Origin of the sequence: Devosia lacusdianchii, assembly GCF_022429625.1 — a bacterium.
Lineage (GTDB): Bacteria > Pseudomonadota > Alphaproteobacteria > Rhizobiales > Devosiaceae > Devosia > Devosia lacusdianchii.
In genome coordinates this window covers 4,265,805-4,355,240 of the sequence record NZ_CP092483.1, presented here as the reverse complement: position 1 = coordinate 4,355,240, position 89,436 = coordinate 4,265,805, and the positions used below count along the sequence as shown (strand labels likewise).

At 63.6% G+C, this 89,436-nt stretch carries 90 protein-coding genes, 1 tRNA gene and 1 pseudogene (1 of these 92 cut by a window edge); 42 read left to right on the top strand and 50 right to left on the bottom strand.

Features of this window, described 5'->3' with window-relative positions; genetic code table 11:
* The first annotated feature begins 281 nt into the window (after positions 1-281).
* Positions 282-1,958, top strand: coding sequence for a glycoside hydrolase family 3 protein (locus MF606_RS21580; protein WP_240231383.1), 1,677 nt, complete (start codon positions 282-284; stop codon positions 1,956-1,958).
* A gap of 2 nt (positions 1,959-1,960) precedes the next feature.
* On the opposite strand, the gene MF606_RS21575 is transcribed toward MF606_RS21580, so the two are convergent.
* The 9 genes from MF606_RS21575 to sppA form a co-directional block, all read right to left on the bottom strand.
* Positions 1,961-3,253, bottom strand: a complete 1,293-nt coding sequence (locus MF606_RS21575; RefSeq protein WP_240231382.1) for a bifunctional folylpolyglutamate synthase/dihydrofolate synthase — start codon at positions 3,251-3,253, stop codon at positions 1,961-1,963.
* Between the two features lie 68 nt (positions 3,254-3,321).
* Positions 3,322-5,820, bottom strand: coding sequence for a methyl-accepting chemotaxis protein (locus MF606_RS21570; RefSeq protein ID WP_240231381.1), 2,499 nt, complete (start codon positions 5,818-5,820; stop codon positions 3,322-3,324).
* Positions 5,821-5,923: 103 nt separating this feature from the next.
* Entirely contained in the window at positions 5,924-6,898 is a 975-nt protein-coding gene (gene accD, locus MF606_RS21565) for an acetyl-CoA carboxylase, carboxyltransferase subunit beta (protein WP_240231380.1), read from the bottom strand.
* A 196-nt stretch (positions 6,899-7,094) separates the two neighbouring features.
* Entirely contained in the window at positions 7,095-7,916 is an 822-nt protein-coding gene (gene trpA, locus MF606_RS21560; RefSeq protein ID WP_240231379.1) for a tryptophan synthase subunit alpha, read from the bottom strand.
* 2 nt (positions 7,917-7,918) lie between these two features.
* Positions 7,919-9,136 carry a tryptophan synthase subunit beta gene (gene trpB / locus MF606_RS21555; RefSeq protein ID WP_240231378.1) on the bottom strand — a complete coding sequence of 406 codons (1,218 nt, stop codon included), beginning with the start codon at positions 9,134-9,136 and terminating at the stop codon, positions 7,919-7,921.
* A gap of 51 nt (positions 9,137-9,187) precedes the next feature.
* Positions 9,188-9,835 (bottom strand): phosphoribosylanthranilate isomerase, encoded by a 648-nt coding sequence (locus MF606_RS21550; protein WP_240231377.1) that lies wholly within the window; start codon positions 9,833-9,835, stop codon positions 9,188-9,190.
* Between the two features lie 8 nt (positions 9,836-9,843).
* Positions 9,844-10,203 carry a lipopolysaccharide assembly protein LapA domain-containing protein gene (locus MF606_RS21545; protein WP_240231376.1) on the bottom strand — a complete coding sequence of 120 codons (360 nt, stop codon included), beginning with the start codon at positions 10,201-10,203 and terminating at the stop codon, positions 9,844-9,846.
* 32 nt (positions 10,204-10,235) lie between these two features.
* A complete protein-coding gene (locus MF606_RS21540; RefSeq protein WP_240231375.1) occupies positions 10,236-10,517 on the bottom strand; it encodes an integration host factor subunit beta in 282 nt (93 codons plus the stop codon).
* Positions 10,518-10,555: 38 nt separating this feature from the next.
* Positions 10,556-11,533: a signal peptide peptidase SppA gene (sppA, locus tag MF606_RS21535; RefSeq protein ID WP_240231374.1), complete on the bottom strand. Its 978-nt coding sequence runs from the start codon at positions 11,531-11,533 to the stop codon at positions 10,556-10,558.
* Positions 11,534-11,581: 48 nt separating this feature from the next.
* Here sppA and MF606_RS21530 point away from each other — a divergent pair, with 48 nt between their 5' ends.
* Positions 11,582-12,346 (top strand): hypothetical protein, encoded by a 765-nt coding sequence (locus tag MF606_RS21530; protein ID WP_240231373.1) that lies wholly within the window; start codon positions 11,582-11,584, stop codon positions 12,344-12,346.
* Positions 12,343-13,113, top strand: a complete 771-nt coding sequence (locus MF606_RS21525) for a class I SAM-dependent methyltransferase (RefSeq protein WP_240231372.1) — start codon at positions 12,343-12,345, stop codon at positions 13,111-13,113. The genes MF606_RS21530 and MF606_RS21525 overlap by 4 nt, the downstream gene beginning before the upstream one ends.
* On the opposite strand, the gene MF606_RS21520 is transcribed toward MF606_RS21525, so the two are convergent.
* The 4 genes from MF606_RS21520 to aroA form a co-directional block, all read right to left on the bottom strand.
* Positions 13,097-13,600 (bottom strand): GNAT family N-acetyltransferase, encoded by a 504-nt coding sequence (locus tag MF606_RS21520; protein WP_240231371.1) that lies wholly within the window; start codon positions 13,598-13,600, stop codon positions 13,097-13,099. The two genes, MF606_RS21525 and MF606_RS21520, sit on opposite strands and share 17 nt — an antisense overlap.
* A 66-nt stretch (positions 13,601-13,666) precedes the next feature.
* The gene (gene rpsA / locus MF606_RS21515; protein ID WP_420842228.1) at positions 13,667-15,421 is read right to left on the bottom strand and encodes a 30S ribosomal protein S1; all 1,755 of its coding nucleotides are present in this window, start codon (positions 15,419-15,421) and stop codon (positions 13,667-13,669) included.
* Between the two features lie 118 nt (positions 15,422-15,539).
* Entirely contained in the window at positions 15,540-16,181 is a 642-nt protein-coding gene (locus MF606_RS21510) for a (d)CMP kinase (RefSeq protein ID WP_240231369.1), read from the bottom strand.
* An 83-nt stretch (positions 16,182-16,264) separates the two neighbouring features.
* On the bottom strand, positions 16,265-17,608 hold the full coding sequence (aroA, locus tag MF606_RS21505) for a 3-phosphoshikimate 1-carboxyvinyltransferase (RefSeq protein WP_240231368.1): 1,344 nt from the start codon (positions 17,606-17,608) through the stop codon (positions 16,265-16,267).
* Between the two features lie 162 nt (positions 17,609-17,770).
* On the opposite strand from aroA, the gene MF606_RS21500 reads away from it, so the two are divergent.
* The 3 genes from MF606_RS21500 (at position 17,771) to MF606_RS21490 (ending at position 19,432) form a co-directional block, all read left to right on the top strand.
* A complete protein-coding gene (locus MF606_RS21500; protein WP_240231367.1) occupies positions 17,771-18,172 on the top strand; it encodes a TIGR02300 family protein in 402 nt (133 codons plus the stop codon).
* A gap of 140 nt (positions 18,173-18,312) precedes the next feature.
* A tRNA-Ala gene (locus MF606_RS21495) sits at positions 18,313-18,388 on the top strand.
* A 123-nt stretch (positions 18,389-18,511) separates the two neighbouring features.
* On the top strand, positions 18,512-19,432 hold the full coding sequence (locus tag MF606_RS21490; RefSeq protein ID WP_240231366.1) for an MYG1 family protein: 921 nt from the start codon (positions 18,512-18,514) through the stop codon (positions 19,430-19,432).
* A gap of 4 nt (positions 19,433-19,436) precedes the next feature.
* On the opposite strand, the gene MF606_RS21485 is transcribed toward MF606_RS21490, so the two are convergent.
* Positions 19,437-19,913, bottom strand: a complete 477-nt coding sequence (locus MF606_RS21485; protein ID WP_240231365.1) for an SRPBCC family protein — start codon at positions 19,911-19,913, stop codon at positions 19,437-19,439.
* 198 nt (positions 19,914-20,111) lie between these two features.
* On the opposite strand from MF606_RS21485, the gene MF606_RS21480 reads away from it, so the two are divergent.
* The 3 genes from MF606_RS21480 to MF606_RS21470 all read left to right on the top strand — a co-directional run bounded on the left by MF606_RS21480 (position 20,112) and on the right by MF606_RS21470 (position 23,152).
* Positions 20,112-21,251, top strand: a complete 1,140-nt coding sequence (locus tag MF606_RS21480) for a winged helix-turn-helix domain-containing protein (RefSeq protein ID WP_240231364.1) — start codon at positions 20,112-20,114, stop codon at positions 21,249-21,251.
* A 214-nt stretch (positions 21,252-21,465) separates the two neighbouring features.
* Positions 21,466-22,776, top strand: coding sequence for a nicotinate phosphoribosyltransferase (gene pncB / locus MF606_RS21475; RefSeq protein WP_240231363.1), 1,311 nt, complete (start codon positions 21,466-21,468; stop codon positions 22,774-22,776).
* A 121-nt stretch (positions 22,777-22,897) separates the two neighbouring features.
* Positions 22,898-23,152, top strand: a complete 255-nt coding sequence (locus MF606_RS21470; RefSeq protein ID WP_240231362.1) for a hypothetical protein — start codon at positions 22,898-22,900, stop codon at positions 23,150-23,152.
* Here MF606_RS21470 and MF606_RS21465 read toward each other — a convergent pair.
* The 5 genes from MF606_RS21465 to tsaB all read right to left on the bottom strand — a co-directional run bounded on the left by MF606_RS21465 (position 23,149) and on the right by tsaB (position 25,874).
* Positions 23,149-23,403 (bottom strand): hypothetical protein, encoded by a 255-nt coding sequence (locus MF606_RS21465; protein ID WP_240231361.1) that lies wholly within the window; start codon positions 23,401-23,403, stop codon positions 23,149-23,151. The two genes, MF606_RS21470 and MF606_RS21465, sit on opposite strands and share 4 nt — an antisense overlap.
* 95 nt (positions 23,404-23,498) lie before the next feature.
* On the bottom strand, positions 23,499-24,308 hold the full coding sequence (locus MF606_RS21460) for a lysophospholipid acyltransferase family protein (RefSeq protein ID WP_240231360.1): 810 nt from the start codon (positions 24,306-24,308) through the stop codon (positions 23,499-23,501).
* Complete coding sequence (locus MF606_RS21455) at positions 24,305-24,694, bottom strand: Fur family transcriptional regulator (protein WP_240233909.1); 390 nt, start codon at positions 24,692-24,694, stop codon at positions 24,305-24,307. The genes MF606_RS21460 and MF606_RS21455 overlap by 4 nt, the downstream gene beginning before the upstream one ends.
* Positions 24,695-24,783: 89 nt before the next feature.
* Complete coding sequence (gene rimI, locus MF606_RS21450) at positions 24,784-25,263, bottom strand: ribosomal protein S18-alanine N-acetyltransferase (RefSeq protein WP_240231359.1); 480 nt, start codon at positions 25,261-25,263, stop codon at positions 24,784-24,786.
* A complete protein-coding gene (tsaB, locus tag MF606_RS21445; RefSeq protein ID WP_240231358.1) occupies positions 25,260-25,874 on the bottom strand; it encodes a tRNA (adenosine(37)-N6)-threonylcarbamoyltransferase complex dimerization subunit type 1 TsaB in 615 nt (204 codons plus the stop codon). Before tsaB ends, rimI begins: the two co-directional genes overlap by 4 nt.
* A gap of 252 nt (positions 25,875-26,126) precedes the next feature.
* On the opposite strand from tsaB, the gene lnt reads away from it, so the two are divergent.
* The 4 genes from lnt (at position 26,127) to MF606_RS21425 (ending at position 30,460) form a co-directional block, all read left to right on the top strand.
* The gene (gene lnt, locus MF606_RS21440) at positions 26,127-27,740 is read left to right on the top strand and encodes an apolipoprotein N-acyltransferase (RefSeq protein ID WP_240231357.1); all 1,614 of its coding nucleotides are present in this window, start codon (positions 26,127-26,129) and stop codon (positions 27,738-27,740) included.
* A 163-nt stretch (positions 27,741-27,903) separates the two neighbouring features.
* Complete coding sequence (gene metK, locus MF606_RS21435; protein WP_240231356.1) at positions 27,904-29,160, top strand: methionine adenosyltransferase; 1,257 nt, start codon at positions 27,904-27,906, stop codon at positions 29,158-29,160.
* Positions 29,161-29,265: 105 nt separating this feature from the next.
* Entirely contained in the window at positions 29,266-29,970 is a 705-nt protein-coding gene (gene trmB, locus MF606_RS21430; protein WP_240231355.1) for a tRNA (guanosine(46)-N7)-methyltransferase TrmB, read from the top strand.
* Positions 29,971-30,076: 106 nt separating this feature from the next.
* Complete coding sequence (locus MF606_RS21425; protein WP_240231354.1) at positions 30,077-30,460, top strand: winged helix-turn-helix transcriptional regulator; 384 nt, start codon at positions 30,077-30,079, stop codon at positions 30,458-30,460.
* A gap of 45 nt (positions 30,461-30,505) precedes the next feature.
* On the opposite strand, the gene MF606_RS21420 is transcribed toward MF606_RS21425, so the two are convergent.
* On the bottom strand, positions 30,506-30,790 hold the full coding sequence (locus tag MF606_RS21420; RefSeq protein WP_240231353.1) for a hypothetical protein: 285 nt from the start codon (positions 30,788-30,790) through the stop codon (positions 30,506-30,508).
* A 260-nt stretch (positions 30,791-31,050) separates the two neighbouring features.
* Between MF606_RS21420 and MF606_RS21415 the strand changes: the two genes are divergently transcribed.
* From MF606_RS21415 to MF606_RS21385, 7 genes are all read left to right on the top strand, one after another.
* Positions 31,051-31,716, top strand: coding sequence for an FAD-binding oxidoreductase (locus MF606_RS21415; RefSeq protein ID WP_240231352.1), 666 nt, complete (start codon positions 31,051-31,053; stop codon positions 31,714-31,716).
* Complete coding sequence (locus tag MF606_RS21410; RefSeq protein ID WP_240231351.1) at positions 31,717-31,959, top strand: hypothetical protein; 243 nt, start codon at positions 31,717-31,719, stop codon at positions 31,957-31,959. It begins immediately after the preceding gene.
* Between the two features lie 107 nt (positions 31,960-32,066).
* A complete protein-coding gene (rimP, locus tag MF606_RS21405) occupies positions 32,067-32,681 on the top strand; it encodes a ribosome maturation factor RimP (protein WP_240231350.1) in 615 nt (204 codons plus the stop codon).
* Entirely contained in the window at positions 32,682-34,283 is a 1,602-nt protein-coding gene (gene nusA / locus MF606_RS21400; RefSeq protein WP_240231349.1) for a transcription termination factor NusA, read from the top strand. It begins immediately after the preceding gene.
* Positions 34,284-34,306: 23 nt separating this feature from the next.
* The gene (locus MF606_RS21395) at positions 34,307-35,008 is read left to right on the top strand and encodes an RNA-binding protein (RefSeq protein ID WP_275693106.1); all 702 of its coding nucleotides are present in this window, start codon (positions 34,307-34,309) and stop codon (positions 35,006-35,008) included.
* On the top strand, positions 35,001-37,853 hold the full coding sequence (infB, locus tag MF606_RS21390; protein ID WP_240231347.1) for a translation initiation factor IF-2: 2,853 nt from the start codon (positions 35,001-35,003) through the stop codon (positions 37,851-37,853). The genes MF606_RS21395 and infB overlap by 8 nt, the downstream gene beginning before the upstream one ends.
* A 259-nt stretch (positions 37,854-38,112) precedes the next feature.
* Positions 38,113-38,424, top strand: a complete 312-nt coding sequence (locus MF606_RS21385; protein WP_240231346.1) for a hypothetical protein — start codon at positions 38,113-38,115, stop codon at positions 38,422-38,424.
* A 157-nt stretch (positions 38,425-38,581) separates the two neighbouring features.
* On the opposite strand, the gene MF606_RS21380 is transcribed toward MF606_RS21385, so the two are convergent.
* The 5 genes from MF606_RS21380 to MF606_RS21360 all read right to left on the bottom strand — a co-directional run bounded on the left by MF606_RS21380 (position 38,582) and on the right by MF606_RS21360 (position 44,415).
* Positions 38,582-39,208, bottom strand: coding sequence for a L,D-transpeptidase (locus tag MF606_RS21380; protein WP_240231345.1), 627 nt, complete (start codon positions 39,206-39,208; stop codon positions 38,582-38,584).
* A gap of 244 nt (positions 39,209-39,452) precedes the next feature.
* Positions 39,453-41,597 carry a polyribonucleotide nucleotidyltransferase gene (gene pnp, locus MF606_RS21375; RefSeq protein ID WP_240231344.1) on the bottom strand — a complete coding sequence of 715 codons (2,145 nt, stop codon included), beginning with the start codon at positions 41,595-41,597 and terminating at the stop codon, positions 39,453-39,455.
* Positions 41,598-41,957: 360 nt separating this feature from the next.
* Positions 41,958-42,227: a 30S ribosomal protein S15 gene (gene rpsO / locus MF606_RS21370; RefSeq protein ID WP_240231343.1), complete on the bottom strand. Its 270-nt coding sequence runs from the start codon at positions 42,225-42,227 to the stop codon at positions 41,958-41,960.
* Positions 42,228-42,360: 133 nt separating this feature from the next.
* Complete coding sequence (locus MF606_RS21365; RefSeq protein WP_240231342.1) at positions 42,361-44,070, bottom strand: sensor histidine kinase; 1,710 nt, start codon at positions 44,068-44,070, stop codon at positions 42,361-42,363.
* A gap of 138 nt (positions 44,071-44,208) precedes the next feature.
* Positions 44,209-44,415: a hypothetical protein gene (locus MF606_RS21360; protein ID WP_240231341.1), complete on the bottom strand. Its 207-nt coding sequence runs from the start codon at positions 44,413-44,415 to the stop codon at positions 44,209-44,211.
* A gap of 108 nt (positions 44,416-44,523) precedes the next feature.
* Here MF606_RS21360 and miaB point away from each other — a divergent pair, with 108 nt between their 5' ends.
* Both miaB and MF606_RS21350 read left to right on the top strand, forming a co-directional pair.
* Positions 44,524-45,921: a tRNA (N6-isopentenyl adenosine(37)-C2)-methylthiotransferase MiaB gene (gene miaB, locus MF606_RS21355; protein ID WP_240231340.1), complete on the top strand. Its 1,398-nt coding sequence runs from the start codon at positions 44,524-44,526 to the stop codon at positions 45,919-45,921.
* Positions 45,922-46,006: 85 nt separating this feature from the next.
* The gene (locus MF606_RS21350) at positions 46,007-46,369 is read left to right on the top strand and encodes a hypothetical protein (RefSeq protein ID WP_240231339.1); all 363 of its coding nucleotides are present in this window, start codon (positions 46,007-46,009) and stop codon (positions 46,367-46,369) included.
* 50 nt (positions 46,370-46,419) lie between these two features.
* Here MF606_RS21350 and MF606_RS21345 read toward each other — a convergent pair whose 3' ends face one another.
* Positions 46,420-46,845, bottom strand: coding sequence for a VOC family protein (locus MF606_RS21345; protein WP_240231338.1), 426 nt, complete (start codon positions 46,843-46,845; stop codon positions 46,420-46,422).
* A 74-nt stretch (positions 46,846-46,919) separates the two neighbouring features.
* On the opposite strand from MF606_RS21345, the gene MF606_RS21340 reads away from it, so the two are divergent.
* The 7 genes from MF606_RS21340 (at position 46,920) to MF606_RS21310 (ending at position 52,378) form a co-directional block, all read left to right on the top strand.
* Complete coding sequence (locus MF606_RS21340; protein WP_240231337.1) at positions 46,920-47,624, top strand: helix-turn-helix transcriptional regulator; 705 nt, start codon at positions 46,920-46,922, stop codon at positions 47,622-47,624.
* 86 nt (positions 47,625-47,710) lie between these two features.
* Positions 47,711-48,151 carry a DUF1761 domain-containing protein gene (locus MF606_RS21335; RefSeq protein WP_240231336.1) on the top strand — a complete coding sequence of 147 codons (441 nt, stop codon included), beginning with the start codon at positions 47,711-47,713 and terminating at the stop codon, positions 48,149-48,151.
* Complete coding sequence (locus MF606_RS21330) at positions 48,148-48,450, top strand: DUF1905 domain-containing protein (RefSeq protein ID WP_240231335.1); 303 nt, start codon at positions 48,148-48,150, stop codon at positions 48,448-48,450. Before MF606_RS21335 ends, MF606_RS21330 begins: the two co-directional genes overlap by 4 nt.
* 219 nt (positions 48,451-48,669) lie before the next feature.
* A complete protein-coding gene (locus tag MF606_RS21325; protein ID WP_240231334.1) occupies positions 48,670-49,731 on the top strand; it encodes a PhoH family protein in 1,062 nt (353 codons plus the stop codon).
* A 130-nt stretch (positions 49,732-49,861) separates the two neighbouring features.
* Positions 49,862-50,341: an rRNA maturation RNase YbeY gene (gene ybeY / locus MF606_RS21320; RefSeq protein WP_240231333.1), complete on the top strand. Its 480-nt coding sequence runs from the start codon at positions 49,862-49,864 to the stop codon at positions 50,339-50,341.
* A gap of 75 nt (positions 50,342-50,416) precedes the next feature.
* Positions 50,417-51,445 carry a hemolysin family protein gene (locus MF606_RS21315; protein ID WP_240231332.1) on the top strand — a complete coding sequence of 343 codons (1,029 nt, stop codon included), beginning with the start codon at positions 50,417-50,419 and terminating at the stop codon, positions 51,443-51,445.
* A 12-nt stretch (positions 51,446-51,457) separates the two neighbouring features.
* Entirely contained in the window at positions 51,458-52,378 is a 921-nt protein-coding gene (locus tag MF606_RS21310; protein WP_240231331.1) for an acetamidase/formamidase family protein, read from the top strand.
* A gap of 85 nt (positions 52,379-52,463) precedes the next feature.
* Here MF606_RS21310 and MF606_RS21305 read toward each other — a convergent pair whose 3' ends face one another.
* On the bottom strand, positions 52,464-53,030 hold the full coding sequence (locus tag MF606_RS21305; protein WP_240231330.1) for a NifU family protein: 567 nt from the start codon (positions 53,028-53,030) through the stop codon (positions 52,464-52,466).
* Positions 53,031-53,155: 125 nt separating this feature from the next.
* Between MF606_RS21305 and MF606_RS21300 the strand changes: the two genes are divergently transcribed.
* Positions 53,156-53,443: a DUF3817 domain-containing protein gene (locus tag MF606_RS21300; RefSeq protein WP_240231329.1), complete on the top strand. Its 288-nt coding sequence runs from the start codon at positions 53,156-53,158 to the stop codon at positions 53,441-53,443.
* A gap of 222 nt (positions 53,444-53,665) precedes the next feature.
* On the opposite strand, the gene MF606_RS21295 is transcribed toward MF606_RS21300, so the two are convergent.
* The 9 genes from MF606_RS21295 to MF606_RS21255 all read right to left on the bottom strand — a co-directional run bounded on the left by MF606_RS21295 (position 53,666) and on the right by MF606_RS21255 (position 67,543).
* Entirely contained in the window at positions 53,666-54,136 is a 471-nt protein-coding gene (locus tag MF606_RS21295) for a universal stress protein (RefSeq protein ID WP_240231328.1), read from the bottom strand.
* Between the two features lie 69 nt (positions 54,137-54,205).
* Positions 54,206-55,237: a tryptophan--tRNA ligase gene (gene trpS, locus MF606_RS21290; protein WP_240231327.1), complete on the bottom strand. Its 1,032-nt coding sequence runs from the start codon at positions 55,235-55,237 to the stop codon at positions 54,206-54,208.
* A 51-nt stretch (positions 55,238-55,288) separates the two neighbouring features.
* Positions 55,289-56,893 carry a murein biosynthesis integral membrane protein MurJ gene (murJ, locus tag MF606_RS21285; protein WP_240231326.1) on the bottom strand — a complete coding sequence of 535 codons (1,605 nt, stop codon included), beginning with the start codon at positions 56,891-56,893 and terminating at the stop codon, positions 55,289-55,291.
* A gap of 162 nt (positions 56,894-57,055) precedes the next feature.
* Positions 57,056-59,851 (bottom strand): [protein-PII] uridylyltransferase, encoded by a 2,796-nt coding sequence (locus tag MF606_RS21280; protein ID WP_240231325.1) that lies wholly within the window; start codon positions 59,849-59,851, stop codon positions 57,056-57,058.
* Positions 59,832-62,525: a DNA mismatch repair protein MutS gene (mutS, locus tag MF606_RS21275; RefSeq protein WP_240231324.1), complete on the bottom strand. Its 2,694-nt coding sequence runs from the start codon at positions 62,523-62,525 to the stop codon at positions 59,832-59,834. The genes MF606_RS21280 and mutS overlap by 20 nt, the downstream gene beginning before the upstream one ends.
* A gap of 144 nt (positions 62,526-62,669) precedes the next feature.
* Positions 62,670-63,485 (bottom strand): DUF2189 domain-containing protein, encoded by an 816-nt coding sequence (locus tag MF606_RS21270; protein ID WP_240231323.1) that lies wholly within the window; start codon positions 63,483-63,485, stop codon positions 62,670-62,672.
* 154 nt (positions 63,486-63,639) lie between these two features.
* On the bottom strand, positions 63,640-64,947 hold the full coding sequence (gene xylA / locus MF606_RS21265) for a xylose isomerase (protein WP_240231322.1): 1,308 nt from the start codon (positions 64,945-64,947) through the stop codon (positions 63,640-63,642).
* Complete coding sequence (gene xylB, locus MF606_RS21260) at positions 64,944-66,407, bottom strand: xylulokinase (protein WP_240231321.1); 1,464 nt, start codon at positions 66,405-66,407, stop codon at positions 64,944-64,946. Before xylB ends, xylA begins: the two co-directional genes overlap by 4 nt.
* Before the next feature lie 92 nt (positions 66,408-66,499).
* Positions 66,500-67,543: a LacI family DNA-binding transcriptional regulator gene (locus MF606_RS21255; protein WP_240231320.1), complete on the bottom strand. Its 1,044-nt coding sequence runs from the start codon at positions 67,541-67,543 to the stop codon at positions 66,500-66,502.
* A 189-nt stretch (positions 67,544-67,732) separates the two neighbouring features.
* Here MF606_RS21255 and MF606_RS21250 point away from each other — a divergent pair, with 189 nt between their 5' ends.
* The 3 genes from MF606_RS21250 to MF606_RS21240 all read left to right on the top strand — a co-directional run bounded on the left by MF606_RS21250 (position 67,733) and on the right by MF606_RS21240 (position 71,033).
* Complete coding sequence (locus MF606_RS21250) at positions 67,733-68,743, top strand: aldose epimerase family protein (RefSeq protein WP_240231319.1); 1,011 nt, start codon at positions 67,733-67,735, stop codon at positions 68,741-68,743.
* 232 nt (positions 68,744-68,975) lie between these two features.
* Positions 68,976-70,091: an epoxide hydrolase family protein gene (locus MF606_RS21245; RefSeq protein ID WP_240231318.1), complete on the top strand. Its 1,116-nt coding sequence runs from the start codon at positions 68,976-68,978 to the stop codon at positions 70,089-70,091.
* A gap of 225 nt (positions 70,092-70,316) precedes the next feature.
* The gene (locus MF606_RS21240; RefSeq protein ID WP_240231317.1) at positions 70,317-71,033 is read left to right on the top strand and encodes a helix-turn-helix transcriptional regulator; all 717 of its coding nucleotides are present in this window, start codon (positions 70,317-70,319) and stop codon (positions 71,031-71,033) included.
* Here MF606_RS21240 and MF606_RS21235 read toward each other — a convergent pair.
* From MF606_RS21235 to MF606_RS21225, 3 genes are all read right to left on the bottom strand, one after another.
* On the bottom strand, positions 71,030-71,296 hold the full coding sequence (locus tag MF606_RS21235) for an ArsR/SmtB family transcription factor (protein WP_240231316.1): 267 nt from the start codon (positions 71,294-71,296) through the stop codon (positions 71,030-71,032). The genes MF606_RS21240 and MF606_RS21235 overlap by 4 nt on opposite strands.
* Positions 71,296-71,655 (bottom strand): VOC family protein, encoded by a 360-nt coding sequence (locus tag MF606_RS21230; protein ID WP_240231315.1) that lies wholly within the window; start codon positions 71,653-71,655, stop codon positions 71,296-71,298. Before MF606_RS21230 ends, MF606_RS21235 begins: the two co-directional genes overlap by 1 nt.
* 67 nt (positions 71,656-71,722) lie before the next feature.
* On the bottom strand, positions 71,723-73,132 hold the full coding sequence (locus tag MF606_RS21225; protein WP_240231314.1) for a helix-turn-helix domain-containing protein: 1,410 nt from the start codon (positions 73,130-73,132) through the stop codon (positions 71,723-71,725).
* Between the two features lie 152 nt (positions 73,133-73,284).
* On the opposite strand from MF606_RS21225, the gene MF606_RS21220 reads away from it, so the two are divergent.
* The 3 genes and pseudogenes from MF606_RS21220 (at position 73,285) to MF606_RS21210 (ending at position 75,693) form a co-directional block, all read left to right on the top strand.
* On the top strand, positions 73,285-73,512 hold the full coding sequence (locus MF606_RS21220) for a hypothetical protein (protein WP_240231313.1): 228 nt from the start codon (positions 73,285-73,287) through the stop codon (positions 73,510-73,512).
* A gap of 237 nt (positions 73,513-73,749) precedes the next feature.
* Positions 73,750-75,029, top strand: a pseudogene (gene aceA, locus MF606_RS21215) (isocitrate lyase); the annotation flags it as partial.
* Positions 75,030-75,120: 91 nt separating this feature from the next.
* The gene (locus MF606_RS21210) at positions 75,121-75,693 is read left to right on the top strand and encodes a hypothetical protein (RefSeq protein ID WP_240231311.1); all 573 of its coding nucleotides are present in this window, start codon (positions 75,121-75,123) and stop codon (positions 75,691-75,693) included.
* Here MF606_RS21210 and MF606_RS21205 read toward each other — a convergent pair.
* Positions 75,690-76,337, bottom strand: coding sequence for a DUF1294 domain-containing protein (locus MF606_RS21205; RefSeq protein WP_240231310.1), 648 nt, complete (start codon positions 76,335-76,337; stop codon positions 75,690-75,692). The genes MF606_RS21210 and MF606_RS21205 overlap by 4 nt on opposite strands.
* A 168-nt stretch (positions 76,338-76,505) precedes the next feature.
* On the opposite strand from MF606_RS21205, the gene cfa reads away from it, so the two are divergent.
* Positions 76,506-77,624, top strand: a complete 1,119-nt coding sequence (cfa, locus tag MF606_RS21200) for a cyclopropane fatty acyl phospholipid synthase (RefSeq protein WP_240231309.1) — start codon at positions 76,506-76,508, stop codon at positions 77,622-77,624.
* Between the two features lie 64 nt (positions 77,625-77,688).
* Here cfa and MF606_RS21195 read toward each other — a convergent pair whose 3' ends face one another.
* The 4 genes from MF606_RS21195 to MF606_RS21180 all read right to left on the bottom strand — a co-directional run bounded on the left by MF606_RS21195 (position 77,689) and on the right by MF606_RS21180 (position 81,119).
* Positions 77,689-78,141: an NUDIX domain-containing protein gene (locus MF606_RS21195; protein WP_240231308.1), complete on the bottom strand. Its 453-nt coding sequence runs from the start codon at positions 78,139-78,141 to the stop codon at positions 77,689-77,691.
* 2 nt (positions 78,142-78,143) lie between these two features.
* Entirely contained in the window at positions 78,144-78,590 is a 447-nt protein-coding gene (locus tag MF606_RS21190) for a hypothetical protein (RefSeq protein ID WP_240231307.1), read from the bottom strand.
* Positions 78,587-80,110 (bottom strand): YifB family Mg chelatase-like AAA ATPase, encoded by a 1,524-nt coding sequence (locus MF606_RS21185; RefSeq protein ID WP_240231306.1) that lies wholly within the window; start codon positions 80,108-80,110, stop codon positions 78,587-78,589. The genes MF606_RS21190 and MF606_RS21185 overlap by 4 nt, the downstream gene beginning before the upstream one ends.
* Positions 80,111-80,231: 121 nt before the next feature.
* Positions 80,232-81,119 (bottom strand): SMP-30/gluconolactonase/LRE family protein, encoded by an 888-nt coding sequence (locus MF606_RS21180; protein WP_240231305.1) that lies wholly within the window; start codon positions 81,117-81,119, stop codon positions 80,232-80,234.
* Positions 81,120-81,345: 226 nt separating this feature from the next.
* On the opposite strand from MF606_RS21180, the gene MF606_RS21175 reads away from it, so the two are divergent.
* Complete coding sequence (locus MF606_RS21175) at positions 81,346-82,185, top strand: glycoside hydrolase family 25 protein (protein ID WP_240231304.1); 840 nt, start codon at positions 81,346-81,348, stop codon at positions 82,183-82,185.
* Positions 82,186-82,273: 88 nt separating this feature from the next.
* The gene (locus tag MF606_RS21655; RefSeq protein WP_275693105.1) at positions 82,274-82,396 is read left to right on the top strand and encodes a hypothetical protein; all 123 of its coding nucleotides are present in this window, start codon (positions 82,274-82,276) and stop codon (positions 82,394-82,396) included.
* A 292-nt stretch (positions 82,397-82,688) separates the two neighbouring features.
* On the opposite strand, the gene MF606_RS21170 is transcribed toward MF606_RS21655, so the two are convergent.
* From MF606_RS21170 to gshB, 4 genes are read right to left on the bottom strand one after another with little or no spacing between them, the layout of a single operon-like run.
* Complete coding sequence (locus MF606_RS21170) at positions 82,689-83,330, bottom strand: MarC family protein (RefSeq protein WP_240231303.1); 642 nt, start codon at positions 83,328-83,330, stop codon at positions 82,689-82,691.
* A 38-nt stretch (positions 83,331-83,368) separates the two neighbouring features.
* Positions 83,369-83,563 (bottom strand): DUF2283 domain-containing protein, encoded by a 195-nt coding sequence (locus MF606_RS21165; RefSeq protein WP_240231302.1) that lies wholly within the window; start codon positions 83,561-83,563, stop codon positions 83,369-83,371.
* Positions 83,560-83,814, bottom strand: a complete 255-nt coding sequence (locus MF606_RS21740) for a DUF4258 domain-containing protein (RefSeq protein ID WP_420842227.1) — start codon at positions 83,812-83,814, stop codon at positions 83,560-83,562. Before MF606_RS21740 ends, MF606_RS21165 begins: the two co-directional genes overlap by 4 nt.
* 11 nt (positions 83,815-83,825) lie before the next feature.
* Positions 83,826-84,776, bottom strand: a complete 951-nt coding sequence (gene gshB / locus MF606_RS21160) for a glutathione synthase (RefSeq protein WP_240231301.1) — start codon at positions 84,774-84,776, stop codon at positions 83,826-83,828.
* 193 nt (positions 84,777-84,969) lie between these two features.
* On the opposite strand from gshB, the gene MF606_RS21155 reads away from it, so the two are divergent.
* Positions 84,970-86,085 carry an endonuclease/exonuclease/phosphatase family protein gene (locus tag MF606_RS21155; protein ID WP_240231300.1) on the top strand — a complete coding sequence of 372 codons (1,116 nt, stop codon included), beginning with the start codon at positions 84,970-84,972 and terminating at the stop codon, positions 86,083-86,085.
* A gap of 161 nt (positions 86,086-86,246) precedes the next feature.
* Here the strand turns inward: MF606_RS21155 and MF606_RS21150 are convergent, their stop codons facing one another.
* Positions 86,247-86,639 carry a YraN family protein gene (locus MF606_RS21150; protein ID WP_240231299.1) on the bottom strand — a complete coding sequence of 131 codons (393 nt, stop codon included), beginning with the start codon at positions 86,637-86,639 and terminating at the stop codon, positions 86,247-86,249.
* Positions 86,608-87,489 carry a 16S rRNA (cytidine(1402)-2'-O)-methyltransferase gene (rsmI, locus tag MF606_RS21145; protein WP_240231298.1) on the bottom strand — a complete coding sequence of 294 codons (882 nt, stop codon included), beginning with the start codon at positions 87,487-87,489 and terminating at the stop codon, positions 86,608-86,610. Before rsmI ends, MF606_RS21150 begins: the two co-directional genes overlap by 32 nt.
* Positions 87,490-87,570: 81 nt before the next feature.
* Here rsmI and MF606_RS21140 point away from each other — a divergent pair, with 81 nt between their 5' ends.
* Both MF606_RS21140 and MF606_RS21135 read left to right on the top strand, forming a co-directional pair.
* Complete coding sequence (locus MF606_RS21140) at positions 87,571-88,377, top strand: MBL fold metallo-hydrolase (RefSeq protein ID WP_240231297.1); 807 nt, start codon at positions 87,571-87,573, stop codon at positions 88,375-88,377.
* Between the two features lie 72 nt (positions 88,378-88,449).
* Positions 88,450-89,436: the 5' portion of a type 1 periplasmic-binding domain-containing protein gene (locus MF606_RS21135; RefSeq protein WP_240231296.1), read on the top strand. It continues 255 nt past the right edge of the window; only the first 987 of its 1,242 coding nucleotides appear in the window; it begins with the start codon at positions 88,450-88,452; its stop codon lies off the right edge, out of view.

Here is an 89,436-nt window from a genome sequence, read left to right as displayed (position 1 = left end):
CGTGCCGGCTTCGCTGCCGCGCAGGTTCAGATACTGGCCGGCTGGGGCGAGCGTCCCCACACCGCGATCCCCGAGTATCGTTCCAAAACCGGCGCCCCGAGGCGGTTTCCGTCTCACTAAACAAAACTCAGGGGCGGCCATCGCCTCGGGGCCCGCTCTCGCTGCCCCCTTTGGCATGCGACTTCATGACACCCGCGTCACAGGCGGCGCTTATGCACGTCCTGACATGGCTGCTTTTGCACCGGCCGGCTGCTAAGACTAGGCAAAGAAGACTTGGGAGAATGCCCGTGGCCCCGATCGACCTGTCCGCTGCCCCCTTTAATCTCGACAACGAGGCGATCGCCTGGGTTGGGGCAACGCGCGATGCCCTGACACCGCGCGACAAGCTGGCCCAACTGTTCGTGCTGCTGGCACGCGGAACGCCCGAGGAAGTGGTCGAGGAGGTTCGCAGCTTCAAGCCGGGCGGAATTACCCGAATCTATTCTGATGATCTCAGCGCCGAGATCACCCTGGCTCGCACACTGGGCAGTATCGCCAACCTGCCTCTCTTGGTCAGCGCCGATCTCGAAGGCAGCCGCATGAGCCTGCCTTTCGGCACCAGCGTGCCCAATCCGCTGGGCCTGGCGGCGGTCGACGACCTCGACGCGACCACCGCCGTTTCCACCATCATGGCGCGCGAGGCCAATGCGGTGGGGCTCAACTGGAGTTTTACCCCGGTCATCGATCTCAACATTGCCTGGCGTAGCGCCATTGTCGGCACCCGCTCCTACGGCAGCGACATCGACAAGGTCGAGCGCCACGCGCTGGCCCAGATCGCCGCCTTCCAGGCCAATGGCGTCGCCGCGACGGTCAAGCACTGGCCCGGCGAAGGCTATGACGACCGCGACCAGCATCTGGTGACCACGGTCAACCCGCTCAGCATGGCGGAATGGGAAACGACCTTCGGCCGGCTCTATCGCAAAGCGATCGATGCCGGTGTGATGAGCGTCATGTCGGCCCATATTGCACTGCCGGCCTATGCACTGGCGCTCGATCCCGATGCCGGCGCCGAGGCCTATCGCCCCGCCTCGTTGAGCCGCATCCTCAATCAGGACCTGCTGCGGCGCGAACTCGGCTTTAACGGCCTCATCGTCTCGGACGCGACGCCGATGGCTGGCATGGGCGACTGGGGTCCGCGCGACGAAGTGCTGCCCGAGGTCATCATTGCCGGTTGCGACGTGATCCTCTTCACCGACGACGCCAATGGCGACCTGATGCGGCTGGTCAAGGCGGTGGCCGATGGCCGCCTGAGCCAGGAGCGGGTCGACGAGGCGGTGACCCGCGTGCTGGCGCTGAAGGCGGCGTTGGGCCTCCACAAGGACCCTGCCGAACCCAACCTCGACAGCGCCCAGCGCGTCGTGGCGACCGAGGAAAACCGCATCGTCGTCAATGGCGTTACGGCCCGCGTGCCGACCCTGGTCAAGGATATCAAGTCGCTGCTGCCACTTTCGCCGAAACGGCATAATCGCGTGCTGGTCTTCTCGGGCGGCGTGATCCTGCCCTTCGTGCCGCATCCGGTGCCGCTCAGCGTGCCCGAGCGGCTGGAGAAGGAGGGGTTCGCGGTCACCGTCTATCAGCCCGGCATGGATGTGAACCCGAAAGATTTCGATCTGGTGCTCTATCTCTTCGCCGAGGAAACCACCCTGACCCGCAGCCGCATTTTCCTCGACTGGACCAAGCTCACCGGCTCGGTCTTCGGCGCCATGACCCGTTACTGGCACGACATCCCGAGCCTGATGATCTCATTCGGCTACCCCTACTACCTCTACGACGCGCCTCGCGTGCCGGCCTATATCAACACCTATGGCTCCAGCGAGGCGCTGCAGGCGGCGGTAGTGGAAGCGATCATGGGACGGACGGCGTTCGCGGGGACCAACCCGGTCGATCCATTCGTGGGGAGTGATCAGGCCCGGTATTGAGACTAGTCCGGATATGTCCCGTTCTTGAGCAGCACCTGGCCGGCCAGATAGAGCGAACCGGAGATCACCACGCGCGCATTGGCGGTGCCTGCCGCCAATTTCAGCGCTGCCTCGATGGTCTTGGCAGGCGCGGCGTTGAAACCGGATTTTTTCGCTTCAGCGGCGATGAAAGCCGCGTCGTGCGCATTGGACTCGCCGGGAATGGTCAGGGTGATGATGCGCTCGGCCATGCCCGCAAACGGCGCCAGCACGTCGGCCGGCGAGCGGGTGTTCATCATGCCCAGGATCAGCACCAGCGGTGCCGGCCGCGCACGGTTCATGTCGGACAGCGCCTGGCTCAAGGCGCGGGTGCCATGGGCATTGTGCCCACCATCCAGCCAAAGCTCCGCACCGGGACCGAGCAGGTCGCGCAGCTTGCCCTGCACCGGCGACAGGCGGGCGGGCCAGACCACATTGGCCAGGCCCTTGGCGATGGCGGCCTCGTCGACCGGCAGGCCGAAATGCCGGATAGCGGCAATAGCGACGCCGGCATTTTCGAACTGGTGATTGCCGATGAGTCTTGGCGGCGGCAGATCGAGCAATCCGTCCTCGTCCTGATAGACGAGACGCCCGTCCTGAGCATAAGCATCGAAATCCTGCCCGCCTACAAAGGGAGTAACACCCAACTTGGCGGCAACCCGCTGAATCGAGGCGAGACCCTCATCGGCTTGCCGGGCAATCACAGCGGGTGAGCCGCGTTTCATGATATTGGCCTTTTCCACGGCGATCTTGCCAATGGTATTACCAAGGAAGGCCATGTGGTCGAGGTCGACAGGAGTAATGATCACGCCCAGGGGATGATCGACCACATTGGTGGTGTCATAGGTGCCGCCCATGCCGACTTCGAGCAGCAGATAGTCAGCCTTGCTCTCGGCGAACAGGACGAAAGCGGCGGCCGTGGTGACCTCGAAATAGGTGATCGGCCTGCCGGCATTGACCGCTTCGACGCGCTCCAGCACGGCGTTGAGACGGCGCGTCGATACCAGCTTGCCGGCCAGACGGATGCGCTCGTTGAAACGCACCAGATGGGGTGAGGTATAGACATGCACGCTCTTGCCGGCCGCTTCCAGCATGGCGCGCAGATAGGCAATCGTGGATCCCTTGCCATTGGTGCCGGCGACATGGATGACCGGTGGCAGGCGGCGATGCGGATAGTCGAGATCGGCCAGCAGAAGGTTGAGCCGTTCGAGACTCAAGTCGATCAGCTTGGGATGCAGCCCCGAAAGGCGCTTGAGGATGGCGTCGGTGCGGGACATTGGCGGGGTCCGAAAACGGTCAGGCCCATGAGTTACCGCCGTTCGGTATGCGGCTCAATGGCCTGCCCTCAGAACTCCGACCAATCCTTGTCGACCGCAGCGTTGCCACGGCTCAGATAACTACCCGCCGCGGCCTTGAGCTTTTGCTGCATACCGCGAATGCCGCCGGCTGGCTCAGCCGCCCTAGGCTGCGGCGCACGGGCCGGCTTTGCGTCGATGGTGAAAATGTCGACGATACGATCGAGCTCATTGGCTTGCGCTTCGGTCTGCTCGATCGCCGCGTTGGTCTCCTCCACCAAGGCGGCATTGTGCTGGGTCATTTCGTCCATCTGCTGGATGGCGGCATTGACCTCGTTGATGGCGCCGGCCTGTTCGCGGCTGTCGCGGGAGATGGCTTCCAGCGCCGTGGTATTGTCGCGAATGGCCGTCAGCACGCTGGAGAGCTTGGTAGAGGCATCAGAGACCAGCTTGGAGCCGCCGCGCACCTCATTGGCCGATTGCTCGATCAACGTCTTGACGTCGGCTGACGCACTGGCCGCCGACTGCGCCAGGCGGCGCACTTCTACCGCCACGACGGCAAAGCCCTTGCCGGCGTCACCGGCACGGGCTGCTTCGACGGAGGCATTGAGCGCCAAGAGATTGGTCTGGAAGGCGATGTCGTCAATGAGACCGATGATGTTGGAGATCTTGGATGAGGACTGGGTGATCCGATCCATAGCCTCGGTGGCGGCGGCCATCACCTGCCCGCCTTCCTCGGCGGTGCGGGAGACGGCCTTGGCCTGGGTGCTGGCGGCTTCGGCCTTGCTGGCGCTGTCGAGCACGGTCGAGGTCAATTGCTCCATGGCAGCGGAGGTTTCCTCGATCGTCGCGGCCTGCCGGGTCGTGCGTTCGCTGAGGTCATTGGCGCCGGAGAGGATTTCGCCGGTCGCGGTCTTGAGCGCGCCCGAGGTGTGGCGGAGCTGGCCGACGATCTCGCCCAGCTTCTCGGCCACCGCATTGGTGTCGGCCTTGAGGCGGGCGAAGGCGCCCTCGTAGTCGCCACGCACCCGGCGTGTCAGGTTGGTCTCGGCAAGGGCCGACAGCACTTCACCGGTCTCGCCCAGGCCCCGATCGACGGTCTCGACCAGCGAATTGACCGAGCGGGCCAAGGCATTGAGTTCGGCATCGGGGAATTCGGCTTCGACGCGACGCGAGAAGTCGCCAGCGATGGCGGCATCGACCACATCGCCAAAGGCGCGCTGCAGGCTGACCATCATGCGGGCCCGATCGGCCTGGTTGGCCAGCACTTGGGCCGCTTCGGCCTCGGTCATCTGCGCGACCTTCTGGCCATTGGCGCGGAACACTTCGACGGCGCGTGCCATAGCGCCCAGCTCATCGCTGCGCTCAGCGCCACGCACTTCAGCGTCAAGGTCACCCTGCGCCAGCGCTTCCATCGTGCTGGTGAGGCGGGTGATCGGCTTGGTGATGGTGCGCGAGAACAGCAGACCCGCCGCGGTTACCACGGCCAGGAGTCCCGCACCGATCAGCAGCATCATGTTGCGCATATTGGCAACGGGCGCGAGCACTTCGCTGGTCGCCATGACAGCGACGGCCGCCCAGGGCTGGCCGCGCGTGGTGATCGGCGCCGCGGCGACCAGCATGTCGGTGGCGCGATAGGCGGTGGTTTCACCGCCCGAGGGCGTACCGGCCAAGGCTGCATCCAGCATGGGACCGGCAAAGGGCGTGACCAGCGCGTCATTGTCGGGCGTGAAGGTCGAATCCGAGCGCAGCAAGCCATCGGAGCCGGCGATGATCACTTCGCCGGTTTCGCCCAGACCGGTCCGATCGCCGACGACGGCGTCGAGACGTTCGGACGGCAGCTGGATGGCCAGCACGCCGATCTTGCGGCCCTGGGCGTTGAACACCGGCTTGGCGAAGAAGCTGGCGGGCAGGCCGGCGGCAGCCTGGTAGGGCGCGAAATCGGCAAAGACGATGTCGTCTGGATTCTCGATGGCAACGGCCTGCTGGAACACTGAGCCGAGCGTGCTCGTCGCCAACGGTCCGCCGTCGGCAAAGCTGGTGCCAAAATCTTCGGCCTTGTTGACCGAATAGACCATGAAGCCCTTGAGATCGAAGAGGTAGAGGTCGCGATAGCCGCGAATGGCGATCTGGGAGCGGAAGCCCTTGTGGGCCCGGGTATGGGGCACGTCATAGGCGCCGGTGGTGCCGAGCGTTTCGAGCGCCGACAGGTCGTCCTTGTTCGGATTGCCGTCGACATAGAGCTTGCGCACTTCGGCAGTCGGATCGACCTTGAACTGCAGCCAGGCGCCGGCAAAGTCGCGCAAAGCCTGCACGGTGGCTTCCGAGCGCGAGGTCGCAACCAGATCGTCTTCCACCGACTTGAGGTAGGTCGAAACCTGGCTGGCGCGCTCACTCGCGAGGGTTGCCAGATTGGTCTCCGCGGAGCTGCGCAGCGCCTCCGAGCCGATCAGGTAACTCGCCAGCCCCACGCCGACGCTGACGAGAAGCGCGGAACCGAGCAGCGCCAGAGGCAGCTTGCGGGCAATGGGCATGGAGAGTTTGAGCACGGACGTCCCCCTGGCGACACGACTGGCGCGCCGGCGATAGGAATCGCCAGCGGCTCGGTGTTCAGGAAAGGTAGAAGAACGTCCTTAAGTGCGGGTAAAGACCCTATTCGGCATGAGCGGCGCTGGGCGGCGCCAGATCGTCATCATCACCCTCGGCGGCTAGCGCTACGTCGCGCAGGCTGGCCCGGGCCACTGCTGGCGCCGAGTTGGTCAATTCACCCGGTGCCTCGGCCTTGGTGAGGATGGCCGCGAGCGAGCCGATGGTCGAGCGCAGGTTGTGGCGGTGCACGACCATGTCGACCATGCCGTGCTCGTAGAGATACTCGGAGCGCTGGAAGCCCTTGGGCAGCTTTTCGCGAATGGTCTGCTCGATAACGCGGGCGCCGGCGAAGCCGATGCGGGCGCCGGGCTCGGCAATGTGTACGTCACCCAGCATGGCGTAGGAGGCGGTCACGCCACCGGTGGTGGGATCGCAGAAGACGACGAAGAAGGGCAGGCCAGCCTCACGCAGGCGCAGCACGGCCACGGTGGTGCGCGGCATCTGCATCAGGCTCAAAATGCCTTCCTGCATGCGGGCGCCGCCCGAAGATACGAACAGCACGAACGGCGTCTTGCGCTGGGCAGCCGTTTCCAGCCCGGTAATGATGCCCTGTCCTGCCGCCATGCCGAGCGAGCCGCCCAGGAAGTCGAAATCCTGCACGGCAGCGGTGACTTCGCGGTCATAGAGCTTGCCGGTGGCGACGGTCACCGCATCTTCCGCGCCCGTCTTGGCGCGCTGCTCCTTGAGGCGGTCGGTATAGCGCTTCTGATCGCGGAACTTGAGCGGATCGACCGGAACGGCCGGGATCGCGACGGTCTGATAGACGCCGCCATCGAAGAAATTGGCCAGCCGGTCAGCCGGCTTGATCTTCATGTGGTAGCCCGAATTGGGCACGACCCACTGGTTCGCCTCGAGATCACGATAGAACACCATCTCGCCCGATTCCGGATCCTTGACCCAGAGATTTTCGGGCGTATCGCGCTTGTTGGAGAGGAACGAGCGGATTTTCGGGCGGACGAAGTTATCGATCCAGTTCATGGCAGGCCTCGCGAGGACATCGCTGTCAGGTAAGCGTCAATTGTGGCGAATGTTATCAGGGCGGGTGGGCGAGGGCAAAGGTGACCTCGGCCTTTCAACACCCGCAGGGCCATTCCGGGATGACCGGTCACGCCGTGATTGTGAAAAAATCTCGTGGTGGATCCCGACCTACGTCGGGATGACATCGTGGTTTTGGCTAGGCTCGCGCCCGCTTGACCCCGGCCGCCAGGCTGGCGACGAGGTCACGGACCGCACTGACTGTGGTGCCGGTGGCCTTGCCGTCGACCAGCGATTTACCCACGGCGTCGACCAGCACCGTGCCCACGACAATGCCGTCAGCATGCTTGCCGATTTCTGCAGCGTCTTCCGCCGTCTTGATGCCGAAACCGACGGCGACCGGCAGGTCGGTGTGGCTCTTGATACGTTCGACCGCATCACCCACGGCGGCGCGCGACTTGATTGCGGCGCCGGTAATGCCGGTCATCGACACGTAATAGACAAAGCCCGAGGTGTTCTTGAGCACCGCAGGCAGCCGCTTGTCATCGGTGGTGGGGGTGGTGAGACGGATGAAATTGAGGCCGGCCTTGAGCGCCGGTATGCACAGTTCCTCGTCTTCCTCCGGTGGCAGATCGACGATGATCAGGCCATCGACGCCGGCCTCCTTGGCAGCGGCGAGGAACTTATCGACGCCGAAAATGTAGATCGGGTTGTAGTAACCCATCAGCACGATGGGGGTGGTCTCGTCCTTGCGGCGGAAGTCCTCGACCATGCCGAGCACGCCGCGCAGGGTCATGCCACCGGCGAGCGAGCGCTGGCCGCCGAGCTGGATGGCGACGCCATCGGCCATAGGATCGGAGAACGGCATGCCGAATTCGATAACGTCCGAGCCGGCCTGCGGCAGCGCTTCCATGATCGCCTGGCTGGTGGCCAGATCGGGGTCGCCGGCCATGACATAGGTGACGAGGGCAGGACGGTTGGCCGCCTTGGCCTCGGCGAAACGCTTTTCGATACGCGACATGACTATAGCAGCCCCAGATGTTTGCCGACGCTCTCGACGTCCTTATCGCCACGCCCGGAGAGGCACAGCACGATCGACTGGTCCTTGCCCATTGATGGGGCGACCTTCATCACCTGCGCTAGGCCATGCGCCGATTCCAGCGCCGGGATGATGCCTTCGAGCTTGGTGCAGAGCTGGAACGCCGCCAGGGCTTCGTTATCAGTGATGGGCGCGTAGGTGACGCGCTTGCTGTCATGCAGGAAGGCGTGTTCCGGACCGACGCCGGGATAGTCGAGGCCGGCCGAGATGGAGTGGCCTTCCAGAATCTGTCCGTCACGATCTTGCAGCAGATAGGTACGGTTGCCATGCAGCACGCCGGGGCGGCCGCCGGTCATGCTGGCGGCGTGGCCATTATCGGTGTCGATGCCATGCCCGCCCGCCTCGGCGCCGTAAATCTTGACGCTGGGATCATCGAGGAAGGCGTGGAAGGTGCCGATGGCGTTGGAGCCGCCACCGACACAGGCGACCACCGCATCGGGCAGCTTGCCTTCGGCATCCTTGAACTGGGCCTTGAGTTCGGTGCCGATCACCGACTGGAAGTCCCGCACCATTTCCGGATAGGGATGCGGGCCGGCGGCGGTGCCGATCAGATAGTAGGTGGTGTCGACATTGGTGACCCAGTCGCGCAGCGCCTCGTTCATCGCGTCCTTGAGCGTGCCGGCGCCGGCGGTGACCGGGCGGACTTCGGCGCCGAGCATCTTCATGCGCAGCACATTGGGCATCTGCCGCTCAACGTCGGTGGCACCCATGAAGATGGTGCAGGGCAGGTCGAACTTGGCGCAGACCGTGGCCGTCGCGACGCCATGCTGGCCGGCGCCGGTCTCGGCGATGACGCGGGTCTTGCCCATGCGTTTGGCCAGCAGGATCTGGCCCAGGCAATTGTTGATCTTGTGGGAGCCGGTGTGGTTGAGCTCCTCGCGCTTGAACCACACCTTGGCGCCGCCCAGATGCTCGGTCAGGCGCTTGGCGAAATAAAGTGGGCTCGGGCGGCCGGCATAGTGGACCGAGAGATCATCGAGCTCGGCCTTGAATTCGGGATCGACCTTGGCGGCGCGATAATGCGCCTCGAGGTCGAGGATCAACGGCATCAGCGTCTCGGCGACGAAACGCCCGCCATAGGGTCCGAAGCGACCATGCTCGTCGGGGCCGTTGCGCAGGGAGTTGAGGCCTTCGGTATCCACCGCTCGTTCCTTCGATTGTCGGCCGGTCCGGCCAATTGACCGAAGGGCGAATTAGCTGGCGGCGCGGGCGTTCCGGATGAAAGCCTCGATCAGCCGCTTGTCCTTGACGCCGGGCGCGCGCTCCACGCCCGAAGACACGTCGATCCCGAACGGGCGCACGGTCCTGATGGCGTCGGCGACGGTCTCTGGCGTCAAGCCCCCGGAAAGCATGAAGGGGATGGACGGGTCAAGCGCCTTGAGCAGCGACCAGTCGAAGGTCGCACCCAATCCGCCGGGCCGGTCGGCGCCTTTGGGCGGCTTGGCGTCGACCAGGATGCGGTCGGCGACCTCAAGAAAATCAGCGACATGGGCCACATCGTCGGCCGAGCCGATCGGCAGGGCCTTCATGATTTCGACGCCCGCTTCGGCGCGGATGGCCTCGACGCGGTGCGGCGTTTCGGGGCCGTGGAGCTGGATCCAGTCCGGCCCAAGCGCGGCGACCTCGGCGACGCAGGAATTGTCCGGATTGACCAGCACCACGCAGGTCTCGATGCGCCCGCGCGCCTCTGAGATCAGCGTCGCGATCTCTTCGATCGAGACATGGCGCGGCGAGCGCGGAAAGTGCATGAAACCCACCATGTCGGCGCCGGCCGCTATGGTCGTTTCGAGAATGTCGGGCGTTTTGATGCCGCAGATCTTGACGATAAGGGGATCGGCCATGGCGTTGCTCAGCGCAGCTCCAAGAGGTCATCGACTTCGGCCAGCGGCCCATTGGCCTGGCCCTGGTTCTTCCGCAATCCCTCAACCTCGGTATTGAGCAGATGCGCTTCGCGCCGCCAATGCTTTTCGCGGCGGCGATGCGTGCCCTGGGCGAACCAGGTAGCGGTGCCGCCCAACAGCACTCCGATCAGCAGCACGACATAAAGCACGACAAAGAGCGGCACGCCGTAGCCGGGGGCAGCGGAGGGCTCGACTGGTGTGAAGGGATTGAAATTGACGGCGACGAAATGCCGGTTCGCCAGGGCGAATACGATCAGTCCCAGGCAAAGTGGAACAAGGACAACCCAACCGACAATTCTATTGACCATTAGCCGTTCTGTCCGATGGCACCCTGGTGCCGTTACGTGCGGTTGAGCCGCTCGCGGATTTCCTTGCCGGCCTTGAATTGCGGCACATATTTCTCGCCGACATCGACCTGTTCACCGGTGCGGGGATTGCGCCCGACGCGCGCCGGGCGATTCTTGACGGAGAAAGCCCCGAAACCGCGCAATTCGACGCGGTCGCCGCGGGCCATGGCGTCCCCGACTTCGTCGAGGATGGCATTGACGATGTTTTCGATATCACGCTGGAACAGATGCGGATTTTCCGCCGCGAGTTTCTCGACGAGTTCCGACTTGATCATCCCTGGCTCCAGTTGCGAGGCCGTCCGCACTCCCTTGATCAGGAGCGCGAGCCAACCTGCCAAAGCGAGACCAGCCCGTCAAGCATGATGGACCCTTCGGGCAGTCCCAGCGCAGCGCGCGCCTGGCTATTGAGGAAGGTGCCAAGCAGGTCAAACCCCTGTTCCGGATAGGGCCAGACGGTCCTGACATCGAGGTCGGCGGGCACATCGCGCTCGGCTTCGAGCCAGGCCAGGGCCTCAAGTTCCCCACCGATGGCGTCGATCAGGCCCGATTCGACGCCGACGCGTCCGGAAACGACTCGGCCGTCAGCCAGGGCCAGTGCGGCGGGGCGCGGCATGCCGCGCCGCTCGGCGACGACGTCGACGAACCACTGGAAGCTGTCATCGACCAGTGCAGCAATCGAGGCGCGGGGCGCTCCGTCCATCGGCTCATCGAAGTCCGGCTCCGCCTTGAGCGGCCCCGAGGCGACCTTGTCGAGGTCGATACCGACGGTTTCGAGGAGCTTGCCGGCATTGACGTGCTGCCAGAGGACGCCGATCGAACCGACGATGGAGAGCCGCCGCGCGAAAATGCGGTCGGTGGCGATGGCGGTCATATAGGCCGCCGAGGCGCCCAGCTCATTGATAACGGCGACCGTCGGCTTCTTCTCGCGCAGGTGGCCCAGCGCTTCATAGAGCTCCTCACCACCAGCCGTGGTGCCGCCGGGAGAATTGATGGCGATGATCACAGCTTTGACCGCATCGTCCTCAGCCAGGTCCTCGATCGCCGCCAGGCGCTCGGGATTGGTGGCGATGGTGCCATCAATGACCAACCGGGCGATGTAATCGCCGGCCTGACCTTGCGGCAAGGCGAAACGACCCAGCAGGGCAATGACCGCGACGGCCAGCGCGATGAAGGCCAGCACGCGCCACAGCCCACGCGACTTGCGATAGGTCTCGGCGGCTATGGTGGTGTGAGCCTGTTCTGGAAGATCGGAAACGGTCGCCTCCTCGGTAGCGGCACGGCATTGTCGCACGCGGCAATTGGATACATGATGACTGCGATCAGCGGCAATGGGGGTGCCATGACCAAGATAGCAGACTCAATCGAGCGCTATATCAAACGACAAAGTGTTTCTTTCTTGATCCTGGCCATCCTGGCCGGGTTGCTGATGATCCTGGTCGGCGTGTTGCTGCGGCCGGTCAGCCCGATGACCTACGAGATCGTGCTGCCCTTCGGAAGCTCGATCCTGGGCGTGGCGATCGGCATGGCGTTCGGGTCGCTGTTCGATGCCACGCACCTGCACCAGATCAAGACGCTGCTGCACAACACGCTGCAATCATCGATCTACAGCGCCGACGACGTACTCGATTTCTACCGTCGTCCCATGCACCACTATTTCCGCACGGTCACCGATGGCGTGGCGGTCTGGCGCTACCGGGTCTACAATTTCGATCTCATCGAAACGCCCGGCAAGCTGACCTGCGCCATCAGCGTCGATCGACCCAGCGGGCAAGGCACGGTGGTCTATCGGATAGAGGGGTTCGTTTCCGCGCAACGCCTCATCCTGGTGCAACGCGCGTCAGCCGGCGCCGAGCCGCCGATCGTGCAGGTCTTCCCCCATGGCGGCGACCAGTTCCGCACCAAGTTCGCCGGAACGTCACTGCTCAAATCCTGGGATGGCGACGACCTGATCGTCCCATCGCTGCTGAGCCAGACGCCGTTGACCAGCGTCCCCGTGCCGGTCGGCAGCGTTCCCGAGGCCGAGAATGCGCGCCTTTACGGCGAATGGCAGAAGAATTTCGGCCGCATTGTCGTGGATCTGGGGCCGGAAAGCCGGGTGCCTTGACCGACTGGCGCGACCAGATGTTCATCAACCACCCGGACCGGTTCGCGGCGATTGCCGACGCGCGAACCATTCCGCCGGGATTTGCGGCCTTTATCATCGGCGTCAGCGCTGCCACCCAACGCGATCGCTGCCTCGATCTGGCCTGCGGCACCGGCCGTTTCCTGCCCATCCTGCACCGGATTTTCAGCGCCTGTGTGGGCTTTGATTATTCAGCGCCGCTGCTGCGGCTGGCCGAGAAGCGGGTGAGCGGCCTCGACAAGATAAGCCTGGTGCAGGGCGATATGCGCAAGCTCCAGGCCCATTTCGCGGCCAACAGCTTCAGCACAATCGTGCGGCCCTATACGTCGCTGGGCTATTTCGACAACGCCACGGAGGCTAGCATTCTCCGCCAATGCGCCGCGCTGGCGCAGCCTGGAGCCAGCCTGATCTACGATACATTCAACTGGCGCTGGATCGCACAGGCGGGGTCACTGGAGCGGCAGGTGCAGTTGCCGCATTTCACTCTGCACGAAAGCTACCGAGCCAGCGCAGACCGAACCATCAAGTGCCGCTGGACCTATGCCGGGCAGGGAGAAACGACCAAGATCGACTTCGATCTGGCCGGGCACGATCCGCCAAGTGCCGAGGCGCTGATGGCGGAGAATGGCTGGGGCTCAGTGCGCTTCTTCTCGGACTACGACCTGGGCACCGAGGTCGGGGCAGACACCACCAGTGAGCGCATCGTCACCGTTGCGACGCGCCGGGGCCAGATCAGCCCAGAGGCTTGACCATGAAGCGGGCGGCATCTTCGTAGCTGGCGAGCTTTTCGGCCAATTCGGGCACGGTTTGCGCCCGGAAGCCGTGCTTGTGCCAGAAGGGCAGCGAGCCATTGACGGCGACAAGACTCATCGTGGCGAAGCCGGCGCTTCGTGCATGGCGCAGGATATCGCCGACGATCATGGCCGCCGCCCCGGTGCCACGCGCCGCCGGCAGCAGGGCCAGATCGTGCAGGTAGTAGGTGTCGGCATCGGCGGGAATGGCGCCCAGCAGCGAGTTGAGCGGCGGCAGCGTCTGGAAATGCCAGGGGTGGGAGAAGACGTAGCCGGCGGGGGCGCCATCCACCTCGAGCAGCCGCGTTCCATCGGGATAGAGCCGCTGGCGTTCGGCGAAGATCGTCGTGTCCTCGGGAAAGTGGGGATGCACAGCGGCAGCGATCGTCTCGACCGCCGGCAGGTCGAGCGTGGTCAGGGCCCGCCAGTGCATTGCTTTGTTCATGCCTCTCTTAAAAAGCAAAAGGCCCGCGCTGTGAAGCGCGGGCCCTGAAGTTGTGCATGCACCAAATTACTTGGTGTCGCGATCCTTGAGCGCAGCGCCCAGGATGTCGCCGAGCGAAGCGCCCGAATCCGACGAACCATAGGCAGCCACGGCTTCCTTTTCCTCGGCGATCTCGAGTGCCTTGATCGACAGCTGGATGCGCTGGGTCTTGCGATCGTACTGGGTGACGCGTGCGTCGACCTTTTCGCCCTTGGAGAAACGCTCCGGACGCTGGTCGTTGCGGTCGCGGCTGAGATCAGCACGACGGATGAAGGCGGTCATTTCGCTGTCGGCGATACGGACTTCAATGCCCCCATCGTTGACTTCGATGACGGTACCGGTCACGACCGAACCCTTCTTGATGCCGCCTTCAGAACCGGCCGTATCGGCAACTTCGCCGGTGGCGAGCTGCTTGATGCCGAGGCTGATGCGTTCCTTTTCGACGTCAACGTCGAGGACCTTGGCCGAAACCATGTCACCGCGGTTGTAGTCTTCCAGAGCGATTTCGCCCGACTTCTGCCAGTCGAGGTCCGAAAGGTGGACCATGCCGTCGACATCGCCGTCGAGGCCGATGAACAGACCGAATTCGGTCTTGTTCTTGACTTCGCCTTCGATGACCGAACCGACGGGGAACTTCTCGGCGAAGGATTCCCACGGGTTCTGCAGGGTCTGCTTGAGACCGAGCGAGATACGGCGCTTGTCCGGATCGACCTCAAGCACGACGACTTCGACTTCCTGGGAGGTCGAGACGATCTTGCCGGGGTGGACGTTCTTCTTGGTCCAGCTCATTTCGGAGACGTGGATCAGGCCTTCGATGCCCGGCTCCAGTTCCACGAACGCACCGTAGTCGGTGATGTTGGTGACGCGGCCGGTGAACTTGGCTTCGATCGGGTACTTGGCTTCGATGCCATCCCACGGATCGGCCTGAAGCTGCTTCATGCCGAGCGAGATACGGTGAGACTCGTGGTTGATGCGAACGATCTGGACCTTGATGGTCTCGCCGATCGTCAGCACTTCGGACGGGTGGTTCACACGACGCCATGCGATGTCGGTGACGTGCAGCAGACCGTCGATGCCGCCGAGATCAACGAACGCACCGTAGTCGGTGATGTTCTTGACCACGCCGTCGACAACCTGGCCCTCTTCGAGCTGCTGGACGATTTCCGAACGCTGTTCAGCACGCGATTCTTCGAGGATGGCACGACGCGAGACAACGATATTGCCGCGACGCTTGTCCATCTTCAGAATCTGGAACGGCTGCGGCACGTTCATGAGCGGCGCGATATCGCGGATCGGGCGGATATCGACCTGCGAACGCGGCAGGAAGGCAATGGCGCCTTCGAGGTCGACGGTGAAACCACCCTTGACCTGGTTGAAGATGGTGCCTTCAACGCGCTCATTGTTGTTGTACATTTCTTCGAGCTTGACCCAGCTCTCTTCGCGGCGAGCCTTCTCGCGCGACAGCACGGCTTCGCCAGCGGCGTTTTCGACGCGGTCAACATAGACCTCGACGATCGAGCCAACGGTGATGGTGCCGTCACGGCCGGCCTGGCCGAATTCCTTCAGCGCGATACGGCCTTCGGTCTTGAGACCGACGTCGATGATCGCCAGGTCCTTTTCGATCGCAACGACGGTGCCCTTGACGACGGCGCCCTCTAGCGGCTCGTTGTCAACGAACGAGTCCATCAGCAGCGATTCAAAATCTTCTTTCGTCACAGTTTGCTGTGCCAAATATCTTCTCCGTTGCACCGGGGGCTTGAGGTTGAGACCGAGGTCCGCCATCTCGCAAAACGAGTATGCCGGCGCGCGAACGCCCGATCGAACAGTTGATTTGAGATAGGTTCCGGCACGCTACGCTGGGTGATGGCCGGGGCCTGATCGCACAAGGTTGGATTAAGGCTTATCGCCCTGCCTTGCGCGCCATGGTCCCATCGACAATCGCGATGGCTGCGCGGAGTGCGGCCTCTATATCGAGAAGCGTGGTGTCGAGCAAGTGCGCGTCATCAGCTTTGTAGAAGCCGCCATTGGGATTGGCCATGTCGCGGGCGTCCCGCTCCTCTATCTGGTGGTAGAGCGCGTAGCGGTCAACTACCAGGCCGCGGGATTCAAGTTGGCGGGCCCGACGCTCCATGCGGGCCTTGCTATCGGCCTGGATGAAGAGTTTTACGTCAGCCTCGGGGCAGATCTTGGTGCCGATATCGCGTCCATCGAGCACGGCGCCGCCGGGCTGGGTGGCGAAATTGCGCTGGTAGTCGAACAGGGCCGTGCGCACGGCGCCGATCACCGCGACCTTGCTGGCCAACACGCCTGAGCGGGCCGAGCCCAGTTCGGCAATGTCGATCAGGTGGCTGGCGTCGAGCGCCTTTGCTGCGGCAATCGCTGCGGCCTCGAAGCCGGGTTTGTCCTCTTCGGAAGCCACGGCGCGGCCGACAGCGCGGTACAGCAGGCCGGTATCGAGATAGGGCAGGCCATAATGCCGAGCGAGGCCGGATGCCAGGGTGCCCTTGCCCGATGCGGCTGGTCCGTCGACGGCAATGATCATCCCGATCTTCCTTTGTGATGGCCGATTAGCCTTTGGCACAATCGCCGACCGGCGAAAATGCCGGCGGGCAAATTTGTTGTCCGCTAGCGGACCGGCTCGAAGCGTGCGCCGAGCGCTGTCATGGCATCGACGAAACCGGGAAAACTCGCGGCAATTGCGGTGCTATCGTCGACCGTCACCTTGTGGCGGCTGGCGAGCCCGAGCACCAGAAAGCTCATGGCGATGCGATGATCGTGCCGCGTCAATACGGTGCCGCCGCCATCCACCTTACCGATGCCGCCAATGGTGAGGCTGGCATCCCCTTCGGCGACGGTGACCTTGTTGGCAGCGAGCCCGGCTGCCGTCGCGGCCAGACGGTCGCATTCCTGGTCGCGCAGTTCGGCGAGGCCATCAATGACGGTTTCGCCCTGTGCGTAGGCGGCGGCGATGGCGAGCGCGGGAATATCGTCGAGCATGGCTGCGGCATGCATGGCGTCGACGCGCACCCCCTTCATGCGCGAAGAGCGCACGCGGAGGTCGGCGACATGTTCGCCGCCCGCCTCGCGCTGGTTGAGGAACTGGATGTCGCCGCCCATTTCGAGCAGCGTATCGATGAGTCCGGTGCGCGTGGGATTGACCAGCACGTTCTCGACCAGCAGGTCAGACCCCGGCACGATCAGTGCCGCGAGGATGGCATAGGCAGCAGAGGACGGATCGCCCGGGACCGTTACGCGGCGCGGGGCCAGTTCGGGCAATCCAGCCAGGAGGATGGTCGTCACCCCCGCATCGTCCGATGTGACCGTTATTGCGGCACCGAATTCGGCCAACAGTTTTTCGGTATGGTCGCGGGTCGGCACCAACTCGACGATACGGGTGGTGCCGCCAATGCCGAGGCCGGCCAGCAGCAGCGCCGATTTGATCTGCTCGGAAGGCGCAGCCATCACGTGATCGATCGGCAGCGGCACGAGCGGGCCGCGCAGGGTGACCGGCAAGTTGCCGTCGTCGCTGGAAACCACGCTGACGCCGGTCTGGGCCAGAGCATCCAGAAGGGGCTGCATCGGGCGCCGGGTCAGCGTGGCGCCGCCGTTGACGGTGAAAGCAAAGGCATAGGGTGCGAGCAGGCCCAGCAGCAGCCGGGCGCCGGTGCCCGAATTGCCCAGTTCGAGCGGACCGGCCGGCTCCAGGAGGCCACCGGTCCCCTGGCCCTGCACCTCCCACCCGGCGTCGCGCCGGTCGATGTGGACGCCAAGCTGGCGCAGCGCCGCAGCGGTCGCCATCACGTCCTCGGCTTCGAGCAGCCCCTCGATGCTGGAGCGCCCGACAGCCATCGCCGCCAAGATCAGCACGCGGTGCGAGATGGCCTTGTCGCCCGGGGTGGCGAAGCGGCCGGTCAGCGGGTCGGCGCCGTGGGCGGCGAGGGGTACGGCAGTGGGCAGGGGATCGGTCATGACCGGTCGGGCTTAGCACGGCGAAACCCGGATATGCCATCGCCCGCTCGACGCGGGAAGCAGCTCTCCACATTTTCGGTTTGACAGGGGCGGGGTTTGCCCATAACCGGACGGACCGAACCGGGCCCCAAAGCCCCACAAACCTTACGACGAGGAACATCGATGGCCAGTTCCGAACGCGGCACCAAACGGACCGATCCCGATACGGGCAAGAAGTTCTACGATCTCAACATGGATCCGATCGTCTCGCCTTATACCGGCAAGAGCTATCCGCGCTCCTATTTCGAGCAGGTTCTCGCCGGCAAGCCTTCTCCCACGACTGCCCGCAAGGTGGATGACGAGGACGAGACGGAAGAAGAAGAGGAAGTCGAGGACGTCGCAGCGCCCGAGATCGTTTCGCTCGAGGATGCCGACGCCGAGGAAGCCGGCGACGAGGAAATTCCCGAGACCGACGATGTCGAGGTGGATGAAGAGCTCGGCGACGACGACGAGGACGTGTTCCTCGAAGAAGAAGACGAAGACGACGAACTCGGCTTTGACGTTGGTGGCGACGAAGAGCGTTGATTTTGCATGATGTTTTGGCCGGCTGACCCGTTCAGCCGGCCCCACAAAAAAGTGTCATTTAGACACTTGCGCGGGCCGGGATCATCCAATAGGTTCCGCCTCGCTTCGGACGGGTTAGCCCTCTGAAGACCCAATGGAATGGGGCCATAGCTCAGCTGGGAGAGCGCTTGCATGGCATGCAAGAGGTCAGCGGTTCGATCCCGCTTGGCTCCACCAATTCCTCGGTAGCCGGGGTTCACCAATAGTCTGTCGACACGGCGACGATGCATCCGATAGTGGTCGGTGACCGGCCGCGGTCGAAAAATGAAGCACTACCCCGTAGACAAAGGTGCCCTCGGCATGTCCCCTGACTTTCTTGTCACCCACTCAGGTGGCTTCCACGCTGACGAATTGCTGTCCAGCGTGGTGCTGACCCGCCTTTTTCCGCAGGCGCGTATCGTGCGCAGCCGGGCGCCGGAGTGGATCACGCCGGGTGCAGATCGCATCATCTATGATGTGGGTGGGGCCTACGACGCCGACGCGGGGATATTCGATCATCACCAGCGCGGCGCGCCGCTGCGGGATGACGATCAACCGTACAGTTCGTTCGGGCTGGTGTGGAAGCATTTCGGCCGCGATTACCTGGCCGCAATTGGGCTGCCCGAAGCCCATATCGAAACGCTGCATGCCGGGTTCGACACTAATTTCGTGCTGCCCGTCGACCTCGTCGACAATGGCGCGGTGAGCCCGTCCGGCCCGCTGGCCGGCCTGACGCTGCCGGTTCTGCTGGAAACGCTGAAGCCCGTCTTCGACGAGGCTGATCCCGAGGCCGAAACCCGAGCATTTCACACCGCCCTCGCCATTGCCCGCAGCTTTGTCGAGGCCAGGATCACCCAGAGCGCCGCGAAATTGCGGGCCGAGGGCATTGTGCGGCAGGCGATCGCCGATGCCGGCCCTCGCAAGATACTCGAATTGCCGATGGGCATGCCATTCCGCCCGGCCATCGTGAAGGCTGGTGCCGATCACCTGCTCTTTGTGGTCCATCCGCGTGACAAGGACTGGTGCCTGACCACGATTCGCCGCAGCGACGATGGCTTCGAGGTGCGGGCCGATCTGCCCGCTGCCTGGGCCGGACTGACCGATGCCGATCTCGAAACCGCCAGCGGTGTTGCCGGCGCCAGCTTCTGCCATAACGGGCGCTTTATCGCCGCCGCCAAAACCCGCGAGGCGGCAATGGCATTGGCCGAACTCGCGGTGCGCGAGGCCGAGGCGATCGGCTAAGCGCCTATTCGAGCGTTGCGGCAAGCTTGTCGAGCACCTGATCGAGCCCGCTTTTCGACTGCGCGACCGTCGCGGCGCTGGCATAGCCGAATTCGCTCCAGCTCAGTTCGGTCTTGCCGTCGTCGAGCGTCCGCAAGGCCACGACATGCGGCACCACGGCCGGAATGTCGACTGGCAGACCCATCGCCTTGGGATCGACAGTGTCGCCATGCTCGTCGGCCCAGCCCTGGTCGAACACCAACCTTTGGCCGAGTTCGATCTCGGTATAGGTCCAGGTGTTGCACATCAAGGGAAAGCCCGGAGCGGTCATGCAGACCAGCGTCGCGCCGCCGGGCCTTATGTCGGTCCGGACGATCGGGGCTGCAAAACCTTCGGGACCCCACCACTGCTTGATCGCCTCCGCCTCGGTCAGAGCTTGCCAGACGGCCTCCTGGGGCGCTTCGAACACGCGGGTCACAGTCAGGTTGAACGTCTCCGCCATGGCACCCTCCATTGTCGCCACCATTAGAATTGCACCCAGAGCCGTATATCCAAACGCTCTCCGCATCTTGGCCTCCCGTCAATATCCATATGGTTATATACCTTATCAGTTATTTTAACGCAAGCTGTGCTACTGCCATGAATTGACGCGTCCCTAGCGCTCCGTTCTTCTAACCACACTGCAGAATCGGATCCTGCCTTGCCAAAAGCTGCCCATACCCTCGATACGAACCGTGCCCGCCATCTGTGGATCCGCGCCCAGCGGCTCGATACCGCGGCGCCGTTCGGCGACGGTCCGGCCGCGACGCTCGCCGCGATAGAGCAGCTGGGCTACGTGCAGATCGATACGATCAACGTCATCGAGCGCTGCCACCATCACATCCTGTGGTCGCGCATTCCCGGTTATCGGCGCGCCGACCTGGTCCACGTCCAATCCACCGACAAATCGGTGTTCGAATATTGGACCCATGCGCTGAGCTACGTGCCGGCGGCCGACCTGCCGTTCTTCATTCCCGCGATGAAGCAGTATCGCGAGACGCCCAGCCGCTGGTTCGGTTCGGTAACGGCCGATGAGGTCAGCAAGATGAACAAGCGCCTCCGCAAGGAAGGGCCGCTGTCCATCCGCGACATTGGCGATGATGAACTGGTCGACAAGGACCACCCCTGGGCCAGCCGCAAGCCGAGCAAGCGGGTGCTCGAAATGATGTTCTTCCAGGGGCTGGTCACGGTCGGCGCGCGACAAGGCATGGTCAAGACCTATGACCTGACCAAGCGCCATTTCGGCACCCTGCCCCAGGCGGCCACCGAGCGGCAGATCATTGCCTATAAGCTCGATCGGGCGCTGCGTAGCCAGGGCGTGGTCAGCCTCGACTCGATCTGCCACCTCGATGCGCCGAGCAAGAAGGCCGTCAAAGAACTCATCGACAGCCGCGTGCGGCGCAAGCTGCTGGTTCCGGTCACCATCGAAGGCGCCGAGAAAGTGCCGCATTGGGCCGAACCCGCCATACTCGACTCCACCGCCGGCGAACCGCCAACCCTGGTCCACATCCTCTCGCCCTTTGATCCGTTGATCATCCAGCGCAAGCGGCTCAAGCTGTTCTTCGGTTACGATCACCTGTTCGAGGCCTATGTGCCGGCGGCCAAGCGCAAGCTGGGCTATTTTGCCCTGCCGGTGCTGATGGGCGACCGGATCGTCGCCGCGATCGATCTCAAGACCGACCGGGCCGCAGGCAAGCTGCTGATCCAAAAGCGCACGGACTTTGCGGATGTGGGGGCCGAAGGCGAGGCCGCGATCAATGAAGCCCTGGGCCGGTTCGAGCGGTTCCAGCTGGGGGCTTGAACATCTTCACTTCTCCCTTCGGGGAGAGCTCGACCCCGAAGGGCGAGTGAGGGGCCTTTGCTTGGCATAGTGCGAGCGGAAGGCCCCTCACCCGCCAGCCGCGCCGCCGACCTCTCCCCCGAAGGGAGAGGTGAAGACCGGACGCTTCCGTGGCTGCGCGCCTTTCAATCCCACCCCTGCCGCGCTAAAAGCCTAGCGGCGAAGTGGGGTTGGAATGGCGACTTATACCGATATTGCCCGGCGGGTGTACAACCACACCTGGAAGTTGGATCCGATCGTACGGAGCCTGCTCGATACCGATTTCTACAAGCTGTTGATGCTGCAGATGATCTGGGGGCTGTACCCCAAGGTCGACGCCACCTTTTCGCTGATCAACCGCACCAAATCGGTCCGCCTTGCCGACGAGATCGATATCGAGGAGTTGCGGGCTCAGCTCGACCACGCCCGCACCCTGCGTTTCACCAAGAAGGAAATGATCTGGCTCGCGGGTAACAGTTTTTATGGCAGCAAGCAGATTTTCGAGCCGGCGTTTCTCAAATGGCTCGAGGGTTTCCGGCTGCCGGAATACCGCCTCGAAAAACGCGACGGGCAGTTCGTGCTCGAATTCCCCGGCCTATGGCTCGAAACCTCGATGTGGGAAATCCCGGCGCTGGCTATCATCAACGAGCTGCGCTCGCGCGCCGCGATGAAGCATTACGGCCCCTTCACGCTCGATGTGCTCTATGCTCGCGCCAAGGCCAAGATGTGGGACAAGGTGGAGCGGCTGCAGAAGTTGCCCGACCTCAAGATTTCCGACTTCGGCACCCGCCGCCGCCACTCGTTTCTGTGGCAGCGCTGGTGCGTCGAGGCGCTGAAGGAAGGCATTGGCGAGGCCTTTACCGGCACGTCCAACGTCAAGCTGGCCATGGACAATGACTTGGAAGCACTTGGCACTAATGCGCACGAATTGCCGATGGTGCTGGCGGCCCTGGCCAAGAGCGATGAGGCGCTGCGCGCTGCGCCCTATCAGGTGCTGCAGGATTGGGAGAGCTATTACGGTGGCAACCTCAAGATCGTGCTGCCCGACGCCTTCGGCACCGATTCGTTCCTCAAGCATGCGCCCGACTGGGTGGCGGACTGGACGGGCTTCCGGCCCGACAGTGCGCCGGCCATTCCCGGCGGCGAGCGCATCATCGCCTGGTGGAAGGAGCGCGGCCGCGACCCGCGCGAAAAACTGCTGATCTTCTCGGATGGGCTCGACGTCGACATGATCGAGGAAGCCTACCTGCATTTTGACGGCAAGGTGCGCATGGCCTTCGGCTGGGGCACCAACCTCACCAATGATTTCGAGGGCTGCGCGCCCGATGGCCCCAATCCGGGGCTCGATCCGATTTCGATCGTCGCCAAGGTCAGTGAGGCCAATGGAAGGCCGGCGGTGAAGCTCAGCGACAATCCGGCCAAGGCCACCGGAATCGAATCGGAGATCGCTCGCTATGTACGGGTCTTCGGCGATGCCGGACGGGTGGAGCACGCCGTAAAGGTATGACGAATATGTGCCGCGGCGGGCGTTTTTGGTTCTCCCCAGCGAAACCAACGCCTTGTCCAGACATTAAGACCTCGGGAACTTCCGCATCGTAGGTTGGCGTGGGGGCTCCTTTGGGGCCAGGATGACTATTGAATTGATCGACATCGCGGTGCGGGACAAGCAATCCCATCCGCGTCTGCAGGGCCGAACCACCGGTCATGTCCGCGCCGTGCTTGCCGAGCAAGGGCCCGGGCGCCAACAAACCCACGAGCTGGCGATTTCCGTCTGGGCTGACCTGCCCGAAGGCAGCAGCGACGCCGATATCGACATGGCCCTGATGCTCAAGGCCGCCGACATCATCGCCCGGCTCAAGTCCAATCTGGCCGGGACGGACTAGCGCCGGGCGCGCTGGCTGATGAGCTGGTCGAAATAGGCGCGGTCGCTGCGCAGCAGCGAACCGGTGCGTGGCTTGGGCGGGACCGGCTGCGGCGGAACATTGCGCGCGCCAAAGCGATATTTGGGCGCATGGGCATAGTAGCGCGCGGCCACGGCCAGGCGAGCCTCGGCGCGCAGCCGGCGTTCGTCGCGCACGAACCAGACCACCGTGCTGATCGTGATCACCCATATTGCGAGCAGTTGCCAAGCCATCGCCGTCTCCATTTCCGAAGACGGCTATAGCTAACGAAAGTTTAACGCCCAAGCGGAGTCTGGCGTTAGCCTTACCGCGTAAACTTGTCTCTAAGTCAGGTGGTGGTGACGGGAACGGGCAGTTTCTGGCCCCGGTTGAGCGCGACCAGCATAGCGCGCACGTCGTCCTCGGCGGCTTTGGTCACAAGCTTGCGGTTGTCGCTTTCAGTGAGCGGTCGCGGCACGCCGAAAGCCACCGTCACATCCTTGACCGGCCCGCCCAGGATTTCGCGGATGTTCTGCTTAACCGACTTGGACTTGATCCAGGCGATCAGCGAGCGTTCGTTGCGCCCCACGGGCAGTCCCTGCAGCTTCGTATACGCGATGGTCAGCGGCTGGATGAGCACATCGGTCGCGCCGGCGTCGATCATGGCGTGCTGGGCCGCGCCAACCAGCGCCGAGCGGAACGGCAGCACATGGGTGCCGATGTCGGACTGGCCTTCGGCGAACAGCAGTACGGCATTGCCGCCCGCCATATGCGCGCCCATCTCGCGGCTGGTGCGGCCGGCATCGGAGCGGCGGTTGCGGTCGACAAAAATGGTCTTTTGCAAGCGGGCCATCATGCCGACGAAAAACCATTCGCCCACCTCACGCTTGGCGACGAAGGTCACATCGGCGACCGAGCCAATGGCCACGATATCGGTCCAGGAAATATGGTTGGAGACCAGCAGCGTGGCACGCCCCGTCGCCGGGTGGCCGACCACGGTCACGCGCATGCCGAGGAAAATGCAGCCGACCCGATGGAAGAAGCGCGGCAGCACATTCCAGAACGGCAGCTTGAGCGCATTGATCAGCGCCTGCGCCGGAATGATGACGATCATGACCGGCACGAAGACGAAAACGAAAAACAGGACGCGGAAGATCATTTCTTGGCTCGGTCGGCGCCTTCGATGGGAACGGCGTATAGCTCGAGGCGATGGTCCACCAGCCGATAGCCCAGCCGCTTGGCGATGACCTCCTGGATAGCCTCGATTTCCTCGTTGCGGAACTCGATGACCGTGCCGGAGCGGATATCGATCAGGTGGTCGTGATGCTCGTCGGGGATGAGCTCGAAGCGGGCGCGACCGTCCTTGAAATCGTGCTTGGTCACCAGCCCTGCCTCTTCGAAGAGGTTGACCGTGCGGTAGACGGTCGAGAGCGAAATGCGGTCGTCGACGGCCGAGGCACGGCGGTAGAGCTCTTCGACATCGGGGTGATCGGTCGCGGCCTGGATCACCCGCGCAATGACGCGGCGTTGATCGGTCATGCGCATGCCCTTGGAAACGCAGGCCTCTTCCAGCGTCGGGTCAGTCTCACTCTTGCTCACGCGACAGCTCCGAACCGGTCCATGATGGAACCGGGTTACCCAAGATCGCGGGCCATGACAAGCGCGGTAGCTGCCGAGCCGTCGGGCTTGGGATAATAGCCGCGGCGGCTCGATATGGTCGCAAAGCCTTCGCGACCATAGAGCTTGATGGCCGGCGTATTCTCCTCGCTGACCTCAAGGAACATGCGTCGGGCCGGGCTCATCAGCAGATCGTCGAAGGCGGCGTGCAGCAGGGCCTGGCCGATGCGCTTGCCGCGCCATTTGGGGTCGACGGCGATCGTCAGCAGCTCGGCCTCGTCGGCCGCGAGGCGGATCAGCGCGAAGCCGGCAATGCGGCGCTTGGCGTCGCAGGCGACATAGACCGGCGTGCCGTCTTCGCTGAGGAAACTGGAGAACTCCGCCACCGGCCAGCCGCGATAGAAGCCCTGCGCGTGGATGCGCGCCAGATCAACCGCGTCGCGGGTCTGGCCAGGTTCGATATGCAGGCCCCCCGGGGCCATCCACAGCTTCATCATGAGCCAAGTCTTTCGATCCGCGCCGCCGTTTGCGGCTTGGCGTCGGCATCGCGCACATAGGCAGCCTCGGGTGGATGGGCAAGAGGATCGGCGGTTGCACCGTAGCGCGCCACTAGCGCGATATCGACGAAGGGCACGGTGATCAGCGTCGTGCCGGGCACGATCGCCGCCTGCGCAATGACCATGGGGAGCAGGTCGGGCGGTGTCGTCGGCAGCGCCGGACCGGCAAAGATCTGGAAATAGGCCTCACCACGACGGGCATCGAGCAGAACGGTCGAGGGACCGGGTTCGGCCAGCGACAAAGCCAGCAAGCTCGGCACGCCGATGGCGGGAATCGAGCGCGCCAGGGCAATGCCGCGCGCTGCTGAAAGTCCGATCCTTAGCCCGGTGAACGAGCCCGGGCCGGTCGTGGTGACGACGCGGTCGAGATCGGCATAGGTCACGCCGTTGCGGGCCAGCAGCGCAGCAATTCGCTCGAAGATCAGTTCGGCATGGCCGGTGGCGATGTCGTCGATCGACACGTCGGTCCTGCCGTCGGCCAGCAACAGGCCCAGTTGCAGACGGGGCGCGGCGGTGTCGATGGCGAGGGTGATGTGGCTAGTGTCCGGCACGGTGGCTCCCGCCCCCTCACCCGTCTCGCGCTACGCGCGATCCACCCTCTCCCGCAAGGGGCGAGGGTTGGTCCGGTGGTCGTCCGCTCTCGGAGCTCCCCTTCTCCCCCCGTGGGAGAAGGTGCCCGAAGGGCGGATGAGGGGGCCTTGCTTGCCTCCTAGCGCCGACACGTCGCCAAGTCCACCGCCTTGACGCCCCCTGCCCCGCCAGCGACTTTGCCGCATGCGTCCTGATTCGCCGAAAGCCGCGCAATGACCTGGTTGGCCGAGACTGCCATGCTCAGCCATGGCTGGCGGCGTTTTTTACTGCTGGTGGTGGCGGGCGCCGTCGCCGGTCTCTCCGTCCCGCCGCTCTTCGTCGTCCCGGCGCTGTTCGTCAGCTTTCCCATCTGGGTCTGGTGCCTCGATGGTGCCGAGCGGCAGCGCGGCTGGCGCCGGATATTAGGACCGGCCTTCACCATCGGCTTCGCCTTCGGTTGGGGCTATTTCACCGTCGCCTTTCACTGGCTAGGCGCCGCCTTCTTTGTCGATGGCGGGATCATGCTGTTACTAATGCCTTTCGCCATCCTGGCGCTTGCGGCGCTGATCGCCATTTTCTGGGGTGTCGGCAGCGCCCTGGCGCATCTGTTCTGGAGCCACGGGCCCTGGCGTATCGTGACGCTCGCGACCTTCGTCACCATCGCCGAATGGGCCCGCGGCCATGTGCTCACCGGTTTTCCGTTCGATCTGCTCGGCTATGCGCTGACCCCGACCGACGAGATGATGCAGATCACCTCGGTCATCGGCATCTATGGCCTGACGCTGGTGGCTGCCTTGCTCGCGATGACGCCGGCGCTGATCTGGCCTGCCGACAATCGCAGCCTCAGCCGGCGCCTGCTGCCGTTCTTCATCGCATTGCTGGTGATCGCCGGCCAGCTTGGCTACGGCTACAATCGCCTCGCCGGCACGGTCTCGACCGAGCGCCAGGATATCGCCATGCGGCTGGTCCAGCCGCTGGTCTATGAGCATTCCGACTGGGGCAATGCCGATCCGGTTGCCTTGATCGATCGCCTGCTGATGCTGTCAGACATGCGCATGGACCCGTCCGACCAGGGCATGGCCGACATCACCCATCTGGTCTGGCCTGAATCGAGCCTGCCGTTTTTCCTCTCGACCTATCCCGACGCGCTGGCGCGCATTGCCCGGCTGCTGCCCGATGGCGCCATGCTGCTGACCGGCGCACCGCGTCAGCAATACGAGCCCGGCGGCACGGTGGCGTCGGGCCTGCCGTACAACGCGGTGTTGGCGATCGATACCAATGGCGAGGTCATCGCCTCGTACGACAAGGCCCATCTGGTGCCGTTTGGCGAATTCCTGCCGTTTGGCGAATTCTTCGCCCGACTGGGCATCAAGCAATTCGTGCCTGGCGCCGAGGGTTGGGGCCATGGCGATGCAAGACGGCGGCTGATGAGCCTGCCCAACACGCCATCGCTGCTGGCCCTGATCTGCTACGAAATCCTGTTCTCGGGCGATCTGGGCGACACGGCCGATGCGCAATTCCTGTTCAACATCACCAATGATGCCTGGTTCGACAATTCCATCGGGCCGGCCCAGCATGCCCACCACGCCCGCGTCCGCGCCGTCGAAGAGGGCATGAGTCTCATCCGGGCGGCCAATTCGGGTCTCACCTTTGCAACCGATCCGCTGGGCCGCATCACCGGCCAGATCGCGCCGCTGGAAATGGCCGCGCTCGACGTGCGCCCGCATGAGCGGCTGGCCGGCACGGTGTTCAGCCGCGTCCGCTACTGGCCGCTATTGATTGCGCTGGTGGCAGGGCTTTTGATTTCCGTGGCCGCGGCGCGGGGCGGACGCAAGCGGCTGGCCTGAGGCCGATACTGCTTCTGCCTGTGCCGCCAATTCATGCTCGTAAATCGACCGGCGACATATCAAGCTTTCTTTATATCCGCCTTGACCGAACCGACAGCGAGTGTCACAACCGGGTCAATATCGCTCGTTTTGGGCGGTTTTTGCCATGTTCAGGGGATTTCGGTTGGCCCGCTCATCTTATCTTTTCACCTCGGAATCGGTCTCAGAAGGTCACCCCGACAAGGTCTGCGACCGGATTTCCGACGAAATCGTCGATCTGGTGTTCCGCGAAGCCAAGAAGACCGGCATGGATCCGTCCAAGGTCCGTATCGCCTGCGAGACGCTGGCCACGACCAACCGCGTGGTGATCGCCGGTGAAGTGCGCGTGCCCGAAAGCCTGCTCAAGAAGGGCAAGGACGGCAAGGTGCTGCTGGACGCCGCCGGCCACCCGGTGGTCAACCCCAGCAAGTTCAAATCCATCGCCCGTAAAGCGATCCGGGCCATCGGCTACGAGCAATCCGGATTCCACTGGAAGACCGCCAAGATTGACGTGTTGCTGCACGGCCAGTCGGCCGATATTGCGCAGGGTGTCGACGAGGCGGGCAATAAGGATGTGGGTGCGGGCGACCAGGGCATCATGTTCGGCTATGCCAGCCGCGAGACTCCGGAACTGCTGCCGGCGCCGATCTATTACGCCCACAAGATCCTGGAAACGCTGACCACCGCTCGCAAGGCGAATAATAGCCCGGCCGGCAAGCTCGGGCCCGATGCCAAGAGCCAGGTGACGGTGCGCTACGAAGACGGCAAGCCGGTCGGCGTGACCCAGATCGTGCTCTCGACCCAGCACCTGGATGAGAGCCTGACCTCGGCCGACGTGCGCAAGATCGTCGAGCCCTATATCCGCGAGGCCCTGCCCGAAGGCTGGATTTCCAAGGATACCGTCTGGCACGTCAACCCGACGGGCAAGTTCGTGGTCGGCGGCCCCGATGGCGATGCGGGCCTTACCGGCCGCAAGATCATTGTCGATACCTATGGCGGCGCCGCGCCGCATGGCGGCGGTGCCTTTTCGGGCAAGGACCCGACCAAGGTCGACCGGTCGGCGGCCTATGCGGCGCGCTATCTCGCCAAGAATGTGGTTGCCGCCGGTCTTGCCGATCGCGCCACCATCCAGCTCAGCTACGCCATCGGCGTGGCGCAGCCGCTCTCGATCTATGTTGACCTCCACGGCACCGGCAAGGTCGACGAGGCCGTGGTCGAAGCCGCCCTCGGTAAGGTCATGGACCTGACGCCGCGCGGCATCCGCACCCATCTCGATCTCAACAAGCCCATCTATGCCAAGACTTCGGCCTACGGCCATTTCGGCCGCAAGGCTGGCCGCGATGGCAGCTTCTCCTGGGAAAAGACCGACCTGGTGAGCGCCCTTAAGGCCGCGGTGAAGTAATCCCTGCAAGGCCACGCTGAATTGTGTTCACGGCGCCGTTCCCGCTTCTCGGGCACGGCGCCTTAGTCTATATGGCCGCGTCCCTGCGGAAACCATGCACCACATATGACCGATCATCAGCTTCCCAAGACCCGCTCCGGTGAGCCGCGCGCTTTTTTTGGCCGCCGTTCCGGCAAGAAGCTGCATGGCGGGCAGCAGGCAGTGTTCGACGCGACGCTCCCGGCGCTCGAGATCAAGCTCAATGGCCGGCTGGATCCGCGTAGCCTTTTTCCGGATGCCGACAAGATCATTGTCGAGATCGGCTATGGCGGCGGCGAGCATCTGGCGCTGGAGGCGTCGCGCCATCCGAAGACCGGCTATGTTGGCTGCGAGGTGTTTACTGGTGGCATTGGCAAGATGGTGCAGGCCATAGCGGCGCAGGACCTGCGCAACATCCGCCTCTTTACCGATGACGCGTTCAAGCTGCTGGTGGAGCTACCCGATGCGTCGCTGGACGAGGTCTATCTGCTCTACCCCGATCCCTGGCCCAAGACGCGCCACCACAAGCGGCGTTTCGTCTCGGAGACGACGCTGGCCGAGCTGGCCCGGGTGATCCGCCCCGGCGGCGTGTTTCATTTCGCCACCGATATCGAAGATTACGCCAACTGGACCCTGGCCCATATCGTGCGGGCGCCATTGTTCCGATTCGCGCCGGAAAAGCCGGGGGGCTGGCACGAGCCCTATGCCGGCTGGGAAGCGACGCGCTACGAGCAGAAGGCCCGCCGCGAGGGCCGGATGATCAGTTTTTATCTGAGTTTCAAGCGGGTTTAGCGCAAAAGAGCGATAGCAGCCATGTCAAAGTTTAATGACTGGCTGCACTGGAAGCGCCGCAATCGCGCCCCATATGGCAAACTCGACCATGTTTTCGAGGTTCGCCATGTCCGCTCTGCCCAAATCCCACCAGCATGAAGATGACGTGCTGATGGTCAGGCCCGGAAAGTGGACGCTGACTGTCGTCACGCTGCTGCGGGCGGAGAGGCTCCGCTTCAACGAGATCAAGCGGGTTGGCGGGATATCCCAGAAGACGCTGACGATCACGCTGCGCGAGCTCGAGCGCGACGGATTCGTAACGCGAACCATGTTCGCGACGATTCCACCCCGCGTCGATTATGAACTGACCGATCTCGGCCGCGAATTGCTCAAGCTGGCCGACAGTGTGCGGGTTTTTGCCGAGCGCAACCGGGAGCAGGTCCTTGCGGCCCGCGAGCGTTTCGACAGCACCGGCGGCGAGCCGGTGATCCGGATCATCCATCCGGAGTGAGTACGGGCGCCGTCGGCTGAGCCGGCGGCGCCGTGGTCGGCACCCTTAGAGGGAGACTTGGTGCAGCGAACCGGGGGTGTAGAACTGCATCACTTCCGAGCCGTCCTCGAGCGTCACGTAGGCGCGGATCAGGCCGCCCCAGTTCTCGACGGACGAAGCGTTGACGCCCTGTGCCTGCAGACGGCTGACGATACCGTCGGCAACCCAATCCTGGTCGTCATTGTCGCCCGTACCGAAGACGGGAACGACGCCGGTACCGGCATAGGCCGGCAGGGCAACGGCGGAAACGGAAGCGACGGCGAGCAGGGCGATTACAGTGTTCTTGATCATTTCAGGTGTTCCTTTCGTTTGAACACCCTGGAAATGATCCTCGTCTCCCCAACCCGCAAGACGCGATATTTGTGATTCCGGGGCTTGAAGTCGGGCGGATCGTTGCGAAGGTTTTGATAGGGATATCAAGGGGTTCTGGCGAGACCTAGTTTCCCCGGAGCTACCGGGTTACTCCGGTGCTACGTTCAGGCTGGCTGCGGACCTTGCAGGCATTGGAACCTTTGGTCGGGCAGCGGCATATGCCTTCAAAGGAGCCGATCATGCCCACCCGCGTCAAGATTCTGAAGACCGAAATGGTCACGCATAATGTTCGTCATTACCGCGTCGAAAAACCGAAGAATTTTCACTTTGGTCCCGGCCAGGCGACGGAAGTGAGCATCGACAAGCCGGAATGGACCGATCTTAAGCGACCGTTTACCTTCACGTCACTGCAAGACGAGCCGACGCTCGAATTCACCATCAAAAGCTATCGCGACCACCCCGGGGTCACCAACGCGCTCTGGGGCTGCGAGGCGGGCGATCATCTGCTGCTGCGCGATGTGTGGGGCACGATCCAGTATAAGGGTCCGGGAACGTTCATTGCCGGCGGCGCCGGTGTCACGCCGTTTATTGCCATTCTGCGCCACCTCAATGCCAAGGGCGGCCTTGGGGGTAATCGGCTGATCGTCTCCAACCAGACGGAACGCGACATCATCCTGCGCGACGAGTTCGAAGCCATGGATGGGCTGAAGACACTATGGACGGTCACGTCCGATCCGAAGTCCAAACTTTTGCAGGAGCGGATCGACTCGGACTTTCTCAAGCGGCACATCACCGACTTCAAACAGAACTTCTATGTCTGCGGACCGGATGCCATGGTCAAAGACCTGCGGACCGCGCTGGAGGAGCTCGGGGCCGACGTATCGAGCGTCACTTGGGAGAAGTGATTGGACTATTGCCACGCAGATGTTGTCTGGAAGACCGCCAGCCCGGACGGGCGGCGGGAGCTCCATCTTCTTGCGCGCCATGACGGCTTGTTCGAATTCCGCGAGAATGTCCTGACACTGCTTGATCATGCCCAAGGTTCCGAAGAGGTCTGGTTGCCTGGCTATTCATCCGGTCTCTTCCGGACGCCAGGCGAGGCCGAGCGCGAGGCGCGCAACGCCATCGGCTGGCTGCGCGTCGCCTGACACCTTGCGGCTTACGGACAACGGCGCTATATAGACGCCAACATCTCAGCAAGTTTGCAGAGTGGGAGCCGCCCGGCCCCGCTCTTTTTTATTACCTGAAGGGACCGATGAGCTTCGATCTCACCGAAAAACGCTACATCAAGGAAACCGGCCTCGAAGCCCGGATTTCCCGCATTGTCGAGCCGGTGGCCAATGGCCTCGGCTTTGCCCTGGTCCGGGTGAAGATCACCCAGGAAAACGGCATGACGCTGCAGATCATGGCCGAGGACGAGAACGGGCGCTTCACGATCGTCAACTGCGAGGCCCTGAGCAAAGACCTCTCGCCGGTGCTTGACGTAGAAGACCCGATCGACCGCGAGTATCACCTGGAAGTCTCGTCCCCCGGCATCGACCGGCCGCTGGTGCGCCGGCGCGACTTCGCCGCCTATACCGGCCACGAGGTCAAGATCGAGCTCAGCGACATGATCAACGGCCGCAAGCGTTTCCGCGGCTTCATCAAGGCGGTGGACGACGAGGCGGTGGTGATCACCCTGCCCGACGCCCCTGCCGGTACCGATCCCGACCACCGCCTGCTGCTCTCGACCATCGCCGAAGCCAAGCTGGTGATGACCGATGCGCTGATGGAAAAAGCGCGCATCGACCAGGAAGCCCACCCCATTGACGATGACGAGACCGAAACGGTCGAGTTTCAAGACACTGACGACTCCGAGGAGATTCATTAAATGGCCGTTAGCGCGAACCGCCTTGAGCTGTTGCAGATCGCAGACGCTGTTGCCCGCGAAAAGTCGATCGACCGCATGGTCGTGATCGAGGCGATGCAGGATGCCATGGAGAAGGCCGCCAAGGGCCGCTATGGCGCCGAGACCGAGATCAAGGTCGAGATCAATCCGCGCTCGGGCGAAACCCGCATGTGGCGCCTGCTCGAAATCGTCGCTGATGTCGAAGAGCCCAGCCGCCAGATCGATCTGAAGCGCGCCCAGGTCAAGTCGCCCGAGGCCAAGGTTGGCGACTTCCTGACCGAGCCGCTGCCGCCGATGGAGTTCGGCCGCATCGCCGCCCAATCGGCCAAGCAGGTCATCGTCCAGAAGGTGCGCGATGCCGAGCGCGAGCGCATGTATGACGAGTACTTCAACCGCATCGGCGAGATCGTCAACGGCACCGTCAAGCGCGTCGAATACGGCAATGTCATTGTCGACCTCGGCCGTGGCGAAGCCATCATCCGCCGCGACGAGCTGATCCCGCGCGAAATGTTCCGCTACGGCGATCGCGTCCGCGCTTACGTCTATGACGTGCGCCGCGAACAGCGCGGCCCGCAGATTTTCCTCAGCCGCACGCATCCGCAGTTCATGGCCAAGCTGTTCATGCAGGAAGTGCCTGAGATCTATGACGGCGTGATCACCATCCGTTCGATCGCCCGCGATCCGGGCAGCCGCGCCAAGATCGCCGTGACCTCTTCGGACAGCTCGATCGATCCCGTGGGCGCCTGCGTCGGTATGCGTGGTTCGCGCGTGCAGGCCGTGGTTGCCGAACTCCAGGGCGAGAAGATCGACATTATTCCGTGGACCGACACCATTGCCGATCTCGTGGTCTCGGCCCTGCAGCCGGCCGATGTTGCCAAGGTGGTGCTCGACGAGCAGGCCGAGCGCATCGAAGTCGTGGTTCCCGACGAACAGCTGTCGCTGGCCATTGGCCGCCGCGGCCAGAATGTGCGTCTCGCCAGCCAGCTGATCGGTTGGGATATCGACATCCTGACCGAGCAGGAAGAAAGCGAACGCCGCCAGAAGGAATTCACCGAACGCTCGACCCTGTTCATGCAGGCCCTTGACGTTGACGAGATGGTTGCCCAACTACTGGCTTCCGAAGGCTTCTCCTCGGTCGAGGAACTGGCCTATATCGACGCCAACGAAATCGCGTCGATCGACGGCTTCGACGAAGAAACCGCCGGCGAAATCCAGAACCGCGCCACCGAATACCTGGCGGCCATCGATCGGGCCCATGACGAAGAGCGCAAGAAGCTCGGCGTCGAGGACGAGCTCTATGAAATCGCCGGCCTCACCGCCGCCATGCTGGTGGCCCTGGGCAAGGACGACATCAAGACCGTGGAAGACTTTGCCGGCTGCGCCTCGGACGACCTGATCGGCTGGAGCGAACGCAAGGATGGCGAAACCAAGCGCTTCGAGGGAACTTTCAAGGACTTCCCTGTCAGCCGCGAAGAAGCCGAGGACATGATCATGCAGGCCCGCATCAAGGCTGGCTGGATTAATGAGGAAGACTTGCCGCCGATTGAAGGTGACGAAATCATCACCGACGAGGCGACGGCTTAGGCCGTTTCGGAGCGAGGGACCTGATGGCCCGGCGCGAAGAAACGAGCAGGATGTGCGCACTGACACGGGCTGAGAGGCCCGTGGCGGAGCTCATCCGCTTCGTGCTGGGTCCCGACGGGATGCTGGTGCCCGATACCGAGGCTAAGGCCGAGGGTCGGGGCGTCTGGATCAGCCTCAACCGCGAACTGGTGGCCGAGGCGGTCAAGAAGAAGGTGTTCGCGCGGAGCCTTAAGACCGAGGTGACGCTGCCCGACGACTTGCCGGGCCTGACCCAGCTCCGGCTGGAACAGCGCTATCTCAACGCGCTGGGCATGGCCCGCAAGGCGGGTCAATTGACCTTCGGTGCCACCAAGGTGCGCAGCCTTATCGAAACGGGCAATCTGATTGCCCTGATCACGGCGACGGATGCCGCCGAAGACGGCCGCAGCAAGATGGTTGGGCCGCTCAAGGCCCTGCATTACGCGGCCGCCGAAGGAGGAATTAACGGTTTTGACGTGCCCCATTTCGAATTGCTCTCTTCAGAGCAAATGGGTTTGGCACTCGGCCTCGAAAATGTGATACATGCTGCCCTCACGAGAGGGGCAGCAGCCCAAGCGGCGGTAGAAAAGGCCCGTAGACTGGCCCTTTATGCCGCCAAACCAACGGAAACGGACACCGGCCGCCATGCGGTTGACGGTGACCTTTTGCCCGAGGAACACGACGAAAGACGCGAGATACATGGCTGAAAACGACGACAAGCGCACCGATGACACTGGCGCGAAGAAGACGCTGACACTCAAGGGCGGCCCAGGCCTGGGCAACCGTCCTGGCATGTCGCGTGGTCCTTCGCGCTCGACGGTGGTCGTCGAGAAGCGCACGCGCCTGGTTCCCAAGCCCAATGCCCCGATGGCGCCGCAGCGCCCGCAATCGGCTGCGCCAAGCCAGGGCAATCGCCCACCGGCTGGCCGCCCGGTCCAGACCCAGCAGCGTGCACCGCTGGGGCTTTCGGCCGCCGAAGCTGAAGCGCGCCGCAATGCCCTTGCCCTTGCTGGCGCCCGCGCCGCTGAGGATCAGGAACGCTTTGCCGCCGAAGAAGCGCGCCGCATGGAAGACGATGCGCGCCGCCGCCAGGTGCGCGAGGAAGCCGAGCGCCTGGAAAAGGAACGCCAGGATGCCGAACGCGCTGAAGCCGCGCCTGCCGCTCCGGTAGAAGCGGCTCCGCCGGCCGCAAGCCCGGCTGAACCTGCTGCGCCAGCGGCTGCGGCGCCTGCCGCAGAAGAAGCGCCGGCCTTTACGCCCGCATCGCAGCGCAATGCTGGTCCGACCAGCGTACGCGTCGTTGCCGGCCGCCCGGGCCAGCCGCCGCGGCCACCGCGTGTCGAGCGTCCGAGCAATACCCGCCCGGAAAGCGAACGCGGCGCCAATGCCTATATCAAGCCGGGTGCCGCTGGTGCCCGTCCAGGCGCCCCCGGCGCCCGCCCTTCGGGCACGGCAACCCGCCCGGCTGGCGAACGCCGTCCGGCCGGTGCCGGCATGGCGCCGATCGGCAATGTGCCGCCGGCTCCGCCGAGCGAAGCCGATGGCCGCAAGGTCCGCACCGGCGCGCCACAGGTTCGCCCGACCACCGAAGCTGAACTCGAAAACGCCCGCCGCGCTTCCCGCGCCGCGCCGGAGCGGCCGACGCGCCGTGCCGGCGAGGATGCCAGCGGCCGCGGCCGCCTGACGGTATCGAGCGCCACGACCGAAAGCGATCGCGACAAGGGTCCGTCCCTCGCCGCGATGCGCCGCCGTCGCGACAAGAAGATGGGCCGCAACCAGCAGGAAGCGCCCAAACTCAGCCGTGAAGTCACCATTCCGGAAGCCATCACGGTTGCCGAACTGGCCAACCGCATGGCCGAGCGCTCTGTTACCGTCATCAAGATGCTGATGGCGCAGGGCACGATGGCCACCATCAACGACGTGCTCGATGCCGATACGGCAGAGCTGATCGCGAGCGAGCTGGGCCACACGGTCAAGCGCGTGTCGGAAGCCGACGTCGAAGAGGGCCTGTTCGATATCGCATCGGACGACAAGGCCGAGGATCTGACCGATCGTGCGCCGGTCGTGACCATTATGGGTCACGTCGACCACGGCAAGACCAGCCTGCTCGACGCGATTCGCGAGGCCAATGTTGTCAGCGGCGAAGCCGGTGGCATCACCCAGCATATCGGCGCCTATCAGGTCGAAAAGAACGGCAACAAGATCACCTTCCTCGACACTCCGGGCCACGAGGCGTTCACCGCCATGCGTGCCCGCGGCGCCCAGGCGACCGATATCGCGGTTCTGGTGGTGGCGGCCGACGACGGCGTGATGCCGCAGACGATCGAATCCATCAAGCATGCCAAGGCCGCCGGGGTTCCGATTATCGTGGCCATCAACAAGATGGACAAGCCCGAAGCCAACCCGACGCGCGTTCGCACCGAGCTGCTGCAGCACGAAGTGTTCGTCGAATCGATGGGCGGCGACGTGCTCGACGTGGAAGTGTCGGCCAAGACGCAGGCCGGTCTCGACAAGCTGCTCGAAACCATCCTGCTGCAGGCCGAAGTGCTCGAGCTCAAGGTGGCCCGCGATGGCCGTGCCGAGGGTCTGGTCATCGAAGCCAAGCTCGATCGCGGTCGCGGTGCCGTTGCCACGGTTCTGGTGCAGCGCGGTACCCTCGCGATCGGCGACATTCTCGTCGCCGGCACCGAGTTTGCCCGCGTGCGCGCCCTGATCAACGACAAGGGCGAGCAGGTCAAGGAAGCCGGCCCCTCCATTCCGGTGGAAGTGCTGGGCTTTACCGGCGTGCCGTCGGCGGGCGACCGCTTCTCGGTGGTCGAGACCGAAGCGCGTGCCCGCGAAGTCACCGAATATCGTCAGCGCGCCATCCGTGAAAAGACGGCCGGCGGCGGCGCCACCAGCCTCGAGCAGATGATGAATCAGCTCAAGGTGGCCGGCATCGCCAAGTTCCCGCTGATCATCAAGGGCGACGTGCAGGGTTCGGTCGAAGCCATCGTGGCTTCGCTCAACAAGCTCTCGACCGACGAAGTGTCGGCGCAGATCCTGATGAGCGCGGTGGGCGGTATCACCGAATCCGACGTGACTCTGGCTTCGGCATCGAATGCCATCGTCATCGGCTTCAACGTCCGCGCCAACAAGCAGGCAACCGACCTCGCGACCCGCGACGGCATCGAAATCCGTTACTACAACATCATCTACGACCTCGTGGATGACGTGAAGAACGCGATGAGCGGCCTGCTGAAGCCCGAACGCCGCGAGACCTTCATCGGCAATGCCGAAATCCTCGAAGTCTTTTCGATCACCAAGGTCGGCAAGGTCGCCGGCTGCCGGGTCACCGAAGGCATGGTGGAGCGCGGTGCCGGCGTGCGTCTTATCCGCGACAACGTCGTCATTCACGAAGGCAAGCTCAAGACGCTCAAGCGCTTCAAGGACGAAGTCAAGGAAGTGCAGACCGGCCAGGAATGCGGCATGGCCTTCGAAAATTACGAAGACATGCGGGCCGGCGACGTCATCGAATGCTTCCGCGTCGAGACGGTACAGCGCACGCTGTAAGGCACGGCTGGCCGATATGAGAATACGAAGGGCGCGGTGCAGACCGCGCCCTTCTTATGTGGCTTGTCTAAGCAGTATCGCGTAGCGAGTTCGAAATGCGAGGATCGTCAGGCCCGTGAAGCTATTCGGAAATTCAATCTCCGTGGCGGGACAGCTGAGTCTGATTATTTTCCTTGGCTTGCCGGCCCTGCTATTCGCATTCCTCGCATACAGCTCCTTCAGCCCACACCTCCGCTTCGATCCACTCTTAGGTGCTCTAATGGATGCTCCGAAGGATGAGGCGGGCATTCTAAGCAGCGTGGAGCTGAGCCTCACGCCCAACTACTTTCGAGTCGGAGAAGATAGCCAAGTCGTGCTTTCGCGCTTAGAAGAGGCAGGGTTCAGGCTCGATTTGAACTACGCTGACTACCCGGAACACTACCAGTCGGAACTAGCCGAAGGCAAAACTCTTCGCTTCATTAGAAGCGGTCGTATGGATGGCGTTTGCGGCGAGCGCCTTTACGTATTTTTGGGTTTTGAAGAAAACCGCCTGCAATTGGCGTTAGGCCAGAGCCAGCGTACCTGTCTTTGAATGCCGACCGATGTAACAGCCAAAAAAGCCCGCTCGATGAGCGGGCTTTGCAATTTCTGCTCCCGGGCCAGTGTCGCGACAGCAGCGAACTTTTCTTCGGTGACTACGGATTCCGAAGCAAGGCTCCCCGCTGCCGCGGCATTGGCCCGGTAGGCCGTCAGTTGAGGACGACCACCTTAGCGCCGGTGGGCACGCGGGCGTAAAGGTCGATAATGTCCTGGTTCATCAGGCGGATGCAGCCCGACGAGACATTGGTGCCGATGGTATAGGGCTCGGTGGTGCCGTGCAGGCGGAACAGCGTGTCGCGGCCGCCCTTGTAGAGATAGAGCGCGCGCGGGCCGAGTGGATTGGTCGGGCCGCCTTCGAGGCCGCCGGCATAGGGGCCATACCGGTCGGGTTCGCGCCGGACCATGTTCGCTGTAGGCGTCCAGCGCGGCCATTCGGCCTTGCGGCCTATCGTGGCCGTGCCGCGGAACACCAGGGCTTCGGTCTTGCCGACGCCGACGCCGTAGCGCAGCGCCCGGCCGCCTTCGAGCACCAGGTAGAGGAAGCGGTTTGGCGTATCGACCACGATCGTGCCGGGACGCTCGCTGGTCGGATAGGCGACTTCCTGGCGCCACCACTTCGGGTCAACGCGACGCAGGTCCATGGCCGCAACAACGAATTTCTCGTTGGTCAGCGTGCCGTACATTGCCTGGTAATAGGGATCGATTTGCGGCTCGACAACGCGCGGCGTGCGCGAGCTGGAGCAGGCGGCGAGGGCGACGGCGGGAAGGCCGATCATGAACAAGCGGCGAGAAAGCAAGGTAATTCCCTGAAACAGCGCGTGACGCAAATAGTGTGAGTGGCCAATGACCTAAGCGGAGACCCAATGCTTCGCTAGTGCAGGAAAGCCTCACTGCCGGAACGGTTAGCGTGGCGGCCGGTTCCTCGCAGGAATGTGATGAAAGAGACAGTGTTGCCGACATGCAACGCAAGAAAAAGGCCCGGATCGCTCCGGGCCTTCTGCAAGCATGCTAGCGGTTCGCTTATTCGGCGGCCGCTTCGGCGTCCTTGGCGACTTCCTTGCCGGTTGCCTGGTCGACAACCTTCATGGAGAGGCGGACCTTGCCGCGCTCGTCAAAGCCCAGGAGCTTGACCCAGACCTTGTCGCCTTCCTTGACCACGTCGGTGGTCTTGGCAACGCGCTGCTCGGCGAGCTGAGAGATGTGCACGAGGCCGTCCTTGGCGCCGAAGAAGTTCACGAAGGCGCCGAAATCGGCGGTCTTGACGACGGTGCCCTGGTAGATGGCGCCCACTTCGGCTTCGTCGGTGATCGAGCGGATCCACTTGATGGCCGCTTCGATCTGCGAGCCGTCAGACGATGCGATCTTGATCGTGCCGTCGTCCTCGATATTGATCTTGGCGCCGGTCTTTTCGACGATCTCGCGGATCACCTTGCCGCCGGTGCCGATCACTTCACGGATCTTGTCGGTCGGGATCTTCATGGTCTCGATGCGCGGCGCGAATTCGCCGACTTCGCCACGCGAAGCGGAGAGTGCCTTGGCCATCTCGCCCAGGATATGGATACGACCGCCCTTGGCCTGCTCGAGGGCGATCTTCATGATCTCCTCGGTGATGCCGGCAATCTTGATGTCCATCTGCAGCGAGGTAACGCCGACTTCGGTGCCAGCCACCTTGAAGTCCATGTCGCCGAGGTGATCTTCGTCACCGAGAATGTCGCTGAGAACAGCGAACTTCTCGCCTTCCAGGATCAGGCCCATGGCGATACCGGCAACAGGACGCGCCAGCGGCACGCCGGCATCCATCAGCGCCAGCGAGGTGCCGCAGACGGTTGCCATCGAGGAGGAGCCATTGGACTCGGTGATCTCGGACACGATGCGGATCGTGTAGGGGAATTCCTCGATCGAGGGACGGATCGGGTTGACGGCGCGCCAGGCCAGCTTGCCATGGCCGATTTCGCGACGACCCGGGGAACCCATGCGGCCAGCTTCACCCACCGAGTAGGGAGGGAAGTTGTAGTGCAGCAGGAAGTTCTGCTTCTGGGTGCCTTCGAGCGAGTCGATATACTGCTCGTCTTCGCCGGTGCCGAGAGTGGCAACGACCAGCGCCTGGGTTTCGCCGCGGGTGAACAGCGCCGAACCATGGGTGCGGGGCAGAACGCCGACTTCGGAAACGATCGGGCGGACGGTCTTGAGGTCACGGCCGTCGATGCGCAGGCCCGTGTCGAGCACGTTCCAGCGCACGATCTTGGCCTGGAGGTTGTGGATCACTTCGCCGAGGTCTTCGGCCGAAACTTCACCTGCTTCGACCTTGGCGGCAAAGGCTTCCTTGACCGACTTCTTGACGGCGTCGACCGCGTCGTAGCGGTCTTCCTTCTTGGTGATCTTGTAGGCGGCGCGCAGGTCGGCTTCGGCAACCTTGAGGACTTCGGCTTCGAGGGCCGAATAGTCCGGAGCGACGAAGTCGCGCGGTTCCTTGGCAGCCAGCTCGGCCAGCTTGATGATGGCCTGGATCACCTTGCGGCTTTCGGCGTGGCCGAACATCACGGCGCCAAGCATGACTTCTTCGCTCAGTTCCTTGGCTTCCGATTCCACCATCAGCACGGCGTCTTCGGTGCCGGCCATGACGAGATCGAGCTTGGACTCGGAGCGGCGGTCAACGGGGAGGTTCAGCACATACTGACCATCGACATAGCCGACGCGGGCAGCGCCGATCGGGCCCATGAAGGGAACGCCCGAAATGGTGAGCGCCGCGGAGGCGGCGACCATGGCCAGCACGTCCGGGTTGTTTTCCATGTCGTGCTGCAGAACAGTCACGACCACCTGGGTCTCGTTCTTGTAGCCTTCGGGGAAGAGCGGGCGGATCGGACGGTCGATGAGGCGCGAAACCAGGGTTTCGTTCTCGGTCGGACGGCCTTCGCGCTTGAAGTAGCCGCCCGGGATCTTGCCGGCGGCGAAGTATTTTTCCTGGTAGTTGACGGTCAGCGGGAAGAAGTCCTGGCCCGGCTTGGCCGACTTGGCGCTGACGACGGTTGCCAGCAGCACGGTCTCGCCCAGGGTGGCGAGCACAGCGCCATCGGCCTGGCGGGCCATCTTGCCGGTCTCGAGCGTCAGGGGCTGACCGCCCCAGTTGAGCTCGACCTTGTGGTAGTCAAAATTGATCGTCGACATGGTATCGTCTTTCCATTCTGCCGGAGAGCGGTAACGCAGGGGCGTAGGAAAATCCCGCGAACTCGTCCGGTGCGCCCGCACCCGCCGGCACACCCCATGTGTGACGCGGGCTCAAAATCAGGCGCGGTTTACGTCCTTGGCGAAGACGAAACATGGGCAAGACAACAAGCAGCTCCTGAAGATCTTCAGGCGCCTCACGGGATCAAAACCAAGCGTTTGATTTTGCGAGCGTGAGGCGAGAGGAGCGGCCAATAATCCTGCCATGCTCCGGCATTCGCCGGTCTACGCTTTTCGCTCATCGAAATGAACGAAGGCGGGTGCGGAGAGCAAATCCCCGCACCCGCAATTCAACTGGCGCGTCTAGCGACGCAGGCCGAGCTTTTCGATCAAGGTCTTGTAACGGGCCTCGTCGACCTTCTTGACGTAGTCAAGCAGGCGGCGGCGGGTCGAAACGAGCTTGAGCAGGCCGCGGCGGGAATGGTTGTCCTTGCCGTGATCCTTGAAGTGCTCGGTGAGGTTGGCAATACGCTCGGAGAGGATCGCGACCTGGACTTCCGGCGAGCCGGTATCGTTGGCCTTGGTTGCGTATTCCTCGATAAGAGCAGTCTTGCGCTCGGCAGTAATCGACATCGGATAGATCCTTTCAGAACGAGGATTGTGGTCGCCCCGGCCGGGATGTCGTCCAGGAGGGGCCATGAAAGCCTTGGGCCAAAGGCCGAAGACTGGCGTCCCTATAGTGCAAAGAGCGGTGCAATGCCAGAATTTATTCGGCCGGCTCCGGTTCGGCCGGCTGGGGCATCCGCGCAGGATCGATGGCCGCCAGCGGAATGGCGAAGCGCCATTCGATGCCATTGGCGTGGCTGAACCGCTCGACCTCGGCACCGAGCGAGCGGCCGACCATGGATTTGAGCACGGTGGTGCCGAACCCGACCCGGTCGCCGCCATCGTGGAGGGCACGGACCGTCTCGCGCCAGACGAAGTCGAGCCGGTCGCCCTCCACTTTCCAGCGCACGGCGAGAGTGCCGTCACCATCGGCAAAGCAGCCGTATTTGACTGCATTGGTCGAGAGCTCATGCAGGGCCATGCCGACGATCTGCGCCGCCTGCACATTGAGCCGCACCATGGGGCCGTTCGTTTCGACGCGGTTGGCGTCGGGCGGGCTGAACGGCGCGATCTGGCTATCGACCAGCTCGCCCAAAGACACGCCGGCGCGACCATTGGTCAGCAGCAGGTCGGTGGAACGGGCCAGTCCCAATATGCGGCGCTCGAAGGCCTGCACGTAACTCGCCACGTCATCGGCGCCGCGGGCGGTCTGCTTGGCCATGGCAGCAATCACGGTCATCTGGTTCTTGCTGCGATGGGCCACCTCGCGCATCAGGAAGCGCACTTCGCTCTCGGCCCCCTGGCGCTGCGTCGAGGCGGCGGCAAGGGCGGCGGACACCTCGGCGATCTCGGCGACTGGATAGGCTTTGGCGGCGACGGGCTCGCCACGGCCGAGCCGCTGCGCGTCGCGGCGCAGGCCGCGCACCGAATGGCCGATGCGTGCGGCGATGAGAAAGGCCATGAGGCCTGCCGCCGCCGCGATGATGGCGCCCCAGGCGGCCAGCCAGAGGAGGGAGTCGCCGAGCGGGCGTTCGACGGCCTCGGTCGAGGCCCAAGCAATGACGCGCCAACCCGACAGGCCCGACCGCCATTCCGAGGTCACCACCGTCTGGCCATCGAGCCGTTCACGCCGCCATTCGTCGGGGGCGGAATCGAGGGTCTGGCGCATGGGCAGCACATTGCCGGTTTGCGAGCCGGCATCGGCGGTCGCGGCGATGACCAGGTTATCGGCATCCACGAGGGCGGCGTGCCAACCCGACGGCAATTGCCGCGACTGCAACGCCGCGGCCAGATTGGAGGCATTGCGGGTCAGGACCAGCAGCACGGCCTGTGGATGCTCGGGCACCGGCAGCAGCACGTTGAACGCCCATTGCTGCGCCGTCTGGCCGAAGAACACGCCAGAGACGGTCGGAGCGCCACGGTCAAGCGCCGCAGTGGCTGAGCGTCGGTCGGATGTAGGTCCGAGCGGCGTGCCAAACGGAACGCGGGTATTGAGCAATTGGTTGAAATCGGCATCGAGGGCCAGCAGGTAGGCGCCGCTGCCGGACAGGGCGACCAGGCCACGCTCATGAAATTCGGCAAGGGTACTTTCGGCAAAGGCCTCGCTGGTCGACAACACGCGCAGGGTCGTCACCATGCCGGATATTTCGCGCTCGACCGACTGGCCGATGGCCTGCACGGTGGCATTGGTGAGCGCGCGCACCACCTCTTCCTGGGCCTGGTTATTGCGGTTGAGCAGGACCAGCGACACCACCAGCGCCGGGATGAGAATCACCAGCACCAGCGCGAAGAGATAGACCGCGACCGAACGCGACGCTCCGGCGGCAACCGGCGCGCGCTCTTCTGCTAGCTCTTCAGTCGCCCCCGCCATGCCGCACTTTCAGCGGCCGAATTCCATCACACCGGTCAGCCGCATCCGGACCATAGCGTCAGATAGCGCGGCGTCCAGAGGGCATGCCGGACCCGCCGGTCAAAACATCAACACGGCTTGCACAAATGCCACGCCGGCTCAGTATTTGGCGCTGGAATCGCTGGCCGGAAAGCTCTCGTCCACCGCATCGTCCTGCTTGTCCCATTTGCCGGGCTTATCCGCGAGCGCTTCCTTGCCGGCATTGCGGACCTGGACCGGAGAGTCCTTGGGACCGGGCTTCTTGCCATGCTTCATGGCGGCGGCATCGTGGTCCTTGCCGGTCTTGTGGCTAGTTGTGTGCGTCATGGGTCGAACTCCTTGCTCTATTGGTAGGGAAACACCCGGAGCGGATGGGAGTTGCACGGCGGCGTTGCAGGCTTTGTCCCTGCGGAACGGCCGTGCTAAAGACCCGGCATGACCGAGACGCGCCCCAATACCAAGAAGCTCTTCATCAAGACCTATGGCTGTCAGATGAATGTCTATGACAGCGACCGCATGACCGATGCGCTGGCGCCACACGGCTATGAGACAACGCTGGACATGGCGCAGGCTGACCTGGTGCTGCTCAACACCTGCCACATCCGCGAAAAGGCCTCGGAGAAGGTGTTTTCCGAACTCGGCCGGCTCAAGGAATTGCAGAATGAGCGCCGGGCCATGGGCGGCGACATGCTGATCGGGGTGGCCGGCTGCGTGGCGCAGGCCGAGGGCGAGGAAATCGCCCGCCGCGCGCCGGTAGTCGACATGGTGTTCGGCCCGCAGGCCTATCACAAGCTGCCCGACATGCTGCTACAGGCCGAAGCGCAGCGGCATATGCATCCAAGCCTCAAGCGGGCGGTGATCGACACCGACTTCCCCGAGGAAGACAAGTTCGAGCATTTGCCGGCCGCCAAGAAGGAAGTGACCATCAAGCGCGGGCTGACCGCGTTCCTGACGGTGCAGGAAGGCTGCGACAAGTTCTGCTCGTTCTGCGTGGTGCCCTATACGCGCGGCGCCGAGGTCTCGCGACCAGTGGCGCAGGTGATTGCCGAGGCGCGCGGACTGGTCGAGGCGGGGGTGAAAGAAATCACCCTGCTCGGGCAGAATGTGAATGCCTATCACGGTCTCGACGGGGCAGGGCGCAGTGTAGGACTTGGCGAACTTGCCTATCTGCTGGCCGAAATCCCCGGCCTCGAGCGCCTGCGCTACACGACCAGCCATCCGCGCGACATGGATGATGCGCTGATGGCCGCACATCGCGACCTCGATATCCTGATGCCGTATCTGCACCTGCCGGTGCAGTCCGGCTCCGACCGCATCCTCAAGGCGATGAACCGGCGCCACACGGCGGCCGAGTACATGGCCGTGATTGAACGCATCAAGACGGCCCGGCCGGATATGGCGCTATCGGGTGACTTCATCGTCGGCTTCCCCGGCGAGACGGACCAGGATTTCGAGGATACGCTGACTATCATCCGCGAAGTCGGCTATGCCTCGGCCTATTCGTTCAAATATTCGACCCGGCCGGGCACGCCCGGTGCGAACCTCGGCGACCAGATCGACGAGGCGGTCAAGACCGAGCGGCTTTATCGGCTGCAGGAGCTGGTCAATGCGCAGACCACAGCCTTCCATGCCTCGTGCGTCGGCAAGACGCTGCCGGTGCTGATCGAGCGCCCGGGTCGCATGCCGGGGCAGGTGGGCGGACGCTCGCCCTATCTGCAGGCCGTGCATCTGGAGGGGAGTACCGACCTGATCGGGGCGATCCATCAGGTGGAGATCGTGGGGACGAGCACCAATTCGCTGGTCGGGCGGTTGAGGCAGGCAGTAGCGGCTTAGCGGCGTGAGACCTCACCCTCTGTTCAAGAACCGGTCTATTCCGGCGATTCACGCTCTGGGTGAGGTCGCGCTACGAGCCCTGTCAGTGAATGATCTCGACCGGGACTTCAGCGCCATCATGGCAAGTGCGGCCGATATCAAGGCCGCCAATCCCGGCTCAAACTGGCCGGATGGGCTGACCAAAGAGAAGAACCTCATCGATCTGGCCTGGCACCAGCGCGAGTTCGAGGCGCGCCGGAGCTTCGCCTGGGTGATCGAGGGCGCTGATGGGGCCTATCTGGGTTGCCTTTATGTCTATCCCTCGATCGCCGGAGAAGCGGCGGCGGACGTCATCTGGTGGTGGCGGACCGGCGCGGTCGTCGCCCGGCAAGCGTTTCGGGCCCACTTGCTGGAATGGATGTCCGGCGGCGACTGGCCGCGCCTGACCTACAATGTTCAGGACGAGTGAGTTTGGCGGAGCAAGCGGCGGGGGCATGGAACCCGCCACTTGCCCGGCGATCACGCCCCGGTGTAGGCGGCTTCGACGTCAAGCACCCAGGTCACGCCGAACTTGTCCTTGAGCATGCCGTAGAGCGGGGCCCAGCCTGAGGGCGCCAGCGGGGCGAGCAGTGTCGCGCCGACTGCCAGCTTTTCCCAGTAACCGGCGATCTCGTCGGCGCTGTCGCCGCGCACCGAGACGAAGAACGGGATTTCGCCCGGATTCCAGTCGAGTCGCGATGGCACGTCATAGGCCATGATGTGGAAGCCGTTGGCAGCCAGCACCTGGCCCCACATGACCTGATCGGCCTCGGCGGGGTTCTGTACCGCGCCGGCATCCTGGTAGGTGATGACGGCCTGATCACCGCCGAAGACGGAATGGTAGAATGACAGCGCAGCGCGGGCATCGCCGCGGAAATTGAGGTGGGTTGCAGTTTTGACGGCCATCGGAAGCTCCTGTTGGTTTGGCTTGATGCAACCGGTATAAACGCCGCCAACTGACAATTTCCGGCAGTTGATAAATGGCCCGACCCGACCGACTGTTTCGCCTGCTGCAGGCCATGCGCGTCATGCCGGCCCCGATCACCGCCGCGCGGCTGGCGGCGGAAACCGAGGTGTCGCTGCGCTCGCTCTATCGCGACATCGACAGCCTGCGCGCCGCTGGCGCCCGTATCGAGGGCGAGCGCGGCTATGGCTATCGGCTGGTGGAGGACTATGCGCTGCCGCCGCAGACTTTTGACCGCACCGAGATCGAAGCTATCGCGCTGGGACTGGCCGAGGTTCGGCACATGGGCGACCCTGATCTGGCCGAAGCGGCGATTTCGGTGCTGGCGAAGGTGGCTGCGACCTTGCCCGATGATCGCGAGCAGTATCTGTTCCACGCCATTTCGCAGGTCTACCGCCCCGACGCGCGCTATGCGCGCGTGCCACATATGGATGCCATGAGGCGGGCCTGCTGGCAGGAAGAGGCGCTGACCATCAGCTATGCCGACAAGGGCCATGCCGTCACTGAGCGCACCATCCTGCCGCTGGCCGTGGTCTATACCGACAGAACGCTGACAGCCCTCGCCTGGTGCTGCCTGCGCGAGGCATTCCGCATGTTTCGGCTGGAGCGGATCATCGCGCTGGAGCCGACAGGCAGCAGCTTTCGGCCACGGCGCGCGGCGCTATTGCGGGACTACCTCGCCGAGTTGCGGGCGCGTGAGGCGAGCAAGAGCGCGCCGTAGTCTTGGGACGCGCGCCCCGCTTTTTCTCGTGACGCTGTCGAAAACCCCAAAACTGAAGCGACATGGTTTCAGTGATGGAGGTTAAGATGAACAAGTCGATGATTATTCGCATTGCTGTCGCCGCCGTGGCGGCGCTCATATGCAGCGCAGTCTACTATGGCGCGGTGGTGGGGTCCTATTGGCGCGAGCTTTCCGGGCTCGCCGCAGCGGGGAGCGACGCGATGGCGCCGTGGCAACCCATTGCGCAGCTGGTGCGCAACCTGGCCGTGGCATTCGCCCTCGCCTATGTGCTGCGGCGCACGAATGCGGTGGGCCTATGGCCGTCGCTGCGCGTGACATTGGTGCTGTGGTTTGGGTTTCAGGCCATGGCCATTGCAGGATCGGTGATCCACGAACAGTATCCGCCCGCCCTTTACGGCATTCACGTCTTCGACGCGCTCATGACGGTGGTGGTCATGACTATCTGCCTCGTGGTGGGCAAAGAACGGACAGCATCGGCGCTGTCGAATCGGGAGGTTTCGCCATGACGACGCCATTGCCGGTCAGTTTCACGGCCACGATCGAGAAGAGCCCGAGCAAGGGCGGCTGGACCTACCTCGTGTGGCCGGAATCGGCCAGCTTCTTCGGCACGCGGGGCCTGGTGAAAATTGAAGCCACGGTGGACGGCGTGGCCATGACGAGCGCCTTCATGCCGCTGGGAGACGGGCGGCACAAGCTGCCCATCAAGGGCGACCTGCTCAAGGCACTCGGCAAAAGTGCCGGCGACACAGTCGACATTGTGCTGCTCGAGCGCCTGCCTCCGGCGCCTCGGAAAGTGGCCAAATAGCCTCCGGCCGCCTTGTGGATGGCCGCCATTCGGGCATAGCCCTCATGGCCTCCTCGCCTAAAAACGCTCCACTGGAGCGTTTTTGCCGCCTTGCGGCCGGCGAGGAGCGTCACAATATTGCTACAGACACCGGAGGCAAATCGGCCTAGCCTCACCTTGTCACACGCGGCGCAAGCCCGCGCCGCCCGTTTCGGGAGCCACACCAGTTTGAGCAGGCATTTGTCACCGACCGCAGACAACGCACTCGCATCGCAACTCGAACTCGCTTTTGAAGACAACCGCCTCGCTGCCCAGCTTTATGGCGATTTTGACCAGAACCTGGCGCTGATCGAACAGCGGCTCAAGGTTTCGGCCACCCCTCGCGGCAATCATGTCCTGCTCAAAGGCGCGGCCTCTTCGGTCGACCAGGCACGGCGCGTGCTCGAATCGCTCTATGCCAGCCTCGAAGAGGGGCGCTCGGTCGATATCTCCGATGTGGACGGCGTCATCCGCATGATCGAGACCGAGGACAGCCAGCTCACCCTGCCGACGCTGGAGCGCAAGGGCAAGGTGCGCATGGCCCAGATCGCCACGCGCAAATCCACTATTGTCGCCCGCACCCCGGCGCAGGACGCGTATATGCGGTCCATGGAGCGGAGCGAATTGGTGTTCGGCATCGGTCCGGCCGGTACCGGCAAGACCTACCTGGCGGTAGCGCATGCGGCGAGCCTGCTCGAACGCGGCGATATCAACCGCATTATCCTTTCCCGTCCGGCGGTCGAAGCCGGCGAGCGCCTGGGCTTCCTGCCCGGCGACATGAAGGAGAAGGTCGATCCCTATCTGCGCCCGCTCTATGACGCGCTTTACGACATGATGAAGCCAGAGAATGTCGAGCGCTGCATCACTTCGGGCATCATCGAAGTGGCGCCGCTGGCCTTCATGCGCGGCCGCACGCTAGCCAATGCGGTGGTCATTCTCGACGAGGCGCAGAACACCACCTCGATGCAGATGAAGATGTTCCTGACCCGCCTGGGCGAGAACTCCAAGATGATCGTGACCGGCGATCCGACCCAGGTCGACCTGCCGCGCGGCGAGAAATCGGGGCTCGTGGAAGCGGTGCATCTGCTCGACGGCGTCGAGGGCGTGCATATTTCCCGCTTCAACGACAAGGATGTGGTGCGCCACGCCCTGGTTGGCCGCATCGTGCGCGCCTACGAGGCCGACACGGCCAAGAAGCTCGCCGAAAAGGCCGGCGATACCGAGGGCCTGGCGCGGACCTTGGGCACGCTGCCCAAGGCTTAATTCTGCGCGATGTCGTTCCGGCGGAGGCCGGAATCCATTCGGAGAATTGGCCTCACGCTTGGTGTTGCGGTAAGCCACGGACACGGATCCCCGCCTGCGCCGGGATGACATCGCGGATATTGAAAGCTCTATGCCCAAGCCGACGCCCCCCCTCGACATTGCCGTCATCATCAATGACGACGCCTGGCCCGAAAACCTTGAGGGTCGTGCTGAAGAAGCCGTTATGGCCGCGCTGGCATTCGCCAAGCCCAAGATCAAGGGCGCGGCGGAATTGTCGATCCTGCTGACCAATGACGAGGAGCAGCACGAGCTCAACCGGCAATGGCGGGGCAAGGACAGCTCCACCAATGTGCTGAGCTTCCCGCAGATCGAGCCGTTCGGCCCGGTCGTCGGCATTCTCGGCGACATCACCCTGGCGCGCGAAACGCTGGAGCGCGAGGCGGCGGACCAGGGCACCAGTTTCGACGATCATTTCACCCATCTCGTGGTGCATGGATTTTTGCATATTTTAGGGTATGATCACCTCGATAACGCGGAGGCTCTTCAAATGGAGGGTCTCGAAACCCAGATATTGGCTGACTTGGGGGTCGATGACCCCTATGCCGATTAGGGCCGGAACGACAAGCATCCGGGCGTTTTTCCCGTTTCGAGGATAGATAAGCCGCCTTCTCTGCGGCGAGAGACCATGAACGATAGTGACAGTCTGGGCCATCCGGCGCCCACCAATCCCGAGCCTCCCTCTAGTCCCGCCTCCGTGCCTGCACGGGGGCCGTCGATCTGGAACCGCATCAAGGCCATGCTGGCCTTGCGCACTGTATCGCTCCGCGACGACCTGCAGGTCGCGCTCGACGAGCAGGGCAGCGCCGAAGCTGCCGATTTTTCCGAGAGCGAACGCACGATCCTGCAGAACGTGCTCAAGCTCTCCAATGTGTCGGTCGCCGACGTCATGGTCGAGCGCAGCGACATCCAGGCCATCGAGATGGACGTCAATCTCGGCACGCTTCTGGCCAAGTTCCGTCAGGTCGGCCATTCGCGCCTGCCCGTCTATGATGACGGGCTCGACAACATTTTGGGCTTCGTCCACGTCAAGGATGCGCTGAGCAAGATCACCGAGCCGGTCAACGACCCCGAAAAGGACGTGCCGGTCAAACTGGTCTCGACCGTGCTGAAGCAGAAGCTCGCCAAGTTCGAGCTGGTGCGCACGGCCATGTTCGTGCCGACCTTCATGCCGGTGGGCGACCTGCTGCAATCGATGCGCGCCTCGCGCGTGCACATGGCCATCGTGGTCGACGAATATGGCGGCACCGATGGCCTCGTGACCATCGAGGACCCGCTCGAAGCGGTGGTCGGCGAGATCGAGGATGAACACGACGAGCTGGCCGCTTCGCTGATCCGCAAGGTGGGCGCCGATACCTATATTGCCGATGCCCGTGCCGAACTCAGCGATGTGCGCACCATGCTCGGCCCCGATTTCGACCCCGGCGACTATGCCGAGGATGTCGACACGATCGGCGGCCTGGTGTTCGATCTGGCCGGCCATGTGCCCAAGCGCGGCGAGCGGGTCGACAAGCTCGACGGCTTCGAATTCGAAGTGCTGGCTGCCGATAGCCGCCGCATCAAGCGGCTGCGCATCCGCCGCAAGCGCGACGACGGGCGCGAGCCGCTCGCCATTACCGATCAGCGCAGCGCCGAGCAGAAAGCCGCGGCCGAGTAGGAGCATCCTCGCATGGCCACGCACCGGTTGGTCCCCACCACCTGGCACAATGTGCTGGGCACTGTTCCGCCGGCGCTGACCGTTGCCGATGGCGATAGCGTCGTCACCGAAACCATCGATGCCGGCGGCGATGACAAGCATGGCGTGGCGCGCTGGCCGGGTCCCAATCCGATGAACGGGCCGATTTTCGTCACCGGGGCCGAGCCGGGCGACGCGCTGGCGGTCGAAATCATCCGCATGACGCCGATCCGGGAGAATGGCTGGACCCGCGCCGTCCTCGCCGCCAATGTGGTTGATCCGGAGCGGGTACGCGACCTGCCGCCGCGCGATCGGGCGGACTGGATTATCGACGGCGCCGCCGGCACGGTGCGGCTCAAGGAGCCGGTTGCCGGACTGGAGCATCTGGTGCTGCCGCTGGCGCCGATGATCGGCTGCTTCGGTGTGGCGCCCAGCCTGGGACAGGCCTTTTCGACCGCCACCAGCGCCGAGAATGGCGGCAATATGGACTATCGCGGCTTCGGGCCGGGCACGACGGCCTATTTCCCGGTTTCGGTGCCCGGGGCGCTGTTCTTTCTGGGCGATTGCCACGCCATCCAGGGTGACGGTGAAATTGCCGGGACGGGCGTCGAGACCGCGATGGAGGTCGAACTGCGTCTCAGCCTGCGCAAAGGGCTAAAGCTCGGCTGGCCGCGCGGGGAGACGGAAGACACGATCTTTACTGTCGGCAATGCGCGGCCGCTCGACCAGGCCCTGCAGCACGCCACGACCGAAATGTTCGATTGGCTGATGGCCGATTATGGCCTGTCCGCCGTGGCGGCCAGCCATTTGCTGGGGCAGGTGGTGCGCTACGAGGTCGGCAATGTGTTCGATCCGGCCTATACCATGGTGTGCAAGGTCGAAAAGCGCTGGCTGCCGCGACCTGTCGCACGTTAGGCTTGCCGCGTGTGATGCACCGTACAAAGGAATGGGCCCGGCGCTCAACACACCGGGCCCTTGGCTTGCTGCCAAACTTGCTGGTTTAGACCTGCTGCACCGACTCGACGCCGGGGACGAAGTGGCGAAGCAGGTTTTCGATGCCGCTCTTGAGCGTGGCGGTCGAGGATGGGCAACCGGAACAGGCGCCCTGCATGTGCAGGAAGACAGTGCCCTCCTTGAAGCCCTTGAAGGTGATGTCGCCGCCATCCATGGCGACGGCCGGGCGCACGCGGGTGGCCAGCAATTCCTTGATCACTTCGACGGTTTCGCTGTCTTCGGCTTCAAAGAACTCTTCGACCTCGTCGAAATTGGCAACGTCAGCGCCGCCCTCGACGATAACAGGCTTGCCGGACAGGAAGTGGTCCATGATGACGCCGAGAATGGCCGGCTTGATGTGGGCCCAATTGGTGTCGTCCTTGGTTACCGAGATGAAATCGGAACCCAGGAACACGCCGGTCACGCCCGAAATGGCGAACAGGCCCTGGGCCAGAGGCGAGGCGACCGAGGCTTCGACGCTGCGGAAATCGCGCGGCTCGCCAACCAGCACATCGCGCCCGGGCAGAAACTTGAGGGTCGCGGGATTGGGCGTGGCTTCGGTCTGGATGAACATCGGACGGTTCCTGGACGGAGGTAATTAGAACGTTTCTAAAATAGACTTTTGCGCGGGGAGCGCAAGCGCTTTCGCGACGCTTCGTCTCATCGGTGCGCGCGGCCGACATGCGCTAGGATCATATCATGATCCGCACATTCAGATATATCGGGCTGCTCGAGGGCATTACAACCCTGGCGCTGTTCCTCGTCGCCATGCCGGCCAAATACTGGTTCGGCTTTCCGCAGCTGGTGCCGCCGGTGGGCCTGATCCACGGCGTGGCCTTCATCCTCTACCTGCTGGCCATGGTGATCTGCCTCTGGGGGCGGGGGTTCAGCGGCTGGGAATGGGCACGGACCACGCTGGCGGCGTTCTTTCCGTTTGGGACGTTCATCAATGATGGCTTGTTGAAGAGGAAGCAGGTGGGGGCCTGAGGACGTCTAGGCGTTTCGCTGATCTCTCAGTCGACAGGAGGGATCAAGGGTGGGGTGGGGTGGGCTGGCCCTAATGTCGGAGCTCCCATCACCCCCTCCTAGCCTCCCCGTCGAGGAGAGGTACAGATCGGATATGCCGAGGGGCCGGGCCATTCGAGCATAGCTCTCGTGGCCTGCTAGCCTAAAATCACTCCGCTGGAGCGATTTTGCGCGGAGCGCCGGCTAGCAGATCGCGATAATTTCGTCGTCGCTCATGCGTCCGGGGACGATGGTCAGTGGGATCGGCAAAGCATTGGCGCGGTTGGCGAAATGCATGACCAGCGGGCCGGGGCCTTCATTGGATGTGGAGGCGGCCAGCGCCAGGATGGCGATGTCGCGGTCCTGATCGATGACGCGCTCGATCTCCTCGGCGGCCTCGCCTTCGCGAATGACCGATTCCACCTTCACATCGCCGATGTCGCGCAGACGGGCCAGCCGTGCGTCGAGATTGCGCTCGGCCTCTTCGACCGCTTCGGCGCGCAACACATCCTCGACGCCCAGGCCGATGAATTCGGGCTTGGGCACGACGCTCATCAGCACCACCGTGCCGCCGGTGCGCTTGACGCGGTAGGCGGCAAAGGTGAGCGCCCGCTCGCATTCGGGCGTTTCATCGATGACGACGAGGAATTTGCGCTTGTATTCGGTTGCGTACATGCGCGTGCTCCTAAGTTCTTGTTGGTCGCGTTGCCAGGAAGACCGCTTACGCTTTTCCTGGAAGCGCTCCTAGCGGATGAATCCAACGATCTTGCGGATATCGGCCATGATGGGCTGAGCGATGACCCGGGCCCGGTCGGCGCCGTCGCGCAGAATGGTGTCCATCTCGCCGCGATCGGCCACCAGCCGCTTCATCTCCTCGGCAATCGGGGACAGCACCGACACGGCAAGATCGCCCAGAGCGGGCTTGAAGGTGCCCCAGCCCTTGCCGCCGAATTCACCGAGCACATCATCAACCGAACGATTGGAGAGGGCGGCATAAATGCCGACCAGGTTCTCGGCCTCGGCGCGGCCGGCCAGGCCCGCGGCCTCGCTGGGAAGGGCATCGGCATCGGTGGTGGCGCGCTTGATCTTCTTGGCGATCGTATCGGCATCATCCATCATGTAGATGGTCGACATGTCCGAGGCGTCGGACTTGCTCATCTTCTTGGTGCCGTCCTTGAGCGACTTCACCCGCATGGCCGGGCCGGTGGCCAGGGTCTCGGTGATGGGGAAGAAGTCGCCCTTGTGGCCCTCGGCCTTGATCTGCTTTTTGAAGTCGTGATTGAACTTCTTGGCGATATCGCGCGTCAGCTCCAGATGCTGGCGCTGATCATCGCCGACAGGCACGCCGGTGGACTTGTAGAGCAGGATATCGGCCGCCATCAGGCTGGGATAGGCGAACAGGCCCAGCGAGACATTCTCGCTGTTCTCGCCGGCCTTGTCCTTGAACTGGGTCATCCGCTCCATCCAGCCCATGCGGGCGACGCAGTTGAAAATCCAGCTCAGCTCGGCATGTTCCATCACCTGCGACTGGTTGAAGATGATCGACTTCTTCGGATCGAGCCCTGCCGCGATATAGGCGGCGGCGATCTCATAGGTCCAGCGCTTGAGGTCCTCTGGCTCCTGCCACACGGTGATCGCGTGCATATCGACGACGCAATAGATCGTCTCATGCGTGTCCTGCAGGGGCACGAAACGGCGGATAGCGCCGAGGTAATTGCCCAGATGCAGGTCGCCCGAGGGCTTGATGCCGGAGAAAATGCGAGGCGTGAAGGTCATGGTATAAGCGCTTATTGGGTATTGATCGGCAACCTTTATAAGCGAAAAGGCTTATTTGGAACCGTCGAGTTTGGTGTCGGGGGCCTTGATAGTCGTTTTGCTCCGCCGTAGCCGCCGCAGCAGCAGGCCCAACGGCTGGGCGCGGGTGATGTGGACCAGGGTGAAATAGACCACCATGCCGAAAACCACGAGCACGCCCAGTACACTGACCTGCTCCCAAACGGGAGCCGCCGTGGTCATGTGCGCGGCGCCACGCTGCGCCAGGAGGTAGAGCGCACCGCCCATCACCCCGCTGCTGAGCAGGATCAGCACATGCTTGATCCACTCGGCGCGGGTCAGCGCGAAATGGCCGCGCAAAGCGAGGAAAACCGCCAGCAGGATAGCATTGAGCCAGGACGAGACAGAGGTGGCGATGGCAATGCCGACATGCAGATAGGTGGGAAACAGCAGCAGCGACAGGCCGATATTGGCGACCACAGAAATGCCGGCGAAGATGGTCGGCGTCACCGTGTCCTCGCGGGCGAAATAGCCCGGCTGCAGCACGCGGATCAGCACGTAGGCGGGCAGGCCAGTCGAGAAAGCGATCAGCGCTTGCGCGGTCTGCGTCGTCGCCAGCGCATCGAAGGCGCCACGTTCGAACAGCACGCGCACTATGGGCTCAGCCATTGATATCAGCGCCGTTGCCGCCGGCATGGAGAGCAGCATGGCGATCAGGAGCGACTGGTCCTGGGTGGCGCGGGCCTCGGCCGCGCGCGAGCCCTTTAGGTGCCTGGATAGTTCGGGAAGCAGCACGGTGCCAATGGCGATGCCGATAATGCCGAGGGGCAGCTGATAGAGCCGGTCGGCATAATTGAGGATGGAAATGGCATTGTCGGCGCCCGAGGCGATGATGGTGCCGACGAAGATGTTGATCTGGGTAATGCCGCCGGTGAGGATGGCCGGAATGGCCAGTACCCAGAAGCGGCGCACTTCGGGATCGAGGCGCGGCAGGCGGAATTCGGGCACGAAATCGGCGCGCTTGATGGCGGACCAGACCAGCCAGAGCTGCGCCACGCCGCCCGCCATGGTGGCGACGCCAACCCAGACGGCTGACCCGGCCGGATCCTGCACCCAGAAGGTCACCAGCGGAATCATCGCGGCGATATTGACGATGTTGAGGATGACCGGGGCGAAAGCGGCGGCGAAGAAGCGGCCGAGCGAATTGAGGATGGCGCCATAGGCCGCCATCAGCGACATGCAGGCCAGGTACGGGAACATGATCCGCGTCAGCAGCACGGTCAGGTCGAATTTTGCTTTGTCGTCGGTAAAGCCCGGGACAAAGGCGACCATGATTTGCGGCATGAAGATTTCGGCGAGGATGGTCACCACGATCAGCATGGCGACGAGCCAGCTCATGATGCGGGCGGCGAGGTCGAGCGCCGCATCGGGGCCCTGCTGTTCGAGGGCGCCCGAGAACATGGGCACGAAGGCGGTGTTGAAGGCGCCTTCGGCGAAGAGGCGGCGAAACAGGTTGGGGAAGCGGAAGGCAGCAAAGAAGGCGTCGGCTGCAGGGCCCGTACCGAGCACGGCCGCCATCAATGCGTCGCGGGCGAAGCCGGCGACGCGCGAGACAAGGGTGAGGCCGCCGACCGAGAGGAAGTTGCGGTAGAGGCTCATGGAACCTCTTCACCTCTCCCTCTGGGGGAGAGGTCGGCCCGCAGGGCCGGGTGAGGGGGCCTTTTCTGGCCATGGTGCGAGGGGAAGGCCCCCTCACCCGCCGGCTTCGCCGTCGACCTCTCCCCCAAAGGGAGAGGTGAAGTGTGGGGCGACGCCCCCTGACTAGCCATTCGCCACCTTCGCCTCGGCGCGCGGGTGGAACACACCCATCAGCGCATCATGAATCTTACGCTGACGCGGTTTGCTCATGATTTTCTGGCCGGTCAGGTCGGTGACGTAGAAGACGTCGACGGCCTTTTCGCCATAGGTGCCGATATGGGCCGAGCCGATGGTGAGGTTGAGGTCGGAAATCTGGTGGGTCAGCGAATGCAGGAGGCCCATGCGATCGAGGCCTGATACCTCGATGACGGTGAATTTTTCCGACAAGGCATTGGACACTGCCACCTCGGCGGGCAGCGCAAAGGGCTTTAGGCGCTTGTTGTGGCGGCTTTCCTTGCCCAGATCGATGAGGATGGTGCGCTTGCCCTGCAGCAGCTGCTTGACCGTATCGATGATGCGGGTGGCGCGGACCTTTTCGTCTTCGTCCGAGGTGAAGCTGCGGCGCAGGCGGAAGGTATCGAGCGCGTGGCCATCGCGGGTCGAGAAGATCTGCGCGCCGATGATGGATGCGTCTTGCATGGTGCAGGCGCCGGCGATCAGCGACAGCAGCCGAGGATGGTCCGGGGTGTAGAACGAGACCTCGGTAATGCCTTCGAAAGCCTTGACGCGGATCGAACCGGCAAAACTCTCGCCAGCCATATCGGCCTGGCGGATCATGCGGGCGTGTTCGACCTGCAGTTCGGGCTCGGCGCGCAGCCAGTAATGGTCGTAATGGCGGGCGGTATAGGTTTCGACATCGGCCGGGGGCCAGGCTTCGAGCGCCTGGGCGAGCTGGCGCTTGGCGGAATCGATGCGGTCGGACTGGGTGACCTGGCTGTGGCCACCTGAGAGCAGCGGCTCGGTGGCGTAGTAGAGGGCGCGCAGCAACGAGCCCTTCCAGCCTGTCCACACACCAGGGCCAACGGCGCGGATATCGCAGGCAGTCAGGATCATCAGCAGCGCCAGCCGTTGCGGCGATTGCACCACATCGGCAAAAGCCTTGGCCGTCTCGGGGTCCTGGATATCGCGGGCCTGGGCGATTTCGCTCATCAGCAGATGATATTGGATCAGCCAGGCGACGGTGTCGGTTTCGGCGGCGGAGAGGCCGAAGCGAGGGCAGAGCTTTCGCGCGATGCGGGCGCCGGCAATGGAGTGATCCTCCGGGCGGCCCTTGGCAATGTCGTGCAGGAACAGCGCCACGTAGAGCAGGCGGGTATCGTTGAGCTGCGGCAGCAATTCGTGGGTCAGAGGCAGCTGGTCGCGCAGGCCGCCATTGGCGATATCGGCCATGACGCCGACCGAGCGGATCAGGTGCTCGTCCACCGTATAGTGGTGGTACATGTTGAACTGCATCAGCGCGACGATCTTGCCGAAATCGGGCACGAACTTGCCGAGCACGCCGCTCTCGTTCATCTGGCGCAGGATGCGTTCCACCGATTCCGGCGCGGTGAGAATAGTCAGGAAATGCTCGTTGGCCTTGGCGTCGGCCCTGAGCTTGTTGTCGATCAGCCCCAGCGAGCGGGTGATGTGCTTGATGGCATCGGGATGGAACAAAAGCTGTTCGCGGCCGGCCACGAGGAACATGCGGATGAGATTGACGGGGTCCCGCTCGAACACATCCGGCGCCGCGATGTTGAGCCGGCCGGTATCGAGCACGAAATCGGTCTCACCCTTGATCCTGGACTTGCCCGAACGGAACGGCGCCAGCACGCGGCCAACGATATCCATGTCCTTGGCGTGGTTGAATTCGAGGCTGGCGCAGATGATGCGGGTGAGGTCGCCGACATCCTTGGCGACAAGGAAATAGCGCTTCATGAAGCGCTCGACCCCCAGCATGCCGATGCGCTGGGCATAGCCCATGCGTTCAGCCAGTTCGGGCTGCACGTCGAAGGTCAGCTTTTCCTCGGCGCGGCCGGTAACGAAATGCAGGTGGCAGCGTACGGCCCAGAGGAAGTCTTCGGCGCGCGAGAACAGGCGGTATTCCGAGGCGCTCAGCACGCCCTTGCCGACCAGCTCATGTGATGTCTTGACCTGGTAGAAGTACTTGCCGATCCAGAACAGCGTATTGAGGTCGCGCAGGCCGCCCTTGCCGTCCTTGATATTGGGCTCGACCACATAGCGGGTATTGCCCATGAGCTTATGGCGTTCGTCACGCTCGGCCATCTTGGCGGCGATGAATTCAGGCCCCGTCTTGGGCATGATTTCGGTTTCGAAGCGCTTGACCAGAGACTCGAACAGCGCCTTGTCGCCGGTGAGGAAGCGGGCTTCGAGCGTGGCGGTGCGCACGGTCATGTCGGCGCGGGCCATGCGGATGCATTCATCCACCGAGCGCACGGCATGGCCGACCTTCTGGCCGAGGTCCCACAGCATATAGAGGATATACTCGGTGACCTGCTCACCCCAGGGCGTCTGCTTGTAGGGCAGGATGAAGAGCAGATCGATGTCGGAGCCTGGTGCCAGCGTGCCGCGGCCATATCCGCCCACGGCGGACAGCGCGATGGCCTCGGCGCCGGAGGGATTGTCGACGGGATAGACGCGCCTGACAGCAAACAGATGCACCGCGGCGATGATCTCGTCCTGGGCATTGGACAGGTTCTGCGCGCAGCGGGTGCCCTTGCCTGACGCCAGCAACTCGGCCTCGGCGCTCTTGCGGGCTTCGGCCAAGGTCTTGCGCATATGGGCCAGCACCAGGGCGCGGGCAGCGCTGGATTTGGGCGCTTCTTCGCCGATCGCCGCATCCAGTTCACCCAGGAGGGTTTCGGCGGATTTGAGGACGAAGAGCGGCTTTCGCGGTTTGGCGTCAGCTTCGACGAGCGTCATCGCGGATTTTCTTCAACTCGTAGAGCGCTTCGATCGCTTGCTTGGGGGTCATCTCGTCGGGTCGGACAGCGTCGAGCGCGGCGTGAACTGGGTCTTGCTGCGTCGGCCGGGGAGGGGGCTGATGCGCAAAGAGTGGCAGATCGTCTAGCACGCTGGCCTTCTGGCTGGAAGAGGCGGTTCCCGCCGAGCGTTGCTCGAGCACCGTCAACACCTGGCGGGCGCGGGCCAGCACCGGCTCGGGCAGGCCGGCCAGCCGCGCCACCTGAATGCCGTAGGAGCGGTCGGCGGCGCCGGGGCCTACTTCGTGCAGGAACACCACCTCGCCCTCCCATTCGCGCACCTTCATGGTGACGTTTGAGACGCGGGTGAGGGTCTTGGCGAGGCTGGTCAGCTCATGGAAATGGGTGGCGAAGAGAGCGCGACAGCCGGTGGTTTCATGCAGGGCCTCGACGGCCGCCCAGGCGATGGAGAGGCCATCGAACGTGGCGGTGCCACGGCCGATCTCATCCAGCACCACCAGCGAGCGGCGGGTGGCGCGATTGAGAATGGCCGCGGTCTCGACCATCTCCACCATGAAGGTCGAGCGGCCATGGGCAATGTCGTCGCTGGCACCGACGCGGGAAAACACCCGGTCGATGACGCCGATATGGGCCGAAGTGGCGGGCACGAAGCTGCCCATCTGCGCCAGGATTGATATCAGCGCGTTCTGGCGCAGGAAGGTCGACTTACCACCCATATTCGGGCCGGTGACCAGCCACAGCCGCCCGCCACCAATGGCGTCGTCGCCGCTGAGGTCGGCGTCATTGGCGACGAAGCTCTGGCCCTCAGTCATCACCATGTCCTCAACGACCGGGTGACGCCCGCCCTTGATCTCGAAGGCCAGGGAATTGTCGATCTCGGGGCGGGTATAGGATCGGGTGGCAGCCAGATGGGCCAGCGCGGTGGTGACATCGAGTTCGGCCAGGGCGTCAGCCAGATCGCGCAGGGCATCGGTGCGGCTCAACACATCATAGCGGAGGCTCGAAAACACCTTGAGCTCGATTTCGAGCGCTGCCTCATGGGCCCGGGCAATACGGCCTTCGAGCTCGGCCAACTCCGTGGTGGTGAAGCGCATGGCATTGGCCAGCGTCTGGCGGTGGATGAAGGTCTGCCGATGCGGTTCTTCGAGCAGCTTGGTCCCATGCCCGGCCGGGACCTCGACGAAATAACCGAGCACGCCATTGTGCCGGATTTTCAGTGAACGGACGTCGGTCTCCTCGATCAGCCGGGCCTGGAGGGCGGCGACCACGGCACGGGTTTCGCTGGCCAGCGCCCGCTCATTGTCGAGGGAACCGTCATAGCCCTTGCGCACGAAGCCGCCGTCGCGGCTGAGCAGCGGCAGGTCGTCATCGAGGGCCAGAGCCAGTTCGGAGGCGAGGGGCAGGGGTGCTGCCGCGAGAATTGTGGCAAGCCGGGCAAGCACGGCGGGTGCGTCTTCGATGCGGACAAAATGCGCCGCCAGTGCGGAGGCGGCACTCACCGCCTTGCCAATCGCCGCCAAGTCGCGTGGACCGCCACGGTCCAGGGCCAGCCGGGTGAGGGCACGGGCGAGATCGGGCACGGCTTTGAGATCGGCGCGCAGGCGGCCTGACAGCATGGTGTCGTTGGCGAGGAGGCCCACCGCGTCGAGCCGCTGGTTAATCGCGGTGGCGTCGGCCAAGGGCGCCGCCAGCCGCGCCGAGAGCAGGCGGGAGCCGGGGGCGGTGACGGTGAGATCGATCACCTGGCGCAGCGAACCCCTGACCTGGCCGCGCTGGGTCTGGTGCAGCTCGAGCGAGGCGCGCGTGGCCGCGTCGATAGCGAGATGGCGTGTTGCGGTATCGGGCTGCGGCGCCCGCAGGGCGACGCCGACACCCTTCTGGCTTTCGCTGACATAGGCGACGATGGCCCCTAGGGCCGCGCGCGAGGCGCGTGACAAGGCAGTGGGATCGAAGGCGCCACCGGGGAAGGCGGCGCGCAGCGCGGCGGTGGCGGCTTCGCTATCGAAGCTCTCTGAGGGGGCGGCATGGGCAATGCCGACCAAGTTCGGCGCAAACAAATGCCGCTCGATCAGCGTAGCGCGCGTCGCCTCGGTCAGCAGCAGCTCGGCCGGATCGATGCGGGCGAGTTCGTCCTGAAGCTGTTCGGCAGCAAGATCGGCGGTGAAGGTTTCGCCAGTCGACACATCGGCCCAGGCCAAAGCGAAATCGGTTTCGCCGTGACGAACCATCGACAGGGCGGCGAGGAAGTTGGAGGCCCGCGCGTCGAGGTGGTCATCCTCGGTCAGGGTGCCCGCGGTGATCAGCCGTACCACGTCGCGCTTGACCACGGATTTGGCGCCGCGCTTCTTGGCTTCCTTGGGGTCTTCCACCTGTTCGCAGATGGCGACGCGGTGGCCCAGCTTGATCAGCTTGTTGAGGTAGTCGTTGGCGGCATGGATCGGCACGCCGCACATCTGGATGTCCTGGCCCAGATGCTTGCCGCGTTTGGTGAGGACAATGCCGAGGGCGGCGCTAGCGATCTCGGCGTCCTCGAAGAACAGCTCGTAGAAATCGCCCATGCGATAGAACAGCAGATAGCCCGGATTGACCGCCTTGATCTCGAAATACTGCGCCATCATCGGCGTGAGCGCGGGTTCGATTGGCGTTATGTGCATCAGGCAAACAGGTCTCGCAAGGGAGCGGCGACCTTAGGGGGTTTGGGGTGGAAATCCAACAGGCGCGAGGCCCGTTCGCCCCGCATCCACAGTTCGTCACCCTCGGGCTTGACCCGAGGGTTTTTGGTGCGTCCGGTGCGCCGGCTACATGCCCCTGATCGCCGAAGCCGGTTCGATCAGCTTGCGATAGAGGTGCCAGGTGGCGTGGCCGAAGATCGGGATGACGATGGCGAGGCCAACGAAGAGCGGCAAGGCCCCTACGAACAGGCCGGCGCCGACGATGACACCCCAGGCCATCAAGGGGACCGGGTTTTTCATCACCGCGCGGAACGAGGTCTCCACCGCTACAAAGGCACCTACGTCGCGATCGAGCAGCAGCGGGAAGGCGATGACCGTGGTGCAGAGGGTGACGATGGCGAATATGGCGCCGAGCAGATTGCCTGTTATCAGCAGCGTCCAGCCGCCCGGCTCGGTGAAGACCTGGGTCAGCAGGCCGCCCAATGATTGCGGCGGTGACGAGCCGAAGAGGCTCTCATAGAGCGCCTGCGCGGCCGTGAGCCAGAGCGTAAAGATCACCAGCAGCATGACGGCGAGCGCGGCGATCGAGCCGATGGCGGGCGATCGCAGCACCTCGAAGGCATGGCTCCAGGACGTATCCTCGCCAGCCTCGCGGCGGCGGCTGATTTCATAGAGGCCGATGGCGGCAAAGGGACCAATCAGGGCGAAGCCGCCCACCAGCGGATAGAGCAGCGGCCAGGTCTGGTAGCCGTTCATCCAGACGGTCAGCACAATGCCGACAATGGGATAGATCAGCACCAGCATGACGTAATGGCTGGGCTTTTCCCAGAAGTCGGCCGCGCCGCGCCTGAGCGCGTCGAACAGATCGGCAATGGTGATGGTTCGGATGATCGGCAGATCGAGCTTGTCGCCCGTGCCGGAGATGACGTGGAAGTTGGCCATAATGATGCGTCCTCCATACTGGGAGGTCGCCAGGCGGTAGAACGCTGCCCCCGTCACGTTCCCGCGAACCCGCGACCCGTAACGAGGACAGTTTAGATGAGGTGCGACCGATTGTCGCCCCTCATCTGCGGTTTGTGATGACGCGACGGCGCGCCTAGACGAAGCGGTTGATCAGGTTTTCGAGATATTCCTGCTGGCCCGAGCGAGGCTGCGGGTTGATGTTCTCGGCTTCCACCCAGGCAGCGATTTCGGCCAGGGAGCGCTGGCCATTGAGCATGGCCTGGGCGCCTTGTTCCTTCCAGCCGGCGTAACGGGCCTCGACGACCTGGTCATAGGTGCCGTCATCGATAATGGCCTGCGCCGCCTTGAGCGAGCGGGCCAGCACGTCGAGGCCGCCGATATGACCATGCAGCAGGTCCGCCGGATCGATGGACTGGCGGCGCACCTTGGCGTCGAAGTTGAAGCCGCCCTTGCCGAGGCCGCCATTCTTCAGGATCTGGTAGAAGGCCAATGTGGTTTCCGGCACCGAATTGGGGAACTGGTCGGTATCCCAGCCCGACTGCAGGTCGTTGCGGTTAGCGTCGACCGAACCGAGCATGCCCAGTGACGCGGCAACGGCCAGCTCATGCTCGAAGGAGTGGCCGGCGAGGAAGGCGTGGCCGACCTCGATATTGCACTTCACCTTGCTGTCGAGATCGTAGCGCTTGAGGAAGCCATAGACCGTGGCGACGTCGTAGTCGTATTGGTGCTTGCTCGGCTCCTGCGGCTTTGGCTCGATCAGGATCTGGCCCTTGAAGCCGATCTTTTCAGCATGCTCGATCACCAGATGGATGAAGCGGGCCATCTGGTCCTGCTCCTGGCCGATCCTGGTGTTGAGCAGGGTTTCGTAGCCCTCGCGGCCGCCCCACAGCACATAATTGTCACCGCCCAGTTCGTGGGTCAGCTCGAGCACGTTCTTCACCTGGCCGGCGGCATAGGCGAAGACATAAGGGTCGGGATTTGTGGCGGCGCCGGCCATGTAGCGGCGGTTGCTGAACAAGTTGGCGGTGCCCCAGAGCAGCTTGGTGCGGCTCTGTTCCATCTTGCGCGCGAAGATTTCGCCGATCTCGCGAACATTGCGGTTGCTCTCGGCCAGGGTCTCGCCCTCAGGGGCGATATCGGCGTCGTGGAAACAGAAGAAGGGGGCATCGAGCAGGTCGAACAGCTCGAACGCCACGTCGGCCTTGATCTTGGCGCCTTCCATGCCCTTGTCATACCAGGGGCGATCGAAGGTGCGGCCGCCAAACGGGTCGCCGCCTTCCCAGGCAAAAGTGTGCCAATAGGCGATGGCCGGGCGGATATGGTCTTCCATCCTCTTGCCGGCGACAATCTCGTCCTTGTTGTAGTGGCGATAGGCCAGCGGGTTGGTGCTGTTGGCACCTTCGAACTTCACCGGCGAAATGCCCTTGAAAAAATCAGTCACTGATGTGCCTCCTCGATGGCGGGATAGAGCGCGCGATAACGCGCATATTGATCGGTGTAGGCGGCCGACAGTTTTTCGTCGGGCGCGATGACGGTTCGAATTGGCGGCATGATCATGACATCGGCCGGGTCGGCGCCCTCGGCGGCGCAGAGCCCCAACCGGGCGGCGCCGAGCGCACCGCCGAAATCGCCGTCCTCGGGCAGGGCGATTTCCATGTCGAGATTGGTGGCGATCAGCTTGAGCCAGAGCGCCGACTTGCTGCCGCCGCCAACGGCAAGCAGCCGGTCGATACGGGTCCCGGCGTCGTCCAACACGCGCTGGCTGTCGCGAAACGCGAAGGCAACGCCCTCCATCACCGCCTGAGCCAGCCTTGCCGGATCGGTCGAGTGCGAGAGGCCGACGAATGACCCGCGTGCGCCGGCATTATTGTGCGGCGTGCGCTCGCCCGAAAGGTAGGGCAGGAAGATTTCTTCGCCCGGCCGGGTGAACTGCGCCTCGGCAGCGCCCGATAGCGCGGCCTGCTTCTGGCCGGTCATTTTGCTCAGCCAGTTGAGGCTGTCGGTGGCGGAGAGGATCACGCCCATCTGGTGCCAGGTATCGGGAATGGCGTGGCAGAAGGCATGGACCGCGCCTTCGGTATTGGGGCGGAACCTGTCATTGGAGACGAAGAGCACGCCCGACGTCCCGAGCGAAACAAAGCCTTCGCCGGGCCGGATGGCGCCGATGCCACAGGCGGAGGCGGCATTGTCGCCGGCACCGCCGGCCACGACGACATCGCCCGACATGCCCCAGCGCTGGACGAACGCGCGCTTGAGCGTCGCCGACACGGCCGAGCCTTCGACGAGGCGCGGCATGTGGCTGCGATTGAGCCCGGTCACTTCAAGCAGCTCATCGGACCAGTCGCGCTTGGCCACATCGAGCCAGAGCGTGCCTGATGCGTCGGACATGTCTTCCACATGCTCACCCGTCAGCAGCAGCCGTACATAGGCCTTGGGCAGCAGGACCTTGGCAATCTTGTCGTAAATGGCCGGCTCATGCTTGCGCACCCAGGCGATCTTGGGCGCGGTGAAGCCGGGCATGGCGATATTGCCGGCGAGCTGGCGCAAATTGGGCAGCGCCGCTTCCATCTCCTTGCATTCGACGGCCGAGCGGCCATCGTTCCAAAGGATGCAAGGGCGCAGCACTTCGTCGTCCTTGCCGAGCAGGGTCGCGCCATGCATGTGGCCGGAAAGGCCGATGCCGCGCACGGCGGCCAGCTCGGATGGATGCGACTTGGAGAGCGCGTCGACGGCGGCAAGTGTTGCGGTCCACCAGTCGGCCGGGTTCTGTTCGGACCAGCCGGGATGGGGCCGCAGCGGCTCGACCGCGGTGGCGGTGGCTTCGCCCAGCGCTTTGCCGTTGCCGTCAATCAGCAACGCCTTGACGCCCGAGGTTCCGATATCAATGCCGAGAAAGGTCATGAGGCACGTACCTCATCAACGGGAATGTCTGCCATCTGAACGCCCTCCCGGCCCAATTTTTGGGCCCCGCCAGTTTGATGAATGGTGTCTTCTTACCTGAGATTGTCGCGCAGGAAAATCCCGATTTCGATCGGATCGCTCACTAGGCTACCATGGCCGCCCAGCGCCAGGATACGCGCCGCGGCGATGGCCTCGCGGATTTCGCCATCCGGATTCTGATCCAGCACCACGTCGATCACCCCAGATTTCAGCCCGCGACGCGTCGGGTCGGTCAGCTCATGGGCGATGACGCGGATGGTGCCGGCGCGGCCTGAGGCCTCCAGCGCCGCCACGAGCCCAGCATTGCCGGCACCCAGATTGTAGAGCCCGGCCAGATCAGGGTGGCGGGTCAGGAGGTCGGCGATGATGGTCTGGGTTTCGGCGCGCTCGTCATGCCCCTCGATGGGTCCGATCAGCTCGACGCGTGGAAATTCCAGCGCGAGCGCGGTGCGGAAGCCATCGAGCCGATCGCTGTGATCGCGCAGATGCAGCGAACCGGCGATGACCGCCACCTTGCCGCCCGTGGGCAAGAAGCGACCGAGCAGCGAGGCGGCGGTGCGGCCGGCAGCGACATTGTCGATGCCGATGAAATGGCGGCGCTGGGTGCCGGGCAGGTCGGAGACCAGCGTCATCACCACGATGCCGCGGCGGCTGGCATTGTCGACGGCTGATAGCACTGAGGGCTCTTCGCTCGCCACGATGATGGCACAGTCGCAATGGCGTGGATCGAGCGCGTCGAGGCTCTGCACCAGCGCATCGGCATCGAGCGCGCGCAGGCGCTGGGTCTCGATATGCATGCGATCGGTCAGCGCCTGGCCGATCCGACGGCTGACGGCGTCGGCCAGCCCAGCCATGAATTCGTTGGAACTGTCGGGGATGATGAAGGTGAGCTTGAGGTCGCGGGCCCGGGCCAGCAGCGACGCGCCCAGATCGCGCTGGAAGCCGATCTCGGCAATGGCCGCCTCCACCTTTTCGGTGGTAGCAGCGCGCACGCCCGGCCGACCATTGAGCACGCGATCGACCGTCGCCAGCGACACGCCCGCCGCTCGCGCCACGTCATGGACCGTCGCCCGCCGCCTTACCCCGATCTCGTTCACGCTTGTTCCCCTGCTCGTTGATTGACCTTTGGCAAGCCAGCCAAAAAGGTCAAGTGTGACGTTGCAGCCAGGCGCCGAAGCGCGCTACAGGTTGCCGCGTTTCCTGGAGCCGGCCCCAGGTTTTTGTCGCAAGGTCCTACGCAAAGCCGGTCCCACCTTTCGCACCTTGCACGCTTCATGGGGTTTGGCATGACCATCGCGGTTTCGACGTTCGGCAATCACCACGGCAAGCGGGTGGACCAGTTTCGCCTGGTGAGCAATACCGGCGTTACCGTCGATCTGATCGGCTATGGCGTGGCGGTGCGGGACTGGCGCGTGCCGGTGGTTGATGGCGAGCGCAGCGTGGTGCTCGGCTTCGACGATTTCGAGGCCTATGCCAAGCACAGCCCGCATTTCGGCTCGCTGGCCGGGCGCGTTGCCAACCGCATCAAGGATGCCAGTTTCGAGCTGGGCGGCAAGACTTACAAGCTGGCGGCCAATGTCGGCACGCTGCAATTGCATGGCGGCGACGAAGGCCTGGGCCGCCAGGTCTGGGACGGACAGGTGGACGAGGCCAATAACGCCGTGCGTTTCACCCATTTCTCGCCCGATGGCGCCATGGGCTATCCGGGCAATGTGAACTTTGCCGCGACCTATACGCTCAAAGGCAATCGCCTGCGGCTCGAACTCAGCGCCACGACCGACCAGGCCACCCCGATCAGCCTGGTGCAGCACCAGTATTTCAACCTCGGCACCTCGGATACGGTGCTCGACCACACCATCCAGGTCAATTCGAGCGCCTATACCCTGCTGGGCGATGACCTGGCGCCAACCGGCGCCATCCTGCCCTCGCGCGGCACCCAGTATGACCTGCGCACGGCCCGCACCATGCGCGACAGCGCCGGCGCTCCCGTCGACTACGATATCGGCATGGCGCTCGATACCGGCCGCAGCCATGCCGATCCGATCGCGACGGTGGTGGGTCCCGACAAGGCGCTGACGCTCAAGCTCTGGACCGATCGGCCGGGCGTGCAGGTCTATAACGGCGTCTGGACGGACATCCCGGTGCCTGGCCTCAACGGCAAGAACTACGGCAAGCATTCCGGCTTCTGCCTCGAAGACCAGAGCTTCGCCGACGCCGTGCACAACCCGCATTTCCCCAATGTGATCCATTCGCCCGACCGGCCGTATCGCCACTGGTGCGAATTCGAGATCGCGTAGGCGCGCCATAGCGCCACGTTCAAAGCGATCGTCATCACCCGGCTCGTCCGGGTGATCCATTTCTCCCCGCGCGTGCGGCATGGATTGCCCGGACAAGCCGGGCAATGATGGCGTTCGGGTGGTCGCGGTGGTGTCCCACGGACCCGAATCACTCCTGACTCAGCCTGTCAGGACGGCATGTGACAGTCCTTTCCATGATGCAGCACGGCTGCGATGTGGAGACAAGACCATCATGACCCCGTTCACGATCGATATTGCCGACGCCGATATTGCCGATCTCAAAGCCCGCCTGGCCGCGACGCGGTTTCCCAAAACCGTCGAGGGTGCGGGCTGGGATGACGGCATCGAAGACAGCTTCCTGCGCCGGTTCGTCGCCTATTGGGGCAACGAGTATGACTGGCGCGCGGCCGAGGCCCGGCTCAATGGCTTTGCCCAGTTCACCGACGTCATCGACGGCGAATTGGTGCATTTCGTGCATGTGAAGGGGCGGGGCGCCACCAACGTGCCGATCCTGCTCGCCAATGGCTGGCCGTCCAACTTTGTCGAGCTGCTGCCGCTGGTGCCCCTGCTGACCGAGCCAGTCGATGGCGTCGCCTTCGATGTCGTCATTCCGTCATTGCCGGGCTACGGCTTTTCCGGCCAGGCCAGCAAGCCGGGCATGAACCTGACCCGGGTCGCCCCGCTCTGGGCCGAGCTGATGACGCGGCTCAACTATTCCAAATTCATGCTTTCGGGGTCGGATATGGGTGCTGGCGCGGTCATGGCGCTGGTGCGCGACTTCCCCGAGCGCCTGATCGGGGCGCATTACGTCAATGTCTATTTCGGCTTCCCGCAGCCCGAGGAGCCGACCGAAGAGGAAAAAGCCTATATCGAGCGGCTGACCTATTGGCAGTACGCCGAGGGCGCCTATGCGATGATCCAGGGCAGCAAGCCGGCAACGCTGGCCGTGGGGCTCAACGATTCCCCGGCGGGCCTGGCCGCCTGGATCCTCGAGAAGTATCGCACCTGGAGCGACAATGGCGGCGATATCCTCAACGCTTTCGAGCTGGAGGACCTGGCGACCATTCTCAGCGTCTACTGGTTCACCCAGACCATTGGCAGCTCGGTGCGGCTCTACAAGGAAGCCTTTGCCGATACCGAACTGCCCAAGAAGGCGGCCAAGCATGACGTGCCGCACGCCATCCTGTTGCCGCCGGCAGACAATCCGGCACCGCGGGCCTGGGGCGAACGGAACCTGTGGAACATCGTGCGCTGGACTGAACTCAGCGCAGGCGGTCATTTCCCGGCGCTCGAAGTGCCCGAAGCAATGGCGCATGATATCCGAGCCTTCCATGGCCAGATCGCGTAAGCCCTCCTCACTCTCGGTCGACACCCTCCCCCTTGTGGGGAGGGATCAAGGGTGGGGGTGGACTGGCCCGGATATCGGGGCTCTCGCACCCCCTCCCAACCTCCCCCATCGAGGGAGAGGTGCCGTCCGGTGGATGGCGAAATACAGTGTCAGGCCGGCCAGGTGCGACGCCCTTGGCGTCACCGGCAGAATCTGGCATCAAGGCCGGCCAGAGGAGAACAAAGCATGGACAAGACCGAGCGCCTGTTTGCGGTCATGGATGCGCTGCGACGCCATCGGCGGCCGGTTACGGCCGCCGCACTGGCCGAGGAGCAGGGCGTTTCCGTCCGCACCCTCTATCGTGACGTGCAGACCCTTATCGGGCTCGGCGCGCCGATCGATGGCGAAGCGGGGGTCGGCTACATGCTGAAACCCGGCTTCTTCCTGCCGCCGCTGATGTTCACGCCCGAAGAGCTGGAAGCCCTGGTGCTGGGCGCCCGCTGGGTGGGCTCACAGCCCGATGATGGCCTTGGCGCTGCGGCCAAGAATGCACTCGCCAAGATCGCCACCGCCTCGCCCGAGGATTTGCGCGACCGCATCAACGATACCGGCCTCTGGCCTGTAGCGGTATGGAGTGCCACGTCGCGCCGGCCCATGCCGATTCTCGGCCAGGTTCGACAGGCCATGCGCACCGAAAAGGCGCTGACCATCGAATATGAAGACGAGGGCGGCAATCCGTCGGAGCGCACCATCTGGCCGGTGCAACTGGCCTATTACGAGGGCAAGCAGGTGATCGCCGCCTGGTGCTGCCTGCGCACCGCCTTCCGCAACTTCCGCACTGACCGCATCGTGGCTCTTACCGTGACCGAAGAACGCTATGGCAAGCGCCGCGCCGTGCTGGAACGCGAATGGCGCGATAGCTGGGAATGGGACCGGCGCCATGGCGGCGACGATCAGCGCTAATCGAGGATCTGCTTCAGGCCTCGGCGCGCCGCCTTCAGTACGTCCGGATTGGTGCGGTAAAACCAGTTGCGGCCCTGCTTGTCGAGATCGAGCAGACCCGAGGTTCGCAGCACCTTGAGATGCTCGGAGACCGTAGCCACGGCGAGATTGGAGAGCTCGGCCAGTTCGCCCGCCGCCCTGGGCCCATCACGGCAGGCGCGCAGGAACAGTCGGCGATCAGGATGTGACAGGGCTCGCAGGACCTGATCGAGATCGATCGTCATTAGCCCTGGATCAGGGTCAGTACATTGCCGGCAGGGTCGGCAATCTGGGCCTTTTTCACCCAGCCATTATCGGTCTTTTCCAGTACCACCTTGCCGCCCTCGCGTACCGCCAGCTGCAGCGTGCCATCGAGGTCAGGGACGACGACGCCAAAGGTCAGCGACGATGTGGGCGCTTCGACTATTGCGCCGTTGGGGCTGCCTTCGGGCGTCGCCACCATGGCGTAGCCCGGGCCTTGCGGCGCGACGTCCCATCCGAAAAGGCTCACGTAAAAGTTCTGCAGCGCGCCCAGCTCCGGCCCGGCGATGTCGAAATGTCCAAAACCATTGTGGTGGTGCGGTTTGCGTTGCGGATGGCTCATCATAATCTCCATGTTTCGTAACAAGGCGAAATGTCTCGCACCATATTTTTCGCCTTTTCCCGAAGAGTCAACCCATCCGCGCATAAAGGCTCTCCGGCCTGATATCGTCATCCAGCCGGAAGCGGTGATCGGCGGGGGGGTGGGCGCGCTGGCCGCATTCCATGCGCGGGCAGATGCGGCAACCCACACCAATGGGCACGAGCTGGCTTTCCCCAGCCAGATCCACGCCGTCGGAATAGATCATGTCCTTGGCATGGTGAATCGAGCAGCCCAGCCCGATCGACATGTAGCGGCGCGGGGCATTGTAGCGATGGTCGCCCTTGGCGATGGTGCGGGCGATGCAGAAGTAACGCTGGCCGTCCGGCATCTGGCTGAGCTGGATGCTGATCCGCTCCGGCGACAGGAATGCCGAGTAGATATTCCAGCGCGGGCAGGCGCCCGAATGGCGCGGGATGTGGATGCCCGACAGCGAGAAGCGCTTGGAAATATTGCCGGCAATGTCGGTGCGCACCAGATGCAACGGGATGCCTGACGATCCCTTGCGCTGCAGCGTGGTCATGCGGTGGCAGACCTGCTCGAAACTGGCGCCGAAGCGGCGGCCAAGGCGCTCGATATCGTAGCGATAATCGCGGCAGGCGCGCAGGAATGGCTCATAGGGCATGATCAGCGCCGCGGCAAAGTAGGCCGCGAGCACATTGCGGGCGAGGGTGGGCGCGTCGCCCTCAGGCAGGGATGATGCCGCAATGATGGCCTCGATCTCGCCGCCCGCGGCCTGTTGCCCCAATCGGTGAGCAATGAGGAACAGCGCCGATTCCGCCGGCAGGATGTCGGAGACCAACAGGTGGTTGCGTCGCTGGTCGAATTGGCGGGCAATGCCATGGGGCAGGGAGGCCAGCCGCACGTCGACGCCGAAGACGTTGAACAGATAGGTGCGCAGGCCATAGTCGAAATTGTCGCCGGAATTGTCGATGTCGGCCCGGATGCGCTCGGCGGCGTCCTCAAGTGAAGGGAAGTGGTTGGCGTTTTCCTGCAGGAAATCGGAGATGGCGTCGGTGGCGAGGTGAAACGGCTCGGCCTCGCCGGCAAGAACCGGTGCCGGGCCGGATTTGGCCACCAGCCGATAGCGATCGTAGAGCTTGAGCATGGCGCGGGCCGCGGTGGGATTGGCATGTGCCAGGTCGCGGATTTCGAGATTGGTCAGGTCGCTATCGGCGAACAGATCATCGCCAAATGCCTCCATCAGGTCGCCAACCAGTCTGCCTTCGTCGCTATCGACCAGTTCGCCCGGCTCGACGCCGAAATAGCCCGAGATCGAGAACAGCAGCGGCACCGTTACCTTGCGCCTGTTATGCTCGATGAGGTTGAGGTAGCTCGCCGAAATGCCAAGCGCTTGCGCCAGGTCGGCCTGGGCGATTTTCTTCTGCCGCCGCAGCCGCTTGATGCGGCCGCCGATCTGCATTTCCGCAGTGTCATTCATGGCTTCCCTCCCGCGTTTCTTGACAGACTTTACAATCTTGTCTGCGAAACTTGACCAGCGCTTTACAGGTTTACTGGCGGTATTGCGGTTACTTCTTGCATGTCGCGGCCATTTGTCAAATCTTTACAGCAAGAGATAGAGGAGACTTTCGAATGAGCCCTGCCAGCAGCGAACGCGAAGAATATCTGACCATCATCGCCCCCACCGCCACCCAGGCCATGGAGCAGTTCAAGGCACGTGGCCTCGATGCGCAGGGCTATGCCATTGCCGGCAAGATCGGCCGACACCAGTTTTCGCTGGTGGGCGGGGAAGGCAGCACCGAGCTGTTTTCGGGCAATGGCATGATCGCCGCGACGTTCAGCCGGAAGGTGATGGGGTGACTATGCCGCCCACCGCACGTCGCCCTGGCGGGGAGGGCAGCGCAGCTAGGCCTGCGGGCCGCAGCGTAGCTGGGTGGGGGACGAGAGCTCCGATATCCGGGCCAAACATCCCCCACCCTTGATCCCTCCCCGCAAGGGGGAGGGAGATGACTGCAAATCCAGTGTTCCACGTGAATCACCAAACCTGCCGCTCCACCGGACCGGCGAAGCCATGCTCCAAGGAGGAGATACCGATGCTCGACAAACCCATATTCCCTACCCCCGACTACGCCCCCGACCGCTGGCGCAATATTGCCCGCACCTATAGCCAGGCCGAGGTAGCGCGGCTCTCTGGCTCGCTGCCGATCCGCCATACGCTGGCCGAAAACGGCGCCCGCCGGTTGTGGGAATTGCTGCACAGCGAGGATTTCGTGCCGACTTTGGGCACCTTTACCGGCAATCAGGCGGTGCAGCAGGTCAAGGCCGGGCTCAAGGCGATCTATCTCTCGGGTTGGCAAGTGGCGGCCGATGCCAATACGTCGGGCAATATGTATCCCGACCAGAGCCTTTACCCGGTGGACAGCGTGCCATCGGTGGTCAAGCGCATCAACAAGGCGCTGCAGCGAGCCGACCAGATCCAGACCATGGAACAGGCCGACGGCGTGGCCACCACCGATTTCGACTTCTTCGTGCCGATCATTGCCGATGCGGAAGCCGGTTTCGGCGGCGCGCTCAACGTGTTCGAGCTGATGAAGGCGATGATCGAGGCCGGCGCCGCGGCGGTGCATTTCGAGGACCAGCTGGCTTCGGAGAAGAAGTGCGGGCATCTGGGCGGCAAGGTGCTGGTGCCGACCAGCCAGTTCATCCGCACGCTCAATGCAGCGCGGCTGGCGGCCGATGTCATGGGCGTGCCCACGTTGATCATGGCCCGTACCGATGCGGAAGCAGCGCGGCTCATCACCTCGGACGTCGATCCGTATGACGCCCCGTTCGTCAGCAAGGAGCGTACGGCCGAGGGGTTTTATCAGCTCAAGGGGGGTATCGACGCAGCCATTGCCCGCGGGATTGCTTATTCACCCTACGCCGATCTGATCTGGTGCGAGACATCAAAGCCTGATCTGGCCGAGGCGAAAAAATTCGCCGAGGCGGTGCGCAAGGCCCATCCCGAACAGATGCTGGCCTATAATTGCTCCCCCAGCTTCAACTGGGCGCGGCATATGGACGAGGCAGCCATGGCCAGGTTCCAGCGCGAGATCGCTGCCATGGGTTACAAATACCAGTTCATCACCCTGGCGGGCTTCCACAATCTCAGCCTGACCACGTTCGAACTGGCCCGCGCCTACAAGGCTGACGGCATGGCCGGCTATTCGCGGCTGCAACAGGCCGAGTTTGCTGCCGAGGCGCATGGTTTCTCCGCCGTGCGGCACCAGCGCGAGGTCGGCACCAGCTATTTCGATGCGGTGTCGATGGCGGTGAGCGAAGGCAAGAGCGCCACGACGGCGATGGGCGAATCGACCGAGACAGCGCAGTTCCACTGAGGGGCGGTCGCAGCGTGCGGTCTGGCCGAGCGGCCCGCACGCTGCCACAATGGGTCGCAAAGATCGTACCGATGTCTTCGCGCCGGGGCCCATGTACAGATACCTTACCCTTGCCATTGCTTGCCTTGCCGCCAGCCCGGCTTTTGGGCAGGAGCGGCAGCTTGCCGCCTTCAGCGAGGCGTGCCTCACCGGTCTGGCCGGCTTCGAGACGGTCGAAGCCGTGGCGGCGCGCTATGACGCACAGCTGATCGACGTCGATCCGCCCGGCGCCGTGCTATCGCCATTGACGCTCCCCACTGCGGACCGTCGAGCCTGGCTTGGAGGCCAACCGGATCAGAAGGCCGTGACCGATCTTTCCTTTGGCATCAGCGTGGATGCGGCTTCCGACAAGCCGGTGGTGGGCTGCGCGGTACTTGGCTTTGTCGAGGGCGAGCCGCCGGCAGACGACATCCTGCTCGGCCGCTTCGTCAACCACCGTTATGTGGGCAAAACCAAGAGCACGCTCGGGCCAGACTATCGGCATTGGATCGTGGCGGAACACGCCGGTACGCAGGCCGTTTTCAGCGTTGGCCGGTTTAGGGGCGGCGATAGCGAGCCCTATGCGTTCATATTGGCCATCGACGTTGTCGACCCGGCCACTATGGATCGAATCGGCGGCCCCTAGAAAAGGCGCAGCCAGCCGAAGGCCAGCGCCGCCAGGCCCAGCGTATGCGCCAGGGCGATGGCCCAGGTGGTGGCGACGAAGCGCGGCTTGACCGTCTTGTGGCGATAGATTTCCTGCGCCGAAAGCCCGCCCACAATGCCAAAGCACAGATCGACCGCATGCAGGTTGGTCTCGCTGACCCGCCATTTACCGGTGAGGGCATAGAGTTTGTCGAAGCGATAGAGCAGGGCCGAGGCCGCGCCCATGAGCGCATAAATCCCGCCCAACCAGATCGGCGCCCGCTCGCTGCCAATGGCCCACAGGATCAGCAGCGTCATCAGCGTGGCAGCGGCCGTCCGCAGACCCAGCGCGTAGCTCGACACATGTGCCGGTCTCGCGGTCACGTTACGCAGGGTCGCCGGCTGGACCGGGGCTGGCGTCTCGATGCCCACGTCGATGGCTGAGGGCCGACCCTTGCGGCTGGTCACCACCTCGAATGACAGCGTGTCGCCGATGCGGGGGCGGCCGCCCGACGCATTCACCTTGGAAATATGGACGTAGTAATCCCGCCCCGTGTCATCGCGCACGAAGCCGTAGCCGCCCTTGTTATTCCACTGCACCAATTCGCCGGTTCGCCGCATCGCACCCTGTTCACATGCCAGCATGACAAATATGCGGCGTGTATTAACGGCCCCTCAGCGGCGTACGGATTTCACCCATCCGCTTGAAACCGATTTCCTTCGCGACCGTTTTGGCGCCACGCGACGCTATTGATCGTTAAATACCGATGGAGTTAGTCTGGGGCATTGCAAATCGATTCACCGGCCCTCGCCATGTCTGAAACCGCGAAACGCTTTGTCATTGGCCAGCTCGAAAAAGCTGGCTTCATCCTCAACGGCCCGCATGCGTGGGACCCCCAAGTCAACAATGACGCGCTATGGGCGCGGCTGTTGCGTGACGGTACACTGGGCCTGGGCGAAAGTTACATGGCCGGCTGGTGGGATGCCCCGGCGCTCGACCAATTCCTGTTCAAACTGATCACCGCCAAGGTTCAGGATGCGTTTCCGCGCGATCTGGCTGTCATGTGGAGCGTGGCCCGGGGCAGGCTGCTCAATATGCAACGGCGGCGCATCACCGAGGTCGGCGAGAAGCACTACGATATCGGCAACGAGCTTTATGCCGCCATGCTCGACACCAGGATGATCTATTCGTGCGGCTATTGGAAAGACGCTGATGATCTCGACGCGGCGCAGGTGGCCAAGCTCGACCTGATCTGCCGCAAGATCGGGCTCCAGCCGGGCATGCGCATTCTCGATATCGGCTCGGGTTGGGGCGGGTTCTTGCAGTTTGCCGCCGAGCGCTACGGCGTGTCGGGTGTCGGCGTCACCGTGTCGAAGGAGCAGGCGGCGCTGGCCAATGAGCGGGCCCGTGGCCTGCCGGTCGAAACGCTGCTGCTCGACTACCAGGCGCTCGATGGCCAGTTTGACCGCATCATCTCGATCGGTATGTTCGAGCATGTCGGCTACAAGAATTACCGCGCCTACTTCGAGAAGGCCGCAAGCCTGTTGCGCCCGGATGGGTTGATGCTGCTGCATACGATCGGCGGCCACAGCTCGACCACCCACGGCGATCCGTGGAGCGAAAAGTACATCTTCCCCAATGGCATGCTGCCCTCGATCGCCCAGATCGGCAAAGCCATCGAGGGCCTGTTCGTGATGGAGGACTGGCACAATTTCGGCGCTGACTACGATCGCACTCTGATGGCCTGGCACGCGCGCTTCGAGGCAGCCTGGCCCGGCCTCAAGGGCGAAAAGTATGACGAGCGCTTCTACCGAATGTGGCGCTATTATCTCAATGTCTTTGCCGCGCTGTTCCGCGCGCGCAATATCAGCCTGTGGCAGGTGGTGCTGTCGCCAGCCGGGGTGCCCGGCGGCTATTCCAGTGTGCGCTGACGGATTCACGTGAAACACTTATCCACAGACTTGTGCACAGGAGTCCGCCCGGCCGACTGACGGCTCAGAACACCGAATGCATCAGCGGCAGCTTGATGGGGTGCGGAAAGCCGCGCGCCAGTTCGTCCCAGAATTCGCCATGTAAGGCCGCGGGAAAAACGTGACCTGCGGGCAAGGCATAGCGGGCGAACCAGCCGGCTTCGGCAATCGATTCATCGAGAGCGGGGTTGCGGCCCACATCGATCTCGCCCGCGACGTAGTCGGCGATATACCAGAATTTGACCAGCCGGCCGGAGGAGTCGATGAGCTCGTCGATATAGGCCATGGCGCGCGCCTTGGCGACGATGCCGGTCTCCTCGAAAGCCTCGCGCTCCGCGGTAGCGGACAGCTCCTCCCCATCCTCGACGCCACCGCCGGGCGGGGCCCAGAAATCGTGAACGCCTAGGCGGAAATGCCGAACCAGCAGCAGGCTCTGCCCGCGTATAACCAGCGCACCCGCCGAAATCCTGTGCCGCATGATCAATCCCCGTTTCGAGCGCCAGCCAGCCAATCCGGCATGATATCGAGCAGCGCCTGCTCAGGGTGCTGCGCCAGGGCATCGAGCCTTTCCAGCTCAGCATCCGCCACGGTTCTAAACAGGGGCGCCGCCTCGCGCCAGCGATCCCGTACGAGATTTCCCGATCGTTGAGCGCCAGGCGATCGCGCGGCACATTGACCTTGAGAAACCACCATCCGGTCGCCGGGTTGTGTCATCGCGCTGTATTCCGTCCATCTGCGCCGGTCCATCGGCATAGCCGGCTTCCCGCTGCAGCGATGCATCCTGGTGTCGAGGCCGGCATAATGCAGGCTCACGACCCCATCGCGCCCGATCTCGACGACCAGGTCGCAGCGGCCGTCCGGCAGGATGATCGCCTCGCTGTCGCGCGCTCGGCTATAGGACCATTGATGGAGCACCGCTTCCGTCACGCCGCACCGAAATTGAGCCGGTAGCTCAGGGCTTCGGCAATATGGGGGCGCGCCACCCTGTCCACACCGGCCAGATCGGCCAGGGTCCGCGCCACCTTGAGCACACGGTGATAGGCGCGGGCCGACAGGCTGAAGCGCTCGGCCGCCTGCAGCAGCAGGATTTGACTGTCCTTGTCGGGATTGACCACCGCTTCGATCAGCGTCGGGCCGGCGGCGGCATTGGTGAAGATATCGGGCGCGCCGTACTCGACAAAGCGCTGGCGCTGCGTCTGGCGGGCGCGGGAAACGCGCTCGGCAACGACGCTGGAACTCTCAGCTGCCTCGGCTGGGGCGATCATGTCGGCGGCGGTCACCGCCGGCACGTCAATGCGGATATCAATGCGATCCAGAAATGGCCCCGAAACCCGGCCCTGGTAATCGTCGGCGCAGGCACGGCCGCGCCGGCAGGTGTGACCGGGCGTACCTGCCAGCCCGCACTTGCAGGGATTCATCGCAGCAATAAGCTGCACACGGCTCGGATAGCTCACCCGCGCATTGGCGCGCGCGATGACGGTTTCACCACTTTCAAGCGGCTGGCGCAGGCTATCGAGCACGCTCGGCGCGAATTCGGGCAGTTCGTCGAGAAACAGCACGCCATTATGGGCGAGGCTGACCTCACCCGGCCGGACCTTGAGCCCACCCCCCACCAAGGCCGCCATCGAGGCGGAGTGATGTGGTGCCCGGAACGGCCGGCGATCGGAAATAGCGCCGCCCGCCAGTTCACCGGCAATGGACTGGATGATGGAAATATCGAGCAGTTCACGCGGATCGAGCGGCGGCAGGATGGAAGGCAGCCGCGCTGCCAGCATGGATTTTCCCGCACCGGGCGGCCCGATCATCAGCATGTTGTGGCCACCGGCAGCCGCCACTTCGAGTGCGCGCCGCGCCACCAGCTGACCGCGCACTTCACTGAGGTCCGGCAGGTTGCCCTTGGCGATATGCTTGCGCGGCACCGGCCGGGCGGCAAGCTGGTGGCCGGTCAGGTGATTGACCAGCGCCAGGAGGCTTTCCGCCGCGACGATCTCCAGCCCGTCGCCGGCCCAGGCAGCTTCGGCGCCAGAGAGCTGGGCGCAGATCAATCCCAGGTCGCGCCCTTGCGCCGCGATCGCCGCCGGCAGGATGCCGCCGACATGGGCCAGCCTCCCATCGAGGCCGAGCTCGCCCAGCGCCAGGTAGCCGTCGAGCGCATCCTGTGGAATGGCGCCGATGGCGGCCATGATGGCCAGCGCTATCGGCAGGTCGTAATGGCTGCCTTCCTTGGGCAGGTCGGCAGGCGCCAGATTGATGGTGATGCGCTTGGGCGGCAGGCCCAGGCCCGAAGCGACCAGCGCCGCCCGCACCCGTTCGCCCGATTCCTTGACTGCCTTGTCGGGCAATCCGACGAGAATGAAATTGGGCAGGCCCGGCGCAATCTGCACCTGCACATCCACCGGCACCGCCTCAATGCCCTGGAACGCCACTGTCGCTACACGGGTGACCATGCGCTTTTCCCCAAGCCCCGGGCGAGCTTAGCAAAGCGGCTGGTTCCGAACAAGAACGTAAAGCGAACAACATGCACACAGCGGAAGCGGGCGCTCCCGCCGCTGGGACCGGGGCCAGGCCTCAAGGAAAGCCGGCATGCTGCGCGCCCACCGGCACGGCAAAGACCTTACCGGTGGGCCGGGTGGGTGCATCGCTGCCCCAGGCATTGGCGACGATGAACAACGTCCTGCCGTCAGCGCCGCCGAGCATGCAGGCAAAGCACATAAGGCTCGGGTCAACCCCAACCTCGTCGAGCACTTGGCCACCTTCTGCTATCCGGATGCAGCGCGGGCCGGAAGTGGCCCAGACGGCGCCTTCGGCATCAAGGCAGATACCGTCGGCGCCCTGGCCTTCGATGCGGGCCCAGAGGCGCCGGTTTTCCAGGCTCCCGTCTTCGGCGATGTCGAAGGCCGTCAGCTCCGCCGAAAAGGATTCGGCGACGATCAGGGTCTTGTTGTCAGGCGTCACCACCATGCCATTGGGGAAAGCGAGCTCCTGGGCCACCTGTCGTACGGTGCCATCGGGCGAGACGAGGCCGATGACGCCGGGCCTGAGGCCGGTGCGCTGGAACTCGACATAGCTGGCCATCGGCCCGCCCTCCAGCGCCTCGTTGATGCTGTTGACATAGATATTGCCGCGCCCATCGACGACGAGCTCGTTGCAGCCAAACGCCGACAGGGTCGCAAGGTCGCTATGGGTGGCGAAAGCGCCGTCCGCCTGCCGGCGCAGCAGCTTGTTCTGCCAGGCATGGGCCACCAGCAGCGTGCCGTCGGCCAACCAGTCGATCGAGAAGGGCAGGGAAACGACAGCCGCCTCGACACGGCGCTGCCCGCTGGCGTCGATTGAATAGAGTTTCTGGCCGATCCAGTCGGCAAACCACAGCCTGCCCTCGTGCCAGCGCGGGCATTCGCCCATCATGATGCCGTCGGTGACGGTTTGCAATTGGGGCGACTTGTCGTTGGTGGACATCGTGCTTCTCCGAGTTTGAGCCACTGGATCGGTCAGCACAATGTCGCGCGAAGATCGGCTATTTCGACAACCGGGGAGAATCCGGTGCTCAGGGCACAGAGAAACACAAAGCGAACGAAAGATGGCTTGTTAACCACGTCGCTTGCCACAAAGGTAAACCTAATCACCCATTAACCCGACCATGTTGATTCAAAGGCTCAATTTGTCTTTGCGTCGAGTACTTTTCATGCGCGTCAGCCTGCCTTTTCCCTCGTTTTCCGCGATCGCAAAGGGCACGATTTCGGCGCTGCTGGCCGCCTTGCTGGTCGCCTGTTCGTCGGGTGGCGGGCTCTATGGTCCGATCCAGGGCGATAACCGGCCCCATTCCGGCGTCGACCGCGCCCGCGGCATGCCCATCCAGGGTATCGACGTGGCCCGCTACCAGGAGAACGTGGATTTCCGTACGGCCTTCCAGAGCGGCATCCACTTCGTGTTCATGAAGGCCACCGAGGGCAAGGACTATATCGACCCCAATTTCCGCACCAATTGGGTGCGGGCGCGCGATGCCGGCATGCCGCGTGGCGCCTATCACTTCATGACCTGGTGCTCGCTGGCGTCCGAACAGGCCGCGTGGTTCACGCAGAACGTACCCAACGACCCCGATGCGCTGCCGCCGGTGCTCGATCTCGAGTGGAACAACCACTCGAGCTGCCGCAACAAACCCAGCCGTGCCGACGCTCTCGAAAAGATCCGCGTCATGCTCGACGCCATGGAGCGCCATACCGGCAAGCTGCCGATCATCTATACCGACATGAACTTCCACCGCGACATTCTCGAGGGTGAGTATTTCCCCAATGCCTTCTGGCTGCGCTCGACCGCCGCCGAGCCGCATGAGCGCTACGGCAACCGCACCTGGACCTTCTGGCAGTGGACGCAGACCGGCGTGGTGCGCGGGGTCAGGGGCGAGGTCGATCGCAACGCCTTCTATGGCAATCAGAACGACTGGATCACGTTCCTGCTCACCGGCTGCGATCCGCGCGCCATCGCCTCGCTCGGCCCGACCGGCCGGTGCCAATCGGCGAAGTAATCCGGGCACTTGCCAGCGATTCGACGCGGGTCTAGCTTTCGCAGATCATTCATCCGGGCCACGCGCCCGCAGCCAGGGAGGACTCGACATGGCCAAGGGCCAGATGCGCAGCAACAAGGAAGCCAAGAAGCCGAAAAAGGACAAGGTCGCTGCTGCCAAGCCGGTCACCGGCCTCGGCGCTGGCAGCGCCGGCAACACCGCCAAAAAGTAGGCGCTCGGCAGTTCCATGCGAGGCGGTCGGCGCAAGCCGGCCGTCTTTGCTTTTGGCCTAGGCGGCGCTGGCCTCGATCGGTGCCTGCGTTTCGGATCGAGCCACGACGCTGCCACCCGAACTCGCGGCCAGCATGGCAATGATCAGCAGGGTCAGAACGGCCGCAACGCGCATGTAGGACGTCCGCAAACGGGGCTTCATCCTCTAGCTGTGCCCGCAATGCCCGGCGCGGTCAACGCCAGCGTTAAGACTTGATTAACGCTACAGTTTTAGCGGTTTCCGGCCAAAGCTCTCAGGCCGCGAAATTGCCAAGCAGGCCGCTGGTCTTGACCCCATCGAAGACGAATTGCACCGCAAGCGCGGCCAGCAGAATGCCAACAATGCGCGAGACCACGGCCAGGCCGGTGACCCCGAGCAGGCGCTGGATCGGAATGGCGACGAGCAGGGTCAGCCAGGCCAGGAACAGAATTACCACGATCGCCACCAGCACGGCCCAGTACTCGAAATCGGTCCTGGTGCCTGTCGTGAGCAGGATCACGGCACTGATGGCGCCGGGACCGGCCAACAGCGGCATGGCCAGCGGGAAAACCGCAATGTCCTCGCGCGAACGGGCTTCCACCTCTTCCTCGTCGGTAATGTCGGTGCCGCCGGAATGGCGGGCGAACACCATGTCGATGGCGATAAGGAACAGCAGCAGGCCACCGGCCGTGCGCAGGGCGGGAATGGTGATACCGAAGATTTCGAGGATCGGATTTCCCAGCACGCCGAACAGCAGCAGGATCACCCCGGCAATGATCACACCGCGCGTCGCAAAGGCGAAACGCTGCTTGGCGGTATGATGCTTGGTCAGCGCCGCGAAGATAAAGGCGATATCAGCCACGCCCACAGTGGCAAACAGGGTCGCAAAGGCGACGAGGAAGGTTGTGGTGGGCATGACGCGGGCTCCGGCTGATGCCCTAACGACTACGCGGGCTAGGCGGCCTTGTCGAGCAGCTCAGGCGAGAGATGGGCGCGCGCGTCCAAGACTTCCATGCCTACAATTCGTCCGTCCGCATCATAGTCCAGCACGATGCCTGCCGACACCTCTTCGCTTTCTTCAACCGGTTCCGGTGAGAAACGAATATAGGCGGCGTTGGCTTCGCTATCGTAGGTGACAGTCGGCTTCACTTTGGCCTCGCTCGGCGATCAAAGAATGCAGATAGTATACGGACTTCCGCCGGAGTTTCCACACAGGCCACGCGAAGGTAGCGATTGTCTCGCTCAGGCACGGCGAGAAATCGCCTAGCGACCTCAGGGTCTTGAGGATCGACCTCCTCCCAGTCGGGCGCATGGACGGCGCGATCGATCCATTCCAGGTCAAGATCGCGCTGACGGATGGCCTCCAATGCATGTCGTGTGAAGTGAAGCGGCTTGCCCACTTTCTGACGTCCTATGCCCGCCGCTTCTCGATCGCGTCCCAGATCATGACGGCGATATCGGGGCCGCCAAACCGCTTGATCTCGCGGATGCCGGTGGGGGAAGTGACGTTGATCTCGGTGAGGTAATCGCCGATGACGTCGATGCCGACGAAGATCATGCCCCGCGACTTGAGCGCCGGGGCGATAGTGGCGCAGATTTCCTTTTCGCGCTCGGTCAGCGGCGAGAGCTCCGGGCGGCCGCCAACATGCATGTTGGAACGGGCCTCGCCGTCGGCGGGAATGCGGTTGAGGCCGGCCACGGGCTCGCCGTCGATGATGATGATCCGCTTGTCGCCCTTGCGGACGTCAGGCAGATACTTCTGGATCATGAAGGGTTCGCGGTAATTACTCTCGAACAGTTCCAAGAGGCTCGCCAGGTTGTGGTCGCCCTCCTGGATGAAGAACACGCCGGCCCCGCCATTGCCGTAGAGCGGCTTGACGATGATGTTGCCGTGCTCCCTGCGGAAGTCATGGATCATGCTGCGGTCGCGCGTCACCAGGGTCGGCGGCATCAGCTCGGGGAAATCGGTGACGAGGATTTTTTCGGGCGCATTGCGCACCGCCGCCGGTGGGTTCACCACCAGTACCTTGGGCTCGAGCTTTTCGAGCAGGTGCGTGAGGGTGATGTAGTTCATGTCGAAAGGCGGATCCTGACGCATATGGATCACGTCCTGGGTGGAGAGATCGACGCGGGCCGCTTCGCCCAGCTCGAAATGCTCGCCCTTGGGCTTGTCGAAGACCTTGATCGGCTGCGCCAGCGCCGACACTACCTTGCCACGCAGCGCCAGCGTATCGGGCGTGTAGTGCAGCAGCTCATGGCCACGCGCCTGCGCCTCCAGCATCATGGCGAAGGTGGAATCGCCGCGCGGATTGATGGTGGCGACATGGTCCATCTGGACCGCGACTTTGAGTTTTTTTGCCATTGGCGTCTCTACCAGCCCAGTATCTCAGTAGACCCATCGTGAGGTCTCATGGGTATATGCCTGCGTCGAAGGCACCATGACATGGCGCGAGCTACGCGTGGACGCAAGGGCTTTCGCCTGCGGATTTCTGCCGATTCGCATCCGTCACAATCGCGGCGCATGATGGGGCTGCTGTTGACGCAGGAGGGGCGCCATGAAAATCGCGGCATTCAACGTGGAGAATCTGTTCGACCGGCCCAAGGCCTTCAATCTCGAAGACCATGCCAAGGGCGCCGAGATCACCGATGCGGTGGCCGAAATCAACGTGCTGATCAACAAGGAAGAGTATTCCGCCGCCGACAAGGCGCGCATGCTCGCCTTGATCAAACTGCTCAAGCTGACCTCGCCCAATCCGCCTTTCGTCATCTTCCGCAAGATCAGGGGCGCGTTCTGGAAGCAGCCCAAGAGCGGGCCGCTCGAGATCGTCGCCCATGGCCGCGCCGACTGGGTCGGCTGGGTCGAGCTCAAGACCGAGCCGAACAATGCGGTGGCCGTCATGAATACCGGCCGCGTCATCAAGGAAGTCGGGGCCGATATCCTGGCAGTGATCGAGGCGGAAGATCGCGTGGCGCTCAAGCAATTCTCCGAGCAGGTGCTGCTCAAGCTTGGCGGCGCGCCCTATGACGAGATCATGCTTGTTGATGGCAATGACGATCGCGGCATCGATGTCGGGCTGATGGTCACCAATGGCTATTCGGTGGGGCTGATGCGCAGCCATATCGCCGACATGCTGCCCAATGGCGAACGGGTCTATTCGCGCGATTGCCCGGAATACCAGGTGATCACGCCGAACGGAGAAAGCATCTGGATCCTGCCCAACCACTTCAAGTCGAAATTCGGCGGCAATGACCAGAACTCGGTCGACAAGCGCGCGGCGCAGGCTTTGCGCACCGCCGAGATCTATGAACGCCTGCGCGCCGAACATCACGACAAGATCGTGGTGCTGGGCGACCTCAACGACACACCGGACTCAGCACCCCTGCAGCGGCTGCTTGATCAGACCGACCTCAGGGAGATCACCGACCATCCGAACTTTTCGCCCGGACAGTTCGAGGGCACCGGCACCTATGGCCTGGGCAACAAGACCAACAAGATCGATTACCTGCTGCTGTCGCCGGCTTTGTTCGACCGGGTCAAGGCGGCCGGCCTGTTCCGCAAGGGCGCCTGGCCGGGTTCGCGGCCCAAACGCTGGGATGTGTTTCCGGAGCTCGAAAAGGAAATTCACGCCGCCAGCGATCATCACCTGATCTGGGTGGAGATATCGGAGTAAGGCAACAAAATCCCAGTCGACACGCTCCCCCTTGCGGGGAGGGATCAAGGGTGGGGGACGGTTGGCCACGATGCAGATCGTGGCTCTCAACACCCCCTCCTAGCTTCCCCCATCAAGGGGGAGGTACCGCGCGGTGGTTTTGGGTAGATCCCACCGCATCACTAGAAACCCTCACTCCCAAACGCGTTCCGCAAATGCCGCGGCCAGCGGCCTGGCGTCAGGAACACCACATCGAACCGCAGCGGCGTTTCCGCTTTGGCTGGATTGCGCGCCAGCCAGTATTGCGCCGCGCGGACGATGCGTTGCTGGTTCACGGCCTCCAGCGTTTCGCCTTCGCTGGCCGCCTTGCTGCGCGCCTTGACCTCGACGAATACCGTGACCCCGAAGCGTTCGACGATGAGGTCGATCTCGCCGACCGGGGTTTTGTAGCGACGCTCCACCACCCGGTAGAGCTTGAGCCGCAGGAACAGCGCCGCCAGCGCCTCGCCGCGGTGCCCACCGAGTTGTGCCGCGATGCGGGCGCTACTTTTCGACTTTGAGGGCGAGGGCGGCATCGTAGACTTCCTTGCGCTTGAGCCCATATTGCCCCGTGATAGCGTCGACGGCGGCACGCAAGGGCTGATCTGCCATGGCGACCAGCAGCGCGGCCTGCCAGTCGGCGGCATCGGGTGCACTGGCCTCGGCGGCCCCGGCAACGACGATCACCGCTTCGCCCTTGGTTTCGCTAGCGGCAAATTCGGCGGCCAGTTCGGCCAGTGTGCCGCGATGCACGCGCTCGAAGCGCTTGGTCAGCTCCAGCGCCACGGCAGCCTGCCGTTCGCCCAGATGTTCCGCCATGGCCGCCAGCGTGTCGTCAAGGCGGCGCGGGCTTTCGTAAAACACCAAAGTTTCACGTGAATCCCTCAGCGCCACAATCGCATTGGCGCGGGCGCCGGCCTTTGGCGGCAGGAAGCCGTGAAAAGCGAAGGCATCGGTGGGCAGGCCAGCGACGACCAAAGCCGAGAGCAAAGCCGAGGGGCCGGGGATAGCAAAGACCGGCAGGTTGGCCTCGGCCAGTGCCCTGATCAGTGGAAAGCCGGGATCGGAGAGCAGCGGCGTGCCCGCATCCGAAATCAGTGCCAGTGCCTGCCCGGCGGCAATGCGGTTGACGATATCCTCGGCCTTGGCGCGCTCATTGTGCTCGTGCAGCGCCACACGGCGCCCCTTGATGCCGTAATGATCGAGCAGCCGCGCCGACATGCGGGTATCTTCGCAGAGGATCGCGTCGGCGGCGGCCAGTGTCTCCAGCGCCCGAATGGTGATGTCGCGCAGATTGCCGATCGGCGTCGCCACCACATAAAGTCCCGGCGCCAGCGGGGGCGCGGGAAATACGGTTCCGGCGATGAAATAGTGCTTGTCGTCCACGAGCCGTTTTTCTCCAGCGCCAGGGCTGTTTTAGCAGCCGCGGCGCCTATGTATAGGGACAACAAAAAACGGAGGACACCCATGACCACCTGGATCTGCAAGACCTGCGCCGCGCATTTTCCTGACAGCGTCAGCCCGCCCGCCCATTGCCCGATCTGCGAGGACGAGCGGCAGTATCTGGGACCGAACGGACAGGAATGGGTCGCGCGCGACGCGATCGAGACCACCCACGCCAACGATTGGCGGGAACTCGAACCGGGCCTTGCCGGTGTTGGCGTGACTCCCGGTCTTGGCATTGGCCAGCGCGCACTGCTGATCCAGGCAACCGAGGGCAATGTGCTCTGGGACTGCGTGCCGATGCTGGACGATGCGACGGCCGAGCGGATCAAGGCGCTCGGCGGTCTCAAGGCGATCTGTTTCTCGCATCCGCATTTCTACACGGGGATGGCCGAGTGGAGCGCCAAGCTGGGCAATGTGCCGATCCTGCTGCCCGAGGCCGATCTGGCGCATGTGATGTGCCAGACGGACAACATCGTCCCATGGAGCGGCGATCATCACGAAGTGCTGCCCGGCGTCACCATCCATCGCCTGGCCGGGCATTTCGAGGGCAGCAGCGTGCTCGAATGGTCTCATGGTGCCAACGGCAAGGGCGCATTGATGGTCGGCGATACTATCCAGGTGGCACCCGCGGCCGGTTGGGTCAGCTTCATGCGCTCCTATCCCAACATGATCCCGCTGCCGGCGCGCGAAGTCCGCCGCATCGCCGACCGGGCGGCGACGCTCCGCTTCGACCGCATCTATGGCGGCTGGTGGGACCGGGTCATCCTCGCGGACGCCAAGGCTGCGGTAGCACGATCCGCCGATCGCTACATCAAGGCGCTGGACTGATCGGGCGGTTGAGAATTGGTTAAGCAATGACGTTCAAAGTGTTAACAGTCTGCTAGCACTTTGAGGGCAAGCGTGGCCTTGGATCGAGTGACCCGCCATGGCATGCGGCGCGCTTTCGGCGCGGCGATCCTGCTCGTGCTGACGGCCTGCTCGCCCACCGATTTCCAGTTTGGCTCGCGCACATTGAGCTTCGGCGGCGACGCGCCGATGCAGCCGGGGCAGGGGCAAGTGATCCCCAACCAGCCCATGCTGCCGGCCGGCCCGAGCGAGAGTTTCGGCCGCGGCCCGGTCAAGGTGGCGCTGCTGCTGCCATTGAGCGGTGACCCAGGACTGGCCTCGGTCGGTATGTCGCTGGCCAATGCTTCGAAGCTGGCAGTAGCCTTCATCGAGGCCAATCCCAACATCGCCGAGAATGTCACCTTCACCCTGCGCGACACCGGCGCAACGGTGCAGGGCGCGACCAGTGCGGCAAGCGCCGCCGTCGCCGATGGCGCCAAGCTGATCCTCGGACCCTTGCGCGCCGATCAGGTGACTGCCGCCGGAGCGGTGGCGCGCGCCGCCGGCCTGCCGCTGATCGGATTTTCCAACAATCCAACGGCAGCCAGCCCCGGTGTTTATCTGCTCAGCGTCCTGCCTGATGCTGAGATGAAACGTTCGCTCAACTGGGTCAAGATCCAAGGCCGGCGCGGTGTTGCCGGGATTTTCCCCGCAACCGAGTTCGGCCAGGCGCAGGAAACGGCCTTCCGTCAGCAGGCGGCCGCCGCCGGGTTCGCGCCCCAGGCCATCTACACCTTCTCTGATATCAACGAGGCCAAGCAGATCGTCGATCAGGCGCTGCCAATGATTCAGAAGAGCCTGATCGATACACTCTACCTGCCCGATCGCTCGACCGCGCCGAGTTTCGGCGCGTTGCTCAGCCAGGCGGGCGTGAGCGCAGATATGGTACAGATCGTGGGCTCGGCCGATTGGGAAGGCGACCCGGCGATCATGACCGCCAGCCAATTGAGCGGCGCCATTTACCCAACCGTCGATGGTGCCGGCATGGCGGCGATCCGTGGC

Excerpts from the sequence above, each read along its gene's own strand:
- MF606_RS21540 (WP_240231375.1), bottom strand. The coding sequence starts at position 10,517 with ATGATCAAGTCGGAACTCGTCGAGAAACTCGCGGCGGAAAATCCGCAT.
- MF606_RS21420 (WP_240231353.1), bottom strand. The coding sequence starts at position 30,790 with ATGATCAAGAACACTGTAATCGCCCTGCTCGCCGTCGCTTCCGTTTCC.
- MF606_RS21300 (WP_240231329.1), top strand. The coding sequence starts at position 53,156 with ATGATCCGCACATTCAGATATATCGGGCTGCTCGAGGGCATTACAACC.
- accD (WP_240231380.1), bottom strand. The coding sequence starts at position 6,898 with ATGAACTGGATCGATAACTTCGTCCGCCCGAAAATCCGCTCGTTCCTC.
- MF606_RS21425 (WP_240231354.1), top strand. The coding sequence starts at position 30,077 with ATGTCCGCTCTGCCCAAATCCCACCAGCATGAAGATGACGTGCTGATG.
- MF606_RS21360 (WP_240231341.1), bottom strand. The coding sequence starts at position 44,415 with ATGACGCACACAACTAGCCACAAGACCGGCAAGGACCACGATGCCGCC.
- MF606_RS21470 (WP_240231362.1), top strand. The coding sequence starts at position 22,898 with ATGACTATTGAATTGATCGACATCGCGGTGCGGGACAAGCAATCCCAT.
- MF606_RS21310 (WP_240231331.1), top strand. The coding sequence starts at position 51,458 with ATGGCCACGCACCGGTTGGTCCCCACCACCTGGCACAATGTGCTGGGC.
- MF606_RS21345 (WP_240231338.1), bottom strand. The coding sequence starts at position 46,845 with ATGGCCGTCAAAACTGCAACCCACCTCAATTTCCGCGGCGATGCCCGC.
- MF606_RS21530 (WP_240231373.1), top strand. The coding sequence starts at position 11,582 with ATGACCAAGATAGCAGACTCAATCGAGCGCTATATCAAACGACAAAGT.
- nusA (WP_240231349.1), top strand. The coding sequence starts at position 32,682 with ATGGCCGTTAGCGCGAACCGCCTTGAGCTGTTGCAGATCGCAGACGCT.
- MF606_RS21580 (WP_240231383.1), top strand. The coding sequence starts at position 282 with ATGCCCGTGGCCCCGATCGACCTGTCCGCTGCCCCCTTTAATCTCGAC.
- gshB (WP_240231301.1), bottom strand. The coding sequence starts at position 84,776 with ATGGCAAAAAAACTCAAAGTCGCGGTCCAGATGGACCATGTCGCCACC.
- MF606_RS21465 (WP_240231361.1), bottom strand. The coding sequence starts at position 23,403 with ATGGCTTGGCAACTGCTCGCAATATGGGTGATCACGATCAGCACGGTG.
- MF606_RS21340 (WP_240231337.1), top strand. The coding sequence starts at position 46,920 with ATGGCCCGACCCGACCGACTGTTTCGCCTGCTGCAGGCCATGCGCGTC.
- MF606_RS21460 (WP_240231360.1), bottom strand. The coding sequence starts at position 24,308 with ATGATCTTCCGCGTCCTGTTTTTCGTTTTCGTCTTCGTGCCGGTCATG.
- mutS (WP_240231324.1), bottom strand. The coding sequence starts at position 62,525 with ATGCACATAACGCCAATCGAACCCGCGCTCACGCCGATGATGGCGCAG.
- pncB (WP_240231363.1), top strand. The coding sequence starts at position 21,466 with ATGGCGACTTATACCGATATTGCCCGGCGGGTGTACAACCACACCTGG.
- MF606_RS21415 (WP_240231352.1), top strand. The coding sequence starts at position 31,051 with ATGCCCACCCGCGTCAAGATTCTGAAGACCGAAATGGTCACGCATAAT.
- MF606_RS21315 (WP_240231332.1), top strand. The coding sequence starts at position 50,417 with ATGAACGATAGTGACAGTCTGGGCCATCCGGCGCCCACCAATCCCGAG.
- MF606_RS21295 (WP_240231328.1), bottom strand. The coding sequence starts at position 54,136 with ATGTACGCAACCGAATACAAGCGCAAATTCCTCGTCGTCATCGATGAA.
- trpS (WP_240231327.1), bottom strand. The coding sequence starts at position 55,237 with ATGACCTTCACGCCTCGCATTTTCTCCGGCATCAAGCCCTCGGGCGAC.
- MF606_RS21395 (WP_275693106.1), top strand. The coding sequence starts at position 34,307 with ATGGCCCGGCGCGAAGAAACGAGCAGGATGTGCGCACTGACACGGGCT.
- xylB (WP_240231321.1), bottom strand. The coding sequence starts at position 66,407 with ATGACCTTTCTCGGCATTGATATCGGAACCTCGGGCGTCAAGGCGTTG.
- MF606_RS21485 (WP_240231365.1), bottom strand. The coding sequence starts at position 19,913 with ATGGCGGAGACGTTCAACCTGACTGTGACCCGCGTGTTCGAAGCGCCC.
- MF606_RS21575 (WP_240231382.1), bottom strand. The coding sequence starts at position 3,253 with ATGTCCCGCACCGACGCCATCCTCAAGCGCCTTTCGGGGCTGCATCCC.
- MF606_RS21210 (WP_240231311.1), top strand. The coding sequence starts at position 75,121 with ATGTACAGATACCTTACCCTTGCCATTGCTTGCCTTGCCGCCAGCCCG.
- MF606_RS21140 (WP_240231297.1), top strand. The coding sequence starts at position 87,571 with ATGACCACCTGGATCTGCAAGACCTGCGCCGCGCATTTTCCTGACAGC.
- MF606_RS21175 (WP_240231304.1), top strand. The coding sequence starts at position 81,346 with ATGCGCGTCAGCCTGCCTTTTCCCTCGTTTTCCGCGATCGCAAAGGGC.
- MF606_RS21305 (WP_240231330.1), bottom strand. The coding sequence starts at position 53,030 with ATGTTCATCCAGACCGAAGCCACGCCCAATCCCGCGACCCTCAAGTTT.
- rimP (WP_240231350.1), top strand. The coding sequence starts at position 32,067 with ATGAGCTTCGATCTCACCGAAAAACGCTACATCAAGGAAACCGGCCTC.
- MF606_RS21195 (WP_240231308.1), bottom strand. The coding sequence starts at position 78,141 with ATGCGGCACAGGATTTCGGCGGGTGCGCTGGTTATACGCGGGCAGAGC.
- miaB (WP_240231340.1), top strand. The coding sequence starts at position 44,524 with ATGACCGAGACGCGCCCCAATACCAAGAAGCTCTTCATCAAGACCTAT.
- MF606_RS21655 (WP_275693105.1), top strand. The coding sequence starts at position 82,274 with ATGGCCAAGGGCCAGATGCGCAGCAACAAGGAAGCCAAGAAGCCGAAA.
- MF606_RS21500 (WP_240231367.1), top strand. The coding sequence starts at position 17,771 with ATGGCCAGTTCCGAACGCGGCACCAAACGGACCGATCCCGATACGGGC.
- MF606_RS21550 (WP_240231377.1), bottom strand. The coding sequence starts at position 9,835 with ATGGCCGATCCCCTTATCGTCAAGATCTGCGGCATCAAAACGCCCGAC.
- MF606_RS21380 (WP_240231345.1), bottom strand. The coding sequence starts at position 39,208 with ATGATCGGCCTTCCCGCCGTCGCCCTCGCCGCCTGCTCCAGCTCGCGC.
- ybeY (WP_240231333.1), top strand. The coding sequence starts at position 49,862 with ATGCCCAAGCCGACGCCCCCCCTCGACATTGCCGTCATCATCAATGAC.
- MF606_RS21280 (WP_240231325.1), bottom strand. The coding sequence starts at position 59,851 with ATGACGCTCGTCGAAGCTGACGCCAAACCGCGAAAGCCGCTCTTCGTC.
- MF606_RS21240 (WP_240231317.1), top strand. The coding sequence starts at position 70,317 with ATGGACAAGACCGAGCGCCTGTTTGCGGTCATGGATGCGCTGCGACGC.
- MF606_RS21245 (WP_240231318.1), top strand. The coding sequence starts at position 68,976 with ATGACCCCGTTCACGATCGATATTGCCGACGCCGATATTGCCGATCTC.
- trpA (WP_240231379.1), bottom strand. The coding sequence starts at position 7,916 with ATGTCGCGTATCGAAAAGCGTTTCGCCGAGGCCAAGGCGGCCAACCGT.
- MF606_RS21490 (WP_240231366.1), top strand. The coding sequence starts at position 18,512 with ATGTCCCCTGACTTTCTTGTCACCCACTCAGGTGGCTTCCACGCTGAC.
- rpsA (WP_420842228.1), bottom strand. The coding sequence starts at position 15,421 with ATGGCGGACCTCGGTCTCAACCTCAAGCCCCCGGTGCAACGGAGAAGA.
- MF606_RS21455 (WP_240233909.1), bottom strand. The coding sequence starts at position 24,694 with ATGCGCATGACCGATCAACGCCGCGTCATTGCGCGGGTGATCCAGGCC.
- MF606_RS21270 (WP_240231323.1), bottom strand. The coding sequence starts at position 63,485 with ATGGCCAACTTCCACGTCATCTCCGGCACGGGCGACAAGCTCGATCTG.
- MF606_RS21250 (WP_240231319.1), top strand. The coding sequence starts at position 67,733 with ATGACCATCGCGGTTTCGACGTTCGGCAATCACCACGGCAAGCGGGTG.
- pnp (WP_240231344.1), bottom strand. The coding sequence starts at position 41,597 with ATGTCGACGATCAATTTTGACTACCACAAGGTCGAGCTCAACTGGGGC.
- MF606_RS21385 (WP_240231346.1), top strand. The coding sequence starts at position 38,113 with ATGGATGCTCCGAAGGATGAGGCGGGCATTCTAAGCAGCGTGGAGCTG.
- lnt (WP_240231357.1), top strand. The coding sequence starts at position 26,127 with ATGACCTGGTTGGCCGAGACTGCCATGCTCAGCCATGGCTGGCGGCGT.
- MF606_RS21185 (WP_240231306.1), bottom strand. The coding sequence starts at position 80,110 with ATGGTCACCCGTGTAGCGACAGTGGCGTTCCAGGGCATTGAGGCGGTG.
- infB (WP_240231347.1), top strand. The coding sequence starts at position 35,001 with ATGGCTGAAAACGACGACAAGCGCACCGATGACACTGGCGCGAAGAAG.
- MF606_RS21510 (WP_240231369.1), bottom strand. The coding sequence starts at position 16,181 with ATGATCATTGCCGTCGACGGACCAGCCGCATCGGGCAAGGGCACCCTG.
- MF606_RS21220 (WP_240231313.1), top strand. The coding sequence starts at position 73,285 with ATGAGCCCTGCCAGCAGCGAACGCGAAGAATATCTGACCATCATCGCC.
- MF606_RS21335 (WP_240231336.1), top strand. The coding sequence starts at position 47,711 with ATGAACAAGTCGATGATTATTCGCATTGCTGTCGCCGCCGTGGCGGCG.
- MF606_RS21235 (WP_240231316.1), bottom strand. The coding sequence starts at position 71,296 with ATGACGATCGATCTCGATCAGGTCCTGCGAGCCCTGTCACATCCTGAT.
- trmB (WP_240231355.1), top strand. The coding sequence starts at position 29,266 with ATGACCGATCATCAGCTTCCCAAGACCCGCTCCGGTGAGCCGCGCGCT.
- MF606_RS21330 (WP_240231335.1), top strand. The coding sequence starts at position 48,148 with ATGACGACGCCATTGCCGGTCAGTTTCACGGCCACGATCGAGAAGAGC.
- MF606_RS21545 (WP_240231376.1), bottom strand. The coding sequence starts at position 10,203 with ATGGTCAATAGAATTGTCGGTTGGGTTGTCCTTGTTCCACTTTGCCTG.
- aroA (WP_240231368.1), bottom strand. The coding sequence starts at position 17,608 with ATGACCGATCCCCTGCCCACTGCCGTACCCCTCGCCGCCCACGGCGCC.
- MF606_RS21365 (WP_240231342.1), bottom strand. The coding sequence starts at position 44,070 with ATGGCGGGGGCGACTGAAGAGCTAGCAGAAGAGCGCGCGCCGGTTGCC.
- MF606_RS21170 (WP_240231303.1), bottom strand. The coding sequence starts at position 83,330 with ATGCCCACCACAACCTTCCTCGTCGCCTTTGCGACCCTGTTTGCCACT.
- MF606_RS21225 (WP_240231314.1), bottom strand. The coding sequence starts at position 73,132 with ATGAATGACACTGCGGAAATGCAGATCGGCGGCCGCATCAAGCGGCTG.
- rpsO (WP_240231343.1), bottom strand. The coding sequence starts at position 42,227 with ATGTCGATTACTGCCGAGCGCAAGACTGCTCTTATCGAGGAATACGCA.
- MF606_RS21230 (WP_240231315.1), bottom strand. The coding sequence starts at position 71,655 with ATGAGCCATCCGCAACGCAAACCGCACCACCACAATGGTTTTGGACAT.
- murJ (WP_240231326.1), bottom strand. The coding sequence starts at position 56,893 with ATGAGCCTCTACCGCAACTTCCTCTCGGTCGGCGGCCTCACCCTTGTC.
- cfa (WP_240231309.1), top strand. The coding sequence starts at position 76,506 with ATGTCTGAAACCGCGAAACGCTTTGTCATTGGCCAGCTCGAAAAAGCT.
- MF606_RS21180 (WP_240231305.1), bottom strand. The coding sequence starts at position 81,119 with ATGTCCACCAACGACAAGTCGCCCCAATTGCAAACCGTCACCGACGGC.
- MF606_RS21205 (WP_240231310.1), bottom strand. The coding sequence starts at position 76,337 with ATGCTGGCATGTGAACAGGGTGCGATGCGGCGAACCGGCGAATTGGTG.
- MF606_RS21150 (WP_240231299.1), bottom strand. The coding sequence starts at position 86,639 with ATGCCGCCCTCGCCCTCAAAGTCGAAAAGTAGCGCCCGCATCGCGGCA.
- rimI (WP_240231359.1), bottom strand. The coding sequence starts at position 25,263 with ATGATGAAGCTGTGGATGGCCCCGGGGGGCCTGCATATCGAACCTGGC.
- MF606_RS21155 (WP_240231300.1), top strand. The coding sequence starts at position 84,970 with ATGAAAATCGCGGCATTCAACGTGGAGAATCTGTTCGACCGGCCCAAG.
- MF606_RS21520 (WP_240231371.1), bottom strand. The coding sequence starts at position 13,600 with ATGAACAAAGCAATGCACTGGCGGGCCCTGACCACGCTCGACCTGCCG.